Below are 115343 nucleotides of genomic sequence, written 5' to 3'. Positions count from 1 at the left end.
CCAATTTTTCACCTTTCCAGTCGGCAAGGGTCATCGTCCTTTTTTGTTGGAGGGTATCCATGATCACCGCATCATCCCATCCAAGTTTTTTTAGTTTTTTATATGATTCTGTTCTTTTGACCAGTTTCTCTATAAGTGCTTTGTTCTTTAGCCAAGGGGCGTTCTTACCATGGCTTTTTTCGAATTCATTTTGCAATGAAGACATATGGATGGCCATGGTTTCCTCGGCCAATTGTTGCATTTTGGAATCCAAGGTGGTGTAGATTTTTAAGCCAGAAGTATACAGATTGTAATTTTGGCCATTTTCATTTTCAATTTCACACCATTTACGAAGTATTTTTCGAACTTCTTCCCTAAAATAGGGTGCCATACCTTCATCATGGTCAAATTCACGATAATCCAGTTTTAATGGGAGTGCTGAGATACTGTCTTTCTCAATTTGGGACAAAAAATCGTTATTGAGCATTGCCTGTAAGACTAAATTTCTCCTATCGGTACTTTTTCCTGGGAACAATCTCGGGTTATAACTATGGGTCGCCTTGAGCATACCGACCAGCGTAGCCGATTCTTCGATATTCAATTGGTCTGTTGGCTTATTAAAAAATTTTAGTGAAGCGCTTTCAATGCCATAGGTGTTGCCTCCAAAGGAAACGGTATTGAGATAGTGCCCAAGGATCTCTTCCTTGGTAAAGAGGTTTTCCAAACGCTTGGCAATGATCATTTCCTTAACCTTATTCACGATAAGGTTGGTTTTATTGCGTTCCTTACGGGGATATAGGTTTTTGGCCAATTGCTGTGTCAGGGTACTGCCACCTCCCGATGATTGGTCTTGCATCAATATGGTCTTAAAGCCCACCCGAAGAAGACTTTGATAGTCTAAGCCAGAATGCTCATAAAATCGCTCATCCTCAATAGATACCAGGGCATTGATCAAGTGTTCTGGAAAGTTTTCATAGGGAATGGGCTGTTGGTCGTTCAAATAGTACTTTCCAATTAAGACACTATCCGCAGTATATACCTCCGAAGCCCTATAATAATGAAATGTAGCAAGCTCGTTTTTACCAGGAAGTTTACCCCATGCCCCAAATCGAACACTGAGTAAAAATAAGAATATCCCAAAAAAAATGGCCACTATGGCCATAGCGGCATATCTGACATATACGGATTTTATATTCTTTAAAACCAATTCAATTTATTTTGGGTATGCAAGATTAAACTAAAAAATTAAATAGAAACAACACTTAACATTAGATTAAAATCCTTTTTCTAATTTTGGAACAAATGGCAACCATGAAAAAAATACTACTTCTAATACTCCTAACAAGTCAGATTTCCTTAGGAAATTCTCCTTTTTGGTCGAAAACAGGGCATAGGGTAATCGGTGAAATAGCCCAGGAAGAACTTTCGGGAAAGGCTAGACGTGCAATCGATAAACTTTTGGGAGGAAAGAGCATCGCCTCGATTTCAAATTTTGCTGATGAAATAAAGGCGGATAGGCGTTTTAAAGAGTTCAGTGCTTGGCATTATGTGAATATTCCAGCAGGTAAGGTGTATAATGATATTGAGCCAAATAAGTATGGTGATTTGGTGGTAGGTATTCGTAAATGCATTGCAATGGTCGAAAATGAGAAGAATACTAAGGCAGATCGGGTCTTTTATTTAAAAATGTTGGTGCATTTGATCGGCGACCTTCACCAACCCATGCATGTAGGAAGGGTTGAGGATAAAGGGGGAAATGATATACAGGTACAGTGGTTCGGAAGAGGGAGTAACCTACATAAGGTCTGGGATTCGAATATGATCGATGACTACGGATTGAGTTTCTCTGAATTGGCGAATACCCTTCCCAAACTGGATAAAAAGGGGATAAGGAATATTCAGAAAGGAACCCTCCTTGATTGGGTAGAGGAGTCACATAAAATCGCCGATACACTATATGATTCCGTTGAAGTTGGTGAAAAGCTTGCCTATCGATACAGTTATACGTGGTGGGGCACGGTCGAGTCCCAACTTCATAAAGGGGGATTACGTTTGGCCCAAGTGTTGAATGATCTTTTCAAATAACGGTTTTCCCAAGGAACCCACGGCAATTCAATTTTGGCAGATGTATTTAATCACCTTATCCTAAAAAAGGGAATTTGGTCGAATAATAATACCTTGGCATAAGATCTGAAGTTATATTAGTGTAGTTGCGCATGAGGACATTAGTGCAGTGACCCAAACGCTAAAGGCAGTGCTAGACTTGTAAGAAGGGTATAAAAAAAACCGGTACATAATGATATTACCGGTTTTTTTTATTTCAACAATCTAAAGGTAAGGTTTATACGCTCCCCTATGCGTTTTGACGTCTTTGGCACCTGATGCTGCCAATGATGCTGTGTTTGTCCCTTCATCAGTAATAAACTCCCGTGTTCCAAAAGTATCTTATGCCTCAAAGCCTTATTCTTTTTGTGCCGTAAATGAAAGGGCCTTTCTTGCCCAAGACTTATGGAACCGATGATGGGGTTTTGTCCCAGCTCCTTTTCATCGTCCGAATGCCAACCGTTACTATCTTGTCCGTCCCTATAGAGATTTAAAAGGCAGGCATTGAATTCCACTTGGGCAATTGCCTCGATACTGTCCTTGATTTCAAGCAATTCGCCAGTGAACAAATTCGGTTGCATAATGATATTGGAATAGGAATATGTTTTTTTTCCCGTACCATACAACGCCGTTAATCTGGGTTGTGGGTGCACTTTGCCGAAAATCTTTATATCATCTTGCTGCCAAGGAATAGTGCTTCTAAAATGCTTAAAATACCCATCAGCCTTATTTAAATCGATAAAGTTCGGATAATAAGTGATATCACAATCATCCAAATTCAAAGGAATCATCCTTATGGAACTCATTGTAAAACCGTACTTAATTGACTTCTGTATGCCGATGGATTCTGGCCTGTAAAGGCCTTGAACGATTTGTTGAAATGTGAAAAATTGTTGAAACCACATTCAAAACATACCTCTGTGATACTCAAGGGTTGTTCAGCCAACAATTTGGAAGCGTGTACCAGACGATATTCATTTACAAACTGCACAAAGGTCTTATTGGTAATCTTTTTGAAGTATCTACAGAACGAAGGTATGGTCATACTCACTAGATCCGAGATTTCCTGTAGGGTTATTTCTTCCTTAAAATTATTTTTGACATGGTTGAATACGATATTGATACGATCATTGTCTTTGGTATCGGCTTCCAAGGAATAGCCATGGGCATTCAATATCCTGAATTCCTCGGTATTGGCCAATCCATGCAGAATGTCCAATATTGATAATAGGCGCTCAAAACTGGATTGGTGATCCAAAGCCTCCATCTTTGCGCCCAATCGCTGTTTTGTTTCCCCAAAGAAGACTACCCCGGCTTTCGCTACCTCAAAAATATTTTGGATTTTTCTCATTTCGGGAATATCGAAAAAATCGTTCCCTAAAAAGTCCGTCTTCATTTGAATAACCGTTTCACTTCTATTTCCTGTCAATTTATCCGTAAACCCGCAATGGGGCAGATTACTACCTATTAATATAAGCGTACCATTGGTATAATAAGACAGGTTACTTCCGATTTGGCGTTTACCGGCCCCACCATTGACATAAACCAGTTCAATTTCGGGGTGATAGTGCCATATATTATTTCTATTGTTCTTTGAAGCGTCGAACTTCTGGTACATATATGAATGCCCAAAATTGGGTTCAATGGCTTCTAAAGTAGGTTTCTGTTTTAGCATTTAATAATGTTTATATAATGCAAATTTAGTAAGGTTGTTTTTAACCCAACTTTGCAAAATTAACTCAAATCTATGCTAAATTACCCCTTAACAATTAATTAACCTACTAATCTGGTAAAATAACACATAAATTGGAAAAAACTGATGTAGTGAGAGGGATATTGCGGTCGTAAGTTTGTCCTGTAATTAATTTTATAATAATTAAAAAAAAGAATATGAACGCACCAATTAGTAAGATGCCGACAGTTGCAAGAAGGAATTCATTTTTTTCAAACTTTAAAGACAGTAAAAGAGTTGTCTGGGCAACCAAAAGAAATTACAATCGCTAATAAAAAGTAGAAAATTCAGTAATCAATAAATTATTCATCAATCAATAAATTATTCATTAATCCTTAAAATCAGAATGTTATGAAAACAATTAAGAAGTTAACACTAAGCACGGCCTTTTTATTCATTACCGCCTTTGGCATGGCCAACAAGATCGATTTAAGAATTGTCAAAGACGAAGATAGTAAAACCTTGGTCTTTAGATATGACAATCTATCCACAGATGCAACGCTGAAGTTCATTGATGAACAGGGCAATGTAATTTTCGCTGAAGCCTTGGAAGATAAAACGGAGTATTTAAAAAGATTTAATTTGAATAGTCTGGAAACAGGAACATATTTCCTTGAAGTGGAGGATGCGGTAAAAGAGACAGAATACACCATTTTGGTTGAAGATTCGGGCATTTCTATCGAAAACAAGTTAGAAAAGAACAAGCCTGTCTTCAGAAAGAAGGATGGTATGGTTTATCTTAATCTTTTGAACTTGAGCAAAAAAGAAGTTGAGATCAAAGTTATAGACAATAATGACAGGGTGGTTTATAACCAAGTATTTAAAAACGAGGGGCTTATTGAAAAGGCTTTCAATTTTAAAAACGCCTACAGCGGTCGATATAACATTATAGTTAAAAACTTTAATGACAAGTATTTCGAAGAGATGATAGTTGATTAAGTTGGTTTAATTTAGTTCGAGGGAAAAGGGGGCGTAAGCCCCCTTTTTTTTGTTCGGATCACAAATAGGAGTAGGCCCAATACATGAGCACGAATTGAAGGGGTATTCTTAAGATCAAAACCCATTTAGGCAAGCCTGCCGATGCTTTTTCACTGCTTAGCATATAAAAATGGACCAAAAGGAATATGGCCAACATTAAAATAATACCATAAATGGAATATTTCTTTGTAATGTTGAAGCACAATCCTGTACCTAAAAGAATTTCGGCCATACCACTCAACCCCACCAATAATTTAGGCTGCGGGAGATATCTGGGCATTATACGGAGATATATTTTTGGCCGTACGAAATGCATGATCCCGGCAATGATGTACAAAACAGCCATACTATAGAGATGCCATGGAAATGCCATAATTTGATTCTTTAGTTGCCTTTATCTTTAAGATACTGCTTTAAACGCTCCCTTTTATAATCGGGAAGTGCTGTATTGTCAATTGCCAGGTTTACAAGGTCAACATTTTTTTCCTTCGCGTATAGTAATTTATAAAACTGCTGTACGGTAAGCGGGTTTTTAGATTGTTCGGTCAGTTCAAGTATATCCCCTTTGTTTACATTCCCCTCTATAAGAATACGGACATAAGTGCCTGGATGGCAGTGGTCGATGTATTGTTTTATAATGTCTTGGGTGCCAAAGCGAACACCTAATTTGTAACAAGGTTCCCTAGGTTGTGAGACTTGAACCAAAGACGCACCTATTTTATAAATGTCGCCGATCCGTAACTGGGATTCATTAAGTCCCTCAATGGTCAGGTTTTCCCCGAACATGCCCCAATCCCATTCCAGATGGGGGTACTTGCTTTTCCAATATGGATACTGCGCTGATGAAAATAAATAGCATGCTTTATGTTCCCCGCCGTGATGTTTACGATCAACTACGGTATCATCTTTGACATCTGTTTTTCCTAGAAACAAGGGTTCTTGTGTTGGATATTTATAAATTCCTGTACGCTCTTCCTTACCATTCCATAAAAAAGTAGTTGGATTGCCAATATTGGTGGAAATTATTTTCATCCCCTAAAGATAGGAAACCGGATAATATTGATGGTAATATCCCGAAGACAATACTAAATTACCCAGTGGGGTACTTTGGTCAGGAATTTTTAATCGTTAGAAGACTTATTCGCTTTTAACCGTACGCCTTTTGACAAGTATTTTTTAATGGTTTGATGTTTAAACTCGGTCAGATGGAAAAAGAGAATATCGTTTCCTTTATTTTCGAGATCATATATATAAGTTTTTTCTTTACATTTCAAGAAGGCAGAGTCGCCCTTATCAATTCGCATAAGTATTATCTTTCCGTCAGCATACCTTGATATTGCCAATCCGGAAGTTAACGAAACCCAGCTATAATCCATATTTATTTTGCGAAACGGCAGTCTTTCGTTTGGCAATAATATAACTTCCCAAAGTCGAATATTTTCGTTTTCGAATATTAAGTTTTGACCAAGGTCATTGCTTATTCTTTGATCTTTTAATTCTTTTATTTTACCGGGACTCCAGCTTTCAAAATTTCCTGAAGCATTTATTTCTAAAGTATTCATTTATTATTATAAATTTAAAAGGACCGAATTATTTATTGACTTCGGGGGAACTACCAATTTTATTACTGACTTATCAATTTAAAAATCCACATCTTAGGGGAATTGGGAAATCAAAATGATCACGGTCCTTTTGTTTAAACTTTCACACACATATAAAGATTTGGTATATAAACGCTAAAATGCAACTAACGTGAAGGAGAAGGTGTCCTGATTTCCGAAATCAGGACACTTTGGAATACTAAAAAGCTTAGGAGTGAGGTATTTAGCGACTCAAACCATTCTTAACATTTGATTTTGTGAAATACTTGAATTAGTAGTAAAATTAGGATTTGAGGGTATTTAACCCTATACGGCTGTTCTTTCCTTATATGCGGTGGGTGTCATTCCTGTCATTTTTTTAAAGGCGGAATAAAAAGCACTTTTACTATTAAAGCCAACTTCTTTTCCAATTCCTTCAATACTGAAATTTTCCGCACTTTTATTTTTCAATAGCCTTTCAGCTTTTTTAATTCGATGCTGATTTATATACGTATTGAAATTTTTATTTAAAATAGTGTTGATTGCTGTAGAAATACGTTTGGGATGTTCTTTCAATTTTTCTGCCAAATCAATAATGGTAAGTTCAGCAGACATATAACTTTCGCTACTTACAACATAATCCTCAATTTGCCTCATTAGTACTTTTAAATCTTCAATGGAATAGCTTTGGTTATAGTTTTCAGCTATAGATTTAATTTCAGGGAATTTTGGAGATAGTTCAAGTGTAGAAGAAACATTACGTTGAATAACACCATTACCCGCGATCCAATATATTGCTATCAAATCAAAAATGGAAAATATCAGTTTGAAATAAAAGTTTTGGGGAGAAATAAAGTATAAAACATGAATTATTACAGAGGTACTTAAAGCATATATAAGGAAAATACGAACCCATTTAAGCTCTTTGAATTCTATTAGGGAGAATGTGTTCTTTACTTCCTTTATATGGAAATTGACAAACCTTAAATTCCAAATGCCTATCGCCCATGAATAACATATTCCTATGAACGTAAAAAAAAGTTCGTGCCAAAAACTTTGTGCAATTTCCAGTTTTGTTGAATAGGGTAGGAAATATATAACGACTTGTAATAAAAATGATAATATTCCTGGAACGATTACCCAATATTTTGTTTTTTGATTGGAAAAAATCGATACTTTTTGTGTATAAATGAAGAACAATGGAAAAAGCAACCATGAAAAATTAAATGGCAAAAGCAAAAATTCTGGATGTAGTTCATCTAGATTTAACCCTTTTGGTATAAAAACGGCTAATTTCAAAGAAAATAATAACAAGTAAAGCCCAAGAAAAAAAGTACTTCTAAAGTGCTTATGGCTTAATATTAGCAATAATAAACCTAAAGTAACCCCTTGTATTAACCCTATAATATCCATTAGGGTTTGAAAATTGAAACCAAGGTTGTTTATTTCAAACATAAAAGCGGGATAGCAATTTTTAAAGTAAGATACGATGTAATATTCTTATATGAAAGTGGGCACAAATATATTCTAAAAGGTATTCTTAATAATAATTGGGTAAAAATAAAAAACCGATACTTATAGTTCGGTTTTTTATTTTTTTAAGATGAAACTTCTTATTTCACTCCTTATCCAATTGCTTGGTAATAAAAAAACCTATTAACAGTCCCGTGCCTGCGAGTAGGAAAATGCTACCGGGCATGGCATAAAATGAATCCCCTGCCAAATTGTTTTGTAAGATGCCCCCAAGCACGATGCCGCCACCGATGCCCATTAATAATAGGGCCAAATTCAAGATAAGGATTTTCCATACCGGAGCGGCCTTTTCACTTTTTCCCTTTACGAATATACTAGCATCGGCCCCTTTTTCTATAAGGGCCAATCGTTCCTTGTTCCTTGTTGAAAAGTGAAGATACGCTATGCCGAAAATGACGATGAATAAACTGATGAAAATAAATACCGGTCCTACCATGATTTGATTGTTTTTAAATACTGAAACCAGCTCAGTACAGATTGATTAATAAACTCGTTCATAGGGTAAGACGCAGGAATTTTATGCTGGGTTACACAAACCCATGTTTTTTTTATATTTTATGTAACCGCTAGAGGATATTCAGCGTCATATGCAATAGATGAGCCTTGAACAAGACCAACCTTTGATCAATAGGACCTTAAATGGTGATATGGGCGCCTTTGCCGACTTGGTAGACCGTTATAAATATATGGTCTATACCTTGGCGATGCGAATGGTTAAAAATAAGGAAGAGGCAGAAGAAATTGCCCAAGATTCCTTTTTGAAAGCCTATCAAGGGTTAAAACGGTTTAAGGGGGATGCCAAATTTTCGACATGGTTGTATAAAATCGCATATTACCGCAGTTTGGACTATGTGCGAAAGTCGGGCCGAAAAATTGAAACAACATCGATTGATAAGGTTTACGAAAGGCATTTAGGCGAGGAAGAAAATGTGATTATGCACTTTGAACGGAGCGAACAGAACAAAACCATAAAAGATGCACTTCGGTTGTTGCCAGGTGATGATGGTATTTTAATCACCTTGTTTTATTATGAGGAACTTTCATTACAGGAGATTTCAGCGGTAATGGACCTAACCGCCAATAACGTGAAAGTTAAATTGTTTAGGGCAAGAAAACGCCTAATGAATCTATTGGCCGATACATTGGAACCAGAAATAATACGGAGTTATGCAAAGGATAGATAAAGATGATACCGATAAATTCGATATGGTAATTCGAAAAAGAATAAAGGAAGAAGGTTTGGAACAACCTTCATTGAATTTTACGAATGCCATTATCTCCAAAATCGAGGCGGAAAAACGTCCAAGACAAGTCTTGGGCTATAAACCATTGATAAACAAGAAAATATGGTGGGGGATCATAGCAATTGTATTAGGTGGTTTTGCTTTTCTTCTTTATGGGGATGCCGTTGCCAAAAACGATTGGTGGCCAGAAAAAATACTTTTGGAATTTGGTAAAATAGATGTGCTCGATCAAATGCCCGAGTTTTCAGTATCTGATATTTATGTTTATGCGTTTATTGGATTGGCGTTCTTTGTAGGCTTGCAAATTGTATTGTTAAAGAACCATTTTGACAAAAGGTATTTTTTTAAATAAAGAATGGACTTTTAAAAGGATAATTAAAAAATACCGTCCTGACCATTAGGCCAGGACGGTTTTTTAATTGTTTGGTTCGATTTACATATACCAAAGACTTATCATGATCGATTTGTCTTCTACCAACTTAAAAACCGATTTTTTAAAACTAGGTATTCCCTTGTGGTTGTTCGAATTTCCAACGCCTTCTTTGGGCATGCCGAACCAATTGGTTTTTAGTTCATTATCGTCATCTTCATCATGAAAGACCATTACGGCATATTCACCATTGGGCAAGTCCAAACGAATATCGGCCATTCCGTTTTTTATATGGACCAAACCTCTTTGAATTGCTTTACCCACATCACTGGGAAAACCGACGTTATCTGAAAATACCGTATAGAGAATTTTCCCTCTTTCAGATTTTATGCCTTCTATCTTAATGCTTAGGCTATTGTCTTGGCCACATGCGTAGCTTCCAAAAAGGAATACTATACCTAGAATTAAGTTTCTCATCTTTAGGACACCGGTTTGCCCAAATTTAGCCAAACTATTTGACCATTTCGTAACTCCGCTTAATAAAATTGGTCAACTCTTCCCCTTTTAGTAGACCTTTTGACAGTCTTGCCAGATCTAAGGACTGGTTGATCAAACGTTCGCGTTTTTTGGCCGTTTTTGTATTTAAGATCTCACCAACAAGTTCGTGGTTGGTATTTACGATAAGATTATACATCTCGGGCATATTGCCCATTCCGAACATTCCGCCACCACCGGTTTTCTGCATTTCTTTCATTCTACGCATGAATTCGGGTTCGGTGATTATAAAAGGTGATGCATTGCTGTCCATCGCCTCCATTTGAATGGTATATCCTTTATCGGTAATAACCTCTTCTAAATTAGTCTTTAGGCGTTCTTTTTCTTCATCTGAAAGTTTAGATATCTGGGTGTCCTCTTTTTTTATCAAATTATCCAAATGATCGGCATCGACCCTGGCAAAGGAAAGATTCTCTTTCGAGGTTTCCAATTTTTGCATTAAGTGGGCAATAATGGGGGAGTCCATCAATAACACCTCATATCCCTTATTTTTTGCCGCTTCTATATAACTGTGTTGCGCTTCTTTGTCAGAAGCATAGAGTACTACAAGCTTGTCATCCTTATCGGTCTGATTTGCCTTTAACGCCTCCTTCATTTCCTCAAAAGTGTAGTATTTGCCATCAACCGTTGGATATAGGGCGAATTTATCGGCTTTTTCGAAAAACTTCTCTTCGGAAAGCATACCGTATTCAATGACGATTTTAATGTCGTTCCATTTGGCCTCAAATTCTTCCCGGTTGTTTTTAAAAAGGGAATTCAATTTATCGGCAACTTTTCTGGTGATGTAAGATGCAATTTTCTTTACTGCACCATCGGCCTGTAAATAGGAACGTGACACGTTCAAAGGAATGTCAGGGGAGTCAATGACCCCTCTTAACATAGTTAGGAATTCTGGAACAATTCCCTCGACATTATCGGTAACAAAGACCTGGTTCTGATAGAGTTGTATCCTATCTTTTTGAATGTTCAGATCATTGGTTAATTTCGGAAAATATAAGATCCCTGTTAGGTTAAAAGGATAATCTACATTTAAATGGATGTGGAACAAAGGTTCCTCGAACTGCATAGGATAAAGCTCCCTGTAAAAACTCTTATAATCCTCATCCTTTAGGTCGGCAGGTTGCTTGGTCCAAGCAGGATTGGGATTGTTGACAATATTGTCAACTTCTTTTGTTGGTGCTGGATCTTCTTCTTTTGCTCCTTCCGGTTTAGGAAGGGTTTCTGTCCTTGTTCCGAATTTTATGGGAATTGGCATGAACTTGTTGTACTTGTTCAATAATTCCTTGATTCTATTTTCTTCTAAAAACTCGGTAGAATCATCGGCAATATGAAGTATGATCTCGGTACCCCTATCCTCTTTTTTGCTCTTTTTTAAAGAAAACTCCGGGGAACCATCACATGACCAATGTACCGCAGGTTCTTCCTTATAACTCTTGGTTATGATCTCGACCTTATCGGCCACCATAAAGGAGGAATAAAAACCAAGTCCGAAATGACCGATTATGCCAGCATCCTTACCCGCTTCTTTATATTTGTCCAAAAATTCCTCTGCCCCAGAAAAAGCAACTTCGTTAATATATTTCTTAACCTCTTCCTGGGTCATACCAATTCCTTGATCGATGATATGGAGCTTTTTCCCTTTTTTGTCCAATTTAATTTCGATCATCGGATTACCGTAGTCCACTTTAACCTCCCCAATGGAGGTCATGTGTTTTAATTTTAAGGTTGCATCCGTTGCGTTTGAAATCAATTCGCGAAGAAAAATCTCATGATCGCTGTAAAGGAATTTTTTGATTAAAGGAAATATATTATCTACTGATACATTGATTTTACCTGTAGCCATTTTTTTTATTTTTAAGATTAATAGAACATACCTGTCAAAAAAAATACCATTCTCGTAAAGAATGACAAACTGGCACGAAAACTTGAAAAATTGGACATCCGAAACTTTAACAAATATTTTTGTTTAATAAAAAGTAAAAAACATTAAACAATACTTATATTTGTACCTGTTGGGAATTGATTTGCTATGAAAAAGTCAAAAATACCCAATTACTACTAGATTTTAGTGGTTAGGTTGTTAGAGAGCGTGCTTTCCTCGGAAAGCACGTTTTTTCAACCAAACTTTATTAGAGCAAATAAAACACTGCAATTTTTCCAAACTATAAAAAATCATTCTATGGGTGCGAAGGTCAAAACGAAAAAGCTTACGGAAAATGATGTGATAGCCATGTATATGGACTATGTCCTGGAACATGGAATAAAACCGAAGTCGGTTTTTAAATTCTGCAAACAAAATTCGATTTCCGAATCTGATTTTTATTCATTCTTTGGTTCTTTGGAAACTATCCCTAAACGGATATGGATCAAGTTCTATGATAATACAGAGATGTTGTTGGGAAAAAATAAGGAATTCGAAGGATTTTCGAACAAGGATAAGATGCTCACTTTTTATTATTCGTTTTTTGAGTTATTGACCTTGAATCGAAGTTATGTGCTATTCTCATCACACCAAGAAAAAAACCCTTTGAAGAACTTAAAACAGCTTAAAGGGCTGCGAAAACGAATCAAGGGTTTTGCGACCGGTTTAATAGAGGAGGCCAATGATGGCAAGCCATTGAAGATAACCAAACATAACCCTGGACTATTTTCTGAAGGCGCTTGGTTTCAATTTTTGTTTCTATTGAAATTCTGGAAAGATGATGATTCCAAGGGGTTTGAGAAGACCGATATAGCCATCGAAAAATCGGTAAATACAATTTTTGATCTTTTTGACAATACTCCCTTAGAGAATATTATCGATTTTGGTAAATTTCTTTATAAGGAGACCTTTGTATAGTAGTTAACCTTAAGTCCTATAAATATTGAAAACATTAGATGCAATTCCTACAGGTAAAATCGAACGTGCGGGCAAACTCGTAAAGACGGGGGTAAAAATCGGTGGTAATTATGCCAAGTATTACGGAAAGAAGCTAGTTAACCCTGAACATACCAGGGATGAGCTTAACGAAGACAATGCCGGCGATATTTATGACGGCTTGAAAAGTTTGAAAGGTAGTGCCCTGAAGGTTGCCCAGATGTTAAGTATGGAGAAGAACCTCCTTCCAAGGGCTTATGTCGAGAAGTTTTCACTTTCACAATTTTCGGTGCCCCCACTTTCAGCTCCGTTAGTCCGTAAAACGTTTAAAAAGTACTTGGATAAATACCCAGAGGAGCTTTTTGATACTTTTGAACGTAATTCGATTAATGCGGCAAGTATAGGCCAAGTGCACAAGGCGACCAAGGGTGATAAGGAATTGGCGGTTAAAATCCAATATCCCGGTGTTGCAGAGAGCATCAGCAGTGATCTGGCATTGGTAAAGCCCATCGCAATGCGTATGTTTAATCTTCAGGGAACAGATTCTGATAAATACTTTAAGGAGGTAGAGCATAAATTGAATGAGGAAACCGATTATGTCCTCGAATTGCAACAAAGCAAGGAAATATCCAAATTTTGTGCGCATATCCCCAATTTGGAATTCCCAACTTATTATGAAGAATTGTCCAGTGATCGGATTATCACCATGGATTGGATGCATGGACTCCATTTAAGTGAATTTGCCAAGACCGATTTTAAAGCGGAATTAGGAAATAAGCTAGGGCAGACCCTATGGGATTTTTTTATGTATCAAATACATGGATTGCGAAAAGTACACGCAGATCCACATCCGGGCAATTTTCTCATTAGCGATAGGGGAACTTTGATTGCCATAGATTTCGGCTGTATCAAGGCGATTCCTGATGAGTTTTATATCCCCTATTTTGAGTTGGCCAAAAAAGAGAATATTTCAAATGACGTGGTTTTTACCCGAAAACTCTATGAATTAGAGATCCTGACCCCTGCCGATACAACGGCGGAATTCAAGTTTTTCAAGGAATTGTTCAAAGAAATGTTGACCTTGTTTACTACCCCTTTTAATGAAGAGACCTTTGATTTTGGAGCAGACGATTTTTGGGTCAAAATAGCTGATTTAAGTCAGCGATATTCAACGGATCAACAGATTCGAAAGATGAACGGAAATAGGGGTTCTAAACATTTTCTTTATATGAACCGCACCTTCTTCGGGCTTTTTAACTTACTTCATGATTTGAAGGCAACGGTAAAGGTGGATAACTACAAGAAGTACCTGGATTAGATATTATCTTTATTTTTCTTGTTACTATTTTATCTATTGATTTAAAGCGAAGCAATCACTACCTTGCAAGACGATAGATGTGCAATCTATTGAACAAACCTTAACAGACGATACGATGTATAATTCTAAAATTACTGGCCTCGGGTATTTTGTTCCAGAGAATGTCGTGACCAACGATGATTTAGCCAAGGTTATGGATACCAATGATGAATGGATTCAGGAACGAACAGGAATAAAAGAACGGCGCCATGTAATCAAGGGTGAGGATACGACTATGACCATGGGGGTCAAGGCTGCCAAAATAGCTATAAAGAGGGCAGGTATTGACAAAGACGAAATAGACTTCATTGTTTTTGCAACACTAAGTCCAGATTATTACTTTCCAGGACCAGGGGTTTTGGTTCAAAGCGAACTGGGAATAAAAACCGTTGGGGCCTTGGACGTAAGAAATCAATGTTCAGGTTTTGTATATGGTATTTCGGTCGCCGACCAGTATATTAAAACAGGTATGTACAAAAATGTACTTGTTATCGGTTCTGAAGTACACTCAACGGGTCTGGATTTTACCACAAGGGGAAGAGGGGTAACGGTTATTTTTGGGGATGGTGCAGGTGCTGCGGTCCTTTCGCGTGAAGAAGACCCTACAAAAGGAATACTTTCAACACATTTACATTCCGAAGGTCAACATGCAGAAGAACTCTCATTGATCGCTCCCGGTATGGGCAAGCGTTGGATAACGGATATAATCAAGGACAACGATCCTGACGAAACTTCTTATTATCCCTATATGAACGGGCAATTTGTTTTTAAGAATGCCGTGGTTCGTTTTAGTGAGGTTATCATGGAAGGTTTGATGGCAAATGGCCTCACCCAGAAAGATATTGATTTACTTATACCCCATCAGGCCAACTTGAGAATTTCCCAGTTTATTCAGAAAAAATTTGGATTGAAAGATGACCAAGTCTTCAATAATATTATGAGATATGGAAATACTACAGCTGCCTCTATACCCATTGCGCTGACGGAAGCTTGGGAACAAGGAAAGGTAAAAGATGGCGATTTGGTCGTGCTTGCAGCCTTTGGTAGCGGATTTACTTGGGGTAGTGTCATAATAAAATGGTAGATGTTAACCCATTTAAATAATAAAACCCTGACGAACTTCGTCAGGGTTTCTTTTTGACCAGACTTTTTTGAGACCAACCAACCATCATCCCAACAAGTCTTGGCCAATGTCATGGTATACCATAATACTACTATCCATTCATAACTATCCAAATCAGATTGTATTAGCATGGTATGGTACACTGGTGCTGTATAAAAGACGTAATTAATTCACTATTGTTACCAAAGGTGCATACTTTAACTTTCTTTTATCAGTTGAATTGACAGGGTATGGGAATTGATAATCAATGACAAACAATTGGTAAAATAAAATGTTTTAGGTGTATGGAAATTCGATGGGGTCCTTAATCATAAAACCCTGACGTTTCCGTCAGGGTTCCTTTCGCTGATAAGCTATACTAAACACTAACCATTAACTATAAACATATAACTTTATCAACGATCTTATATGTGATTCAGTAATTATTAATACCATTATCTTGTTTTTATAAAGACGTACTTTTAGCAAAAAAATTACATTTGAAAAGCAATTTTAACATATGAAAGACACACTTGTTTTTGGGGCTTCATTAAAACCAGACCGCTATAGTAATATCGCAATAAAACGTCTAGTTGACAAGGGTTATGTCACTAAGGCTTACGGATTACAAGTAGGAGTAATTCACGGGGTACAAATTATGACCAATTTAGATGATATCCAAAATATACATACGATTACTTTGTATTTAAACCCAAAAAGACAGAAAACCTATTATAATGACATCATTAACCTACAACCTGCAAGGGTAATTTTTAACCCAGGAACTGAAAACCCTGAATTTTATGAACTACTCGAGAAAAACGGTATAGAAATCGTCATAGCCTGTACTTTGGTACTCTTGGCAACCGATCAATACTGATTTTTCATTGGTTTTCATAAATTTCAATTTTAAATAACCTAAAAGAAATCCGAAAATAACGGAATGGAAGCCGTGGTAGTCCCGAAATGAAGCCTACGCAGATAAATCCTACCAATAAGTAGTTCTAATGGAATATTTTAAGACCTTGTTTTGGATTATGTCGGGTTATTCAGATTGCTTGTCTGTTTTTTCCGAATCAACAGCAACCCTAAAAAAGTTATAAATCCATTTAAAGGTAGCAGTTCATAACCAAAAACATATCCTCCTAGATTTTCAGGAGGTAATTTCCCCAAAATATAGCATATGGCAACTGATACTAAGGCGACAATCCAAACATATTTGTCCTTAATTTGATGTTTTGTGAAAATACCAAAAGCGAATAGCCCCAATAATGGACCATAGGTGTACGATGCTACTTGTAATAGCCCATCAATAACATTGGTATCGAGAATATGTTTAAAGGCGATGACCACTATAATCAATAACAGGCTCATACCTATATGGGTGGCTTTTCGAATTTTTTTACGCCTGTTCTCCGCTTTTTTTTCAATGCCTAAAAAATCTACACAAAAAGAGGTGGTCAAGGAGGTTAAGGCGCTATCAGCACTACTATAGGCCGCAGCAATGAGACCCAAAATAAAAGTAATGGCAACCGTCATGCCCAAGCCACTGTTCAACGCTATTTCCGGAAACAATAAGTCGGGTTTTGGTTTGCCGTCCATTACCGGGATTGAAATCTGGAATTTATCCGCATAAATGAACAATAGTGCCCCGAGCAGCATAAAAACAAAAGTAACAATAACCAATATTACACTAAAGCTTACCATGTTCTTCTGGGAATCTTTTAAGGTCTTACATGTCAAGTTTTTTTGCATCATATCCTGATCTAACCCGGTCATGCAAATCGTAATGAACATACCGCCCAAAAATGACTTAATGAAATGATTCTTGTCCCCAAAATCATTTAAGAACAATGTTTTGCTATATTGTTTTAGTTCATCTGAGGACAAAAAATCCATAAACCCCCAATCCAATTGTCTTAGTATAAAAAAGATGGATAACCCTACTGAAACCAACATAAATAATGTTTGTAAGGTATCTGTCCATACGATGGTCTTGATACCCCCTTTAAAAGTATAGATCCATATAAGTAAAATGGAAAGGGTAACGGTGAGTTCAAAAGGGACATTCCAGGTATCAAAGACAAATTGCTGCAATACAATGGCCACCAAGAACAATCTGAAGGAAGCTCCTAATACACGGGAAACAAAAAATGAAATGGCGCCTACCTTATAACTCACAAACCCAAAACGATCATCGAGGTATTCATAGATCGAAGTTACATTTAGCCGATAATAAATAGGAAGTAGTACATAGGCAATTACCATATAGCCCAACAAATAGCCAAAGACAACTTGCATATAGCTGAATTGGGAAGCCTCTACCCAACCTGGCACGGAGATAAAGGTTACACCCGACAAGGATGCCCCGATCATACCAAAGGCGACCAAATACCAAGGAGACTGCTTTCCAGCTTTAAAGAAATCAGCATTTGAATCATTTTTCCCAGTTAAGTAGGATATCGATAAAAGTACAATGAAATAGGCCCCGATAAGAAGCAGAATATGGGTGGCTGACATATAAATAAATTTCAGACGCAAAGTACAAAAAGAAAAAATAGTGCGTAATTTTGTCGTTATGGATTTTTCGTCAAAACTTTTGGAGAACGCCGTTCATGAAATGTCACAGCTACCAGGAATCGGAAAACGGACCGCCTTAAGGCTGGTTCTTCATCTGTTAAAGCAACCTAGTGGTCAAACAACTAGATTGTCCTCGGCATTGGAGGGCCTTCGAAATTCGGTCAAATTTTGTACCCAATGCCATAATATATCCGATGTTGAACTTTGTGAGATATGTACCAATCCGAAACGGGATGGAAGTGTGGTATGTGTGGTAGAGGATATAAGGGATGTTATGGCGATAGAAAACACGGGTCAGTTCAATGGACTTTATCATGTATTGGGCGGAAAGATTTCCCCTATGGAAGGTGTTGGACCCCAGGAATTGACCATTGCATCATTGGTGAATAAGACCAAGGAAGGAAAAATCAAAGAATTGATATTCGCCTTAAGTTCAACTATGGAAGGGGATACCACCAATTTTTATATTTACAAACAACTTGAAGGGGTAGAAATAAAGACCTCGACCATTGCCCGTGGTATCTCTATTGGCGATGAATTGGAATATGCCGACGAAGTAACCTTGGGGCGCAGTATCTTAAATAGAATTCCATTTGAAAATTCATTGAAAACAAACTAGGGATATAATAAATGAACCTTTTTGTGGTATTATTTGCTAATTTTAGCAAATAACGGATCTAAAACAGTATAGAATTTAGCAATATGTCAAAATTTGAATTGAAATTACCACGTATGGGCGAAAGCGTTGCAGAAGCAACGCTGACTTCATGGTTGAAAGAAGTTGGTGATACTATTGAAATGGATGAAGCCGTTTTTGAAATTGCCACCGACAAGGTAGATTCTGAGGTGCCTAGCGAAGTAGATGGCGTATTGGTTGAAAAATTGTTCAATGTTGATGATGTGGTCAAGGTCGGTGACACGGTTGCCATCATCGAGATTGAAAATGAAGAACATGATACCGATGAACCTGATACGGGAACGTCAGAAGTATCGGAAATTTCCAGCGAAGTTGTTGAGGAGATTTCCCAAACGGTCGAAACGGCCAAAGAAACGGCAAGTAGCTCAAAACAATACCAAGGTTCTTCGGAACGTTTTTATTCTCCCTTGGTAAGAAATATTGCGAAGCAAGAAGGGATTTCCATGGTTGAGCTTGAAGCTATAGAAGGTACGGGTCTGGAAGGCAGGGTTACTAAAACCGATATTTTGGCATTTGTTGCGGCAAGAAAACCTTCCAAAATACCTACTGGGCCGACCCAGGCAGAAAAAACAAAATCCGAGCCAATACCTACCCCTACCCAAAGCGTGGTTGAAAAGCAGCAAACACCACGGGTTGTATCTTCCGATGGCCATGAGGTGATTGAGATGACCCGTATGGGAAAACTCATTGCCAAGCATATGGTCGATAGTGTTTCCACATCCGCCCACGTTCAGAGTTTCATCGAGGTCGACGTTACCAATATCGTAAATTGGAGGGATAAGGTCAAAGACGCCTTTTATAAGGCTGAAGGTGAGAAATTAACGTATACCCCCATTTTTATGGAGGCTGTTGCCAAAGCCTTAAAGAAATATCCAATGATGAATATTTCTGTCAATGGTGACACCGTAATAAAGAAAAAGAACATTAATATTGGTATGGCGGCGGCTTTACCAGATGGCAATTTGATCGTGCCAGTGATTAAAAATGCCGATCAATTGAATTTGGTAGGTATGACCAAAGTGGTAAATGATCTTGCGGAACGATCAAGGAACAATCAATTGAAACCAGATGAGGTACAAGATGGCACATATACCGTCACCAATGTGGGTACTTTTGGCAGTGTCTTTGGTACTCCGATCATAAATCAACCCCAGGTGGGTATATTAGCTCTCGGTGCGATACGAAAAATACCTGCGGTTATTGAGACCAGCGAAGGTGATTTTATCGGCATCCGCAGTAAAATGTACTTGTCCCATAGTTATGACCATAGGGTGGTAAATGGTGCTCTAGGAAGTATGTTCGCCAAAGCTGTAGCCGATTATTTAGAGGCCTGGGATGTACATCAGGAAATTTAACCCTGGTTTTATTATAGGCTTAGCAAATTTTTACAGTGCATAAAAATTTAGTACAATGCATTCGATTCCCTTGTTTTTATCACATACCTTAGTGGCTTTTAAATTTATTATTAGCCTGATCAAGAATGAGATTTCATTTACTTATTTCAAGGAATGTTCTTTATATCCTTTTACTTTTTTCAAGTTCCTTGTTGTTTTCCCAGGATAAAGATCCTATAAATCTTTTTATCGATTGCAATTGCGAAAAGAGTTACTTAAGGCAAGAAATAAATTATGTAAACCATGTACGTGATCAACAATTGGCCAATGTTGTCCTTATGATCTATGATATTGCCAATGGCAGTGGAGGCCGTACCTATAAACTGGATTACAAGGGAACAGGTGCTTATGATAAGATTGGTCTTGAACGCTCCTTCGATTCCAATATGAACATGACCTCCGACGACATTCGTAAAGGACTTTTGGAAACCGTGAAAAATGGTCTTCTTCGGTATCTGATCGAATCTGATGTCTCGGATAAAATATCCTATAAGATTACTGATGAAGGTTTGGCAAAAAGACAGGATATTGATTTTGATGATCCATGGAACAATTGGATTTTTGAGGTCTATGGCGAGGCCCAACTCGATAAGGAATCAAGTAGAAAGGAGTTTGAATATGAGATTGGCTTTGAAAGTGACCGGGTAACCGAAAAATGGCGTATTCGAACCGATCTTCAAATGAACCTGTCCAATAGCAAATACGTTCAGGATGATGAGGAATTTTTAAGCAAGACCGAAAGATATTTCGGTTATGGGAGCATTGTGCGAAGTCTATCCGATCATTGGTCGGCAGGTATTTTCGGTGGGGCGAAATATGATACATATACCAACATAGATCTCTCCATGAGTCTTACCCCAGCTATTGAATATAATATTTTTCCCTATCGTGAGGTCCTTAGAAGGGAAATCGTATTTGCCTACAAAATCGGATACATTTATAATAATTACATCGATACGACAATATTCGGCCAGGACAAAGAATCTTTGTTCAACCATTCCCTCGATGTACAAGTGAGGTACAGGCAACCCTGGGGCAATATCTATTCAAGGTTCAGGGTCATGAGTTTTTTAAATGATTTTTCTAAAAACCGGGTCGAACTATACAGTAATATTTCGGTACGGGTGTTTAAAGGACTGGCTGTTCGGTTTTCAGGGAACCTGGACATAATTCGAGATCAAATAAATTTGCCATCCGGCAGTGCATCCTTAGAGGATGTTCTATTACAGCAAAAACAAATTGCTACAGATTTTGAAGTGGGCTTTAGGGTTGGGCTAAGTTATACCTTTGGATCTGCCTTCAACAATATCATCAATACGCGATTATAGTACTGTTTCCTATGTTTTAGTCCAATGGCTTCAAATACTTGTAGTAGGAACAGGGAACTCAATTAATGGAATTATTCATTTCGTTAATGTTTTCTAAGACTTATCTTTGTCCAAAGATTAGGAGAAATGGAGTTAAAGCTGACAAGACCGATTTGTTTTTTTGATTTGGAGACCACGGGAACCAATGTTGCACATGATAGGATTGTAGAGATATCCATTTTAAAAATATTCCCCAACGGAAATAAGGAAAGTAAGACCTGGCTGGTAAATCCTGAAATCGAAATCCCTGCAGAAGTTGTCGAAATCCACGGAATTTCAAATGAGAAAGTGGCCAATGAACCGACTTTCAAAGAGTTATCGAAAGATATTTACAATATGATCAAGGATAGCGATTTGGCGGGATTTAACTCCGATCGCTTCGATATCCCATTATTGGCAGAGGAAATGTTGAGGGCCGAAGTTGATTTTGATATGAAAAACATGGTATCGGTAGATGTTCAGACCATCTTTCATAAAATGGAAAAAAGAACCCTGGAAGCCGCTTATAAATTCTATTGTGATAAAGACCTGGCTAATGCGCATAGTGCCAAAGCGGACACCTTGGCCACCTATGAGGTTTTATTATCCCAATTGGATCGTTATCCAGAATTGGAGAACAATATCAAGAAATTGGCTGAATTTTCGACCCATAAAAGAACCGTTGATCTTGCGGGGTTTATCGCCTTGGATGATGACGATGAGGAAGTGTTCGCATTCGGCAAACATAAAGGGAGAAAAGTCTTGGAAGTGCTCGATAAAGAGCCTGGCTATTTCGGATGGATCCTAAATGCCGATTTTCCATTGTATACCAAAAAGGTCTTGACGCAGATCAAGCTAAGTAGATTGAACAACAAGTTAAATTGAATGCGGTTCTTAGTACTTTTTTTAGTCCTTCTTTTAGGCTTAAGTTCAACTGCCCAGGAAATTCTTTTCGAAGGATATGTGCTTGATCATAAGACCAAAAAACCCATTCCTTATGTTAATCTTAGTTTTCTCAACACATTAAAAGGAACATCCACGGACGAAAAAGGGCATTTTTTTATCGACCTTCCTACAAACTTTTTAGAGAAACAAGTTCATATTTCTTCATTAGGTTATAAAGATACGATTGTAATCGCCAAGGATATTTTCAATAAAAAGAGATTTGGAATGGTAGAGGAATCCTATGAATTGGATGAGGTGGTCGTATCTGAATCTTTTGGGAATTCCGATGTCCTGAACCCGATAAGCAGTTACAGCCTTACCAGTGGGTTTTCATCCTCATCAACCCCTTGGGTATTGGCCCTTTACTTCCCTAATATCGGGGCGCAGAAAAAATATTTGGATAAGGTAACCATGTTCTTTCAAAAGAATAAATTGTTCAAGGGACCTAGTGCCAAGTTCCGTTTACGAATCTTTGATGTTGAACCAAAGACCAAAATGCCAAGAACTGATATTTTGCGGAAAAGCATAATATTGGAATCAAACCTCGAGGAAGATTTTGTATCCATTGACCTAGGGGCCTTCAACTTAAAAATGCCGGAAACCGGGGTTTATGTGGGGGTGGAATGGTTGTTCGTGCCCTTCAATTGGTATCGTTATTCCTATAAGCATCCCATTACAAAAAAGAAAATGGTAGAAGACAGATTTGCACCAACATTCGGAGCCGTTTACAACAAAAACCAAAATTATAAGGCCATGGTCTATGGTATGGGGCAATGGACCGATTTTAAAGTGAGGTCCAAGGATGATACTGGGAATTTGATTCCTGCTATAAGTCTGAAACTATTGAAAGAGTAAGTTCATTATGAAAATAATCTGTATTGGTAGAAATTACGCCGCCCATATTGAGGAATTGGCGAATGAGCGTCCCAAAGACCCCGTTGTATTTATTAAACCAGATTCCGCTGTTTTGCCCAAAGACCAGGATTTTTATATTCCCGAATTTACCAAAGAGGTGCATTATGAGGTTGAGGTATTGATAAGGATCAATAAGGTAGGCAAGCATATCGATAGGCGTTTTGCGCACAAGTACTATAATGAGGTTGGTTTAGGTGTTGATTTTACGGCGAGGGACCTTCAATCAGCATTGAAACAAAAAGGATTGCCTTGGGAAAAAGCAAAAGGTTTTGATGGTTCGGCAGTGATAGGTAGATGGCTGCCGAAATCCGATTTTAAAGATTTGAACAATTTAAATTTCACACTCTATAAGAATGAAGAACTAGTCCAGAAAGGTAACACAGGCTTGATGCTCTGGAATATAGATGAACTTGTGGCTTATGTCTCTACTTTTTTCACATTAAAAAAAGGCGATATTTTGTTTACAGGAACACCTGCGGGTGTTGGTCAGATAACAACAAATGATTATCTTTCGGGAAAGTTGGAAGGACAAGAACTTTTTTCGTTAAAAATTAAATAATGATATACAATCTTGATAAAATAAATGAGATGGCCGATGGTGACGAGGATTTCATCAATTCTGTTATATCTGTCTTCTTGGAAGAAGTACCCCAAGATCTTGAGGGACTCGAAAAGGCGCTCGAACAGCAAGACCATGAACAGGTATATCAACTTGCCCATAAAATTAAGCCCAACGTTGACCTCTTGGGTATGGAACAAACCCGGGCCGTGGCACTTCAGCTCGAAACTTTGGGAAAAAACTCGGCCAATATGAGTGAAATCCGAGAGGTGTTTCCCCTATTGAAAAAAGACATTCATCAAGTAGTAGCAGAGCTTAAAAATGATTTTAGTCTATAATGTTTGCTGAAATCATTACTATTGGCGATGAGATTCTCATAGGTCAAATCGTGGATACTAACTCGGCTTTTATCGCTAAAGAGCTCAATAAAATCGGAATATCGGTTTATCAAATTACTTCGGTTCAAGATGAACGTCAGCATATTCTTAACGCCTTGGCTGAAGCGAAGTCAAGAGCCCAAATTGTGATTGTCACCGGGGGATTAGGCCCTACCAAGGACGATATTACCAAACATACATTTTGCGAGTTTTTCAATGACAAATTGGTTCAAAACGATGAGGTCCTAAAGCATGTTGAGAACTTATTCTCAAGTATTCTCTCTATTCCTATATCTGAAGTAAATAGACAACAGGCCAGGGTGCCTTCGAAGGCGACGGTATTGCACAATGCCAATGGTACGGCACCTGGAATGTGGATGCAATCCGACGGTGTTGCTTTTGTATCACTTCCTGGTGTACCGTTTGAAATGAAAGCCTTAATGGTCAATTCGGTTATTCCGAAAATTATAGAAGAATATAAAAGACCCTATATCGTTCATAGAACCTTGGTCACCTATGGCCTTGGGGAAAGTGCCCTAGCGGAAAAAATCGAAAACTGGGAAGAACACCTACCGCCATTTATTAAATTGGCCTATTTACCGAATTTGGGTAAAGTTAGGTTACGGTTAAGTGCCAAAGGGGAAAATAGACAAATCTTGATCGATGCCATTGAGGACCAAATTAATAAATTGCAACCCCTGATCGGTGATCTGATATATGGCACGGAAGATGAGGAAACCCTTGAAGAATTGGTGGCGAAATTGTTTACTGCGAAAAATATGACCTTGGCAACGGCCGAAAGTTGTACGGGAGGCAAAATTGCAGAAAAAATTACCACAATGTCCGGTGCATCGGCATATTTTAAAGGTAGCGTTGTAAGTTATGCCACTGAGAGCAAGATAAAGGTACTTCATGTGCCAAAATCTATGATTAATGAACATTCAGTGGTCAGTGCTGAGGTAGCGAAAACCATGGCAATCAATGTAAAATCGTTGTTGAATACTGATTTTTCCGTGGCTACAACGGGTAATGCGGGACCAACAAAGGGAGATTCCGATGCTGAGATCGGAACGGTGTTTATAGCCATAGCCACCCCAAAAGAGGTGTACGTTCATAAATTCATGTTCGGGAAACAGCGGACAAGAATAATTCAAAAGGCTGTAAATAAGGCATTTGAGTTGCTTCAAAAAGAAATAATAAAAATCTGAAGTAGAATTTTGTCCATGACGCAAAAATGATATAAATTTGCAGCCTGTTTAAAATGAAAAATTAGGCGCGATGTCAAAAGTTTGTGAAATTACGGGAAAAAGAGCGATGTTTGGAAACAACGTATCGTTTTCTATCAATAAAACAAGGAGAAGATTTAACGTAAATCTTTCTAAAAAGCGCTTTTATCTTCCCGAGGAAGATCGTTGGATAACGCTTAAAGTTTCAGCCAAGGCGTTGAAGAGCATAAACAAGAAAGGCATTTCTGCTGTTTTAAAAGAGGCTAAAGCACAGGGATTGGTAAAATAATCCTAAAAAGATAGATTACAATGGCAAAAAAAGGCAACAGGGTACAAGTTATATTGGAATGTACGGAGCATAAAGAGTCCGGACAACCAGGAACTTCCAGGTATATAACTACAAAAAATAAAAAGAACACTCCCGAAAGGATGGAAATAAAGAAATTCAATCCTATCCTTAAGAGAATGACTGTTCACAAAGAAATTAAGTAATTAAGACGGTATCACTAAGGTGAAAATGTCAAATAACGCATAAGGTAATGGCAAAGAAGACGGTAGCAAGTTTACAAACAAGTTCAAAAAGATTGACCAAAGCTATAAAAATGGTCAGATCTCCGAAGAGCGGGGCTTATATATTTCAAGAATCTGTTATGGCTCCAGAAGCGGTCAACCAATGGTTCGCAAATAAAAATTAATTGATTCTTTCAATTTTTAAAAGCTCCTTTTGAAAGAAAGGAGCTTTTTTATTTTCATATCTTTGGCGAAAATTGTTCAGGTATTATGAGTTTATTCAAAAAGATATTTTCCTCACAAAAGAAAGAGACCTTGGATAAAGGGTTGGAAAAGACCAAAACCACCTTTTTTTCAAAATTAAGTAAAGCCGTAGCTGGTAAATCCAAGGTAGATGATGATGTCTTGGATAATCTAGAGGAGGTCTTGGTTTCTTCCGATGTGGGTGTCAACACCACATTAAAGATCATAGATCGTATAGAAGCCCGAGTAGCCAAGGATAAGTATATGGGCACGGACGAACTGAATTCCATTTTGCGCGAAGAAATCGCAGCTTTGTTGTCAGAGACGCATTTAGGGGAAGAAAGGGAGTTTGGTATTCCAATCGATAAAAAACCCTACGTGATCATGGTGGTCGGTGTCAACGGGGTGGGTAAAACGACTACTATCGGAAAGTTGGCCTATCAATTCAAAAAACAAGGACTTAAAGTGGTTTTAGGCGCGGCAGATACGTTTCGGGCCGCGGCTATCGATCAATTACAGGTTTGGGCCGATAGGGTGGATGTTCCTATTGTAAAACAAAAAATGGGTAGTGATCCGGCATCGGTTGCTTTCGATACCTTGAGTTCTGCAGTTACCCAGGATGCGGATGTAGTGATTATAGATACTGCTGGGCGATTGCACAACAAGGTGAATTTAATGAATGAGCTTACCAAGGTGAAACGGGTCATGCAGAAGGTGGTCGATGATACTCCACATGAAGTATTATTGGTGTTGGATGGGTCCACTGGGCAAAATGCATTTGAACAGGCTAAACAGTTTACCAAGGCTACCGAAGTAACTGCTTTAGCAGTAACAAAATTGGATGGCACTGCTAAGGGGGGCGTGGTCATTGGGATATCGGACCAATTTCAGATTCCGGTAAAATATATCGGTGTTGGCGAGGGCATTGAGGATCTACAGGTCTTTAACAAGTATGAGTTCGTAGATTCATTCTTCAATATAGAAAATTGATAAAGACCCTACGTATTCACAATTGCACCTATCTAATCGATTAGCTCCTTGATCTTACCCCAAAGTTCGTTGTCAAATGAGGTTGGTCCAAATTCCTCTGAATTGGCAGCATCACCCATGCGAACAATGACCAAGCCTTGACTAGGCACAACGTAAAGCTTTTGGTCAAAGGCACCAAGTCCGGCATAAAGATCGTCAGGTGCTGAGGGAATTAATTTACCTGAATATAATTCTTCTGATTCTGGTAGTCTAAAACCATTTTTACCGTTCAGCCAATAGAGGTAACCGTATGATGGGTTTAAAACCTGGGAGGAATTGATCGCGCTTGTAAAATAGTCTTGGTCTTCCAGTATCGCTGTGGTTTCCCAATATCCTTCGTTTAGGTTTAAAAGCCCAAAACGGGCCATACTTCTAGCCGTACTGAAGTACAGATTAAGATACCCCGTTTTGATCCAAGTACCTTGCATTCCTATTCTATCACGGACCTTGCTATTGAAATACGTTTTAAAATCTTGGTTTGTAGCTGCTGCCACAATATCATCCAATAAGGAATATGTTGCATTATGGTAGTACCAAAACGTGTTGGGATCCCCTTTATAAACTAAACATTCCTTATCGGTACAAAAGTTGTTTTCCACGGTATAATCCAGTCCTGTGGTCATGGTTAAATGATGTTTTACGGTGATATTTTGCTCTTGTTGGGGTGTGAGTAACGACCATCCCACGCCCATATAATCGGATGAAGGATCATCAATTGATAAAAATCCTTCTTGTTGGGCGATTCCGACGGTCATGCTCGTCAATGTCTTGGCGGCAGAGTTCCAAGAATGATTTTGTGTTGCATCAAAATCACCAAAATATTTTTCGACCACCATTCTTCCATCTTTCAGAATTATAAATGCATCCGTGTTATTTTCTTCTAAAAAATCGTAGAGCGATTGTTCCACAGCTTCATTCCAGTCTAATTCGGACATGGAAATGGATTCCCATTCATTGCCATTCAAAGGAGGGAAATACATGCCCAATGGTTCTGGCCATTCATTTTCTGGGGTATCATTGTTGTTACTGCAACCTATGATCAGAAATAAAGACATAAAAATAAAAGGAAGTGAAATTGGTTTCATCTGTCGATTATTTGGGTTTTGATTTTTAAATCCTTAAAAGGTTTAACGTAAAATTGGAAGAAATCGTCTTAATTCGTAATAATTACTGCCTCAAGTTGTATTTTTGCAGCCCATTAAAAGCTATGCGTACAAAATCACTTAAGAAAAACAGAATCAATGTAGTAACCCTAGGCTGTTCTAAGAACGTCTATGATTCAGAAGTGCTTATGGGGCAATTGCGCGCTAATGACAAAGAGGTGGTGCATGAAGAGGAAGGCAATGTTGTGGTTATCAATACCTGTGGGTTTATCGCTAATGCCAAGGAAGAAAGTATAAATACCATTTTGGAATATGTAGGTAAAAAAGAGGCTGGGACTGTTGACAAGGTTTTTGTAACGGGATGTTTAAGCGAGCGTTATAAGCCAGATCTGCAAAAAGAGATCCCTAATGTAGATGCGTATTTTGGCACTAGTGAACTACCGAATTTGTTAAAGGCATTGGGAGCAGATTATAGGCACGAGTTGATTGGTGAACGCTTGACTACCACCCCAAAAAATTACGCCTACCTTAAAATTGCCGAAGGATGTGATCGACCTTGCTCCTTTTGTGCCATCCCCTTGATGCGCGGAAAGCATAAAAGTAAGCCTATTGAAGACTTGGTCACGGAATCAGAAAAATTGGCCGCTAAAGGAGTAAAAGAATTGATTTTGATCGCCCAGGACCTTACCTATTATGGACTTGATTTATATAAAAAGCGAAATCTTGCCGAATTACTGCAAGAATTGGTCAAGGTGGAAGGTATTGAATGGATTCGGTTGCATTACGCATTTCCAACTGGTTTTCCGATGGATGTGTTGGATGTTATGAAGCAGGAGCCCAAGATCTGTAACTACCTCGATATCCCATTGCAGCATATCTCCGATGCTATTCTTAAGAGTATGCGCCGAGGTACTACTCAGGAAAAAACCACTAAGCTTCTCCAGGATTTTAGGAACTATGTTCCAAATATGACGATTAGAACCACTTTGATCGTGGGTTATCCCGGGGAAACCGAGGAAGACTTCCAAACGCTAAAAGATTGGGTAACGGCCATGCGTTTTGAACGCTTGGGCTGTTTTACATATAGCCATGAGGAAAACACCCATGCTTATCATTTGATCGATGATGTTCCTGAGGAAGTAAAACAAGAACGTGCCAATGAAATCATGGAAATTCAATCCCAGATTTCGTGGGAGTTGAACCAGCAAAAAATAGGAAAAACGTTCCAATGTATCATCGACCGTAAAGAAGGTAACTATTTTGTGGGCAGAACAGAGTTCGATTCTCCCGATGTGGATAACGAAGTATTGATAGATGCTTCCAAATTCTATGTTAAACAGGGTGAATTTGCCATGATAAAAATCATCGAAGCTGCCGATTTCGACCTTTATGGAGAACCTGTATATCCAGGTATAATTCCATCAGAAGTATAAGAAGCTTCAATTTTCATGCGATTGCCAGATAGGGTAGCATAAAAATAATTTCTATTTTTAGGAAACCTTATAACCATTACCAGACCCATCATTATGTTATATATCCTCGCTTTAGTCCTTTCCTTGGCATTTATCATATTGGGAATAGTAAAATGGAAAATCCATCCTTTTTTTGTGCTGCTCATCGCCGCTATTGGCTATGGGTTTATAACTGGAATGGAAATCCCCAACATTTTAGCGGCTATTAATGAAGGTTTTGGCGGACTTATGGGCAGCATAGGCCTTATCATTTTTTTTGGGGTGGTTATTGGTACGGTTTTGGAAAAATCAGGAGGTGCTATGGTAATCGCAGTGAGGATGATCGATATTATCGGTGAAAAATCAATTCATTTAGCCATGTTGCTGACCGGGTATATCATGTCGATACCCGTTTTTGCCGATAGTGCCTTTATCATGATGAATTCTTTGAACAAGGCATTGTCACATAGGGCAAAAAAGTCGTATGCAGGAACTTCGGTTGCTTTGGGATTGGGGCTTTTTGCTACCCATGTCATGGTACCGCCGACCCCAGGGCCTATTGCGGCGGCAGGTATATTGAATGCTGATTTAGGGAATGTCATTTTTTGGGGCATTATAGTGAGTTCAATCGCTTTGGTCCCGAGCTATTTTTTTGCGGTAAAGTTCGCCTCGAGGACAAAGATTCCTATTATTTTGGAAGAGGTAAAAGTAAAAGGGTATCAACCTAAACTGTTTACGTCATTGTTGTCAATCTTTGTGCCCATACTCCTTATCGTAGTGAAATCAATTTTTGACTATCCCGATGCCAATTTAAAGTCGAACCAACTTTATCCGATGATTTCATTTTTAGGGACACCGGTTATCGCCTTGTTGATAGGGGTGGCACTCTCCCTGATGCTACCTAAGAAGTTGGATGATAAAGTATATTCGGCTACAGGATGGTTCGGAGACGCTTTAAAATCGGCGGCCCCTATAATCTTGATAACAGGGGCTGGAGGGATTTTTGGTAAGATGTTGCAGAACTCCGGTATCGCCGAATTGATAACGGAAAACTTCTCGGATTTGAGTATCGGTCTGTTTTTGCCTTTTTTACTGGCGGCATGTTTAAAAACCACACAGGGTTCATCTACGGTGGCCTTGATTACCACCGCTTCGATCATTGCCCCCATGATGCCGGCCTTGGGCTTGGAAAGCTCCATGATGACCACAATGACCGTTTTGGCCATAGGTGCGGGATCTTTGGTGGTTTCCCATGCCAATGATAGTTTTTTCTGGGTGTTTACCCAATTGACCGGTATGGATGTAAAACAAGGAAATAAAACCTTGACCCTAGGAACCTTGATTCTTGGGGTATCGGCAATCTGTGTAATTTATGGAATCACATTTTTTGTAAATTAAATCAATCGACCATAAAAAGGGCATTTGCAAAGAAGAGTTTTCCATTTTCCCAAAAACCTCTGAACAACGGATTATCCACCATATATATCACATGGCCAGAGCCATGGGATTCTACCCCGAACACCAAGGTGTTTGCAATTTTCTGTTGTGCTTCACTTCCTGCAAAGCCTGCTACGGGGATATTTTGATTTCCTTCTAGGTAAACAACAGATCCATTAATTAAATAATTATAGGCATCAGATCCCAATTTTAAAGTGAAGTAGGTATCTTGATACCCATAGGCCAAAGGATGGGTGTTGTCTACTTTTGCTTTGAAAATGGCCCCGGTTATGGCTTTTTTCATGGATTCCCTCTGGGATTCGTCAAATACCTGCAAGTGCTCAGTGGAGTCTTTTTCGACTTCCTTGGTCTTGATTTCAAAGCCATCTTCCCCTGTGAGCCCCTTTATGGCCCCACCCATGGCAATAAGTTTGCCTCCATCCGATACCCATTGCTTTAATCCCTCCACTTTTTTCCCATCCAAGAATTTTTTGTAACCATATCCATTGGGTAAAATAAGGATATCGTATTCCGAAAAATCCACACGTCCCATATAATCCGAATCGATTACCGTTATAGGATAGTTGAGTTGTTGTTCAAAAAAATGCCAAACTTCACCAAATTGAAGTGTTGAAGTGGGTTCTCCAGATAGCAAGGCAATTTTTGGTTCCTTGATCATTTGTACATATTGGGATCCAAAATCTTTCCCCGAATCAACCAAACCTGTTGGAGTAGCGGTTAATGATATGTTATACTTATCGGCGATTTCACCAAGGGATATTAGAAATTTAGGGTTGTTCTTATTGTCTCCTTTGGTGATGATCAGGCTCCCTCTTTCGAATGATTTGCCATCAAGTTCGAAGGGCTTGAAAGAACGACGGACTTTTATTTTATTTTTTAGCATATCCGCTAGGAACTCTGCATCTTTAAAACTATTCCATTCTGATATATAGGCGTAGGCCATCTCGTTCAATACTTGTTTTCCGCTCTTTTTCCCAACATAGGGTTCGCTAGGTATTATTCCTGGTGATGCCAACGCCTCCAGACCATAGGCATATGGCAGAGACCACGCTGTGATATCATAGGTGACCGAATCACTCAACTTAGCATTTGGCTCTAACAATACCTTTACCAGTGTACTCTTCGGTTGGTCCATGGATACCACCAAACTATTGCTTGTTGTTTTCATACTACCCATTTTACCGGTATCATATTTAAGACCCTTAATAGTGCTGGCTTTAGCCTGTCCGTACTTAATTTCATGTTTATCCAATAATTGGGTCAATATCTCAATATTATCGGGATTACCATTCAATATGTAGCTTTTGTGCCTGTAATTCTTGTTTTTATAAAACTTTCTGAATTCCTCGTTCAATGTTTGTGCATTTTTGGCGGCCACTTCCACTGTGGACAATCCTGTGGTTCTATGATGGGCGATTCTATCATTCAGGGTTAGTGTATCCCCATTACCAGTCACAATCCCCAATCCGGCCCTACCACTTCCTCCTTGTTCATACGTCATGCCAATGCCACCATTATAGATGGGATATGTATCCCCATAACTGGGATAGAGTAAATCAAAAACCTCTTTTGTAAAGTATAACCAACCATTGGCATCGAAATATTTTGCATGGTTTTTAGCAATGGTTGTCTGAAATTCCCTTTGAAATGGGGTGATGACCTCGTGATAAGGTTCGGCAGCCGGAGCAAAATAATAAGGACTATCGACGCTTTGTTCATGAAAGTCCACATGAACATGGGGCAACCATTGATTATAGACTTTCAGTCTACTTTGGCTCTCGATTTGGGTAAGCCAGGCCCAATCCCTATTTAGATCGAACATATAATGATTACTACGTCCATTCCACCAGCCCTCATGGTGTTCCTTGCTATTGGGATCAATATTGTTCGGGGTATTCTTATGTTGGTTGTACCAATTCACATAACGATCCCGGCCATCGGGATTAATACATGGGTCTATGATCACTATGGTATTCTCCAAATAGGCCTTTTTATCGGTAAGTAGATCATATATGGTTTGCATTGAAGCCTCTGTACTTACACTTTCATTTCCATGAACGTTATAACTTAGCCAGACAATGGCCTTGGATGCATTGCTTTCACCCTCGGTACTTCTCAAGTGTTCAGTGCGTATATTTTCAAGATCCTTGATGTTCGGAGCAGTGGATACAATGGCCAGAAGCAAAGGTCTGCGTTCATTTGTTATCCCATATTCTTGCAACAATACCTGTTCCGGGGCATTTTTGGCCAGATACTTAAAATAATCCACGACCTCATGGTGTCTTGTGAATGTGGTACCCAGTTCATAGCCTAGGAATTCTGAAGGCGATTTTAGGCTTTGTGCAACTGTGGAAAAGGCTATAATTAAACTGGTGAAGAGTAAAAATCGCTTCATTTTTGGTATTTAGGTTTATTGCGGTCTAATTTAAGGATTATAGGAATAGATAACCCCAACTTTCTTCAAGTTGCCACCTTTTGCGGATTAAGGGTTAAAGTAATTAACGTATTTTTAGGAACAACAAAATCCAAGAGTTTTATATTTACCTGGATATTTTAGATTTATATGGATATTGACTGTTTACCCTTTAAGCAAACCGGATATTTTTCCGATCTATTTTGTGATTATATTGATGATAAGGAAGAGTTAAGGCCTTTTTACAATCGCTTTCCAAGTATTGAAGGCTTTAAGGAACAGATAGAAGAAAAGTTGGCCAATTATCCAGAAGCTAATCGTTCGATATTATATGATGCACTTCAGGAACAATATAAAGGAGTCCCAATTTCCAAAAGCACCAGGGAGCATCTTATACAACTTAAAGAGCCCATCACATTTACGGTCGTTACAGGACATCAACTTAATCTATTCACGGGACCTTTATATTTTCTCTACAAGATAATATCTACCATTAATCTGACTATTGCCCTTAAGAAAGCGTATCCCAGGTTCAACTTCGTGCCTATTTATTGGATGGCCACAGAAGATCATGATTTTGAAGAAATCAACTTCTTCAATTTCAAGAATAAAAAAATTCAGTGGAATAAGGAAGCAACTGGAGCCGTTGGACGATTGGGCACCAAGGACCTTAAGGGTATTTATGGGACATTCGCCAAGGAATTGGGAGGGGGCACCAATGCTGACGCGTTAAAGGATCTATTTAGAAAGGCTTATTTGGAGCATTCCACCTTGGCCGAAGCAACCCGATATCTTGCCAATGAGCTCTTTGGTCCGTACGGTCTTGTCATTGTCGATGGTGATAATGAGCGTTTAAAAAGGTTATTGGCACCTTATGTCAAAAGGGATATTCTTGACAAGGTTACATTCAAAAACGTTTCTGAAACCATATCCAAATTAAAACAGCTTCCCGAATCCTATGGTATTCAGGTAAATCCACGGGAGATCAACTACTTTTATATAAAGGGACCCCTTAGGGAACGCATCGTTCAGACGAAGGATAAATTCCAGGTTTTTAATACCGATATTCAATTCAACCGGGAAGAGTTATCAAAAGAACTTGAGAATCACCCTGAACGATTTTCCCCCAATGTTATTACCCGCCCTTTGTATCAAGAAATCATCCTTCCCAACTTGTGCTATATAGGGGGTGGTGGGGAATTGGCCTATTGGCTGGAGTTAAGGTCGGCATTTGAAGCCATGGACGTTACTTTTCCTATTTTATTACCCCGGAATTCAGCGCTCGTACTGACTGTTAAACAACAAAAGAAATTAGATAAAATGGACATATCGGTGGCCGATCTTTTTTTGAGTAGAAATCATTTTATCAATAAAAAAATCAGGGAAATTTCCAATATTAATATCGATTTTTCGCCACAGAAAGATACATTGAAAGAGCAGTTTAAGGGGATGTATGAGATTGCCTCCCAAACCGATGCCTCTTTTCTGGGTGCTGTAAAGGCGCAGGAAGTAAAGCAATTAAAAGGTCTGGATGCCTTGGAAAATCGGTTGCTTAAAGCGCAAAAGCGCAAGTTGAAGGACCATGTAGAACGAATGACCTCATTGCAGAATGAATTATTTCCGGGGCAATCGCTACAGGAAAGACATCTCAATTTTTCAGAATTGTATTTGGAGTATGGCGAGGGGTTGATCCCTATACTTATGAAGGATCTTGATCCCCTGAAAATTGATTTTGCCATTCTGCGCCATTAGGGGAAATTTTAGGGGTTCTTCCACCACATTCCCGTATTTTTGTACAAACTTTATTTGATGCACAATATTGATATTGAGTTGGTAGAAATGACCTTGGACGTCATGAAATATGCGATCAATCGAATTACGAATTCAACACCCGAACTGGGGAAACCAAAAAAGGAGGAAGAACTTCGTCAATTGGTCGGAGAGACAATAACGGCTAAAGGTATTGGGGGTGAAAACGCATTTCGTCTTTTTAGGGATGTATTGGTCAAGGCCACGGTACCTATAGATCATCCCCGACATCTTGCATTTGTTCCAGCATCGCCTACGCGAGCGGCCATTATGTTCGATTTGGTTACTTCGGCCTCTAGTATTCATGGCGCATATTGGATGGAAGGGGCAGGTGGTATCTTCTGCGAGAATGAGGCCATGAAGTGGTTGGTCTCCCTAACTGGATTGCCCAATGGGGCATTTGGGGTATTTACAAGTGGTGGTACTGCGGCAAATCTTTCGGCCATGGTGACTGCACGGGAAAATTGGCGAAAAAATCCTGAAAACATCAATGTAAAGGCCCTGATAATTACATCTGAGGGAGCCCATTCTTCAATTAAAGCCATGGCAAAGGTCATAGATGCCGATGTGCTGTTGGTTGAGACTGAGGATTTGATGACTGCAGAAGCGCTCAAGGAGAAAATCCTAGGATTGGATGCCAACCAACGTAAACGATTATTTGCCGTAGTGGCAACAGGTGGTACAACCAATGCCGGCATCATTGATGATCTGGATGGCATCGCCGATGTATGTGTCGAGGAAAATCTTTGGTTTCATGTAGATGCCGCCTATGGTGGTGGTGCCTTGGCCGTAGATAATGTAAGGCATTTGTTCCATGGAATCGAAAAAGCGGATAGTATCACCATCGACCCTCATAAATGGCTTTTTTCCCCATATGATTGTGGGGCGGTTATTTATAAAAACCCAGAATTGGCCAAAGAGGCCCATTCCCAAGAAGGTTCTTATCTGGAGATTTTCAAGGATGAAGGAGCAGATGGTTTTAACCCATCAGATTATCAAATACAGTTGACGCGTAGGTTAAGAGGGCTTCCGTTGTGGTTTTCTTTGGCCATGCACGGTACTGATAAATATAAATGGGCCGTGGAGGAGGGTATAAAATTGGCGAATTTGGCTGGGGAACTTATCGAAGATCATAATGACCTTGAATTGATTCGGGAACCAAGCTTGTCCTGCGTGCTTTTTCGGCGTAAAGGATGGGCCCCTGAAGATTATAAGAAATGGTCGTACAAGAACCATGATGAAGGTTTTGCCCTAGTAACACCCACTAAATGGAAATCAAAAGGAATATCGGAAACGGTTGCCCGGTTTTGTTTTATCAACCCGGATACGACTATCGAGGATATTGTTGCAATCTTGGCATCGATGGAGTGAAAATGATTTTAAGGAACCAGGAACTCTTTTGACCAATCCTGATTTTTCTTATAAAATTTGATTTTGATATGACCCTTCCTATTTAGTTTTAAGTATTCTATTCGAAAAGGTTCAATGTCCACAATAGAAAAGAAGTCGCCTTCTTTTAAGTATTCCAATGAATCTGGGCTGGTAATGGTTGTACCGGGAGCTTCCTTGGTCAGATAGTCTTTTTTCTCTTCGGCCCCTATCCCTTCCCAAGTTTTTTGAATTTGGAATTGGTCAGAATTAATACGTGCCATGGCCTCTATACGCAATTGCAGAAGTTTGGTCGGATGGTAGAATAAGAGAGTCACTCGAGGATTCTCTTTAATGTGAAGTACTTTTTTTGAACGCTTGTCCGTAAAAAAGGTCAATTTTAAATCTTCAGAAACATTTCTCAGGGCAACAAGTCTTAATCTGGCAAATTTATCAACACCTAAAGTGGCGATGGTAAAATAATGGAAGGGATGCCTTTTTTCCAAGGCACCATTTTGTAATTCCAATTTTATTTCATCAAAAAAACTCTCCATTTAGTTTCAATTGTAATGTGCCAGATAAAGATAATAAAAATGAACATGCAAAGGGGTTAATCGATATAGAATACACAAACCAAAGGGGATGTTTGCCAAGGAATTGTGGTTCACTGTTTAAAAAAAAGAATTAATTAAAAAAAAGGTAGGGTATTTTAATAGTTGGTTGTTATATATACAAATTGCTATGAATTGGAAAATTTAGTTTAATAATCAATTCGTTCATGTGTTAGGTTGGTTTTTTGATTTTGATTTAAAAAGCCTCGATGTAGGGTCGAGGCTTTTTTATTTTTATTAAGGTCGTTTAAAGTGGGACTATTTTACAACCACTTCAGAAAGAAATCCATGATATTTTCCTTAAACTCGTAATGCAATTTTATATAGTGCCTCAAATCTTCATATAACGAGCGTTTTTCATATTGTAGCTGACCATCTATATTTTTGTAATGATCGGCACTGTGAAGATTACCTAATTTGGCACGGCAACGATGTAATAATTTCGTAATCGCATCACGCTCGATCATTATTCTATTCTGAAAGCTCTCCAGTTCGTACGACGACTTTTCAATATCTTCCCTTCCGGCAATTTCCTCCAGTTTCTTTTGAAACAAAACCAATTCTGACTTATGGAACTTCAACTCCCTTTTCCAAATTTCCAAATTAAAGGTAAGATCACTTGAATATACTGCTTCTGTCTGCATATTATGTGGTTTTATGTTTAAAATTAATAGCGATTAGTTCGTTTTATAAAAATAGCGATTTTCTCTGAAAACCCCTCTAAAAAAGAAAAGAAATAGGAGGGGTATATAAGGCAAAACCTAACTTTTTACATTTTAATTCCTAGCCAGCTTTAAAATTGGAATTACCCACTATGGGCGATATGCCTTATTCTTGTTTATAAGTTTTTGTTTTGTTGGATAAATATCCTCTTAAGAAGCTTTCTTGGTTTTTGCATTTTACTATTTTTGCCCATGCAAAACAACGTCCTAATACTAGATTTTGGTTCCCAGTATACGCAACTCATCGCTAGGAGGGTGCGGGAACTGAATATTTTCTGTGAAATTAAGCCCTATAACAAAGTACCTCAGGATATGTCGGTCTATAAGGCCGTAATTCTTTCTGGGTCACCATTTTCTGTCCGATCTGAGGATGCACCGCATCCCGACCTTTCCCAGATAAAAGGGAAGATACCACTTTTGGGTGTTTGTTATGGGGCCCAATATTTGGCCCATTTCCATGGAGGTCTGGTAGCACCATCGAATACAAGGGAGTATGGCCGTGCCCGGTTGACAAATATAAAGAACGATGAACGTTTCTTTTACGAAATCACGGATGGTACACAGGTTTGGATGAGCCATAGTGACACTATACAAAAATTGCCGGAAGGGGCCGTGATTATGGCGAGTACGGGTGATGTTGAAAATGCGGCTTATAGAATAGAGGGTGAGGATACCTATGCTATCCAATTCCATCCTGAGGTATATCATACTACCCAAGGAAAATTAATATTGGAAAATTTCCTGGTCCATATTGCCGGATTAAAACAATCCTGGACCCCTGATGCTTTCGTGGAAACTACTGTGGCGGCGCTAAAGGAAAAAATCGGTGATGATAAAGTGATTCTAGGATTGTCGGGTGGCGTAGATTCCACCGTTGCTGCCGTTCTATTGCACAAGGCCATCGGTAAGCATTTGCATTGTATTTTCGTGAACAATGGCCTGCTTCGTAAAAATGAGTTCCAGGATGTGTTGGACCAATACCAACATATGGGGCTGAATGTGAAAGGGGTCGACGCTTCGGCACGCTTTTTGGATGCATTGGCTGGAGTTAGCGATCCTGAAAAAAAACGTAAGATCATTGGCAAGGTCTTTATCGACGTTTTTGATGATGAGTCACATTTGGTCGAGGATGCAAAATGGTTGGCGCAAGGCACCATATATCCTGATGTCATTGAATCCGTTTCGGTTACAGGAGGGCCATCAGCCACCATAAAGAGCCATCATAATGTTGGGGGATTACCTGATTTTATGAAATTGAATGTAGTGGAACCGCTTAAAATGTTGTTTAAGGATGAGGTACGAAGAGTCGGGGCAAGTTTGCATATCGATGATGAACGACTGGGTCGGCATCCATTTCCTGGACCTGGATTGGCCATTCGTATTCTTGGGGATATAACCCGTGAAAAGGTAGCTATTTTGCAAGAAGTAGATGCTATTTTCATCAATGGATTAAGGGAATGGGGCCTTTATGATAAAGTTTGGCAGGCCGGAGCCATGCTTTTACCCGTAAATAGTGTAGGGGTAATGGGTGATGAAAGAACATATGAAAAATGTGTAGTTTTACGTGCGGTAGAAAGTACCGACGGTATGACCGCTGATTGGGTAGATTTGCCCTACGCGTTTTTACAAAAAACGTCCAACAGTATAATAAACAAGGTGCCGGGCGTAAACAGAGTGGTTTATGATATTAGTTCTAAACCCCCGGCTACCATAGAATGGGAATAGATATGGATCAATTTTTCAAGAATAGTTTAGTGTTGCTGCTTTTTGTTATGTTAAGCAGCACGGTAATGGCGCAAAAATTCACTACCCATGCGGTAAAGGAAGGGGAAACTTTGGAAAGTATTTCCAAACAGTATAAGGTTACGCCTTATTCGATCCTATCCTACAACAAGGAAATCAAGCAAGGTGAAGCCATTCGACCCAATACTGTTTTGGTGATTCCTTTGGGAGCAAAGGTTTCTGTGATCAGCGTTGATCCCAAAGTGGAAAATAACCAAACCCTTTTCGAAAAGAAGGAACCCGTGCAGGAAGAGCCTATAGGTTTTACCAACCATAAAGTTCGAAAACGGGAAACGCTTTATGGTATATCACAACGGTATCATATCAGTGAGGATGAGATAAAAAAGTACAATTCTGAATTATACTCGTCCCAGCTTAAAAAGGGTATGAAACTTAGAATCCCCAAATTCAGAAGGGTAAAGCCCGAGGAGAACCCCATCAATGAAGACGACTATGAAATTTATACGGTGGCACCTAAAGAGACACGATGGAGTATCGCCCATAAATATGGGATTACCATCGATAGTATGTTGGTATTGAACCCGGGGCTTTCGAAAGTAACCAATTATTTGGCCCAAGGCCAGGAACTCAGAATGCCAAAACCTCCGGGCAGTACGCTTAAGGGACAGGAAACCCAGTTGTACCAGTCTTATACGGTGCCGGCCAAAATGAATTTCTACCGTTTAGAAAAACAGTTCAATGTTAAATCAGATGAAATCGTAAGGTTGAATCCGGAGATCGCGGAACGCGGTGGATTGAAAGAAGGGATGGTCATTCGAATTCCAGTTATAAGGGTAGATCCTGGTGAGGTAAATACCGACAATTTTATTTTTTATGAGGTAAAACCCAAACAGACCGAATTTTCATTGACTCGAAAATTGGGGATTACGTATAAAGAATTATTGGACTTGAATCCAGATTTAAGGGAAGGCTTGAAAGCCGGGATGGTTTTAAAGCTGCCCAAAAACCAAACGGGTAATTTTGAGGTACGGAATTCTTTGGTTCTTGATAAGATAAATCTTTTGGATAGTATCAATCCGATCAACCGCCCAAAACTAGTGTTCCTATTTCCATTTCGATTGGATCGTTTAGACCTTAAGAATAAGGAATCCGTAATGGAGAACATCGAGGACAGAAATAGTTTGAAGTATAGTTTAGGGCTTTATTCAGGGGCCTTGATAGCTATAGATTCCATTGCAAAATTGGGTATTTCGGTTGATGTTAAGACTTATGACAATCAATTGGATCTTTCAAGGACGAAGAAAATACTATCGGATGAGAATTTGGCTAATGTAAGTGCCATTGTTGGTCCATTGGATCTCCCCTCACTAAAGGAAGTGGCCGTACGTGCCGCCCAATACGAGGTGCCTGTGATAGCCCCTATACCTGCCAAAAGTGATTTAAGCCTTGGCAATGTATTTTTTTCCTATACGTCTGAAGACGTGTTGCGTGACAGAATGCTTTCTTATGTCGAAGAAAAATTGACCGATGAGAATATAATAATCATCGCCGATGAAAAAAGTCAAGCTACCAAGGCCTTGATTTTGGAAAAATTTCCAAAGGCCAAGATTCTTGAGGTCAAAGAGGAAGAAAAGAATATCGGGATCAATAGGGATAAATTGGCCACATTATTATCCGAGGATGTGGAAAATTGGGTATTTGTGGAAACCGGGAATTTTAAGCTGATAGCGAGCATAGTTTCCATTTTAAACGCTTTTAAGGCTTCGCTATTGAATCCAGAGACCAGTACACAAAAAATTGACGTACGTATGTTCACCACGAATAAAAATAGTGCCTTCGATAATGATATCATATCTAGTACCCATTTATCCAATCTTCATTTTACATATCCATCCGTCTACCGAGAAGCGGAAAATAGTGGGTTTATTAAAGCATATAGTAAACGCTTTGGGGATGAGCCCGATCGTTATGCGGTCCGTGGTTTTGATTTAACCTATGATCTGCTTTTAAAATTGGCGTATAAGAATAATTTGATGGATGTGTCAAAAATTATTGGGGAAACCGAGTACGCTGGGAATAAATTCTCATATGAAAAGGATATGAGCTCCGGTTATTTTAACCAGGCTTCCTATATTATGACGATCGATAGTCTAAGGGTCGTTCAAGCACTTAAATAATGGGTATGACCTCAAGAGTTACATATACTGGAAATTTACGGACTACCTGTGAGCATTTACGTTCCGGAGATTCTTTTATTACCGATGCCCCTGTTGATAATAATGGATTAGGACAGGCATTTTCCCCTACCGATACTGTAGCCACGGGACTAGCCAGTTGTATGATTACCATGATGGGAATAAAGGCTAGGGATATGGATATCGATTTGATCGATACAACAGCGGAGGTCACTAAACATATGGCGGCTGATCCAAGAAGAATTTGCAAAATAGAGGTGAAACTTAGTTTGCCAAGCAACATATCAAGTAAGCATCGTAAAATTTTAGAGCATACGGCAAAAACCTGTCCAGTTCTTTATAGTTTGCATCCCGATATAGAAAAAGTCATCTCATTCCATTGGATTCAATAAAGTATTTACTGTTTTTTTTGGTGGGCATGGGCGCTTTAAACGCCCAGGAGGAGTATGAAACCATTGCATGGAGTGAAGATCGCAAACTGACTTGGGAAGATTTTAAAGACAAAGCCCCCAAAAATGCAAGAGCTGCTGCGACTACGGCCAGTGGTATTACGTATCAATTCTCAACCAGTGGAACGAGGGATAAGATGGTAATCGATTATGAGGTAAGTACCTTTTTCTATCCCAATAAATCTTGGTATCAACCCCAACTATGCGATTCCTTGATCTTAAGCCATGAGCAATTGCATTTTGATATCTCAGAGCTTTTTGCCCGTAGGATGCGGGAGCGATTGGGGACGGGTACATTTACCCAAAATGTCAAGGCCGAGGTAAAGTCTATATATCGTGAAATACTTGAGGAATTGGAAGCATTTCAAGACCTTTATGACAACCAGACCAATTTTTCCAGGGATATGGAGCAACAATTGCTTTGGAATGCTAAAATCGAGACGGCATTAAAAAAATGATTGTATTTGGCCTAGTTACCTTTACGCTTTCAATTCGTAACCATGGGTAATTACTAGTGATCTTGTTGAAATTGAAATACTTTAAAAATATAATGGAGATCAAACCTGATTATAAAAAACTTATTGAGCTTGCCCATTATAAAATGCCTATAGGGAAGTTTAAAAACCGTTATTTAGTAGACCTTCCTGAGCCTTATTTGGTATGGTTTCGCCAAAAAGGATTTCCCGATGGAAAGCTAGGTGATTTGCTGAGGTCTATGTTAGAGATTAAAATCAATGGTTTGGAACCCCTTGTTCGTAAAATTCAGAAAGAATTTCCTAGGTAATCCCTACGATTTCTTAATGCAATTTGTATTTTTGCTTGCGTTACGAACTCAATCGAACGCTTCATGTCACAAACCAAATATATTTTTGTAACCGGTGGGGTTACCTCTTCCCTTGGAAAAGGGATTATTGCCGCATCCCTAGCTAAATTACTGCAAGCTAGAGGTTACAAAACAACCATTCAAAAATTGGATCCCTACATCAATGTCGATCCTGGAACATTAAACCCTTATGAGCATGGGGAATGTTATGTGACCGATGATGGGGCAGAGACCGATTTGGATCTAGGACATTATGAGCGTTTTTTGAATGTTAAGACCTCCCAAGCCAATAACGTAACCACGGGAAGAATTTATCAGAGTGTCATAGAGAAAGAACGTCGTGGGGAGTTTTTAGGAAAAACGGTTCAGGTGGTACCCCATATCACCAATGAAATTAAAGAACGCGTACAGATTCTTGGGAATAGCGGTGAATATGATATCGTAATTACCGAAATCGGTGGAACCGTAGGGGATATTGAATCCCTACCCTATATAGAAGCTGTACGGCAATTGTTATGGGAGTTGGGTGACAATAACGCTATTGTGGTGCACTTAACGTTGGTGCCTTATCTGTCGGCTGCAGGGGAACTTAAAACAAAACCCACACAGCATTCGGTAAAAACCTTGATGGAGAGCGGGATCAAAGCGGATATCTTGGTTTGTAGAACAGAACATGAACTTTCGGACGAAATAAAAAACAAACTAGCCCTTTTCTGCAATGTGCGGCGTGAAGCGGTAATCCAATCCATTGACGCCTCAACCATTTATGATGTGCCAATTCTTATGCAAGAGGAAGGTCTGGATACTGTGGCCTTAAAAAAATTGGCATTGCCCGATACTACGGCCCCGGATTTAATACAGTGGGATGAGTTTCTGTACCGTCATAAGAACCCCAAACACGAGGTGACCATCGGTTTGGTTGGTAAATATGTAGAGTTGCAGGATTCTTATAAATCCATATTGGAGTCCTTTATTCATGCAGGGGCAAGTAATGAGGTCCGTGTGAACGTGCGATTTATCCATTCAGAACATATCACCAAGAAAAATATAGAGAAAAAATTACATGGACTCGACGGAATTTTGGTTGCACCAGGATTTGGGGAACGGGGTATCGAAGGTAAAATCGAAGCGGTACGATATGCGCGAGAAAACAACATTCCGTTTTTAGGGATCTGTTTAGGAATGCAAATGGCGGTTATTGAATATGCCCGCAATGTGCTGGGACTTACCAAAGCCAATTCCACGGAAATGGATGGTAGCACGCCAGATCCTGTGATCAGTTTAATGGAAGAACAAAAGACCATAACCAATAAAGGGGGTACCATGCGTTTAGGCGCGTGGGATTGTCATTTAAAGAAAGGGTCCTTGGTACATCAAATTTATAACGGAACCGATGATATTTCCGAACGCCACCGTCATCGCTATGAATTCAACAATGAGTACAAGGAACAATTTGAAAATGCTGGGTTATTGACTTCAGGAGTCAATAAGGAAACAGGTTTGGTCGAGATTGTTGAGTTGCCCGACCATCCGTGGTTTATTGGCGTACAGTATCATCCTGAATATAAAAGTACCGTAGCAAATCCACATCCGTTATTCGTAGGGTTGGTTAAAGCGGCATTAAACCACAAAAAAGAACAAACTAATGCCACTATGGCATAAACTGCACATTTGGGCATATATTTGCTGACAGTTTAAGACCTTCACGATTTACGGGCGGGTCTAAATTCAATTTTAAATGGAAGAAAAGAAAATAGACATTAATTCTATCATTGGCTTCGTGCTGATTTTTGGGATACTCATATTCATGTTTTACCAAAACAGACCTACGCCAGAAGAACTGGAAGCCCAAAAAGCCAAACAGGAACAGGTTGAGGAAGCGTCGAAAAAGGATGAAACACCCAAAATAACAGAAGAAGCACCCGCAGCCATAGACCTCCAGGATTCTACTTTAGTCGCCAATTATAAAAATACCATAGGAGCATTTGGTTATACCGCACCTTCCGATGGGGTCACTACTCTCGAAAATGAATTGGTCACTTTGAAAATAAGTAACAAAGGTGGACAAATCGTTGAGGCTAAAATGCGGGATTTCGTGACCTATGATTCAATTCCAGTGTATTTGGTAAAGGATGGGAATGCTTCTTTTGGGCTGAATTTTTCTACTTCGGATAATAGGGTGCTGAATACCAAAGATCTTTTCTTTGAGCCTTCTATGGAAAATAATGGCAACAACCAAGTCCTTTCAATGAAGGCGAAGGTAGCGCCGGATAAATATTTGGAATATCGGTACGAAATGAAACCGAATGATTATTTGGTTGATTTCACCATACGGTCCCAAGGGCTGAATGGGATAATAAATAGTAGTCCTATACAATTGGAGTGGGGATTAAAAGGAATCCGTCATTCCAAAAGTATCCAATATGAAAATAGATATACACGGTTAACGTATAACCATGAAGACGATAAAATAAGTAAACTCTCTGAAGGTAGTGATGATGAGGAAATCGAAACTGATGTAAAATGGTTATCGTATCGACAACACTTTTTTAGCTCGATCTTGGCCACTAAAGAGACCTTTAAAAAGGCTGAATTGTCTTCTATTAATTTAGTGGAAGAGGAAAGTAGAACATTTGGGTTTACCAAGGAATACAATTCAAAAGTGGAATTGGAGATGAATGGAGGGGAACTTTCCCAGAATCTGTTTTGGTACTACGGTCCCACGGATGTTGATGTATTGGATGAGTATAAAGAATTGGGACTTGCAGATTCGATTCCTTTTGGATGGGGTATTTTCGGTTGGATCAACCGTTATATGTTTACCCCGTTTTATTCTTGGCTGAGTTCACTTTTGCCAGCAGGTATCGCCATTGTGATCATGACTATTTTGGTGCGCCTGGCTATGTCGCCGGTTACGTATAAGTCATACCTGTCCCAAGCGAAAATGAAGGTCTTAAAACCTGAGATTACCGAGTTGGGTGAAAAGTACAAGGATAATGCCATGAAAAAGCAGCAAGAGACCATGAAGCTCTACAATAAGGCTGGGGTTAGTCCTATGAGTGGTTGTATCCCCGCATTTTTGCAAATGCCGATATTCTATGCCCTGTTCATGTTTTTCCCAACCTCTTTTGCATTACGTCAAAAGTCGTTCCTGTGGGCAGATGATCTATCTTCCTTCGATACTATCTATCAATTTCCTGAAGGATTTTCAATTCCTTTCTATGGAGATCATATTAGTTTATTCCCCATATTGGCATCGGTAGCTATTTTCTTCTATATGATGATGACCACAGGACAGAATATGCCGCAGCAACCGGGTATGCCCAATATGAAGTTCATCATGTACTTAATGCCATTTATGATGTTGTTCTTCTTTAACAACTATGCCAGTGGCTTGAGTTTGTACTATTTTGTATCAAACTTGATTACCATATTCATAATGTTGGCCATTAAGAAGTTCATCTTGGACGATGAAAAGATACACGCACAGATACAGGTGAATAAACAGAAACCCAAGAAGGAGAATAAATTCCAGCGAAAGATGCGCGAAATGATGGAGCAGGCAGAAGAACAGAAAAAAACGGGAAAAAGATAGGCACAGAGCTTAGAATAATACCATTTTTATCCAATTCCACTGAGCTTAGTCAAAGCAGAATATAAACCAAAAAGCCCTGACGAAAACGTCGGGGCTTTTAGCATTAAATAGATTTAGTTTGGTAAGATTTGGGACTTCAAAGATGTGATTAAATAGTTCGTTTACGAATTAAAAGTTGTAAAGCGTCCGATTTTGTATGCTAAAAGTATCGGTGATGATGTTTGTGGATTTCGAAGGTGATACAATAAGAGGTTATATACCAAAAAAAACTTCCAAGCTCAAACCCGAATGATTTTCGAATTTAAACAAGGAAGTTCATAAACAACCAATAAATCACAAACTAAACTATACCTGACTTAATGACCTAGAAGTGTTAAAACTTCTTGGGATAATAATACTTTATCAATAACATGTACAATGCCATTGCTGGTTACGACATCGGCGCCAACTACATTGGCATCAGTATGTGTTTTGTCCCTAATTGCCACACCGTGATCAATAATTGCAAATACTGATTCTCCTTGTAATGTTACAATTTCTTGATGGTCACTAAGGTCTCCGGAAGCTACCGCTGCTCCTGCCACAACATGATAGGTCAAGATCTTCGCCAATAGCGCCTTTTCTTCCTCAGTATCAAAATCAGCAATAGATCCGCAATTGGGTATGAGGGCCAATAAATCTTCAAAAGCGGCATTCGTTGGGGCAAAAACAGTAAACGGACCCTCACCACTTAGGGCTTCGACCAATCCGGCATCTGCTTGGATCAAGGCGTCAACCAATAGACTTAAATCATCTACACTCTGTGCCGTTTCCACGATGTTGGGTACTGGTGGATTCAATATATCCAATACTTCTTGGGGCAACAAGACCTTGTTGATCACATGAACCACCCCATTACTCGCTTCTACATCGGCTAATACCACTTTTGCATTGTGAGCTGTAGCATCGTCTATATAGACCATACCTCCCATAATACTGATTCCGACTTTTTCACCTTGAAAAGTTTCAATCATCTGGCCATCACTCAAATCGGTTGAGAAAGCGGCAGCACCAGCAACTACATGGTAGGTCAATACCTTGACCAAAAGGTCTTTTTCCTCTTGGGTGTCAAAATCGGCCAAACTATGGTAGTCATCCCCTAGGGCATCCAATAAAGCTACGAAAGCCTCGTTGGTCGGCGCAAAAACCGTAAATGGTCCATCGCCGCTTAACGTTTCTACCAAACCGGCGTTCGCTTGTTGTAAAGCGCCCACTAAAAGGCTTAAATCATCGGTCTCGACTGCAATTTCTACAATGGTCTTTAAGCTGGAAGCCGTTAGCATATCCAATACCTCTTGGGGTACTAAGACTTTATTGATTACGTGCACCACGCCGTTACTCGCTTCGACATCCGCTAGGACAACCGTTGCATTCGAGTCGGTCGCATCTACAATATGAACCATTCCGTCTTTGATATTTACACCAACACTTTCCCCTTGTACAGTTTCAATCATCTGGCCATCGCTAAGGTCTGTTGAGAAGGCAGCAGCACCGGCAACAACGTGATACGTCAATACCTTCACCAAAAGATCTTTCTCATCTTGGGTGTCAAAATCGGCCAAGCTATGGTAGTCATCCCCAAGGGCATCCAATAAGGCAACAAAAGCGGCATTGGTAGGAGCGAATACAGTAAACGGACCTTCACCATTTAAGGTTTCGACCAAACCGGCGTTCGCTTGTTGTAAAGCGCCTACTAAAAGGCTCAAATCATCGGTCTCAACTGCAATTTCAACAATGGTCTTTAAACTCATCGCTGTTACAAAGTCTATGGCCGCTTGAGGTAATAAAACCTTATCTATCGTATGGGCTACCCCGTTGGAAGCCATAATGTCCGTACCGGTTATATTGGCATCTACATCAGATGCATCCCCTATGACGAAAGTTTCCCCGGAGGCTATAACATGGATGGAATTTTCGCTAAATGCGGTTGCGACTGATCCCTCCGCAAGGTCGGCAGCTTTCACTTCCGCTGGAATCACGTGATAAAGAAGTATATCTTTCAACAACATCATTTCTTCCTCGGTATCAAAATCATCCAAACCGTTGTAATCATCGCCCAAAATATCCAATAGGGCAATGAAGGCATCGTCACTTGGGGCAAATACTGTAAATGGACCTTCGCTACTTAACGTTCCTGCCAAATCCGCTTTAAGTACGGCAGCTTCCAAAATTGAAAGGCTTTCAGCTTCAACAACGATATCCACAAGGGTCCCTAGTTCCTCTTCCTCTTCTTCCTCCCCATTTAATGCATCTATAATTGCTTGAGGTAGAAGTACTTTATTTATGACATGCACTACACCATTACTTGCCATTACATCGGCCATGACAACAGTGGCATCGGTTTCCGTAGCATCTTGAATAAAAACACCACCTTCTAAATTAATGGAAACATCTTCCCCTTGCACGGTAGCTATACTTTGCCCATTGCTTAAGTCAGTGGATTTAGCGGCCACCCCTGCAACAACATGATAGGTAAGAATAGTTGCTAAAAGGTCTTTTTCCTCATCGGTATCAAAATCCTCAAGGGAATCAAAACCGTCCAAAGCACCTAAGAGCGCTGTAAAGGCTTCGTTGGTTGGGGCAAAAACCGTAAATGGACCATCACCACTTAGGGTTTGTACTAAATCGGTTCCATCCTTTTCGTCTGCTTTGGTTAAAGCAGCCACCAAAGAGCTTAAGGCGTCTTGACCTACCGCTGTTTGTACGATGTTCATTTCTTCGTTTTCCTTGGCTGGTCCATCATTCTCATCCTTGTCACAGGATAGCACGAACAATGATAGTAACGCCAAGAAAAAAAATCTTCGGAGTTGTAATACATTTTTCATAGTGGGTGTTTTTAGTAATTAAATTGTTTAACTTATTCTATAAATAGATAAACAATAATACAAAAAGTTGCGTCTTGTTTAGCGTTAATTATAAAAAGTTTAACAAAATAATTGGATATCAAAGCTTTACGTTAAAGATGAAAACAAAAAAAAGCCGCATTAAGCGGCTTTTTATATCATCATTATATTCAATCGATTAATTCGTTGTGTCTGGAATCATCACCTGATTCAATACATGGATTACCCCGTTGTTGGCTTGTACATCCACTGCAATTATTCCAATTCCGGAATTGCCAGCACCATCGGTAACATCTGCAATATTATCTCCCGTACCAGGTAGGGTTATCGTCATACTATCACCTTCCAACGTTGTGGCTGTAGTGTCTCCATCTGGAGTTAAATCAGTAGAACGAACATTGGCACCTCCTACTACATGATGCAGTAATACTTGGGTCAATACATCTTCTTCAGGAATAGCGGCCAACGCAGCAAAAGCCTCATTCGTTGGTGCGAATACAGTAAACGGCGCTGGGTCGGTACCATTTGGCGTACTCAATACCGAAACAAAGTCAGTCGCTGGCGTCAATTCAGTCAAAGCTGTAACCAAGGTTGAGAAGTTCGGGTCTGCAACTGCAAACGTCACTACACTTGGCAAATCAATTACTGCATCGACGGCATGGATAACCCCATTTGTCGCCACAATATCGGCAGCCGCAACATTACTTGTGCCATTAATGGTAACTCCATCATCTGTATTGATATACATGCTAAGATTGTCCCCATCGGCATTCGCAGCTGCTGTGGTAACATATGAATTGGATAAACCACTAGAAAAAGCGGCTGCACCAACTATAACATGATTAGACAGAATAGCATTCAAATCATTAGCATTTGGATTCGTAAATGCTGAAAAGCCAGCGTTCACAGGAGCAAATACCGTAAAATCAGTTTCCGAATCGGAAAGCAAAGTGGTGAAGGTGGTATTGCCTCCGGATGTCAAAGCACCAACTAATTCTGATAAATCTCCATTGGCAACAGCATGGTCCACAATATTGGGCAACCCTATAACCGCATCAACAATATGTACCACCCCGTTGATCGCTTTATTATCGGCTACCGTAACATTGGAAACACCATTTAATGTAACGCCAGTTGATAGATCTACAAGCATACTTAAGTTATTGCCACCGGCACCTGCGGTTGAAAGTGTAGACACGTAGCCAGCGGTTAGGTCTGTAGATAGATTGGTTCCGCTTACCACATGGTTCAATAAAACTTGAGTTAGTACATCAACAGGAACCTCACTCAAATCCGCAAATCCGTTATCAGCCAAGAAAGTTTCGAATGCATCGTTAGTAGGTGCGAAAACTGTGAAAGGACCTTCACCAGCCAAAACGGTTGGTAAATCACCATCTGCGGCCAATAAAGCCGCTACCAAATTACTTAGGGTTGGGGTGGCAATCGCCAAATCGGTTATGGAAACCAAAAGCACATCACTTAAAGCATCCAAAGCAGCTTGAGGTAAAAGCACCTTGTCTATTAAATGTATAACCCCATTATTTGTTTCTACATCGGCCAAGGTCACTTGTGCAGATTCACCTGCGGCATCCGTAAAGAATACGCCACCGCTTAAACTCACGGTTAGGTCTTCACCTTGAACTGTTGATACAACCTGTCCTTCTGAAAGGTCCCCTGAAACTACGGAAGCACCGCCTACGACATGATAGGTCAATATGGTAGCCAATAGATTCTGTAATTGTTCGTTATTAAAATCGTCCAAGGAATCAAATCCATCCAATCGGGCCAACAAGTCTTCAAAAGCATCATTCGTTGGAGCCAAGACGGTAAAACTGGTGTTTTCATCACTTAACGTGGTAATAAGGTCGTTTGCAGCGCTTTCATCAGCCTTTGACAAGGCCGCTACCAAACTACTAACACTTTCTGTGGCCAGGGCCGTTTCAACGATATTCAGGTCATCAACCATTCCAGGATCTGCCTCCCTCTGGTCAGGACCGTTATCATCATCATTGGAACAGGACAATACAAATGTCGCCAGCAGCAACAAAATAAATCGATTTAAAATTTTAGTTTTTGATTTCATTGTTAGAGATATTAAAGGTTAATAAAATAAATTTGTTTAACATATTCGATTAAAAGATAAACAATATTACAAAAGATTACGTTTTGTTTAGCATTAATTGTAAAAAGTTTAACAAAATAAATTTCCACGCAGGAATGCGTTCTTGCATTTTTTAGGGTCGCACTACCTTATTTTGTATTTTTGTGCACTTTTAAGAAAGAATGAAAAAAGTAGTTATAGGACTCTCGGGAGGCGTGGATTCTAGTGTGGCAGCATACCTGTTGAAAGAACAGGGGTATGATGTTATTGGCCTATTTATGAAGAATTGGCATGACGATTCCGTTACAATTTCTGAAGAGTGTCCGTGGTTGGAAGATAGTAATGATGCCTTGATCGTAGCTGAAAAATTAGGGATCCCATTCCAAACGGTTGATTTAAGTGTGGAATATAAGGAGCGTATCGTGGACTATATGTTCAACGAATATGAGAAGGGGAGGACCCCTAATCCGGATGTGTTATGCAATCGCGAGATCAAATTCGATGTTTTTCTAAAAATCGCTTTACAATTAGGGGCCGATTATGTGGCAACAGGACATTATTGTAGAAAAGGTTCCTTTACCAGCGCCGATGGCAAGGAAACCTTTCAACTGCTTTCGGGTATTGATAGGAATAAGGACCAATCCTATTTTTTATGCCAGCTTAACCAGGAGCAATTATCCAAAACACTTTTTCCTATCGGGGAACTGACCAAACCGGAAGTGCGGCGGATCGCTGCAGATAATGAATTGATCACCGCTGATAAAAAAGATTCCCAGGGACTTTGTTTTATAGGGAAGGTTCGATTACCGGAATTTCTCCAACAGAAATTAAAACCAAAAAAGGGAGTTATTGTAGAGGTGGAAGCCACGTTGGACCAGTATCGCGAACAGTTACCCGATTTTAGGAACAAGGAAGATGAATTGGCCTTTTTTTCGAAAAAACCAAACTATACTATCAAGGACGGAAAAGTTGTGGGGGAACATCAGGGTGCCCATTATTTTACCAAGGGTCAGCGTAAAGGGTTGGATGTCGGGGGCACTAAAGATCCTTTGTATGTCATTGACACTGATATAGAAGAAAATGTAATATATACGGGTCAAGGTAAAGGGCATCCAGGATTATATCGCAGAACCTTGTTTGTGACCAATGCCGAAATCCATTGGGTACGGCCAGACATGGCCTTGAACGTGGATGAAAATATGGAGGTTATGGCAAGAATCCGCTATCGTCAACCTTTGCAAAAGGCGACACTATATAGGATAGATAGTGGACTCTATGTGGATTTTAAAGAGAAACAATCGGCCATTACCGAAGGTCAATTTGTGGCTTGGTATATCGGAGATGAACTTATTGGGTCGGGAGTGATTTCATAATATAGTATTCTCCCATCGAGGGTCCAACTGCCTCGGGTACAGCAGTCGAGAGGATAATACGTATTTTTCACTAGTTCCCAACGGATGTAGAACAGACAAATTTTCATGCAAAACAGAATCACACAGCTTTTCGGAATAAAATACCCCATAATCCAAGCAGGAATGGTATGGGCCAGTGGTTGGCGCTTGGCTTCAGCCGTTTCCAATGCTGGCGGATTGGGACTTATCGGTGCGGGAAGTATGTATCCTGAAGTCTTACGGGAGCATATCCAAAAATGTCAAAAGGCAACAGATCAACCTTTTGGGGTCAACGTACCCATGTTATATCCCGATATCGACAAGATCATGGCCCTTATTATAGAAATGGGCGTAAAAATCGTTTTTACATCCGCAGGAAATCCAAAGACATGGACATCGCATCTAAAGGAACACGGGATAACGGTCGTACATGTGGTCAGTAGTGTCAAATTTGCTCTAAAGGCGCAAGAGGCTGGGGTAGATGCTGTCGTGGCAGAGGGTTTTGAGGCAGGTGGTCACAATGGGCGCGATGAAACTACCACGTTGGTATTGATTCCCGCCGTGAAGGAAAAAATAGAAATCCCTTTGATTGCGGCAGGTGGCATAGCAACGGGTAGGGCCATGTTGGCGGTAATGGTGTTAGGTGCCGATGGGGTGCAAATAGGAAGTCGCTTTGTAGCCAGTGACGAGGCCTCATCCCATGAGCTTTTCAAGCAACGGGTGGTCGAAGCTGGGGAAGGGGATACCCAATTAACGCTAAAGGAATTAGCCCCAGTACGATTGATCAAGAACAAATTCTATCAAGATGTACAACGGGCCTATGAAAAAGGGGCGACCAAAGAAGAATTGAAAGCACTCTTGGGAAGGGCCCGGGCGAAAAGAGGTATGTTCGAGGGCGATATGGTCGAAGGTGAATTGGAAATAGGGCAAGTCTCAGCACTGATCCATGATATAAAACCTGCAGAACAGATAGTCACCGAAATTGTACAGGAATTCGAAGAAGCCAAATATAACATCTCCTCACGCTAATTTTCTTTGATGTGTTAGGTTATAACTAGCGGAATTAATCCTTTTCAAGTAGAAGCAGGTTAATATCCTGTGTGATACGTTCAATTTCCTTATCGTTGGTACCATTATATACTCCCGAATTCGTTTTTTCGTATCGACCAGAATAAAATTCGGGGTATGAATGAAATCCTGAACCCCGCCATCCCCTTGTTCAACTGCGGCAAAATAGCTTTTACGGGCCAAATTGTATATGTGTTTTTTGTCACCGGAAGTGATATTCCATTCATCATGACCAGCCCCCTAAGAGGATCAATCGATTTTACTCTTTCTTTGGTCTTGTTGGTCATAATTGATTGGTATGTAGTTTTTTGTGCATGATACGACCCTCACGAACCACGATTTCTATAATCTCCTCAATATCCTTTTTTGAGGTTCTAAAATTCACAATGCAACTTCTGAGACAATAACTATCTTTTACAATAGCATTGGAAAAGAAAACCTCGCCACCTAATTCCAAAGCCTGCAGCAATGCTTCATTCAATGTATTTAGGTAGGTCATGCTGTTTTTATCATCGTGGGGAACATCCGTAGGGACATATCTAAAAGTAGTAATGCTTAAATTTTGGGATACCGCTTCCAATTCATTATGCTTGTTGGCCAGTTTAAACAACAATTCGGATAATTCAATATCTTCACGAATCATTTTCGCATATCCTTTTCTTCCTACTTGCTGAAAAGCCATCCAAACTTTCAATGCCCTGAAACCACGGGAATTTTGAAGGCCGTATTCATAATAATTTTGTGCTTTTAAATCTTCTGTTTTATTGAAATGATAATATTCGGGATGCGAACTGTAGGCATCTAAAAGATGTTGTGGTTTTTTCACCAGCGTACAGCCCGCTTCAAGAGGGGCGTACAACCATTTATGTGGGTCAAGTGCAATGGAATCGGCATCCTTAAGTCCTTCAAATGTAGCTTTCAATTCAGGGATTATCGCTGCTGGAACCCCATAGGCCCCATCGATATGAAACCAAAGGTCATAGGTTTTGCAGATTGCAGCGATTTCTTTTAGATTATCTACCACACCAGTACTAACATCGCCAGCCGTACCAACGACCATAAAGGGTTGGTGTCCATTTTTTAAATCTTCTTTTATGGTTTTTTCTAAAATAACGGTATCTATTTTATTGAACGCATCGGTAGGTATCCAACGGGTTTGTTTGGAGCCATGTCCGCAGAGAATTGCCGCTTTTTCTACCCATGTATGGGTAGTTTTAGAACAATAGGCAATCAGTTTGGACTGATTTGCTGCAAGCCCTTCTTCTTTGATATTCATTGGTGCTTTGGCCGTTCTTGCGGCCAGAAATGCGGTAAAATTGGCCATATTGCCGCCACTCACCAATATTCCCCCGTAATTGGGGGAAACCCCGATGAATTCTGCCAACCATTTTACGGTCTGTTTTTCAATTTCGGTAGCCATGGGACTTAATACTTGCGCGCCAACATTCTGGTTTATGGCTGCAGCCATTAAATCTGCCAAAACACCAATTGGGGCAGGAGAGGAGGTAATATACCCCATGAATCTGGGGTGACCATTGAACAAGGAATGATTCAACAATAGATCGGAAGCTCTTATAATGATTTCCTCGGCAGGGGTAGCTTGCTCTGGAAAGGATGAAGTGCCTAAAATCTTTTGTAATTGTATAGGAGATTCCCCTTTTGTTACTGGATAATCGTCAATGGTGTCAAAGAAATCAGCTATCGTATCGATCAATTGATAACCGATTTTTTTAAAATCCTCTTTTTGAATTTCAATGGGTGTATCCCTGTGGTTTGTCATTTAGTCTATTCTTTCATTTTTTTATATCAAAGGGCTAATTAAAGACAATGGCCTATAAGTTACATCTAATTGGAATAAAAAAATCGGCTATAGTATCAATTGGTTTATAACCGATTATTTTGAAAATACCCTTTCTTGTTTTATCCCGGTGTTATTCCCTTTTCCCGCATAAAACGAACATCAATGGTTTACTTCCAGTCTTTAACCTGCTAATTCGGCCATTCTTTTACCCACATGGGTAAGTACTTCGTTCAACTCCTTTGTTGGACTGAATTCTAGAAGTTTCAAATCTTCTTTGACAATGCCCGTATGGCCTGCGGGCCAATAGTAGACATCACCTTTAGTGACCAATTCTTCTTTTCCGTCATCGTAAATGATCAACATTTTACCATCTATAACGTAGCCCCAATGCGGGCAATGGCAACTGTCGTGATTCAATCCCTTTAACAAAGGGGTAAAATCGGTGCCTGCTGGTAGTTCATTGTACCCTAGGGTTATGCCACCACAATCTGCTTGTGCTCGCATGATCATATTTCCTGCCTGCATTGTGATTGGAAGATCTTCTTTTTTGATTTTCATGATTTTATTTTTTTAAGTTAAACAATTAATTACAGTGGTAGGTATACCACCAAACCTAAATTTTGGTTACAGCTTATTCAGCCGTTGAAGGGTCAATAATAGTAGCCACTTGGCTTACGGAATTTGCTGGAAATCCCCCTTGTTTTGCGTGTTCACGTACCATTTCTTCATTTGGGGCATGATATACACAATAAATCTTATCACTTGTGACATAGCTATGTATCCACTGAATCTCAGGACCCATTTCATTTAATACCCCACATGAGGTTTGTGAAATACCTTTTAACTGTTCCTGGGACAGTTCACCAGCCCCCGGAATAGCTCTTTCAATTACATACATATTTTGTTCTTCGGTTAAATCTTCTGGTCGAATCATTTTTTTATTCTTATTTGTTATTCGTATAAAAATTCAATTATTGTTCAAGTTGTATTTTAAAAGTGTTTTTTTCGATATCTTTTATTTAGGTAAAAACTTCCTTGTAAATAATACCGACGGAGAGGACCAATAACAACCACCCAAAATAAGTTTTAAGCTTTTCCCCCTTAATAAAGGAAGAAAGATAGATGCCCAAGAAAATGCCTAAGGTGGAGACTACCGTAAACCCTATTAAAAAGTCCCAGTTTATCTCCAAATTCCCTACATCGCCCATAAATCCGATCAAAGATTTTAGTGCGATAATAAACAATGAAGTTGCTACTGCTTTCTTCATGGGTAGTTTTACCAATAAAACCAAGGTGGGAATGATCAAGAAACCTCCACCGATCCCAACAACACCGGTAAATAAACCGATTAGAATGCCCTGCAATAGTATCAAAGGATAATTGTACCGATTAATTTGGCTATGATCACTTAACGCTTTCCTTTTCCGTAGCATTGAAAGAGAACACAATAGCATGGTAAGGGCTAAAAACACCATAATCGCCATATCCTTGGTAACCATAAAATCCTCTATTGTGATTATCTCGATTGGAATTATGGGAAGTATATATTTCCGCACTACATATACGGCAATAAAAGCTGGGATGGCAAATACAATGGCAATCCTAAAATCAACCAATCCCTTTTCCCAGTTTCTAAAGGCCCCAATTGTAGAGGAAGTACCCACGACGAAAAGCGAATACGCCGTTGTGGTAATAGGACTGATATGGAATAAGTAGGTAAAAATGGGGATTGCGATCAATGAACCCCCACTACCCATTAGACCCAATACAAGGCCGACCATTAAGGCCCCTAAATAACCAAAAATCTCTATGGTTTCCATTTTAGTATTTAAAATTGAATGTGCCCTTGGTTTGATCCTTCGCGTATTTGCGAAGGGACACTATACTTCCAAGAATATGGTCTATTATTGTCCTTCCTTAATGTAGCCCCAGCCTTCGCCCTGTTTTTGAATGATTTCCAGAATACCGTCTGGTACGGCCCTAACTCCGGCAACCAACTGGGAAACATCGATTTCATGCCTATTCAACGATGCCTGGCAAACCACAAAATCTACGTTGTTGTTCTTGGCCAGGGCTTCCATTTCATCCGATACAGCGGACTTGTCCTTCACTACCATTTCATAGGCTCCGCTATACATGACCACCTCGAACATTGAATCGGGGTAGGCATTCGACATCATTTTTACATGGCGCATGGTGGATTCGTGAACCCCCGTATTGCTACTTGTGACATCGAATACGATTTTTACCGGATTTTCTTGGGCAGATGCCAGTGTGGTAAAGAGGCATGCCAATACTATATTCAAAACTTTTCTCATAATGTGTTTATTTAAAGATTACTGCGAACTAATTACGTATTTCCGAGTACTTCTTCCCCAGAAACTTCGGGGCTGCTTACTCTCCCGCAAAGATGTAACCGCAACCATTTTCCTGGGCTCTACCCAGTGCCCAAACCCCTGAGGGTACCACTTGAATTCCCGGCATCACGGCTGCTATCCATTCTTCATAGGTTTCCTTTGGGTCTAATCCCATTTGCTGGGCCACGGCACCACTGTATACCGAAATGGCCAAATTGCAGACACAGAACATGGCGCCTCGAGCTTGCATATCCTTTATGCCTTGGATCACAGGAAGTGGAAAATCACCTTCTTGGGGTTCGTAATACGGATTACGGTCATAGGTGGTCCCGTCTGCCTTTTTTACATGGAAAACCTCTCCCAAGGGATATTTTTTCCAAAGGGAAGAATTAAAAGCAAATGGAATTCCATCATGACGTAAAACGGTCATGGCCGTAATATCATCGTCTGGGGATCCAGTTTCATTGTTTGATAAATAGAACGCCCAGTTCCAAATTATTGGAAACCCCTTGTGCGGATAGGATCCATCATAAACGATACGGTGTTTTCCTTTTATCTGCTTAAACCAATCATCGGCTTCGTTCATTTGCGTTTCACTGAAATCGGTCATACCGGCAAAGGCCGGATTGCCAAGTACTGAAAGGGTACTTGCCGTGGCACCAAGCATCATGGCACCCATAAAGCTTCTTCTTGAATTTGTCTTTGTTTTCATCCGTATATATTTATTTGATTAATATTCTGCAAGAAGTAATTATTCACATCCTACATGATTGTTTTAAAAGGCATTTATATCTTCGATTTCTCCATTAAACATTCTTGTTTATAAGGCCAACGCCCCGGCTGTCTCCTTTGCTAAAAATGTCCACCCGACATTTTCTTAACGCTTGGCCCTACTTAGACTTAACAATATTGTACTCGCTTTTATAAAAATCCATAATAGGTTGAAAAGGACCAATACGGTGTTGCTCAATAGGGAAGGTATCGGCATAGGGCCCATAAGGGGTGGATACTGGTTTTTTGGTCAGATCCGGAAAATCCGCTTCCCGGTTCGGTTTCTCCGGTCGTTGTTGCTGGTTGATATAGCCGGCCACATCATATGCTTCTTCATCTGAAAGTACGGGGGCATCATAAGTGGTTCCAAAAGGCATATTGGCCTTAATGAACTGGGCCGCTGTGATTACACGGGTCATTCCTGCCCCATTATTATAGGAATCGGTACCCCAAAGGGGTGGGTATTGATAGGTGAAACTATCCGATGTTTTAACCCCTTGCCCATTTTTGCCGTGACATACGATGCAGTTCTTTTCAAAAACCTGTTGCCCATGAATAAGATCAACTTTTCTGTTCGGAATTTCAACTTTAACGAACCCTTGTCCAGCTACCTTTCCGCCTTCTGGCGCAAACCGACTTAGCCAGTTCAGGTAGGTGATAAAGGCTTGCATTTCTTTTCCATCGGGTGGCAACACCCTACCGTTCATACTGCGTTCCATACAGCCATTGATCCGTTCCTCGATGGTCCCTATTTTGTTTTCCCTCCCCCTGAACTGGGGAAATCTTTTTATGATCCCAATGAGGGGAGCCGAAAAGGGCTTGGTACCCGACTTTAAATGGCAATTGTTACATGCCAATCTATTGCCGGCATAGACCATGTCTGGGTTGCCATTGTCCGGACCAAGGTATTTGGGTGTATTTATAAAAAGTTCATGTCCAAATTTCAATGCTGCATTTTCAGCGGAATCGTCCAATAATGAAACATCGTATTTCGATTCTACCGGGCCCAGTGAAATTTCCACTAAGGGTATTGGATCTTTGGCAAACACATCAAAATAAAACAGTAGGGTAGTTATACCGACCAACACTATCAAGCTACAACATACTGTGACTTGAAGTCTTAATTTTTTGATAAGATAAATGGTATCATCTTTCATGACCGATCGTACTAGTTGTTTTTGAAATATTGTTAAGGGGGAGTACTACAAGTTTAGCTATACTATCCTAGAATGGTTTTCACTATTTATGCAATCTCTAGGAGTATTTGTGAAAGAGCTCGAATAACCTATTGTCATTATTGCAAAACCATGCAATGAAAAATTGTAAAATATATAAAATCAGTTATTTATGTCTATCACTGGGAGGGTGGCCATATTCTTCCTTAAAAGCCCTGCTAAACCAGGATGGATCGTTAAACCCTACTGCATAGGCTATTTCAGAAACGGTTTTATCGGTGGTCTGTAATTGCTCTTTCGCATCTTCCAAACGGATAGTTCTTATAAAAACGGCAGTGGATTTTCCGGTGATTGCTTTTAGTTTTCGATAGACCTGTGATTCACTTAGCCCAAGTTTAGCGCTTAGTTCAGAACTGCCAAAACTCGAATCATCCAAATCTTCATGTATAAGATCAATGACTTTGGTGATAAATTTTGTTTCCGCATTTATGGGTTGCTTTGCAATTACTTTAGAGACTTGACCTTGTTGGAATTTAGTAATCAATTTTTTCCTCAAGAATAGCAATTGTTCCAATCGTGTGAATAATTCCTCTTTTTGGAATGGTTTTGCCAAATAAGCATCCGCACCTTTTGTAAGGCCAAAGACACGATCCTTGGAAGTTGCCTTGGCGGTTAAGAGTACTATGGGAATATGGTCGGTACGTTCATCCTTTTTCAGCATGCTACAAACCTCATAACCATCTTTACCAGGCATCATGACATCAGAAATAATAATATCCGGAATGTGTTCGAATGCCATTTCGAGACCTAAAATGCCATTTATGGCATGTATTGTATTATAGGTGCCCATTAAACATTGATTTAGATAATAGGCGACATCCTTATTATCTTCAATTATGAGTACCAATGGTAATTCAGGCTTATCGAAAGGAACTACATTTTCCCGTTTTTGGACATCTAGGAACTCTAAATTCGGCGCGTTTTCTGGATTTGGATTCGTTGATTCCAAATTTGTGTATGGTGCATTATGGGTAATGGGTAGCGTTACCTTGAATACACTACCCTCGTTAGGTGTACTGGTCACTGAAATTTGGCCCCCGAGCACGTTTACCAATTCTTTGGTTAAGGCTAGTCCTATACCCGTACCCTCGCCTCTTCTGGTTATTGTAGCATCGGCTTGATAAAAACGATTGAATATATATGGTAATTCTTCTTCGGAAATTCCCACTCCAGTATCGCTGACCTTGATAATCAAATTTGTATTATTCTCATTATGGATATGAAGCACGATTTTTCCAAGCGGGGGCGTAAATTTTATGGCATTAGAGAGTAAGTTTGATATGATAGTTGATAATTTCTGCGAATCCACATCCATCATTAATTCATCAATTTCAGAATACACTGTGAAATGTATGTCATCTTCCTGGGCAAATGAATGAAAACTTTCCCCTAAATATTTAATAAAGGGCACTACGTTGATTTGTATGAGATTCGTTTCCATATGACCACTTTCAAGTTTGGAAAGATCCAGCATCTCATTCACTAAGGATAACAGTTTTCTGCCATTTCTACGAATCATTTCAACCGAATTTTTTATGGGTGGATTTGTTTTGGTCCGTAATTCACTTTCCAGTGAATCTGTCATCCCAAGTATAACAGTAAGTGGAGTTCTAAATTCATGCGTAATATTATCATATAAACTATTTTTTAGTTCATTTACCTCTTTTAGGCGAAGGCTTTCAGCTATGGCCAATCGTTTTGAGAGCTGAAAGCGGTAGAATCTGTCTGCAAAAGCGATCGTAATACCGGCGTAAAGAAGATAGGCCCACCAAGTTGCCCACCAAGGGGGTAGAATCTCAAGATCCATTTGTAAGGGTGTTTGTTCCCATTCCTCTCCTCTCGAGAAACCGTTGACCTGCAAGGTGTAACTGCCAGAAGGAAGGTTTAAAAATTGGATTTCCGGTTCTTTTAAAAAGTTCCAGTCGGCATCGATTGGTAAAAGCTTATAGGCATAGGAAACATCCTTGTTCAGCCGATAATCTATACTGGAAAAGTCAAGATAAAAAGGGAATTCATCATGCCTAAACTGTAAGTTCCCTGTATTGATTATTGAGTTTGTAAGCCAAGGTTTTGTCGCATTGTTGGTCTTTACAATTTCATCTCTCACCCGTAATTGTGAAAAATACAGCGATTCCGGGCGGTCAATTTTTTCTAAATATTTTGGTTGAAAATAGGTTACCCCGGCTATACCCCCTAAATAAACTGTACCTACGTCGTCCAAATACTTAGCATGTATATCAAATTCCTTACTTTGAATACCATCATTTACACCATAATATCTAAAGTCGTCCAAAACTGGATCGAATTTTACTATGCCCTCTGTGGTTCCCAACCACAGCTTATCAGAATCATCATGTTGAATACAATATATAATTCCATTCATTTTCTGTTCTGGATTTACCCATGATTGGAATTTGTTATCACCTAAATATAAATTCAATCCATAGTGAGTTGCTAACCACATTTTTTCATTGGAATCAATGGTGATATCGTACACTGAATTGGCCGAAATTGAGGTGTCATCATTTACATCCTCCACATAATTGGTAAAAACAGGCTGATCCAGATTAATTGCGATATTGCTAAGTCGGGTCAATCCCCCTTGAGATCCTATCCAAATGTTGTCATCGGCATCGGCGAGAATACATTGGGTAAAATCATTGATCAATGAATTAGGATTATATCTTTCATTTTTAAATCTTTTTACTTTAACATCATTACTACCGCTCAGGGTTAGTCTAAAAATACCATGCCCAAAAGTTGCCCCCCAAACATTTCCTCCGTTATCCAAGGTAATACCTTTGATAAAATCGTTATTAATGGTTTCCGGATTATTTGGGTCATGTTTAAACACCTTGAATTTTGGATTTTCAGGGTCAAATGACTTTAAATCCAACATACTTAAACCGCGTGTTGTTGCTAACCACAATCTTTGGTTTTTATGGTCTTTTACAATTTCGCGAACCACATTTCCTGAAATACTCAAAGCATTGTTTTGATCTTCCTTGAAATAGTAGTTTTTTCCTTCTTGTATCAAATTCAGCCCACCATCCGAAGTTCCAATCCATAATTGGTTTTCATCTTTCAGGATCGAGAAAACGACATTGTCATTCAATAAATGATCCCCTCGTTTGTTTTTGGAAATATTCTTAAAATAAGGTTCTTTGAAATCTAGAAGATTTAAATTATTGGCGGTCCCTACAAAAATTTGATTGGCTTCAATTCGTAAAAGGGATTGTACGGTATTGTTACTGAGACCAAGGGTATTATCCTCATTGTATGCGATTTTTTTCAATACTTTTTTAGAGCGCCAATCAAAGAGGTAGAGACCAGAACCGGTTCCTATCCAAACCTTTGAACCATCATCATCCAAAAATTCTGTGATATGCCTTGTTTGGCTTACACCATTTTCGTTAAGGTTAAAGGGCATAATTGACTTACGGTTCAAATCATAGATATAAAGTCCGATATCAGTACCTATGAGAAGTCCATTTGTGGTTTTATAAAAAGCCAGAATATTTCCTTGAATCCGAACCTCAGGTGTTTTTGGAGGGGTTTTGGAGATTTGCAAGTTCCATTTGTATACCGCTCCTTGCAAACTTCCAATCCATAAATTTTGTTGTGAATCTAAGGTCAAGGCGCTTAAGGCTTTATCATTTAGAAAATTTTCCTGATAAAAGGACCCGGTCTTAGTTGGCTGTAAGCTGTACAGTCCCGAATTTCTTGTGGTTACCCAGAGAATCCCATTTTCTTCAATCGTCAAACCAGTAATACTTTCATTTTTTTTGGCCCTCAACTTTATTCTATGGAATATATCGAGATTGGCATCATAATAATTAAGTCCGTCATCCAAGGTACCAACCCAGACGTTTCCATTGGGATCGGCCAACAATTTGGTAATTGAATTACAAGATATTGATGTGGAATCTAATTCACTGTACTTGAAATGTCTGAATTTTTGCCCATCGAACCTATTAAGGCCATCTTGTGTGCCAAGCCATATAAATCCTGATTTATCTTGGATAAGGTCATTTATTGTTACCTGTGAAAGTCCGTGCTCCAAAGAATAGTATCTGATTCTTGGGTCAATTTCTTGAGAAAAAATACTGCCATAGCAAATTAGTAGCAATAAAAAATTGCAGATAGGAACTCTAAGATGGCTTACTGTTCTCATCGTTAATTCTTAGTTGACAATATGCGTTGTATCTATGTAAAAGGGGGGGACTTTTAAGCGCTCTTAAAAATGATATAAAACTAAGATAAGAAATCTGCATTAAAAGGGTGTCAAATCTGTATATCAGGACCAATAACCACCATCATCAATTAGGAATGATGTGTGCATGGTAAGATTATAGGAAGAGGTATGGAATTATGCCCTTAACAGCTTATTTTTAGTATATTACCGTCAGTGCCTTTTCTTCCTCATCCTTATGTACATACACATCGACCTGCCCTAACATCGAGGAGGCAAAACCTGCCAATCGCGCCGATTCGGCCTCGTCTTTAACAACAGCTTCAATGCCTATTTCATGAAGCCTGGCAACCAATAGTTTTGCCTTTAAGGAATCTCCGGTGAATATCTTTTTATAGTTGGACGTCATATGTTCTTTTTAAGAATTCGTTTCTTTCCGATACAATAATAACAAAGGCCTAAAGTGGATCATCAGGTTCAACGTATATCGCTTGGACCATACTCCTATAGGTCGCTTATGAAAGTTACCGCTTTTTTTTATCTATCCACCATGTTTTTGTATTAAAAATATATTTCAGGCGGGATGCTTCCAAAGTCGCAAATCTGGGGTATAAAAAAATCCATAGCCAAAGGTTATGGATTATATATATGTAGGTCTTATTGGTCTATTTTGCCATTTGTAATTCTTCGGTTGGGTGACCTGTCTTTTTTAGGTTGAATATAAATTTACAACCCTGACCTTTTTCGGATTCAATGCTAATGGTACCGCCCATTTTCTCCGTTATTCTTTTTACAGTGGCCAACCCTATGCCATTTCCCGATTCCCCAAATCTATCCTTTGGGGCCAATACTTTAAAGATTTGGAAAATCTTATGTTGTTCCCCGTCAGGAATACCTGGGCCATTATCAACTACCGTAAAGGTATAGTCCTCATCGTGCCCAACGACTTCAATTGTAACCTCTGTATTCTCTTTATCGTTGTATTTGATGGCATTGCCGACAAGATTGATCAATATTTGGTCAATAGCGGTTCTGTTTGTTGTTATATATTCCAATTCTGAAATGATATCAATAGAGACCGAATTGTCGTAAGCGAACAAACCAAGAATGTCTTTCTGAAGTGATTTAATATCGATTTTAGTCCCTTTTTCTTTTAAGATGGAATCACTTTTACTATAAGCCAAAAGTCCGTCGACAAGCCCCTTGAGTTGACTGGCCGCTTTACTTATAAAGCCAATCAACATTCTTCCATCCTCATCCAAAATCGATGCATAGCCTTCAGAAAACACCTCAGTAGTTGTTGAAATATTGTTCAAAGGGGATTTAAGATCATGTGCAGCTATATAAGCGAAACGCTCCAATTCATCATTCTTTTCCTCTAGGTCTTGTAATGTCAACTTCAGTTGCCTATTGGTCTTTCGCAATTGTAAAAGATTCATGACTTGATGCGATAGGGCCTTTAAAGATTTAATTTGACCTTGGCTTAAAAGTCGTGGCTTGTGATCAATTACACAAAGCGTTCCTAAAGGGAGTCCTTCTGGTGTACATAGTGGGACTCCTGCGTAAAAAATCACCTTTGGTTCATCAATCACTAGGGGATTATCATGAAATCGTTCATCCGTTCTAGAATCCTGGATAATAAAAATATCCTCTTCCTCATTTATGGCATGGGCACAAAAGGCATATTCCTTGGGGGTCTCGGAGACATCAAGTCCGAAACTGGATTTAAACCATTGCCTTTCATGATCCAATAAGCTTACAAGTGAAATAGGGGTGCCACAAATTTCGGCCGCAATGGCGGTCAAGGAATTATAATCCTCTTCTGGCAGTGAATCCAAAATGGAATAGGATTCCAAAGCTTCCAAACGTTCTTTTTCGTAAATATGGTCTTGAGGTGCTATCATTAAGTTGAAGTTTTTTTAAATTATAGTATAGATTATTAATACTATAAAAATCGTAAGATTTGGATTACTTCGTACTAGAACGTCCTTTTCGTGCCAATAGTATGCCATTACCTATAAAATAAGGCAGTCAATACTTAATAGAAAGCAAGAATTAGAGGATTTATAGTGGAATTTTGCTTTGGATAAGGTTCGAGTGGCCTTTGGCGATCAATCGGGTTTTGTCTTCATTCCAGACCTCACATTCGGCATTGATGATCTGTTTGCCTTTTTTAATGATTTTGGTCTGGGCAATAATGGTTTCCCCTACTTGGGCACGGCTAAAATAGTCTACCGAAAGGCTCACTGTGGTGTAGACATGAGGTAGTCCCAAAGAAAAAACAGCGGCCCCCATGGCATCGTCGATGATCGCCGCGGTTGTGCCCCCATGAATGATTCCCAAAGGATTGGTCATTTCGTTTCGCACTACATAGGAAAACTCCAGTTCACCGGCTTCCGCACGGATCAAGATAGGGTTCAACCATTGCATCAGGGGGGAAGGGGATTGGGAGGCATCTTTGCCTATGTGTTCCTTGAAATATGCCAGGGGTTTGTTCATTGTAATATTTTACCCCAAAGATACAATGCATGTAGTAAACAAGAAACATCTTAAACAATAACTATCGATTCCCAGCCTATTTTAAGTTCGTAACGGATTCAATGCCCGGCCGAGACCTTATTTTGATCCAGGCTATCTTTTTTTATGTAATATCTCGCCACTTGTCGGATAAAGTGTCTTAATCCTTCCAATTCCTGATCCGTAATATCAGGGTGAGCGGGCATGCCCATAGCAACCTTTGAACCAGCCCTCAATACCGATTCGAAGGATGCTTTGTCCAAAGGAATAGGCGAGGCCCTAAGATCCGGTGCCATACCACCGCTTATGTATCCATGACAGGCCGTACATTCCCCATATTTTGATGCTCCGATATTCGCTAAGGTCTCGTCGATAATAAAATCGGGATCATCAATGGGTACCGGGATGACAGGGGGTTGTAATTTTGGCATGTCGGCAGTGCCTTCCAAGGAAAAACTGATCAACCTTCTGGTTTGGGCGCGGTAGGCCCAACCTAAATCAGCTGCTTTGTCGCCACCAAGACCGGCATATCCGCCGCCCCATCCGACCAATAATGCAATGTATTGTTTTCCGTTCAAAGTATAGGTAATCGGTGGGGCCGCTATTCCCAATCCCACATCAAAGGTCCAAAGGGTTTTACCGGTTTCGGCATTATAGGCCAAAAATTTACCATCTGGTCTCCCTTGAAACACAAGATTGCCCGCGGTAGTCAAGGTACCGGCATTATGCAAATGTTCTTGGCGTATTTTCCAAACTTCCTTTTGCTTTACGGGATCCCAGGCAATCAGTGATGCTGGGTATTCCCGTGGTCTATCATCGCCAGTGGTATTAACACCCATACCCCCTTTAAATTCTTCAGCTTGCCAAGTCTCTAAATCTATACCTTCATCGGAATAGTTCGCCCCTTGGTGCAGGGCCGGAATGTATACAAGACCCGTATTCAGATTGTAAGACATGGCATGCCAACTATGGGCACCCCAGGCGTTTGGTGCAATATAAGCGGGCTCGGTCTCATACCTTGCCCCTTCAATTTCAACAGGTCTACCCGTTTTCATGTCGATATGGGAAGCCCACGTGGTTTCTACGAAGGGTTCGGCGGATATCAACTTTCCCGTCTCACGGTCTATCACATAAAAGAATCCGTTCTTTGGGGCATGCATCAATGCTTTTACCTCTTTACCGTCGATATTCAAATCGGCAAGGACAATGTCCATATTGCTGTTGTAGTCCCAACTTTCCCCAGGGGTGGTCTGGTAATGCCAAAGGTATTCGCCCGTATCGGGTTTCAGTGCTACAATAGAACATAGAAACAGATTATCGCCCCCGTCCGGACTTCTTATTTTTCGGTTCCAAGGGGACCCATTTCCAGTGCCTATATACAGCACATCCAAATCGGCATCATAGGTAAACCCATGCCAGGCATTGCCACCGCCACCGTGTTTCCACCATTCACCTGTCCATGTTTCGGCGGCCATTTCCATAGCCTCATTTTCAAAACCATCCGCTGGGTTTCCCGGGACGATATAAAACTTCCAAGCTTCCTTACCAGTATCGGCATCATAGGCGGTTACCCAACCTCTTGTAGGGCCATTTTCCGTACCCCCGTTGCCGATCAATACCTTGCCTTTGAAGGCTTTTGGAGCCCCTGTGATGTAGAGAGATCTTTCCATATCAAAAGTACGTACCTTCCATATTTCTTCCCCTGTTTTGGCATTCAAGGCCACCAACCGACCATCCCACGTAGCGGCAAAGATCTTGCCTTCGTAAAAAGACAATCCCCGATTGTGTTTCCATCCTATTTTCTTTTTCCCTTCAACCGCTTTGCCCACTTCGGGATCATATTCCCATAGCAATTCCCCGGTCTCGGCATTTACGGCCCTTACCACATTCATGGTGCCGGTAAAAAATAGTACCCCTTCTACCACAAGTGGCGTGCTAACCAGGCCCACGTCATTAGGGAGGTCCATAAACCAATCCACTTTTAAATTGGATACGTTTTCGGTATTGATCTGTATAGCCGGACTAAATCGTCTTTCGTTATGGGTTCGACCGTATGCCAACCAGTTGGCGGTTTGCTCTTCATCTGCGATGGCCTTGTCGTTATAGCTATCGCATGAGGTCATTAAAAATAAACCCAGTAGCGCATTGAGGATGATTTTGAGGTGAATCGATTTCATAGAAAGTTGGTTTTGTTGGATGAACTTGAATTGCCTATGAAATATATATTTTATTCCTCTTAGGAAGGAAGTACAGATGATGAACACCTCTTTTTTTTGTCCGAAAGGTGTGTTCTATTTAGCGGGATGGGGATTCTGGAATTTAAAACGGACAGGAATTGAAATATTCCTGGATATTGAATTTACGGTCCTCGAATTGCTCCTGTAGTATCTTAAAATGTTGGATGCGATCGATGCGAAATGCCCGATAGTCTTTCCGTAAATGGCACCAAGCTATCAAGATCCACTTTTCATAGGTAGCGAATAGGGCACAAGGTTCGATCTTTCGAAAAGAGATATTGGGATCATCGGCCTTACGGTAGTTGATTTCCATAAAATTAAAGTGGGTAATGGCCAGTTGGATCTCTGAGAGGGCATTGCTCGATATGTTTTCGAAGCTATGGTCAAAGACATGTATTTTTTTGTTCAGGAGCTCACTTTTCTCCAATACCGAGGATCGGAACACCGATTTTATTTTGGTAAGGGCATCCTCAAAATCGGCAACAAAAGAGGAATCCTTGCTTTTTTTCACAACATGCTCCGCGGTGATCAGGGCATTGGCCTCTTTCTCGGTAAACTGTACCGGTGCCACCGTATACCCATCCATCAGGGTGTAACCACGACCTTCGATGGTAATCACGGGAACCCCACCCTCGATCAGTTTTTGAATGTCACGATAAACCGTACGTACACTTACACCAAACTTATCGGACAGTTCGGGAGCAGTTAAAACCCGACGGGATTTTAAAAGTGTCAATATGCTTATAAGTCTTGGTAGTTGTGACATTAGTTAATAACAGATTCCCCATAAAAGTAAGTTTTTATGGGGAATCAAATAACCTTGTTAATTATCTTTCGGAGGCTTTCGACCTAGCTTGTCTTGTGCGAACTCGAAGAACCCCTAATGAGGATAGAAATTTTTAATTCCAAGAATGCAAGGCCACCCTATTGCCTTCGGTATCCAGTAATTGGGCCATAAACCCGTTTTCACCAATATCGGTCTTGGGCATTAATATCTTACCACCGGCGGATTCGACACGGGAAAGGGGTCCGCTTAGGTCATCCCCTCCGTTCAGGTAAATGGTCACCCCATCGGCGGAAGGCTTGGCACCCTTCATTTCAACAAGTCCGCCACCGACACCATTATTGTCATTATCATAAGGGAACATCCCATATTTACCTTCTGGCATATGCATATCGGCGATTTTAATGCCCAACATGGTGTTGTAAAATTTTTTGGCCCTTTCGTAATTTGTTGCTGGTATTTCAAACCAGCTGATCGCATTTTTCATGGTTGTATGTGATTTTAGTTGTTAAACAATACTACAAAATTAAAAGACGGAGTGACAGATGATGTCAGGGGTTATTTTTTGTACACATATTATTTTTGTTCCCAAAACGATTTCCCATAATGTTCATTCACTTTCCACCGCTTTTTCCTTAACGATCGAGTTAAACCGTTCACTTTCTTCCATCAAGGGGCTATGGGCTGAATTTTCGAATGTATAAAAGGCCTTTTGTGGCGCTTTTAATTGATCATAAAAATCCTTGGCCAACGCATAGGGGGTTTGATAATCATGTATGCCTTGGAAGATATACACGGGCACCTGCATGCTATCGATTTCACGGAATAGATTTGTATTGATTACCTCGGGCCAGAGATGCTTTGTCGAGAACATGGATGCCTTCAAATAATTCATTTTGTCCCCAAAAGTGTACTCTTTTGCCTCAAGGAGCATCATGACCAATGGCCACATCCCCTTCATTTCGCGGGTTACCCCACCTCCGAATTGCATTACATATTTACGTTCTATAGGTAAATAATCCATCCATGCCTCGCTACCGGCTAGGGAATCGGGAAAACGCAATGCGCCAAGTGCTTCGATGGCATCTTTGTCCTTATGTTTAACGGCCTGTTCCTTGGCCCATTCCGTGGAAATTCGTTCCCCTTTATATTGATGACATACCTGTCCGATCCCAAAGTAGGTATAAAATAGCTCAGGGTATTGGTGAGCGGTTAAAATCCCAAGTAGAGACCCCCAGGAATGCCCCATGATATGGATTTTATCTTTTCCAAACCGTTTGGCAAGCAGTTCACTAAGTTCTTTGGTATCCGATATGAATTGATTAAGATTCATGCTTTCCACCGGGATCTCTGCTGAATAGGATTTGCCAGCGCCACGTTGTTCCCAATATACCATCACAAAATCATTCTCTATGGCACTATTCGTATTTCTCAGGAATATAAATTCCGGACTTCCGGGACCGCCATGTAGAAAAAGCATGACGGGTTTGGTACGATCGGCCCCTCGAATTATAAGGGTCTGTTCCAAATCACCAAGGGTTACCTTTTCTATTGAGGCGATACTATTGGGCATATCCTTGCCATTGGCGTCAACGATCGGGTCGGTAGTCCCCGGACTTTTTAACCATAGTACGATCACCAGACCGAAGAGCATAATAAAGAGACCGCTAAGGAGGTACGCGAATATTTTCAGGGCCTTTTTAAATCGTTTCATTTTGTACATGTGCTAAACAAATCATCAATGTGATCGATCGTTCAATTCCCAATTGATCGAAGGGAATGATTAAAAATTCGCATCAACCATGTATCACTGGAATGCCTTGGATTTTGATTGAAATTTTATAAAAAAACCCCTTGTCTAATAACGATGATCGTAATGACAAGGGGCTTTTAAGTTTATTGGTTTACGCAATCTATAGCTGCGCGAATACTTTTTCAAGCAGGGCCTTGGTCGCTTTTATACCTTCGTCCTCCGAAAGTTGCGTGCCTTCGTATTCGATGCCTACATGACCTTTAAATCCGCTATCCTTTACGATTTGCATGATTCGCAAATAATCGGAATGTACCTCATTGCCATTTTCATCAAATTCATGGCTTTTGGCACTCACCCCTTTGGCATATGGCATGAGTTCCTTAATGCCTACATACTTATCGTATTCCGAAACACAACCATCAGGGCCACGTTCGATACAGAAATTTCCGAAATCGGGAAGCGTACCCACGTTCTCCATATTGATCTGTCCCATAAGGCCACTTAGCCATGCCCCGTTAGAGGAATGTCCCCCGTGGTTTTCAACAATAACGTTGATGCCTTTGGTTGCGGCATATTTTCCTAAGCTGGCAAGTCCAACTTTGGCATTTTTGGCCAATTCCTCTGGTGTACCAGGACCAGCGGCATTCACACGAATGGAATGTGCGCCCAAGAATTGGGCAATATCGACCCATGGATAATGTTTTTCAACGGCCTCTAACTGTTTTTTGGGATCATCATCACCCAAATTTCCCAACGCATCGCACATGATCAGACCGACCGTTACCCCGGCCTCTTCACATTTCTGTTTAAACTTGGCCCAATATTCCATATCATTCGCTTTACTGAAGTAAAACGTATTGACCAATTCTATGGAGTTTATTCCGTAATCCGCTGCCATTTTAGGAAATTCCATTGGGTCAGGGCCCTTTAATAAGTCATCAGGGGATTCCTGCAATGTTTTACCAAATTCTTCCCAGTTCATGGTTTCAACCCCAAAAAAGGTTTTGTGTAATGACCACTGGGCCAAGGAAATTTGAAAATCGGGACCGGCTTCCGCTTCTACTTCGGTGGCTTCCGCTTCAGCAGGTTTTTCCGCTTTGTCCTTACATCCTATCGTGCTGGAAAATAGAAAGATCGCACTACAGGCGATGGCCAAGGTTTTTGTTTTGTTTTTCATGGTATTCTAAGTATTTATTTTGATTTTTCAGTGTAAAAAAATATAGGGAGTAAGTTACGAAATTAGCTCGCATTAGACAATGCCAAGATGTGCTTATTTAAGTGATTTTTCTGTTCTGGAAATTAAACAAGCGGTTTGGTGGCCGCCGAAGTTTTGGAGGTTGGTTCGGTGGGTTGTGTCGGTTGCTCTATGTTCTGTTTTTCTAGCGTCTTGACTTTTTGCCGTTCTAAAAATTTAATATGATAAAAGACGTAAAATACCACTATACCCACTGTCAATATAATGTTGAGCCAGAATATGGTTTTTCGGTTTGTTTTATACGCTACGAAAAGTGCAATGACCAAACCGATAACAGCGGCCATAATACCATAGCCAAAGACAATGGCACCCCCTGCCAGGCCTTGATTTTTACCTGCTTCCACTAGGCCGGCATACGATATACCCACAAAGAAGAATGCAATAAGCGTAAGGGGATATAGCAAAAGACTATACAATTTCAACATCCGATGTGCCATCCTTAAAACGTGATTGTTTTTTCAACGGTTTCGCCTTGTTTTACGGTGATGGTAAAAGTGCTTTTTTGTCCTTTATGGGCACCTAGTGTGATGACCCTTACCTCATACGTTCCCGGATTTAATAGGAATTCTTTGGGGTTGCTACTTTTGGAAGTATATGTTCGGTTACCGGCTACATTCTTACCCGAAGTTTTGTCATGTACATTGACCGTGGCATCAATCAATTCACCACTTTTGGTTGTAACGCCGATCAGGGCAACGCCACTTTTAAAGTCATGAAATATAGCTTTAGTAGCATTGGCCTTTACTTCAACATCCCCCACTTCTTTATTGATGTCCAAGCCTTTTAAATTCAATGCGGAATAGGTGATCCGGTAATGCCCGGCAGGCACTTCCATTTTTTTTGATTTACCATAGGTTCGGGTCGAAGCGACCACCTTATTGGTAGTATCGTACATTTTCACAAGGGCATCCCATGGCTTCCCGTTATTGGTGGTAGCAACTTCAAGAATGCCACCATCAAAACTTACATCCTGGTGTTTTACATCCCCTTTCTTCATTTCAACAGTGATGGTAGTTCCGGGGATATCCGAATTTTCCAAAGGTTTAACTTCAATATCGTATGTTCCGGGGGGCAAATACACCCAGGCGGTATCCCTGTATGTTCGTGCCCCTCTCAAGTCCTTTTTGGAAACCGAATGTTTTGGTTTTACCCAAGCATCCACAGGTTTTCCATTTTTAAGGGCATAGATCGAAAAATTTCCATTAGGTTTATCCACGGTTTCTGTTGTGGCCGCGGTTAGCACTTCACCCAAACCTCCTGCATTATTCGCATCATAATAGGTGCCATCGCCCGCCTTTGTGGCACATTTTAATTGCCCTTTTTCACCCTCCTTTAAACCGAAGCCTACAATATGTAATTTAAAATCAATACCATTGGCCTTGGCATCGGTTATTACTTTACAAAGGTCCCCATCACATGATTCAATGCCGTCGGTAATCAGAATTATGGTCGCTTTGGTGTTGCTTTCCTTGAGTGACTCTATGGCCATGGTCGCACTACGTGCCAAAGGGGTACGACCTACAGGATTGATGGCCTTGACCGCGCTAGTTACCTTGGTTTTTGATTTGTTGGCCAGGGCTACCAAATATTCAATATCGTTACAATCACTTTTATTACGGTGTCCATAGGCTATTAAACCTACATTTTGGTCCTCTGGTAAATTGCCAACGGTTGTGGCCAGGACTTCCGAAGCGATTTCTTTTTTGGTTTTTCCATCCAATTGACCCCACATAGACCCACTGGCATCGTAAATAAAAAGGATCGGGGATGGTTGTTCCTCTTGTGCTTTTACATTGTATACCAAGCACACTAAAATTAGTAATGGGAGTAATTTTTTCATTTTTAAGGTATTATAAAAGACGCTATGATCGATCAAACAGATGGCGAACGGCCGGATAACAACAAGAGCGCGCACAATCTGTGAAGCAGTAGGCAACTTGGGGCGCTGGTAAGCAGGATGTATCCTCTTGTACTAAGATAAGGAATAAGTTTTGATTTTGCTTCGCCTGTCTTGGGCAGAGCTTCCCAGAGGTTTTTTAGAGCGATAGCCCGACTGAATTACATGTCCCATCAATCCCTTCAACTTTCCTGCTCAAGGCAGGCAGGGACTCAGGACAGGCTAAGTCGAGGGGTAGTATTAAAATGTAAGTCCTAGTCCACCAAAATTTGATAGATTCCCGTGCTTGGATCTCGTTGAAATTCGGCGTTATCGATACGTATTTCGTTGTATTCCGTATAGCTGCAACAATCCGCATTTAATCTTTCTGCATCTACGAAGAGCTCAAAAAGGGGTTCGGAACCAATTTCGAAGGCGTATTGAACCGTCTCCGTTTGCCAGCCAATGGTGTAAACCCTGATCATATTGTAATTGTTCTCCGAAATAAAGTCAAATTCCACTACACGATCATCGGCACGATCGATGACCTTGAGGTCGGTGGGATCATAGGTGTTGTTGGTGAACAGATTTTCACCAGTGGTCTTATCGATCAGTTCAAAGTCAAAGGGTTCGGGTGGGGTATTGCATAAAACACCCCCGCAATCATCATCTTTACATGATTGGGAAAAGAGGACTAGGACAAGAAGAAATGCAATAGGAGACTTTTTCATGTCGTATTTTCATTTATAATTTTGCTGATTCCCTTAATCAGTCCTTGAGTAACATGCATACCTTATATCTGAGTGTAAAACCTTTAAGTGGTTTTTGCATATCTGGCGCATCCCTACCTATGGGTTACCCTAACTAAAATACACTAATTACAATTTGTGTTATATTGGGTTGCTTCATCTTTTCCCCAATCTATAGGAACATTATCCAGTTGGGCTTCGCTTACCTGAATGCAGTTTAAATTGCTGTTGTCGTAACAATATAAAAAGTTCAGCGATGCAATGTTGCTTACATTTAAACTGCTAATAGCTGTAGTTTCACAATATAATAATTGTAAGGCAGTATTGTTATTGACATCTAAATCTAAAATAGGGTTATGGCCACAAATCAAATATTCCAATAAAACATTCTTACTTACATCCAGATTTTCAATATTATTTGATGGGAGATATAAATTCTTTAAATTGATATTATGGGTGACATCCAAAGCGTTTAACGAATTGAAATTAAGATCTAATACTTCCAACGCTACATTATCACTCAAATCCAAATCCGTAATCCTGTTACCATATGCCAATACTATTTTTAAAGCAACACAGCCGTCTAAATTCAAGCTTGTAATTTCATTCTGATCCAGAAACAACTCCTTTAAAACTGCCTTGTTGGCTAAATCCATACTTTCAATATTGTTGTTTCTACATTCCAATATTTCGATGGCATTACTGTTATCAACATTTAAACTGGATATTTGGTTAAAGCTACAATCCATTGTTTTTAGGGACGGATTATTGCTGATATCCAATGCTGTATAGTTATTTGCCCCACAAATAAGGGTTTCTAAATAGGGTTTATTATTCACATTTAAACTCGTCATACCATTATAACCACAATCCAAATACTTGATATTGGCGGTGTTGCTTAGATCCAACGCATCAATACCATTGCCAGAACAGTCTACAAATTCTAAATCGGTATTATCCTTTAACAGTAAACTTTCAACAACGCCCCACGAACAATCCAATGTCTTTAAAGCACTATTATTGGTTAGATCTATGTTTTTTATACCTGAACGGGCACAATTGAATGTCACTAAATTTATGTTCTTGCTTATATCCAAATTTTCAAGTGCAATATTTTGTGTACAATCCAATGATTCCAATGCCACATTATTGGTCACATCCAGTTTATTCAATTCCGCATTAAAACGACAATCCAAACTTTTTAAGGCCACATTATTGCTAAGATCAAAGTCTGTAATGCGATTACCGCTACATTTTAAAATCTCCAGATTCACATTTTCAGTTGTATTTAAACGTTGAAGATCGGTTACTGAACAATCCAATGATACCAGCGCTTTATTATGGGTTAAATCTAAAGTTTTTAAGCGCGTACCGCTACAGTTTAAGGAAGTCAATCCTGTAAACCATTCAATCCCTTGTAAATCCATAATATCGGTGTCACTTACATCCAATTCTTTTATATCCTTTAATTTATGGATCAAGATTCGTCCATCAAAAACGTCGTCATAACCTAGATCGATCAAGGCCAATTCAAAATCTGGGTCGAGTATATTTTCTGATCTATGAATATCATCTTCTTCATCTTTATCATCTTTACTGCAATTTGTCATTGCAAGAGATAAGAGCAAGACCCCTAGGATTAAAATGTGGTTTGGTGCTTTCGTAATTTTCATCAAATGGCCAATGGTATTTTAATGCTTAAAAACAATTGTAAACGTATCGCTTTTTAGCGATTTAATAGGTTCTTTTTTATCTAAGATACTTTCTAAAGAATAGAATGGCACATAAAGCGATAGGCAATCTCTAGGCAGTGGGGCTTAGTACTTATTCTGTTTTCTTTGTTTTTTTACGTTTTTGATCATTTTCCCAAAATTTTTGTCCTTCTTTCTTTTTTCCTCAATACTCGATTCGAAAAAGGCCCTTTCTTTTTCCATTTTTTGGAAATTCGCATAGGAATCCGAATCTAGTTCCCCTTTTTCAATAGCATTTCGTATAGCGCAATCTTCTTCGCTGGTATGTTTACAGTTGTTGAATTTGCAATTCTGGGACAATTCGACGATCTCATCAAAGGTGATTTCAAGTCCGACCGACGTATCGGTTACACCTATTTCCCGCATTCCAGGATTGTCGATAAAAATTCCGCCATTCGGCAAAACAACCAATTCCCGGTGTGTAGTAACGTGTTTTCCCCTATCGATACCCGCACTGATTTCAGCAGTCGTCATCAATTCCTTTCCTGATAACTTGTTCAAAAGGGTCGATTTGCCAACCCCAGAAGAACCCAATAAACAATAGGTTTTTCCTTTTTCCACAAGGTTTGCCATATCGTGCAACCCCTGGTGTGATACATTGCTTATCGTTCGTATGGCAATACCTTTGATCCGTTCTTTTATTTTAGCGAGAAGCGCCCTCAGTTTTTCTTCTTCCAATAGATCGATCTTACTCAAAATAATGATGGGCGTTACATGTGAGGTATTGCAAATGGTCAAATACCGTTCGAGACGATTGATGTTGAAATCCCTATTCACCGATTGTACAATCAACCCATAGTCGATATTTGTGGCGATTATTTGGGGTTGTACCGATTTTCCGGCAGCTTGTCGTTCAAGCATGGAATGTCTTGGATAAACCGCATGTATCAAGGCTCTGTTTTCGTCATATTCAGAAAAGGCAACCCAATCACCAACAGCAGGTAAATCATATCTGCTTTCAGCAGTAAATCTTAGATTACCGATAAGTTCCGCATTATATTCGGCCGTGTTCGATTTTATGACATATTTGTCTTTATGTTCCAAGATAACGCGACCAACATCGAAGACCTCCAGATGTCGTTCTTTTCTGTACCCTTCCAATTCTTCAGTATACCCTAAATCTTCAAGTTTCATCGGAGTAGCATCTGCATTAAACATAAGAGTAAATTGAATCATGCGCTTTAGCGCTTTCCTCTGGACTAAGATACTATATCCAAACGTATAAGTACATTAATTCTAAAAATAGGATGGCCACATGGGACAGCGAAGTGCCACAAATGTTTCAGGCGTTGTGGCAAGGGAGCGTACCCAGGAAAAGGGTGTTTACGTAAAAAACCATGCCCAAAAGGGTGGCAGGGAAGCTATTGATTAACTTTAAAAAAACTTGATCAATACTTTTCCTATGCCACTAGTTTTTGATTTCAAGTTGGGATTTCAGTACATTGCGTTAACGCGCCCAACGATACTTATAACCATGTCATACGATGTACTAAAACAAAACATAAAGAAGAATTTAAACCTTTCTACTGAAGAACTGGAAGGAATTTGCAAGTACTATAAACCCTTCGATGTTAAAAAAAAGGAATTTTTATTAACCCAGGGGAGTATTTGTAAATTCGAAGGCTTTGTCTTGGAAGGTTGTTTTCGGATTTTCACGCTAGATAAAAAGGGAAACGAAAACACCTTATATTTTGCAGCCAAGGATTGGTGGCTCATGGATATCGATAGTTTTATGAATCAAACCCCTTCCAACTTAAACATACAAGCGTTGGAAGACAGTAAAGTGCTTTTAATTAACAGACGGGATAAAAATGCGCTATATGATTCGCTTCCCGTTGTAGAGAAACTTTTTCGTATTATGTCGCAAAAAGCCTTGGTTTCATGGCAAAGGCGGTTAATACGTAATCATTGTTTTACAGCAAAGGAACGCTATTTCCATTTTTTGGAAACCTATCCGGACATCTCATCAAAGCTTACCGATAAACAAATCGCGGGTTACCTAGGTATTAGCCACGAGTTTTTAAGTAAAATTAAAAAAAGCGAAAAATAATTTTCCCGAGTTGAACAAGTTCAACTTTTTTTTCAATTTCATTCCAGTTATTTGCATACAACCAAATGAAACAAGTAATGAAGAAAACAGGAGCTGGGTCATCCATTCAAGGAAGATCATCAAATCGATTTACCAAGGCTAAGATAAAAAACAAGATTGCATTCTTATGGGTATGTCTACTGTTGAATACCGCTGCAGTATGTGCGCAAACAACAACCGACATTTCACATGAAGATGCCTTAAAAGCCGTGTTGGCCGCTAAAGAAAAAGCCGAAGATTCAAAGGTCTTGGTAAATATAGCCGTCGTTGATGCCGGTGCAAATTTAAAGGCGTTTATCCGTATGGACGATTCTTATTTAGGAAGTATAGATGTAGCTATAAAAAAAGCAAAGACATCGCGTTATTTCGACATAAATACGGGCGATCTTGGTAAGCTGACCCAACCCGGGGGCATTATTTATAATATTGAACTTACCAATGACGGACTCGTTACCTTTCCTGGCGGTGTTCCCATTAAAAATAAAGAAGGAAAAATCATAGGTGCCATAGGCGTTAGCGGTGGAACTATTGAGCAAGATCATGACATCGCAACTGTAGGTGCAAATGCGATCTTGGAATAATCCTTACAATTCAAAAAATGTTTAAAATTATGAGTAGCTTAAAATTTTTCATTCTTTTTATCATATCGCTTTTATCCCAAATTTGTTTACCACAAGCTACGGATGGGCTCATGCCCTATATGCAGGATTTTAAGAGCATATCTGCCAATAATACGGTAACGGTTACGAGTTACGAAAAAGGGGGGGCACATTACGTATATGCAGGAGGTTTTGGAGGTATTGATATCTTCAGCTTGAACAAAGAAGGAAAGTTAACTCCAATAGGTTCCCAAGCGCTTTATAAGGAAGACGGACCCGCAAGAGGAATGGTGGTTGATCGTATTAAGGGTACAGACTTTCTATTTGTAGCGAATAAGCACGGTAACGCCATTGAAACTTTTAAGATTTTAGACAATGGAACTCTAGATCGCGTTTCCTTGACCATGGATACCGATGAAACCCATCTTGGTATTGCCATTACCCTTCAGGTTGTTCATATGAAGCAAGGATCTTATCTCTTTATCGGTGGCTTGGAAGAAACACCGGGCTTAAGTAGTTTTAAAATTCAGGATGATGGAAAACTCGCGCATGTTCAATCCATGAAAGATGATGAAAAAATTTATACGGATGGTATCATTGGCATGTTTACGCATAAAATCAAAGGAAAAACATATTTATACACGGGAGGGTTTCAAGACAATGGTGTGAGTAGTTTTAGGGTGTATGAAAACGGTTCGTTTAAAAACATAAATAATATTGGTGATACTACCACAGATCGCTATTTAACCGGGGCATACCCGGTGACCGGAGTGAAATTAGGGGACCATTACTATGTCATTGTTGGTCATAGACATCATAAATATTACGAGAAAAATGGGTTTATTAAAAATCCAGATTTTGTGTATCATGGTGATGCTGTAAGTGTCTTTAAAGTAAACAGAAAAGGAGCCTTGGTGCCACATTCCATTTTAAAAGATGATGAAAACACCAAGTTACAGGGGCAGACAAGAATTGAAATAGTCTCGGTAAAAAGCAACGAAGCCATATTGGCTGTTGGTACAAGGGATGACGCTAGCATCCAACTTTGTAAATTGGATGTAAACGGAACGCTGACCCCTATAAATTATTTAGAAACCGGCTATTCAATTTATTATGGGTTGAGGTCCCATAAAATAGATGATGATAATTTCCTGATCGCAGGGTCGAATAGGTTCGATTTAAAAAAGGTAGTATCCTACAAGGTTTCCCCTAAAATCAACAGGGGTAAAAAAGTATTAAGGCATATCGTAAACCTAAAGTATAAGGAAGAGGCCACCGAAGCACAGATTGACGAAGCTGTTAAGGCTTTTGAAAATATTAAAAACGAAATTCCCGAAATTGAGCATTTGGAATGGGGAGTCAACGATAGCAAGGAAGGAGTTAGCAAAGGTTTAACCCATACGTTTACCCTAACCTTCAAGGATGACCACGCTAGGGAAATTTATTTATTTCACGAAGCACATATCAACTTGGTAACTAAAATAGGCCCTATAATAGACGATGTTTTGGTGATGGATTACTGGACAGAACAATAAAGTTTTTTACGCATTAAAAAGTAGACCATGAACAAAACAGCATACATTACTGGAGGATCAAAAGGTATCGGATTAGGCATAGCGGAAGCCTTAGTAAAACAGGGTATTCATGTGGCCATTACAGCAAGAACACAAAGTGATTTGAAGATCGCCGAAAAACACTTAAAAGCCATAGGAAAGGGAGACGTTTTGACCATTGAATCAGATGTGAGGAAATTGGGGGATGAAGAAAGAGCCGTGCAACAAGTATTGGATACCTGGGGCCGGTTAGATTATTGTATCGCCAATGCAGGTATAGGGAAATTCAGCCCTATTGATGAAATGAGTGCCGAAGTATGGAATTCGGTAATCGATATCAATTTGACGGGCGTATTCCATACCGTTAAAGCGGCTATTCCGGCACTCAAAAAATCCAAAGGTTACATTATTACCATGGCGAGCTTGGCAGGTACCAATTTTTTCGAAGAAGGAGCGGCCTATAATGCCAGTAAATTCGGGGTAGTCGGTTTTTCCCAGGCAATTATGCTCGATCTAAGACCTTACGAAATTAAGGTAACGACGATTATGCCAGGTTCGGTAGCCACTTTTATTGACGGACAAACGCCTACCGAGAAGGATGCTTGGAAAATCCAACCCCAAGATATCGGGCAAATGGTAGCTGATTTACTAGGTATGAATCCTAGAACATTGCCTAGCAAGGTAGAAGTCAGACCCGCTGTACCACCTTCTGCAAGGAAATAAACAAATGGGAAAGCAGGCCAATGTATTTTCACAAAGATAAATTCGTATTCCTAAGGTCATACAAAGTATAGCTAAGGATTGGATATAGTCATTATCGGCACTATGTATTGTACATAGACCATAACACTATCTCTAATGGCTTAATTACGGTATATGATCATTTGGTCTAGTGTCTTTATTCAAAAGACGGAGTGTTCTTGTATCTTTGACCCGTAACCAATGCCATGCAACCCCTTATATGTCAAATTCTGCAATTAAAGTAGGCCTGGTTTCCTTTGGGATGAGCGGTCGCATTTTTCATGCCCCCTTTATTGAAAAGAATCCCGATTTTGAATTGAAATTGATTCTGGAACGCACAAAATCAATTTCAAAAGCGATCTATCCCCATGCTACGATTGTTCGGAGTTTTGAAGATCTGATTAATAGTAAAGAAGTAGATTTAATCGTTGTAAACGGACCCACCTATCTGCATTTTGAAATGGCAAAGGCGGCCCTGGAGGCTGGGAAACATGTGGTTTTGGAAAAGCCCATGACAGCTACTACAAAGGAAGGGGAAGCCCTTTTGGCCTTGGCCAAGAAAAAAGGGTTACACCTCGCGGTATACCACAATAAACGCTTTGAAGGCGGTTTTAAGACCGTACAAAAGCTACTGGCCACCAAGCGATTGGGAAAGGTAAAGGAATGTCACTTAGCCGTACATCGGTTTCGACCCGATATAGGCCCCAAGGCTTGGAAAGAAGATCCCTATCCCGGGGCGGGAATTTTGTACGATATCGGTTCCCATTTGATCGATCAGGTGTTGGTGTTGTTCGGTTGGCCGTTGGATATTAAAGCCGATCTGCAAATACAACGTGCCCACGGACAGGTGGTCGATTATTTTAAGATCACTTTTCTATATGCCGATTTTAAGGCGACCATCCTTTCAGATATGTTGACCCAAGAACGAAAGCCTACCTTTTCACTGGTGGGAACCAAGACCCATTTTGTGAAATTTGGGCATGATCCCCAAGAAAGTAGATTGGCCCAGCACCCTATTTCATGGGAAGGGATCGGCGAAGATCTGGAAGAGAACTATGGCATATTGACCCATCATGACACGAATACCAAAGAAAAAATCACCACCGAAAACGGCGACTATGGTCAGTTCTATGCAAATCTATATGACGTTTTAAAGGGCAATAAAACATTGATCATTCCCCCGGAACAAGCCCTTGATGTGATCAAAGTCATCGAATGGGCTATGGAAGCTGGCATTACGAGACCCTGAAAATTAGGGTCGGTCTTTTGAAGCTTAATTTTTGACGTGTTACATTCATTTTTACTCCTCGTAGGTAAAAACGTAGTCATGAGAACTAGCGTTCGCGTTCATCGTACCTTTTTCTACAAAGCCGTTGGTCGTAACGTCAAAGGCTATGGTTCGGTATGTACTTTTTTGAGGATCGGTACCGGTTCTCCGGTACGATAGGGTTGGGTTTTCCGTCGAGATTTTTAAATTCAACACCGTGATCAGATTCATATCCAACACGTCGAAAATGGGGTTGTACACAGGATTGAGATTCACGTTCGGTTTGAAATCGGAAAACGTATGCTGCCAAACAAAAATCGTTGAACCCGATGGGTTGGTGTCATACACAGACACACTTTCAATCGCATTGTTCGACGTTCGAGTAAATGTTTCCTCGGTAAAATATTCATCATTTTCGCCATAAAATACTACAAAACAATCAATAAACCCATCGGTCGTTCTAATGATGACCTTATTGCCATTGGCAGTGGTTGGCGTTAACGTGATTTCATTCGCGTCATAAGCGATACGATACACAATGGTTTGATCCGTATACGAAGGCTGGTAGTAGTCGATAGTCAATTGTAAACCGGTAGCTATCCCATTTTCATAGGTCAACTCATACTTATTTTCAGCAGCGGTAATAGTATTTACGGTCAATTTTTGCACTTGCGCCGCTTGTAGGTACTCTAGTTGGGTGGTCTGCCATTTCGTATCCCTCGAATATCTTTCTATCTGAATCAATTCGCCATACTCTTTCCCAGGTTCGGCATCGTCATCGGAACAGGCACACATCAAGGCGACTGCAACAAAAAACAAGAGGGTCTTATTCATTATAGTTGGATATTAAAATCGAAGTACTAATGTAGTACAAATTCCGACGCTCCAAATTTCATTTTTCCATTATAATGAAGATGACCACATGATCCAAGGGGTTGCAAGAAGGAAGATCAGCGTATTCAAAACCGTGATGATCGCCCCTTGCCTATAGATATCTTCGGAGGGCAAAAAGCCGCTTCCGGCAAACAGAACATTTGAACTGGAAGCTTGGGGGGTCATGACCGCAAAATAATTGGTGGCAAAAGAGAGCATAAACGCCATTAATGCAGCGGGTACCCCAGCATTTACGGCCACCTGTAAAAAAACAGCATATAAGGCCAACAAGTGGGCCGTTTGACTCACAAAAAGATAGTGGATCGCCACATACAATAAAGTCAAGAGGACATATACCGTAACCCAGTTAAAATCACTGATCTGGGTCGCTATTTGGGCACCTAGGGTTTTCATAAAACCCAGGTCGTTCAATGCTGTGCTCATCATATATAAAATAGCAAACCATACATAGGTTTCCAGTGCATCTCCGGCGCCCGCCCGAATATCCTCAAGGGTGTACACTTTAGCCAATATCAGTATCGATAGGCCAAGAAAGGCGACAATAGCCAGGTTTATATTCAAAACCGGGGACAGCGCCCAAAGGAGGATCATGCCAAAGAACGTAATGCCCATGATCCATTCTTGTTTGCCCATGGCACCCATTTCATCAAGCGCCTTTCTCGCCATTTCGGGAGCTTCGGGCGTATATTTTATTTCCGGTGGAAAGAGTTTATACAATATGTAAGGTATTAAGACCAGGGCTATGATACAGGGCACCGAAGCTACCAAGACCCAATTCCCAAAATTCATGTTCACTCCAAATTGAGCGGCAATTCCGGCGCCTACCGGGTTAGCGGCCATGCCGGTAAACCAAAGTGCCGAACTTATGGTGTGCCCTGAGATGGCGGTCATCATAAGATAACTTCCGGTTTTCTTTCTACTTTCTGGCGTAGGCAAAGACCCCGTGTCCAAGGCCAATGCGTGGGCAATCGGATACAGAATTCCGGATCGTGCCGTATTACTGGGGATGGCCGGCCCCAGAAGTGTATCTGTAGCAACAATACAATAGCCTAAATTCAAGGTGGATTTCCCAAACCGGCGAATCAGTAAAAAGGCGATCCGTCTTCCCAAGCCTGACTTAATGACCCCTTTTGCGACTAAAAAAGCGGCTAGAATAAGCAGAATAAAGCTCTCTGAGAATCCTGAAAATGCTTCTTCAGGCGTAAGAACCCTCAACATGACCACGGCTACCAAGGCGAGAATTGATGCGGTGAAAATAGACAGGGCTTCGATTAAAACACCTAGGATGGCGGTAATAAAAATGGCGAATAAATGCCAAGCATCCGGGGATAGGTCCCAAGGAATGGGGAGATGCCAGATCAGTATACCGAATACCAGGGTTATCACCCGTTTTACCCAGCGTAGTTTCTGATTTTCAAATGGTTCTTCCACTTTGATTGCCCTTTTTTGGTTCTAAATTCCCTTATTTTGGTAGTGCCCTATGGGTTTACCGATATTACAATTTTACCATGGTGCAGTCCGTCCCCAAAGCGTTGAACCGCCCAAGGTATTTTGTCAAACGAATACGGACCATCGATAACACACTGTATCTTCTTGTCCTCATAGAGCTCATTGATGTACTCCAAGTCCTGATTCGCTTTTAGCATGACCATGTGCAACCGTTTCTTGCTAAATAGCTTTAGTAACGGACCCATATAAAGCATTTGCAACAGTTTGCCGGACTTGCCACCTATGGTAACATATTTCCCTTCCGGGGTAAGCACCCTTAAAAATTTCCAGAGCGATTTATTGGTCTTGCAATCGAGGATCAGGTCATATTGCTGATCACCTTTGGTAAAGTCCTCTTTTTTATAGTCGATGACGTGATCGAACCCTTGGGTTTTCATCGCATTTAGTTTTTCACCCGTATCGACCCCTGTAACCTCTGCGTTGTACAATTTTGCGATTTGAACGCCAAATGCACCAACGCCACCGCCACCGCCGTTGATCAAGATCTTTTGGCCTTCTTTAAGTTGTCCCGCATCGCGCAGCCCTTGTAGGGCAAGCATGGCTGCATGTGGAATACTGGAGGCCTCTTCAAAACCCATGTTGGCTGGTTTTAGGGTAAGGGCTTTTTCATCGATACAAAGAAACTCGGCAAAACTGCCGAAACCGAAGTTTGAGATGTCCCCGTAAACGGCATCACCCACCTTGAATTTTGTGGCCTTATTTCCGACCTGCTCCACAATGCCTGCGACCTCCATGCCTGGTTTCCTTAATTTTTTCTTGGGTTTGAATAGCCCAAAAATCAGCCGATAGGCAAAAGGCTTTCCGGTGGCAAGGCACCAATCGTAATCATTGATGGTAGTGGCACAAACTTTTACCAGCACCTCGGTGGTTGCAGGTTGGGGTTGTTCGACTTCCGAAAGCTTTAGCACTTTGTCAGGCGCTCCGTAGTTTTTGATCGTATATGCTTTCATAGGTACTTATGGGCCAAAACGGTTAGACTATGATTTCGTACCAATAAATCCATAAGGATTTTTCGGTCTAGAAATCCAGCCATATAAAAGTAAGAATTCTCAGGTTAGATGAAGGGTAGTTTTGAATTATAGGTAATTATGGGCAACATATTTATTCAGGACTTGGTCTACCAGCATAGATATACATAATGTTGTCCGAATTCGGGTCAAGAAACCTGAAAATTTTCAACTTTATCAGCGGTAGTTCAAAATCCTTCTCGTCATATACTTGTAAAATAACATTTGCAAGAGTAGAACGATTCAAATCTTCCTTTTTTGCGATAAGTTCGGACATTTTTTGATTAAAGAGAAAACTTTTGGAATCAGTGTAATTAAAGTACTTGTTTCCAATTATAGAACTTTTGACAGAAAGCCCATCGTTATTTAAGTGCTGTATTAGCCCCTCTAGTGCATCGCTAAGATTATATGTTATGTCAAACTCTTTTTTGTCGTCCATGCGGATTTGCTCCAAAAGTCCAATGTAGCTTTCATAATCATTATTTTTAATAATTCCACTAGAAATAAGGTGTTCTTGAAACTCCCATAGAATTGTTTTAAGTCCAGTGTAATATTCAGGATTCTCCTTTGCGATTCCTTTTTCCTCTTCCACTTCGTATTTATTTGATGTCACCTGAGAAAATAATTTAGAAGTACGTATGAAACAGCATATTCCCAAAATAATGATTAAGTCTCTCATATATTGCCTAACGGTCTTTATAAAATGGGTTTTAATTTGTTTTATCTTTTGTTATAAACTTTTCTTTCTAATTTATACCAAATTGCCTCTTGTATCATTTCATCATAAGGAGCTTGCTTATCATATATCATACCTACCTTTTCCATTACCCTGATTGAAGCCTTGTTTTCAGGCAATGCTATCGCTATTATTAAATCAAGATCAAGCACGTTAAAGCCGTAATCAATAATGGCTTCAGAGGCCTCCGTTGCAATGCCCATGCCCCAGTATTTCTCTTTGAGTCTGTACCCAAGATCCACTTTATCAAATTCCGGTAAATATGCTAGGCCCGCCCAACCCAAGAATTCATTTGTTTCCTTTAGGATTACGGCTAATCTCCCAAATCCATACTTCCTAAAGTCTTTAAGTCTTATCCTTATGGCCTGTTCCATCTCCTTCAATGATTCAACAACAGGCTCCCCTGTCCATTTTTGTACTTTTGGATCAGCGTGCAATTGAAACAATTCCTCCTTATCTTCTAAAGTAATTTCTCTCAATACCAGCCTTTCGGTTTCAATCAAGGTTTTCATTTTATGCTTTATAACAAAGGGATATGGCTATTGATGCTATTTTTTTCTATAGCCTAAGATACTATATCTAACAGTAAATGAACAGTTCGATTTAAAAAAGACCACTACGGTAGGTGATAGCATAAAGGTTTTGGAGCGTAATGTCGTTTTTTAGGAAGGTAGGATATGGGGAATTTAAGATACCCACGTTTCGACAATTTTATCAATAACCCACTTTCCTTTATCAGTTTTTCTTATAAATATTCTAATACCTCCGCCATTCAATCGCCCCTTGACATATCCAGCCTCTAGCACACCATAATTTTTAGTTTGGTCAAAAATTATTCCCGAAAAATCAAGGCTTGCTATAATATTGGATTCTTTTCTTCGGGGCCAATATTCTTTTCCTTTTGGAAATTCGGAGCCATATTTGAATTTTACTTTACTATGTTTTGTTATTAATTTAGATATGTTGATTTTAAATCCAAGATTTAAATCAATGGAGTCTGAACTAATATCCTTAGCTGTGAAATGATCGACTAACTCCTTTTTAAGGCTGTTTTTTGGACTGTAAGCAGAATCTTGAACTATGAAATACATTGAAGTTGTATCATTTTTGATTGAATCCGCTATACGTTTTCTTTCCTCTAAAATTTCCTGATATTCAGCTGATTTTTTCCAATCTTCATATGCTTGAGTATAGTCGCTTTTAGCATCATAGCCTCCTTTTATCAAATATTCTGGCGATGGCGGTGGCGGGTCGGGAATAAGCCGTAAATCAAAATGGAGCGCATCAAATAATTCAGGAAACAGTTCATAAAACACACTTTGCTCAAAATCAACTTCAAACAGCACTTTTTTCTCCCTACAATTCAGAAAAAATGTAGTCGACATCAACAGGGTAATAGTTATTACAAATCTTTTTTTCATAAGTATGGCAACCCTTGAATATAACTTTTGAGTATGTATTATATAGCCTAATATAAGATAACCAAAAGTAAAAGGAAAGTGGCTTTAATAAAAAGACCGCCACAGGCACGATCTCCAATGTTTTGGTAGAGTATGCCGCTTCTTGTATAAATGGTGCGTGGGTGCAAATTCATTTAGCCGGTGCGTACGCCCGCTTTTAGGAACGAACAAAGATGAAATGAACCGAGCAGGCTTCCATATCCCCGTCATTGTCAAAGTCGTATTCCCCGGTATCGGCGCCCCCATTAAGGGTTAGGGTTGTCCCATCAAAGGTTTCTCCATAGGTATCCCAATCATCGGGGTAATCATCCCAGGTAATGGCAAAATAGAAGGTGTTCTGCCACTCTTCCCAGAACATTTCCCCACTAACGGTATATGCAGCTCTATTTACGGGATCCAGGGTCATGGTAAAGCGGCCGTTGGATTGTACGGACATGCTGGCTGTACCCCCGTCCTCGACCACGTCTACAGAGACGGTGTTTACACTGAATTGGGCTTTGGTGGCCTCCCAGGTGCCGGCGAGTTCGCTGATCGGGAACCGACCGTCTTTGGTCAGTACGTCTTCGGGATCATCATCCTTATTACAGGAGAACGTTAGGGAAATCAGCGCGGTCAAAAAGATATAGGTGAACGTTTTCATAGCGATACATTTTGGAAGAAGGGCTTATAACCCCTTCTGATTACACCCATAAATGTATTGCGTTCTTCTACTGATGGCAATGACACGGATCAGTAGGGTGGGATGAGTACACCTGAATGTCGCGAAAAACGGTAGGCACTTCGTCGTTTCCTTTAGGACCAAAATGTAAGAACCAATGAGCCACAGGTTGAAGTTCCCACTGACTTAAATATTATTCGTATCTTAAGGGTATGGATTTACCCATTGAAGTCATCTATATCATGATCCCAGTTATTGTACTTGCTGCAGCGCTGGGTTTATTAGGTTATTTAACCAAAAGCAGTAGGAATTTTAGAAGCAGTAGAAATAGAAGGGCGAGGAAGCAGTTCTAAGCTGCTATAGGCTACTTTTGGGTTTATGGAAGATTGTAGCACGTTACTTTCTGTTTTTATAGAGTTCTATGGCCTTAAGGTATTTTAGGCCACCAGCCTCGGTTTGGTCGTATATAAACCCATTTAGTTCGGGGTGATGTTCGTCAATAAAGCTTAAAAGTCCATTTTTGTTCCTTTCCCATGTCGCAGTATTAAAATTCAGGTAGTCTATGGTTATACTGTTGATTTTATCTTTTTGAAATCGGATAACCTGATGGGTGATCATGGGTTCTTCATGAAGAAAAAGGATTCTTTTGTCCATTTTTGAAATCTTTGCTTTGACAAGTCCGTCTTGTTGCTCAATTTCAAGTATTTCATAGCTAGGGTCAAAAACCGCATCCCATTTTAAAAACGCCAAGTACCCGCTTTGGGTATATGTCTGTTCATATTCGCCTTCTTTTGTCGTGAGGGTATCGGGGCACCAAGCTGATATTCCTGAATAATCGGAAGTGTCAAGAACATTGAAGTATTGTTTTGCGATTTCAATTTTATCGATACCTTTTTCGGGATTTTTACAGGAACCAAATACAATGGTTATGCACAATGAAAGCATCAAAATTTTATTCATTTATTTTTTGGGTAATGTGTTATTACGGTTGGGTTAAGGTTCGTTGCTGTGATTCGTCCGAAGAACAATCCAGTCGAACACAAAGTTAGCTTTTTGCGCGTGATTTGAGGCCTGTCACGCCAAAGGCGTGATTAGGAAATCCCGCCGCAATGAATTATAGTCATCCTAAGTTTGTCTTTGATTAATTTAATTCAATCCATAGCATAATCGAAAATCCGATTGCTATTAATATTCCAATTCCGTTTAATAATCTTTTATTTTTGAATAGTAGAGTTAGAATGAAGTCAGCTAATAAACCAACTAATCCAATTGAAATTAGCCCAATCATATAGACAACTCCCCAACCTTCTTCAAATGATAAAACTTTCCATTTAGCTATTGTGTAAATTATGCAAAAGGCTAAATAGATAAGAAAATAAATTCTTAAGATTGTCCACTTTTTCACTTGGTTATTTCTCAATAAATCGGTGCATCAAATTTTACTATTGTCGTGTCATTTTCTATGATGAAGTCAACCCAATGGTCAAGTGAGCCACCATTCGTATAATATCCGCCGCCACTGATTTCGTTTTTTCCACTCGCACGAGTAAAAGTCAGAGAGTAAGCTCCATCAGATTTATTTTTACGCATCGATAAAAATTCCGTCGCACTTTCATTCGGTTCAATTCGTTCAATTTTTATCACATCCAGTTTTTCCGTCGTTGTAAATTCCACATTGGTTATCGGTTCGCTTGAGTCATTTTTAATTTTCATCTCAATTCCGTCCTTTTTGTAAAAAAAACAAGAGTTTAAAGTTAGAATTAGTATTATTCCAAGTAGTTTTTTCATATTGTGGGCAACAAAGGAATATAGTCAGTAGCTATATCCCAGGTATAAGAACGAATATACTATATCCTAATGACACCCAAAGAGTATTCGATCCCAAAAGTCATTTTGCACGGCCTATTTTAAAGATCATAGGAGACACAATCACCAAGGTGTTGGGGGTTGGGGCAGGCATTAGCACGAGTGGGACACTCGCGCCAGCGGGGGATTTTCGTTTAGGCAATCCCCCCAAATGCCATTTGCCAAAATGGCCCGTGGCATAGCCTTGTTCGCCAAGAATTTCTGGAAGTATCAGTTCTTGGGGCAACATATGACCGCTATTGGCATCCGGGATATGCATACGCAAGGGATTCCTCCCCGTGATCACACTGGCCCTTGTTGGGGAACATACGGCCGATGCCGAATAAAACCGATGGAAAATAATACCATCTGCCGCCAATTTATCCAGGTTTGGAGTCTTAATTTGGGTATTGCCGTTAAAGCCAACATCGTACCAGCCTTGGTCATCGGTCATGATCAAAATGATATTGGGCCTTTGGGGTTGTTCCTTACAGGAAACCAAAGTGGTCAAGGTAACGAACACGAGTATGATCCGATATTTCATGTAGTGAAAATACTAATTAAGGGTATATGGGCATAATTGAAAACTCTTAACTGAGGGAATACATCAAAAGAAACCCCCTCCAACAACAAAAATTGAATTGTAGGAGGGGAAAACTGTTGTGGTTTATGAAACCTTTAGATTAAATCATAGCTTGAAATAGTTCCCAACAACAGTTTGTAATGCTACCAGCCCAACTATTTTTTTCAATGGCCTTTTAAATCGTGCATAGGAAGGCGCATCAAATCTGGACTGTCAACAATGGTTTTACCTAATGCAACACCGCGAGTATTATTTTTACAACCGGTGATTCTATTATTTTCGCCTTCATCCCATACCGATTCGCCCAAATTGCCACCTACAATGGTCCAGTTACGTGTATTGACTCCAAAATGTACGGTAGCGACAGAATATATAGCGTTAGAGAAATTATTCCCAAGTATCAATCCGTTTTCATTATATACATCTCCTTCTCCTAATAATAATAAACCTTTTGCAGCATTACCTGTAAACTTATTATTTCGGATTATGGTGCGGTCTACATTGAGGCCTATCAAAGCCATCGTGTTCCCATCCGTATGAATTCTGTTGCTTTTTAGCTGAACCCGCATAGGTTCATCTTCGGGATATTCAAACCTTCTATTATCGTTGATAATAATAGCACTGACAAAATTAGAAACATCGAAAGTATTGTGTTCTATCGTAGCCACCGATGCAAAATTTTGTGCTGCAGCTTGATGATGGGCAAGATATGGAGCGCTGAACAGATCCAAACCGCCATTGCGCCCTCCCTGGCCCTGAAAATGATTACCTACAACCGAAATTTTCGTGTTCACGAAGTGCCAGAAGCCAAGGTTGCCGTAGGACCACCCGTCAGGACTTACAAATGTATTGCCGTCATTTTTTTTGGTACCTACTACAACATTTCCTTTTTTGATCATCATAATAACTGCCCCATACCAGGCACAATTGGCAAAATAACTGTTAGTCACTGAAATATCAATATTAGCAAACGGAACACCTTCAGGCAACCCCCGGGAATCGGAGCCGGTCATTAAACCGTAGCCTACATTAAAGGGTTGTCCTATTATTTCAATATTATCAACTATTGCATTGATATAGCTGTTTTCGGGTTCATATACCTGTGACCAGCCAAAGAAACCGATTAAACCTTCCAGCCAATCAGGGTTTTCGGCATCTGATCTCAACGAAAGGTCTTTCAGGTAAACGTCCCCACCTACAAACTTTAATAGGGCGGGAAACAGGTTTTGACCATTCACTTCATCAAGACTGAGGCCGTCAATAGTTGTAATGACCGTATTACCTTTTCCGGCACCTTTGAGTGTACCATGGAAATCGCGAATTTCAATAAGATCGATATAAAATGTTCCGGCCGCAAGCTCAACTACAGAACAGGCCCCGGCATTAATAGCATCGGTAAAGGCATCGTTAAGGTTTTGCGTATCATCGACCCCATTGGGTTCAACTGTAAATACAGCAGGCCTTGTTCCTTTCATTTTGCTTTTTCCTTTAAGTAAGGTCATTTCTGCCTGGTCTTCAACCAGGACATCATCCTTGCTGCAGCTCAGTAGTAAGCCAAAGCAAGTTAAGATCAGAAAAATACTTTTTAGTGTTTTCATAGTCTTGAATTTTATAGTTTGTATAATAATTTTGGAAATGATTTAATCCAACAACAATTTCAGGAATTAGTATATGCAAGACATAGCAAAGAGGTTGCGAATACTTGCAATTTTGAGGAATAAAATAGCAGTTGGGTTGCACGAGGTATTGGAGAAGACTTATGATGCATTTTCGGTAGGACAAAGCAGGGCCCCGCTATTCTTATTTTATCAATGTAAGGGTAGGTGGGAAGTGCCTGTAAAGTATGCCCAGTAATGGCACCTAATAGGACCACGGAAAATGGAATAGGATTCCTATTTCAGTTTTTTATTATGCACAACAAAGGAATAATCAGTAGCTATATCTTAGGTATAAGAACGAATATACTAGTTCTTCACGACACCCAAAGGGAATTTGATTTTAAAAGTCATTTTGCAGGCCCTATTTTAAAGATCATAGGAGACACAATCACCAAGGTGTCGGGGGTTGGGGCGGGCATTAGCACGAGTGGGACACTCGCGCCAGCGAGGGGGACACAATCACTAAAATAGAATATGGGTTTTATGGGGTGCCAGTTCTTTTAGCGTTGATCCTAGCCGCTACCTTTTTTGCTTGCTGAAGATCTGCATCGACCAGCCAAATTTTTACGATGCCATCATCCGTTGTCAAGGTTAGGTGCGCTTTATTCTTATACTTACCCCATAGGGCACCACCCACAAATAGGGTTACGACATAACTCAAGATAGAAACGAACCAGTCGGTGTCTTCGGCATTCACTTTTGCATTTTTGATGTCGTTAAAGGGATAGGTGCCACTGTTGTTGGGGTCGGAACGGTCCACAATTTCAAGATGGTTCGTATGCAGCATTAGTTGTAATGCGGGTTTATCGCGTAGGATGATCGTTTCTGTCATTGTAAGGGCTAGTTGCTATTTTGTTCTTGCTGTGCGTATTTTTTAAGATCGTAGCGTATCGAGGCTCCCATCGCTAGTCCAAAAAAGAAAAAGCCAAATAGAAACTTCCATAATTTAAAATCATGACCGTCTATATAATCAAATACAGCTGTTAGTCCGGCAAAACCAAGGCCAGAAAATAGCCCGTATTTTAATATTTTTTTAGTTTGGACTTTCATACATAGTCTTTTGAATGTAATGCTTTACTCCTTTAAATAATTATCCCTATCCGTAATCAATTGTGCTAAATTAGGGTATTTATCTTCCCTTCGTGTATTGACTTCCTTCAAAATTCGTTCTCTAAAATCCGTAGTATTTAGTTTTTCGAGCAAGGCTGTATTATTCTGATATTCCAACTGTATTTTGAACCGTCTAAAAAATTCTTCTTCCATTTCTTTTGGTATCAGTCCATCAAAGTAAGAGACGAGTTGATAGGCTTCGATAGGTTTATAAAAGACAAACCCATCAAAAGTTTCTTCATACGTATGCGTTGCATCCACATTCCAGATGTCCAAATTGTCCTTACCAAAAGCAGTACCGCCCAAATCAAAGCCAACATCATCGATATTCAGATACTTAAATGAAGCATCCCATTTGCCATTTTGAATAAGGGTATATTCAAATTCATTATCCTTTTCCGAGAAATTGGCCTGACTGATCATAATATTCGTAGCACGGTCACCAAAATAATCGAACAAATATTTTGTCGTGTTTTTCATCAAACCACCCGCACCGAGCGTATGTATTTTAAAGGCATGTCGGTAATTTAAAATAATCAGTGCCTTCGTGTTGCTTTCAGATGTGAACTTTTCATATTGTCTTATGATATTATAGGCCATTAGACTATCCCTAGGCTCAGTCTCGGTTTCCATTTCCCTTCTGTAGTCATCGCTATTGAGTACTTGGGACCAATCGAATTCAACGTCTGAGGGGTAATAGTTGATTTGATCTGCTGACGGGTTGTTTATGTCATATATGGTTCTTAAGAGATACTGATAGTTGTATTTTTCCCATAGCGACCAAAAACTTGAATTAAACTGGAATTCCGCTAATTTGTGTTCAACATAAAGACTGTCCAACCCCTTTGTTTTTAAAAAGGCAGTGATTTCTGGTTGCAGATTTATAACCCCAATTTCTGTAAAAAGGTTCTTTACATTTTTTTTAAAATAAGCATCCGATAACACATCCTTGATCAGTTCATATTGCGATAAATCTCGATGGTCCCGTTCACATAGAATGACGATATCGTGATTTTCAAATTTTTGCAGGATGTAATCTTTGGCCGACTTCTTTTCTACTTTTTTTAAATGATCTACGTAGGGTTTAATGTCAGGATGTTGGGAAAAAGTGAAACAAGTAAAGAGTAAAAAGGAAAGAATGGCTATTTTTTTCATTTCAAGGGTTAATTTTCCGAAGTAGTAAGAATAGGCAATTAATTTAATACGATGTTATGTACTGGCTTGCATTCCTATTAGTGGCGTTTATCATGACAAGCTTTACAAATTGAAACTAGCCATTTTATGGGTTCCTTACCGATATTTCTTTTCGCGTATCTCTTGTGGTGAACTTGAGTTGCACGCTTGCCACAATAAACACATTTCCAATTGTCCCGTTTCAGCACAACATAACGCTTACGCTTCCAAGCATCAGATTTGAGGTATACATTCCGATAATAGTTCCGGCGACGTCTGCTCTTCCAATTAAATATCGAACGTTCAATAAACCACCCCACTATTCCAACAATTAATATGAGAATTATTTTATAATCCATATTATGGTCTATTTGGTAGTTCTATTTTTTAAGAACTAGTTTAGACTTTCAATATTGTCTTGATATCATAACGGTATTTTCAGATGTAGGCGAGAACCTGTCTGCCGACAGGTAGGCAAGCAATTAGGTATAGCCATTGTTGTTTAGCGTTTATTTCTTTTTAATTACTTCAGTAAGTTTATCAATACTTTTTACTAAATCATGCGTTGTCTTAGTTATAATGTCATTTTCATTCTCTAAATGGTCTAAATCAATATCAATTAACTCTCTAAATACCTTATTTGAAGCGACGTCTTCGTAATAAATCTTGATTTGATAAATTCTATTTTCTTTATTCTTGAAAAATTCATTTCTAGAATTAATTGCAGTTTCAACTTTTTTCCCTGGAGGAAAAAATTGGATTGGCTTTTCGAAAAGAGTTTGATTTAATGATTTATTGTCAAAAGTAATAACGTCTGGTTGTAATTCAACTTTGACGTTTTTTGCAGGTGTTTTTCCAATATTCTTAATGTAAATTTTTAAAACTTGTCTTTCTTTATGAAAATCTGCAATTATATATGGTCTTTTTTCTAAGTAATTTTGTGTTTCTATTCTTTGTAACATTTCCCAAGTAAAGATTACATAGAAATATGTCAGAAACATCATTCCAAAACTTAGGTAATCTGTTGCTTTCCAATTCACTTTATCAACAATATGTAGAACTGCAAATACTGTAATTAAGATTATTGGAATTATTATTCTAAAAAATTTCTTCATAAATGTTCGTTAAGGCACATTGTTATATGCAGTTTAATGTTAATATACTATCTACGTAAGACTGACTTTTTATCAAAGCTTCTTCTAAGATTGATTTATAATAATTATTACCAAACACCGCTTTATCTTCATGAATTTTGGTTAAGACAAGTTGTTTGATTTGATTTTCATCAAGAAGATGACTACTTGCAGAGATTAAGTTAGTCAATTCAGATATGACTTTATGACTCTCTTTTTTAAATCTTTGAGGTAAATGTAAACGTGAATAGTGATTCTCTAATAATTCAAAAAAATCAGGATTTATATTATTAACGTTCCTTAATTCAAAAGTTGGTTGTATGTTATTCGCAGTAATAACCAAATCCACAAATAAATACTGGTCACTTGGTAAAATGTTCGTATAAAGATTTAGGAAAATAGTTTTGTTGTTCTCTTTCCAATTTTCATTTTTATGGCTATTACAAGTTGTACACGCAGGTAATAAATTCTTTGGGTTAACTGAAAATTCAGGAAACTCATCTTTAGGAACAATATGGTCTAAGGAACCAACTGGCGTAATAGTGCAATATTGACAAGTGTTCATAGCTCTGTTATCTAAAACAGTCGTAACGCTATTTTTTAATTTTACTAAACGTGAATTGCCTGAAGAATATAGTTTTAATAAATCCGTTTTTTCCTGATTTACATACCCATTTGAAATTAAACTAACGTGATTATTTGCATTATGAGCCATATCATAATTACCATAAAGTACTTTAATATTGGGAGAAAGTAGATTTATTCTTTGTTTATAATCAGGGTCTTTTGGAGAATTTCTTTTTGAAGCTATTACCTCATCTAAGAAATCCGATGTGCTGCCATTGAATACATTAAGGTTTCTCATCAATTATACTTTTTAAATAGATTCTCGTATTAAGGCTCAATGGGATATTTTCAGATGAGATTAGAGATATTATTTCATCATACGATTTACCTGATTCAACTAGTCGACTTAATATCATTTTGTATTGATTAGGAATACTAGTGTTGCCAAAAATATCTTCGGTAATTACTGTCAAGTTTTCACCAAATGTTTCTGAAATCGGTTTTCTAACACTTAAAATGGACTCTTCTCTTTCCATTACATAAACATTGCTTGAAAGAAGTTCCCTAACAATAAGAGGAGAGTGTGTTGCTAAGATGCAATAAGATTGAAATTCATTAGTTAGGTTATATATCGCATTTATTAATTGAGATATAGCATTTGGATGCAAATGTGTCTCTGGCTCATCATAAATAACTAATGAAGCATAACGAATATTTGCTACAATCTCTGTTATTATATACAAGAGAATACTTTGACCAGAACTTAGCTTTTTACTAACGCTATTAAAGCCTTTTATATCAACTATGTACTCCCTAGAGCCTTCTGTTTCAACTATAAATTCATTAATAAGTTCTTGGTCTAAAAAGAAAGGAAGAAGATTAAGCCACTTGTCAAATCTTTTATTAGCAGCTATTTTTTTCCAAGAACTATGAAATCTTAATTTTAGTCCTTTTTCACTATAAAGTTCACCTTTGGAATCCTTTAGACCACAGTAAACATAATTAAAATCCGCAGTTTTTTTAGGAACATCAAATGAGTCAAATGCGTTATAAGAAACCGCTATTACCTTGCTAAACAATGGCGTTTTTGGAGTAAAAACATTATCATTCTTCTTCGAAATATCAATTGGCAACGAGGTAATTAATTGAGTTTTTCCTGTTCCATTTTTACCAATTAATGCGAAAATTCTACTTGGAACAGCCCTATTTGCATCAAAATCAAAATGAACATCTATTGGTTCATTGGCAAATTTAGGTTTGAACGAATATTGGAAACTATAGAGGTTTTTAAGGTTGTAATCATAAAGACGGTACTTTACTTCACGTAATAACTGCTCTTGCTCATCGTACCTTATTAAAGAATTTCTAAAATAATTGTGATTTTCAAATTCCTCTAAAATGTCCGGAAATATTGCAGCATCTTTTAATGCCCAAAAAATACTGTCGTAAGTCCTATCAAATATTGATTTTAAATTATCATAGTAGCTATACTCCTGACCTAGAGAACAAAAATTTTCATTTAAAACAGTAAAGCTCTCATTTATAATATCAGGAGTATTATCTGCTTCTTTATGAATAATTTTTACAGAGCCTATTTTTAGGCATTCATCCCTGTCTGGATAAAAATACAAATAGTAAGTTGACCTATTCCTAAAATCATTCCAACCACTATTATTAGCCAAAACAAAACAAGGATATAAACTTGGAGTCTTGTGAGAACTTTTATAATCATAAAATCCATCAGGCTTATTATCTACAAAAAATGGAATTTTATTTTCAATTATTGTAGAGGGCACTACATTTTTAACGTCTACTTTCTTAACAATATAAACTGATAATCCCTCTTCAGTATATGATTCAAGTGAATAGCTTAAATTCTCCTTTTCTAAATATGGGTTAATTAATAAATAGTACCTTGTAATATCGTCCTCATTATCTCTAATGTCTGGATGAATAATTTTATTTAAAAAGGAAAGAAAAACATCAAGGTCATCAACAATATTGAATCTCTCTGTAAGTACATATTCGTACCCCCAATCGTAGTTATTAACTAAATGTTGAAAGGCGTCATCATAAGCATTATTATACCTACTATCTTCAGATGGAAGAGATTTTAAATCAAACATCTCATCCAAAAAATTAATAATATTTATATCATCTTGTGGTGTTCCAAATAAATCATTCTCAGATAAAAGTGTTCTGAGTATGTCTAATCTTATTTTTTTTGTCAGTTTCACTTATAGATGTAATGTCTTTAAATTGCATACAACGTTCCAGTTAAGCGTAGTGCGGTGGTACGCCGTCTGCGGCGGCAGCGGGCGAGCCGATGTAATGGCGACGCTAACTTTTCGGATTAACACAAGCCGAATTTTTAAATTTTATTATTTTTTTAATTTTAAAAGCCAAATCCAAAAGATTTGGCGGACTTAGTTAGTAAACGCAAATCATTAAATTTAGCATTTTACGCCCTATTTGCTATAGGTATTGTTAGCCACAGTTTTTATATTATTACAATTTTAAACCTCTTTGAGTAACGCGTAGGGTATTTTTGATGTAATTCGTCCATTAGGTAAAATCCAACGGAAAGTTCATATTCATCTCTCCCAAAGTCAGAAGAAAATCTTATGGTGTTGTTTAAATCGGTTATATTAAATTGTTCTTCCCAAATTTGAGTTATAGATTTTTCACTATTTGTTTTCACTACCCCAATAAATAATGGACTTATTTTCTTTAAGGTTTCTTCATCAAATATTTTTAATTCTAGTTCAATCATTTCACCTTTAGAGTAAGTTAACCTTGGAATTACAACTGAGGCAAAAGTATTTAAAGGCTTTTGAATGTAGCCTTCAACCATATTTGGGAGTCTAATTTTAGGTCGTGCAATAGAAGCTGTATTTCTGATTGATTTATCTGAAGAGGATTTTACGGATAGCTGAGGGTTGAAATTTTTAATAGCATTTATTGTCGCAGAATCTCCTTCAAACTTTATGATAGTTATAGTTGTATCTTTTCTGCTTATATTTTCATCCTTTTCAACAATCACTCTCTCAGGTCCTGTGAAACTTTGCCATACTAGACCTCCAATAAAGGCAAAAAGAGCAATTATTAATGCCCAAATTGCATTGTGAATATTCTCTTTTTTAAAAAAATCTTTATTCATTCTTTAAATTGTTGGTAACAAAAGAATATAGATACAAGTATCTATATTTCTTTTATATACCAAAGGCATGTAGGCAAGGCGTGAAGAAAAGAGGTACTGCAATATATTGTTAAAATTTGTAAGAATAGCTGACAAAAGTCATGAATTTTCTAATGAAAAAGTAAAAGAGTTAAGAAGTTAAAAAGTTAAAGGGTAAGTCGAAAGTCAAAAGGCGAATGTTGGTTAATGGTTTCTAGTTTTAGGTTCCTGGTTGGTTTGAGTCGAAAGTCAGGCGGTTGTGTTGCTGGTTGTAGATGTTGCACTTCACCTAATTGAACGTTTCGTTGCAACAATCAGGTAATTACATCGTATGAAGCAAATACCTGGATAATGATCATTAAATCGGCCCCTGCGTGGATTAGCATGGGAGCAATTATACTTCGCGTGTAGTACATGGCAAAACCGCAAATTAACCCAAGCACAAATACGATCCCGGCAAAAACCAGGACATCCGGATCATAATTAACCGTAAGATGGGGCACTGCAAAACATATGGATGTCAATACAATGGCCCAAACGGGTTTCATATACCGGTATAACTTTTTCAAAAAAATACCCCTAAAAACCAATTCTTCCATAAACCCATTTGCAAATACGAAGATCAGTATCCATACATAATGCTTTCTTAAAAAATCCGGTTCGATCCTATGCTCTGGATTGTTCAGTGCGAGATAGCCAAATAGGATAAAAAGAAGGATTCCGATGATTAAACCGGGAAGTAAACGTCCTTTGGTCAAAAAGATGTTCTTTAACCTATACCCTCCGATTACAAAAGCGAGGATCAAGACTACACTTATGATAACTGCATCGCTGAGTTTCATGAGCGCAAAACCTTGTGAGGTCTCCTCGTTTAGATTCCAGAATGTTGGGGTAAAAAAGGATACAACTAGAAATGCAATATTCAAAGCCATAAATGCGAAAGCAAGGTCTTTGGCGTTGGTATAATCAGACTTTTGAAATAGTCTCCATGAAATGAAAAAGGCACCGATAAATACTATTCTTATAATGAGCTTTACCTCCGCAGCCATCGGCAAAAATAAAGTCATGGTTACTGACAACATAACGATCAGTAATGCAAAAAATGCAAATGGTTTTGAGGTAATTATTTTATCCATGTCAATTCTACAGTAGTCTTTCGGTTACTGGCAATCACTTTTTCATGCCTTATTGATTTAGCATGTCATTGTTTTTCTTGCTTGTGCACATTTTGTTTAGTTACACGCACATATACTCATTGTTAATGGTTAAGAATCTCAATATTCAGGTACCTCAAGATATTCCTAAAATGTATGGAATGCACTGATACAGGTCATTTTTGGTCGGTGTGGGTCGAAAGTTTAAAGTCGAATGTCGAAAGTTGGAAAGTCGAAAGTTGACGGAGGTCAGATGTCAGTGGGCAGATGTCAGAAGGGAGTTGATAGTAGATGGGAGAGGGGGGACGGTTGTTGGTTTCTAGTTTCTGGTTCCTGGTTTCAGGTTTCTGGTTGATGTGGGTCGAAAGTCGAAAGTCGAAAGTTGGAAAGTCGAAAGTTGGAAAGTCGAAAGTTGGAAAGTCGAAAGTTGGTTGATGGGTGAGGGGCGACGGGGCGACGGGGAGCGGTTGTTGGTTTGAGGTTTCTGGTTTCTGGTTTCAGGTTGGTTTGAGTCGAAAGTCGAAAGTTGGAAAGTCGAAGGTTGAAGGAGGTCAGATGTCAGTGGTCAGATGTCAGAAGGGAGTTGATAGTTGATGGTTGAAAGGTGATGGGCGACGGGGAATAGTTAAGAGTTGGAAGTTAATAAGTTAAAGAGTTAAGAAGTTAAAAAGTAAAAATGGGAAAGGGGACGGATGGCAGTTGGTAGTATATACCTTTCAAAGGGTCAGTTCGAGTGATTTTCAAGGAAAATCGTATCGAGAACCGGAAGGCAGTAGGCAGTAGCAGTGAACAGTGAACAATGAACAATAAACATTGAACAATAAACAGTGGTCAGAAGTTGATTGTTCGTTGAGGGTGAGTATTGGGAGGTTGGCTATTGGCTTATGGCTGTTAGCGCTAAGCGCATTGCGTACTGCGAATAGCGAATGGCGATTAGCGTACAGCGGGAGGCATTAGAAAGCGGATCGCTTTGGGTACTATGCTTATCGTCGCTGGGAGCAGGCCCACATACTCCCCATCGGCCTCAATACCACAAGGGTCGTTGCTTGTAAGCTCTACTTCTTTGGCGGTATGGTAGCTCACCTGTGGCAGGTTGATCTTTACGCCTTTTTTTAACTTGCCCAAATTTTTTAGATAGTCCCACAGGCTCAAATCCCCAAAAATAGCTATCTGAAACCGGCCGTCGGTAAGCTGGGCATCGGGGGCGATGCAGATGGCATTGCCAAAATAACGTCCGTTGGCCACGGCCATAACCAGTAACTTGCCCTGCCACTCCCAGGTGTCGCTGGTACAACGCACCTCTTTTTTCGTATAACGGAGAAACCCTTTTAAAATGTGCTTATAGTAATTGAAGCTAGGGCCCAACACACTTGAGGATCCTTCCAGCTGTTGGGCCACCTTAGCACCGAGTCCAACCCCTGCAATATTGCTGAAATAGCGGGTTTCCTGGGGCTGTTGTAGCACTATTTTCCCAAGGTCTACCTTTTGGGTGGTATTCGATCTCATCAGGGCAAACAAGTCTTCAATGGAATTGGAGATGCCCGCCGTTCTGGCGAAATCATTGGCCGAACCATAGGGGAGGAGTCCTACTGCCGGGTATTCACTCGCAGGGATGTTAGATTGCAACACCCCATTGATCACCTCATGTAAGGTGCCATCGCCCCCAACGGCCACCAGATACTCACAGCCGTCTTCTGCGGCCTGTTTGGCCAATTCGATAGCGTGCTTTCTGCGTAGGGTGGACATAAACTGCACCCTGCCCAACTTCGCTTGTTGACAATAATGCTCAAGCCTTGGGAGCATTTTGGCCAGGCGGTTGTTTTTGTTGTTGACGATAAACACGATGTTCATTGGGTCAAGGTAATATTTTTATTTAGTAAAAAGTAAAGAGGGAAAGAGGGAAAGAGTTAAAGAGTTAAAAAGATAAAGAGTAAAGGGTAAGTCCAAAGTTGGAAAGTCGAAAGTTTGTTGTTGGTTGAGGGTTGAGGGTTGACGGTTGATAGGTGAGGGGAGACGGGGGACGGGTGTTGGTTTCTAGTTTCTGGTTTCTGGTTGATGTGGGTCGAAAGTCGAAAGTTGTAATGTCGAAGGATGGTTGTTGGTTGAAGGGAGACGCGAGAATGAAGACGGGTGAAAGTTCAGAGTTAAAACCTACGAGTAAATGAGTTAAAGAGGGAAAGAGTAAAAAGTAAAGTGCGGTATATACAACGCTTGGGTAGTTTATACCAAAAAACAGGTAAAGTATACACTTCTTCATAAGCGGGTAATCGTTTTAAGTAACTTTAGATAAACACACTAAGGCCCATGCATGGGGCATATAGCTAAGTTTTGTAATTCATGGGGCAATGAAAAAAGCTATAGGTATTAAAATCTCTAGAATCGTTCTGATTGTTGGTGCTTTTGTCTTTGGGTTTTGTGTTATTACCTGCTCAAAGGAGGATGCCATACGTACACCGCCACCCGAGAATAGTGTACCAACCCCTTCGGAGGATACCACAACAGTTGAACCACCAGAGGTTATATTGCAGGCCCCACATGCCATCGAAACAAAAATGATCGATGGTGCCGCAAAGTTCTGGAACAAGGATAAAAACGAGGAATTTGTAATGCGCGGGGTAAACTACACTTGGATAGTGGCCCATAACGGTATTTTTCAAGATCGCTTTTTTGCCCCTGGGAATTTTGACCGCACTCGGGTAAGGGCAGATTTTGAATTGCTGGTTGCCAAAGGCTACAATACCATTCGTATTTTTATGGACACTTGTAATGATGGGCCTGATTGTATTGGCAATGCATCGGCTCCGGGGCTAAATTCGGCCTACATCGCGAATATGGCAGAGACCCTCCAAATTGCGCAAGATGAGGGTATATTTCTAATATTGACTTCCAATGATCTGCCCGATACCGGCAACTATTGGGATATTTCGAATGCCGGGGCCAATGATCAGTTTGAGGGCTACCGAAACGCGCACTATTTAACCCCCAAGGGTATAGAGTCCGCACAGAAATATTGGGGTGATCTGCTTAAAGCCTTATATGATAGGGGCGCCCCATTTGAAAACGTATTGGCATGGTCTATTCTTAACGAACAATGGTATTTTAGGGATAAACCCCCTTTCAGTCTTACCTCACAGATCGTGACTACCGCCAATGGCAAAAACTATGACATGGCCAGTGCTGGGGATAAAAAGTTGATGGCCGTAGAAGGTATAGTCCATTACATCGACAAAGTAAGGGAAATCATTAATATCTATGATTCCAACGCTTTGGTAACCATGGGCTTTTTTAATCCAGACTATCCGAATCCCATAGGTCTTGGCAATTTTAGGTACGTAGAAACAGCAGACTTGTTATACCAGGCCCAATTGGATTTTTTTGACTTTCATGCCTATCCAGGGGATGACCCGCTTTACCCCTTGGTCGAAAATTATGGGATGGTCGGTTATGTATTAAAACCGATTATTTTAGGGGAGTACGGTGCGTTTCTTGATAGGTATCCGAATTTGGACGATGCCGTTAAGACCATGCAATCCTATCAGGCAGAAGCTTGTGCCTATGGGTTCAACGGATGGTTATATTGGGGTATGTACAGAGGCGAAGGGAATGCCAATGATACCAGTTGGGGTTTTATGGATGAAAATCAGGAAATGTTGGATGCCATGGCCCCTGTGAATTATCCGGATCCCTGTGATGAAAATTTTCTTTTACCTGCGAATGTAGCTTTGAACAAACCGGTTACAGCTTCCGCAAACCTACCCGATGAGACGCCTATAATGGCCGTTGATGGTGACATAGTCTCCCAATGGGGGTCTGGTCTAAATGCGACCCAATGGATCGCATTGGATCTAGAGACGGACTATGATATTTATAAAATTACCATGCGGGTAGCCCAATATCCTTCGGGCAGTACCACCCATATCCTAGAGGCAAGTACCGATGGCAGTACATGGGATACGTTGCAGACCTTTACAGGGGAAACCGAAGAGGCCGATGTGCTGGTTTATGAGCCTGCCACGCCCGTACAATACCGATATGTACGCATCACCACCACGGTTAGCCCTTCTTGGGTATCCTGGAAGGAAATCGAGGTGTGGGGAAAATAAACCCATACCTATTCGATACCCAAATCAATAAAAGTCTTACTACGACTAAAATGGCTAGAAAAGCCTGATGAATGTTCGTTGAGCGTTAAGAGTTGCTATTTCAGTAGTCCAATGAAAATGGAAACATAATATAATCCTGTAATAATAAAAACGACCCCGGCCATCATACGCATCACATTTTCGATTTTTGTGATTCTAGTGTAGAACAGACCTATTTTACCTGCTGTAAAGGCCAATAAATAGGTAAAAAGAATGACTGGCAACCCTGTTCCAAAAGCAAATACGAGAGGTAGATAAAGTCCGTCTGCCGAGGCTATGGTCATTGGGATCAACATCCCAAAAAACAAGGCCCCACTATACGGACAAAACGCCAAAGCGAATACAATACCAATCAAAAATGAGCCTAAAAGTCCTTTGTCTTTGAATTTTTCAGATAATTTTTCTTGAAAATCGGATTTGCCTAAAAAATCAAGTTTGATGATATTCAGCATGATCAATCCGATCACTATCAATAATGGTCCTAAAAACTTCTCCCCGTTTTGATTAAAAAAGCGGGCCATATGAAATTTGCTCGCCCCAAAATATAATATAAAGCCAATGGCGGTATAGCTAAACCCCCTTCCCAAAGCGTATAATAACCCACTTAAAAAAACCTTTCGTCTGCTCGAAATATTCTTGGAAATAAAGGCAGTAGCGGTGATATTGGTCGCCAAAGGACAAGGACTTATGGCTGTCATCAGTCCGAGTATGAATGCCGAACTTATCGGGAAATTATAATGCTCTAAAAGCGATTTTAAAAAATCCATTAAAGCGTTTTGAACTCCTTATCAATTTTAGTTTTCAGTTCTTGGCTAAAGGCTTCCCTATCATTGCCGTTCATAAAGGCAAAATCGGTTAAATTGATTTGGGTTTCCTCCCCGTTTTTTATAACATTCAAGAATAGGGAAGTCCCTGCTGCCTCGAATTTTTCAGCAATTTTTTCATTCTCTTTTTCATCTACATTAATCACTTGAAATGTAATTTTATTCTCCTTCAACTCCTTCGCGAAATAGGTTTCCAAGGTGTATTTCGTATTGGCTTCAATGGCATTACATGTCATGCATCTGTGGGTGGAGTGAAAATCCAAGACCTCGATTTTTGAAACGGATCGGTCTAACGAACTGGGATTGTTTTTGTCTTGACCGTAACAGGAGGTGAGCATAAAACTGATTGCGAGTACTGCGAAAAAATTAATTGTTTTCATTTTTTATCGATTTATAATTTATAATATAAGGTTGAATAAATAGCCTGAAAAGATGATACAAAGTGTTACGACACTAAAAAAGATGGCAATAAGCTTAAAGGTCATTACTTTTTTCAAGAGCATAGCTTCTGGTAACGATAGACCTACTACGCCCATCATAAAGGCGATCGCAGTACCTAAGGGAATCCCTTTAGCCACCAATACTTGGGCCACCGGAAGAATGCCTGAGGCGTTGGAATACATGGGTACGGCCAAAATCGTGGCAATAGGCACCGCGAATAAATTATCTTTAGCCATATATTTTTCAAAAAACCCTTCCGGAATATAACCGTGCATGAGTCCGCCTATAGCGATCCCGACCAAAACATAAGGCACCACACCTTTGAGAATTTTTAGTACTTCGTCCCAAATAATGGGTAATCTCTGGCTTAAGGTTTGTTTTTCGGCAATAAAAGCATCTTGTTCCTTTTGTGCGGTCGCCAAAACTTCTTTCACCCATGGTGTTAAATACGTGTCCAACTTTAGCTTTTGAAGGATTACCCCTGAAATAGTGCCTAATAAAACACCACTGATCACATAGATAACAGTGGTTTTAATGCCGAACAGGCCGATAAAGAGACCTACAGCAACCTCATTGACCAAAGGTGAGGTAATCAAAAATGCAAAGGTTACGCCTAACGGTATGCCTCCTCTTACAAATCCGATGAACAGCGGAACTGACGAACAGGAACAAAAGGGCGTTACCACACCAAAAAGGCTTGCCATCAGATATTCCAACCCGTATAATTTATTTCTTGAAAGATAATTTTTAACCTTGTCTATAGGAAAATAGCTATTGACGATTCCCATAAAAAAGATAACCACAAAAAGTAAAATTAAAATTTTGGTGGTGTCATATATAAAGAAGTTCAGGGCTTCTGCCAAATGCTGTCCTTTATTGAAATTCAAGACATCATAGACCAACCAATCGGCAATATGTTGTACCCAATCAAACATTTTTTATGGCTATGATACGATCAACATTTAGATTTGATTGCTTTATAAGGGAAACTACCTCCCGATTTGGGAAGGAGGATCCTTTTATACGATATGTCATTCAATACAATGCTTTTAGTTCAAAAGAGCCAATACTTCATCTTTTGAGGGGATTCTACCTTTTATGGTAATAACATCATCTATCACCAAGGCTGGTGTTGTCATGACGTTGTATTTCATAATTTCCATGATATCCTCAACTTTTTCGATTGTTGCCTCAATGTTGTTTTCTGAAACCACATCTTTAACAACCCCGGTCATCGATTGACATTTTGGACATCCTGTCCCTAATATTTTAATTACTTTAGACATACTACTATTATTTGTTTATCGCCAATAGACGATTAGTTTATTAAAAAAATATCAATCAAAAAATTGCTGGAATAATGCCTTTGCTATCTTCCAGTTATCTTGATTGATACAGTACTTTATTTTTGGGGGTTTTAGTTCTCCTTGAATAAGGCCCGCGTTTTTCAATTCTTTCAAATGTTGGGAAATGGTAGATTGTGCCAAAGGAAAAACTTCAACCAAATCCCCAGTAAAACAGCAAGATTGATTATCAAGGTGTTTTAAAATAGCGATACGGGTAGGGTGTCCTAAGGCTTTTGCGAATCTTGCCAAAGCTTCGGTATTCTCTTTGTATTCTATTTGCTCCAAACTTCTTTTCATCTGCTTTTGACTACTGTTTCCATAGGTCGGATGGTATTCGCTATCGTTTATTTTAGTTGACATCAACGAACTACTAACAGCTCCGTTCATATTGCTTATCGCAAATCTACGATGGGTATTTAGAATAAAATGTGATTTTTATCATAGTTGCTTTTTTTTTATTGTTGAGGGATTTGAGTCGCAAGTCGAAGGTCGAAAGTTGGAAAGTCGAAGGTTGGTTGTTGGTTGAGGGTTGAGGGTTGATGGTTGATGGTTGAGGGTTGATGGTTGAGGGTTGATGGTTGATGGGTGAGGGGAGACGGGGGACGGTAGTTGGTTTCTGGTTTCTGGTTTCAGGTTAGTTTGAGTCGAAAGTCGAAAGGCGAAAGTTGGTTGTTGGTTGTTGGTTGAGGGTTGATGGTTGGTTGTTGGTTGTTGGTTGTTGGTTGTTGGTTGAGGGTTGATGGTTGATAGGTGAGGGGAGACGCGAGAATGAAGACGGGTGATAGTTCAGAGTTAAAAGTTGGGAGTTAAATAGGGAATGAGTTAAAAAGGTAAAAAGTAAATCGTATGTCAAAAGTTGGTAAGTTGACGGAAGACGGATGATTTTATCCAATTCCCAAAGGGTCAGTTCGAGTGATTTTCAAGGAAAATCGTATCGAGAACCGGAAGATAGTGGGCAGTGATCGGTGGTCAGAAGGCAGTTGGCGGATGTGGGTAGAAAATCGTAAATCGTAAATTGTAAGTCGAAAGTCGAAAGTCGAAAGTTGACGGAAGACAGGCGACGGATGGTCAGTAATTTGTTACGTGTCGATTTGTTATTCGGTTATTCTTTTTTTTAAATCCATTCTCTCGTGTAAAAATCTAGTGATTTCAACATAGTTTTCATCTAAAGTTCGATAGAAAATGATGTGTCGATTCATTTTCATTCCGAAAAGACCGGGAGTAATTCCGTCATAGTTTTTACCTAAAAGTGGATTGTCAGCAATTTCTTGACAGCTTGAAATCAGCATCTCATAGTATTTGTCGGCTTGATTTTCAGACCAAACCTCGAAAGTATAATCCCAAATTTTCGATAAATCCTCAACAGCTTTATTCGTCAATCTAAATTCAGCCATTTGGGCGTTTTTTAGCTTTTAGGGATTCAAGATGTTTTTTAGGGTCAAAATCTTGCGCAATTCCGCTATCAATTCCGTCCTGAATTGCGTTTTTTAATGCAGTTACTTTGCTTTCCTCTTCTTCTAAAAGCCTTAATCCTGCGCGTATAACTTCACTAACATTTTTAAATCGACCTTCTTTTATTCTACTTTGAACAAATTGGTCAAAATAATTTCCTAATGATATTGAGGTGTTTTTGTTCATTTTGATGCTATTTGACTCAAATATACCAAAAATTGGTATAATTTCAAAACGCTTAAAGCGTCACATCTAGTTACCCTCTTATTCCTTGGGATATTGTTCCAGGAGTTCAATAAACAGGCCTAGGTCGTTTTGGGTATCCATATAACTATATTCGCCCCCGTCCCAGCCTCCTTTCTGGGCTTCTTCGTATCCTTTTTCCTTAAAAAGGTCTACATAGGTTTCCCCCAATCCCTGTACATGAAAGGCGGCATGGTGTACCACTGGCCCGTTTTTCGCGAGTATTTCCTTCCAATGGCTAAGGGCATCGCCATAGGGTTCTATAAGTTCCACCTGTATATTTTCCAAGGTGATAAACGCCAATTTGGCCTTGGCATCGGAAAGTTCGCCCCTAAAATGGGTGGGATTGTCCGCATGGCCCACAGCATCGCTGATTTTAGGCCTGTTTTCGAGTCCGAGTACGTTGATCCATGCATCCAAGGCATGTTCAATATCGGGCACTACGATGCCAATATGTGCCATTTTGGTATTCGGTAAAATATCCGGAGTAGGGGTGGTTGCCTTGTCCGCGATAAAGGCCATAAGCCCCAAACTGGCTAAAACCAGGAGTATGTTCGTTTTCTTCATTTGTTTTTTCTTATTGGGACGTTAGGTCCAATTCGGTCAATAATTATTTTCAATAGGGTTACCAATGTGTATTGGCTAAATTCGGTACGATATGCTTCTCATAGATTCGTTTGATCTTCTCCATGATCTCCGGTGCAAATTCAGGCACATCGGAGCCATGTATATTCGCCAACATCTGATCGGGTCGGGAGGCCCCGGGTATGACACAACTCACTTGGGGGAACATTAAAATCCATTTCAAGGCCAAGGTAGAGAGGTTCGCCTGTACATGAAAAAGCGATTTCAATTCTTCAACGGCCTCCAAACCTATCCGATAATCTATTCCTCCGAAGGCTTCGTTATTGCTAAATGCCTTATTTTCCTTAATGGGCGCACGGTGGTCGTCCTTACCAAAGGCGGTCGCTGCCGTGAACTTGCCTGTGAGGAGTCCACTTGCCAAGGGCACCCGTGCCAAAATGCCGACATTCTTTTTTTGGGCTTCCCCAAAAAAACGTTCCGAGGGCAACTGTCGTAGCATATTGAATATGATTTGTACTGTTGTCACATTATCGTATTCCATCGCCCGCAAGGCCTGGTCCACGGTTTTGACGCTTACCCCAAGGTTCAAGATCTTGCCTTCTTTCTTCAGATCATCAAAGAGGCCAAAGATCTCTGGGCGTTCATAGGTTTCGGTAGGTGGGCAATGCAATTGGATGAGGTCCAGGGTCTCCAAGCCCATATTCTTTAGGCTGTCCTCCACAAACTTTCGTAATACCTTGGGGGTATAGCCTTTGTCGGTATGGGGGGAAATACGTCGGCCGCATTTTGTGGCCACATAAATACGTTCGCTACGGGACCGTACGAAGCGCCCCACGGCTTTTTCACTTTCCCCATCGCTATACACATCGGCCGTATCGATAAAATTCACCCCATGATCCACGGCCGTATTCAAAATGGCATCGGCATTGGCATGACTGAATGGACTGCCCCATTTACCGCCTACTTGCCATGTTCCTGCGCCGATTTCGGCAATCTTAAATCCGGTTTTTCCGAGGGTGCGTTTTTTCATTTTACAAGGGGTTTAAATTCATGAATAAAGTAAATTGTATACGGCAAAAGCATGCCTTTTTTTCTATACGAACCAGCAAGGTAAAAGTAAAAATAGTGATATCAACTGATGATTGTCATAGAATGGTTTTAGTTGAAAGTCGAAAGTCGAAAGTCGAAAGTTGGAAAGTCGAAGGTTGGTTATTGGTTGAGGGTTTATGGTTGATAGTTGAAGGTTTGGTTTGAGGTTTCAAGTTTCAGGTTTCAAGTTGGTTTGGGTCGAAAGTAAAAAGTTGGAAAGTTGGAAGGTGGGAAATTGATGCTTGGCAGTATCCACATTCCAAAGGGTCAGTTCGAGTGATTTTCAAGGAAAATCGTATCGAGAACCAGAAGTTAGTGATCAGAGGTCAGTAGTCAGTAGTGAGAATTGAGATGATAGTATAAAATCAAAAATCAAAAATCAAAAATCAAAAATCTACAATCTAAAATCGTAAGTTGGTTGTTGGTTTGAGGTTTCAAGTTTCAGGTTTCAGGTTGGTATGGGTCGAAAGTCAAAAGTTGGAAAATCGAAGTTTAGTAGTATCCACATTTAAAAAGGTCAGTTCGAGTGATTTTCAAGGAAAATCGTATCGAGAACTGGAAGTAGTGGTCAGAGGTCAGTAGTCAGTAGTGGGAATTGAGATGATAGTATAAAATCAAAAATCAAAAATCAAAAATCTACAATCTAAAATCGTAAGTTGGTTGTTGGTTGTTGGTTTGAGGTTTCAAGTTTCAGGTTTCAGGTTGGTTTGGGTCGAAAGTCAAAAGTTGGAAAGTGGGAAATTGAAGCTTGGCAGTATCCACATTCCAAAGGGTCAGTTCGAGTGATTTTCATGGAAAATCGTATCGAGAACCGGAAGATAGTGGGCAGTGATCGGTGGTCAGTAGTGAGAATTGAGATGTAAGGTGAAAATTCTAAAATCGATTGTAGAAAGCCAGCAGAATATGACCAATGTCATTTGTGCTAATTAAAATCAACCTTACTTTTAACGTTGGATGTTATACCAGTTAATTTAAAAGGGATCGATTATGAAAGGTGCAATTTTTTTCTCATCCAAGTATGGCAGTACGGCCCAATATGCCGACTGGATCGCTGAAGCGACCGGATTGCCCGTATATGATATAAAAAAGGGTAATGCCGATCCAACGAAATACGATTTTTTGATCTTAGGTAGCCCAATAATCTATTATAAGCTTACAATCCATAAGTGGGTGAAAAAGAATTTGAATAAGCTTGGGAATAAACCGATCATCTTTTATTCGGTTTCCGGTGCCCCGGCCGGGGAGAAACTTAACGGGTGGATTGCCGACAGCCTCCCTAAAGAATTCATTTCAAGAATGTATCACGTGGTGCTGCGTGGAAGGCAGATTCCGGCTGAACTTAGCTGGTATGACCGCATATTGTTGAAAATAGGTGCCATGGCAAACAAGGATCCCCAGGCTAGAAAAGAGGAACTTGAAGGATTTGACTATATGGACAGATCTGGTATTGAACCTATCGTAGAATTGGTATGGAAATTCCAATTAAGTGAGGTGCTCACTTAGGGGATATTTGTGGGTCGAAAGACGAAAGTCTAAAGTCTAAAGTTGGAAAGTCTAAAGTCGAACCTAACCAAATCCTACCCGAATTAAGACAATCAGGACACCGATGAGATAAATCGATGTGAATATTAATTTGTTATGCCGGGCCAGCCAATTCGGTAAAAAAATATCAAAATTGTCCTTTTTGGAGTTGGAGTATCTTCTGGCTACGATGGTCAAAGGGCAGAACATATTACAAAGCAACAAGACGATTCCTTCTACAATTACCAAACCTATCGCAATCCATGTTAACGTAGATACGCGGTCTGTAATTCCTGAATATAGGATGTAAAAGATGATACTTACGAAGAACAACCAAATCAACGTATGAACCAGTTTTATGGCAAACAACTTTTCCGAATTATCCATTTCTATCTTTTAAAATCGAGGTTCATTACCTACACAACTCCTTTGGTTCGATTCAGGGGTCATAGCACGGATCAATTTACCGAGGTATTTTTCCCCTGTCGTTTTATATATTTTAGTAGCGCGATGACTGAGACCAAGACCCAAACCCCTTCCAACAGCACAAAAGGCATATAATCCATTAATACGGATGCATAACACGCTAAACCAGCTCCGATTAAATTGAACAGAATAAAGCGCAGATCGTTCCTTTCCAGTTTTCCAAAAATATTGAGGATATAGGCTAATAAAATTAAAAAAACTCCGATAAAACCTATCCAATCTACCCTGTTCATTTTTTATTATTTAACGGATTCCAAAATTGGAAACAAATATGCTTTGAATACGATATTCGCCCAAAAAGGGTGGAATAAAGATACTTGTATTTTGCGCAATCAACGAAAGAAAAGGGTATTGTATCATATACAGTAGCTAAGATATTTAACCGGAAAAACCAGCAACTCCGTAGACATGATTCAAAGCTTAAACTACCTTATGTTTTATCCCTTACTTATGGTATATCGTTCTGCCATTTATAGGTTGTTCATTGCGATAATTGTTCAACGGCATATTCTTTCGTAGGGCGAGCACTTCATCCAAAGAGATAACAATAGGGTCTTTAAATACAATCCAATTTACATTTTCGGTACAGGGCGGGGTGGTCAAGGAACCGGAATAGAAATAATACCCCC

General features: G+C 39.6%; 112 protein-coding genes (2 of these 112 running past the window's edge). 41 read left to right on the top strand and 71 right to left on the bottom strand.

The genetic code is table 11. The annotated features are described in order from the left end of the window. On the bottom strand, window positions 1-1186 hold the 5' portion of the coding sequence (locus HPE63_RS15865) for a transglycosylase domain-containing protein (protein WP_317172921.1). It extends 1070 nt beyond the left edge of the window; 1186 of the gene's 2256 nt are visible here — the first part of the coding sequence; the start codon lies at window positions 1184-1186; the stop codon falls past the left edge of the window. Between the two features lie 104 nt (window positions 1187-1290). Between HPE63_RS15865 and HPE63_RS15860 the strand changes: the two genes are divergently transcribed. Further along, window positions 1291-2064, top strand: coding sequence for a S1/P1 nuclease (locus HPE63_RS15860; RefSeq protein ID WP_188315262.1), 774 nt, complete (start codon window positions 1291-1293; stop codon window positions 2062-2064). Between the two features lie 230 nt (window positions 2065-2294). Here HPE63_RS15860 and HPE63_RS15855 read toward each other — a convergent pair whose 3' ends face one another. Both HPE63_RS15855 and HPE63_RS15850 read right to left on the bottom strand, forming a co-directional pair. Then, window positions 2295-2888 carry an alpha-ketoglutarate-dependent dioxygenase AlkB family protein gene (locus HPE63_RS15855; protein ID WP_188315261.1) on the bottom strand — a complete coding sequence of 198 codons (594 nt, stop codon included), beginning with the start codon at window positions 2886-2888 and terminating at the stop codon, window positions 2295-2297. Continuing rightward, window positions 2885-3757: an AraC family transcriptional regulator gene (locus HPE63_RS15850; protein ID WP_188315260.1), complete on the bottom strand. Its 873-nt coding sequence runs from the start codon at window positions 3755-3757 to the stop codon at window positions 2885-2887. The genes HPE63_RS15855 and HPE63_RS15850 overlap by 4 nt, the downstream gene beginning before the upstream one ends. Before the next feature lie 408 nt (window positions 3758-4165). Between HPE63_RS15850 and HPE63_RS15845 the strand changes: the two genes are divergently transcribed. Beyond that, on the top strand, window positions 4166-4753 hold the full coding sequence (locus HPE63_RS15845; RefSeq protein ID WP_188315259.1) for a hypothetical protein: 588 nt from the start codon (window positions 4166-4168) through the stop codon (window positions 4751-4753). Window positions 4754-4811: 58 nt separating this feature from the next. Here the strand turns inward: HPE63_RS15845 and HPE63_RS15840 are convergent, their stop codons facing one another. From HPE63_RS15840 to HPE63_RS15820, 5 genes are all read right to left on the bottom strand, one after another. Beyond that, window positions 4812-5165, bottom strand: coding sequence for a DoxX family protein (locus HPE63_RS15840; protein WP_188315258.1), 354 nt, complete (start codon window positions 5163-5165; stop codon window positions 4812-4814). A gap of 11 nt (window positions 5166-5176) precedes the next feature. Continuing rightward, window positions 5177-5824, bottom strand: coding sequence for an MOSC domain-containing protein (locus tag HPE63_RS15835; RefSeq protein WP_188315257.1), 648 nt, complete (start codon window positions 5822-5824; stop codon window positions 5177-5179). 89 nt (window positions 5825-5913) lie between these two features. Then, on the bottom strand, window positions 5914-6354 hold the full coding sequence (locus HPE63_RS15830) for a hypothetical protein (RefSeq protein WP_188315256.1): 441 nt from the start codon (window positions 6352-6354) through the stop codon (window positions 5914-5916). A gap of 345 nt (window positions 6355-6699) precedes the next feature. Further along, window positions 6700-7785, bottom strand: coding sequence for a helix-turn-helix domain-containing protein (locus tag HPE63_RS15825; RefSeq protein ID WP_188315255.1), 1086 nt, complete (start codon window positions 7783-7785; stop codon window positions 6700-6702). 205 nt (window positions 7786-7990) lie between these two features. Then, entirely contained in the window at window positions 7991-8341 is a 351-nt protein-coding gene (locus HPE63_RS15820; protein WP_188315254.1) for a DUF6249 domain-containing protein, read from the bottom strand. A gap of 160 nt (window positions 8342-8501) precedes the next feature. Here HPE63_RS15820 and HPE63_RS15815 point away from each other — a divergent pair, with 160 nt between their 5' ends. Both HPE63_RS15815 and HPE63_RS15810 read left to right on the top strand, forming a co-directional pair. Next, entirely contained in the window at window positions 8502-9089 is a 588-nt protein-coding gene (locus HPE63_RS15815; protein WP_188315253.1) for an RNA polymerase sigma factor, read from the top strand. Then, the gene (locus HPE63_RS15810; RefSeq protein ID WP_188315252.1) at window positions 9073-9501 is read left to right on the top strand and encodes a hypothetical protein; all 429 of its coding nucleotides are present in this window, start codon (window positions 9073-9075) and stop codon (window positions 9499-9501) included. The genes HPE63_RS15815 and HPE63_RS15810 overlap by 17 nt, the downstream gene beginning before the upstream one ends. 81 nt (window positions 9502-9582) lie before the next feature. Here the strand turns inward: HPE63_RS15810 and HPE63_RS15805 are convergent, their stop codons facing one another. Together HPE63_RS15805 and htpG are read right to left on the bottom strand one after the other, a co-directional pair. After that, window positions 9583-9996, bottom strand: a complete 414-nt coding sequence (locus tag HPE63_RS15805) for a DUF2141 domain-containing protein (protein ID WP_188315251.1) — start codon at window positions 9994-9996, stop codon at window positions 9583-9585. A gap of 34 nt (window positions 9997-10030) precedes the next feature. Then, window positions 10031-11917 (bottom strand): molecular chaperone HtpG, encoded by a 1887-nt coding sequence (gene htpG, locus HPE63_RS15800; RefSeq protein ID WP_188315250.1) that lies wholly within the window; start codon window positions 11915-11917, stop codon window positions 10031-10033. Between the two features lie 336 nt (window positions 11918-12253). Between htpG and HPE63_RS15795 the strand changes: the two genes are divergently transcribed. From HPE63_RS15795 to HPE63_RS15780, 4 genes are all read left to right on the top strand, one after another. Continuing rightward, entirely contained in the window at window positions 12254-12913 is a 660-nt protein-coding gene (locus HPE63_RS15795; protein ID WP_188315249.1) for a TetR family transcriptional regulator C-terminal domain-containing protein, read from the top strand. A 25-nt stretch (window positions 12914-12938) separates the two neighbouring features. After that, entirely contained in the window at window positions 12939-14249 is a 1311-nt protein-coding gene (locus HPE63_RS15790) for an ABC1 kinase family protein (protein WP_188315248.1), read from the top strand. A gap of 115 nt (window positions 14250-14364) precedes the next feature. Continuing rightward, the gene (locus HPE63_RS15785; RefSeq protein ID WP_188315247.1) at window positions 14365-15372 is read left to right on the top strand and encodes a 3-oxoacyl-ACP synthase III family protein; all 1008 of its coding nucleotides are present in this window, start codon (window positions 14365-14367) and stop codon (window positions 15370-15372) included. A gap of 538 nt (window positions 15373-15910) precedes the next feature. After that, window positions 15911-16270: a CoA-binding protein gene (locus HPE63_RS15780; protein WP_188315246.1), complete on the top strand. Its 360-nt coding sequence runs from the start codon at window positions 15911-15913 to the stop codon at window positions 16268-16270. Between the two features lie 155 nt (window positions 16271-16425). On the opposite strand, the gene HPE63_RS15775 is transcribed toward HPE63_RS15780, so the two are convergent. Continuing rightward, a complete protein-coding gene (locus HPE63_RS15775) occupies window positions 16426-17910 on the bottom strand; it encodes a sodium:solute symporter (protein ID WP_188315245.1) in 1485 nt (494 codons plus the stop codon). Window positions 17911-17968: 58 nt separating this feature from the next. Between HPE63_RS15775 and recR the strand changes: the two genes are divergently transcribed. The 12 genes from recR to ftsY all read left to right on the top strand — a co-directional run bounded on the left by recR (window position 17969) and on the right by ftsY (window position 27172). Then, the gene (recR, locus tag HPE63_RS15770; protein WP_188315244.1) at window positions 17969-18589 is read left to right on the top strand and encodes a recombination mediator RecR; all 621 of its coding nucleotides are present in this window, start codon (window positions 17969-17971) and stop codon (window positions 18587-18589) included. 83 nt (window positions 18590-18672) lie between these two features. Next, on the top strand, window positions 18673-20022 hold the full coding sequence (locus tag HPE63_RS15765) for a dihydrolipoamide acetyltransferase family protein (RefSeq protein WP_188315243.1): 1350 nt from the start codon (window positions 18673-18675) through the stop codon (window positions 20020-20022). Window positions 20023-20147: 125 nt separating this feature from the next. Continuing rightward, window positions 20148-21389 (top strand): DUF481 domain-containing protein, encoded by a 1242-nt coding sequence (locus tag HPE63_RS15760; RefSeq protein ID WP_188315242.1) that lies wholly within the window; start codon window positions 20148-20150, stop codon window positions 21387-21389. Between the two features lie 126 nt (window positions 21390-21515). Further along, window positions 21516-22292, top strand: coding sequence for a 3'-5' exonuclease (locus HPE63_RS15755; RefSeq protein ID WP_188315241.1), 777 nt, complete (start codon window positions 21516-21518; stop codon window positions 22290-22292). Next, entirely contained in the window at window positions 22293-23207 is a 915-nt protein-coding gene (locus HPE63_RS15750) for a carboxypeptidase-like regulatory domain-containing protein (RefSeq protein ID WP_188315240.1), read from the top strand. A 7-nt stretch (window positions 23208-23214) separates the two neighbouring features. Continuing rightward, the gene (locus HPE63_RS15745; protein WP_188315239.1) at window positions 23215-23826 is read left to right on the top strand and encodes a fumarylacetoacetate hydrolase family protein; all 612 of its coding nucleotides are present in this window, start codon (window positions 23215-23217) and stop codon (window positions 23824-23826) included. Further along, a complete protein-coding gene (locus HPE63_RS15740) occupies window positions 23826-24164 on the top strand; it encodes an Hpt domain-containing protein (protein ID WP_188315238.1) in 339 nt (112 codons plus the stop codon). The genes HPE63_RS15745 and HPE63_RS15740 overlap by 1 nt, the downstream gene beginning before the upstream one ends. Then, a complete protein-coding gene (locus HPE63_RS15735; protein ID WP_188315237.1) occupies window positions 24164-25411 on the top strand; it encodes a competence/damage-inducible protein A in 1248 nt (415 codons plus the stop codon). The genes HPE63_RS15740 and HPE63_RS15735 overlap by 1 nt, the downstream gene beginning before the upstream one ends. A 70-nt stretch (window positions 25412-25481) precedes the next feature. After that, window positions 25482-25718: a 50S ribosomal protein L28 gene (rpmB, locus tag HPE63_RS15730; protein ID WP_188315236.1), complete on the top strand. Its 237-nt coding sequence runs from the start codon at window positions 25482-25484 to the stop codon at window positions 25716-25718. 20 nt (window positions 25719-25738) lie between these two features. Continuing rightward, window positions 25739-25921, top strand: coding sequence for a 50S ribosomal protein L33 (rpmG, locus tag HPE63_RS15725; RefSeq protein ID WP_154368514.1), 183 nt, complete (start codon window positions 25739-25741; stop codon window positions 25919-25921). A gap of 47 nt (window positions 25922-25968) precedes the next feature. Then, a complete protein-coding gene (locus HPE63_RS15720) occupies window positions 25969-26124 on the top strand; it encodes a DUF4295 domain-containing protein (RefSeq protein ID WP_188315235.1) in 156 nt (51 codons plus the stop codon). 85 nt (window positions 26125-26209) lie between these two features. Then, window positions 26210-27172, top strand: coding sequence for a signal recognition particle-docking protein FtsY (ftsY, locus tag HPE63_RS15715; RefSeq protein ID WP_188315234.1), 963 nt, complete (start codon window positions 26210-26212; stop codon window positions 27170-27172). A 32-nt stretch (window positions 27173-27204) separates the two neighbouring features. On the opposite strand, the gene HPE63_RS15710 is transcribed toward ftsY, so the two are convergent. Beyond that, window positions 27205-28296: a serine hydrolase domain-containing protein gene (locus HPE63_RS15710; protein WP_188315233.1), complete on the bottom strand. Its 1092-nt coding sequence runs from the start codon at window positions 28294-28296 to the stop codon at window positions 27205-27207. 122 nt (window positions 28297-28418) lie between these two features. On the opposite strand from HPE63_RS15710, the gene rimO reads away from it, so the two are divergent. Both rimO and HPE63_RS15700 read left to right on the top strand, forming a co-directional pair. Continuing rightward, window positions 28419-29747, top strand: a complete 1329-nt coding sequence (gene rimO, locus HPE63_RS15705; RefSeq protein WP_188315232.1) for a 30S ribosomal protein S12 methylthiotransferase RimO — start codon at window positions 28419-28421, stop codon at window positions 29745-29747. Between the two features lie 93 nt (window positions 29748-29840). Next, a complete protein-coding gene (locus tag HPE63_RS15700) occupies window positions 29841-31163 on the top strand; it encodes a GntP family permease (protein ID WP_188315231.1) in 1323 nt (440 codons plus the stop codon). Between the two features lies 1 nt (window position 31164). Here HPE63_RS15700 and HPE63_RS15695 read toward each other — a convergent pair whose 3' ends face one another. After that, complete coding sequence (locus HPE63_RS15695; RefSeq protein ID WP_188315230.1) at window positions 31165-33618, bottom strand: M14 family metallopeptidase; 2454 nt, start codon at window positions 33616-33618, stop codon at window positions 31165-31167. A 168-nt stretch (window positions 33619-33786) separates the two neighbouring features. Between HPE63_RS15695 and bshC the strand changes: the two genes are divergently transcribed. Continuing rightward, window positions 33787-35388: a bacillithiol biosynthesis cysteine-adding enzyme BshC gene (gene bshC, locus HPE63_RS15690; protein ID WP_188315229.1), complete on the top strand. Its 1602-nt coding sequence runs from the start codon at window positions 33787-33789 to the stop codon at window positions 35386-35388. A 57-nt stretch (window positions 35389-35445) separates the two neighbouring features. Continuing rightward, a complete protein-coding gene (locus HPE63_RS15685; RefSeq protein ID WP_188315228.1) occupies window positions 35446-36816 on the top strand; it encodes a pyridoxal phosphate-dependent decarboxylase family protein in 1371 nt (456 codons plus the stop codon). An 8-nt stretch (window positions 36817-36824) separates the two neighbouring features. Here the strand turns inward: HPE63_RS15685 and HPE63_RS15680 are convergent, their stop codons facing one another. Both HPE63_RS15680 and HPE63_RS15675 read right to left on the bottom strand, forming a co-directional pair. Continuing rightward, window positions 36825-37367, bottom strand: a complete 543-nt coding sequence (locus HPE63_RS15680; protein ID WP_188315227.1) for a pyridoxamine 5'-phosphate oxidase family protein — start codon at window positions 37365-37367, stop codon at window positions 36825-36827. Window positions 37368-37687: 320 nt separating this feature from the next. Further along, window positions 37688-38068, bottom strand: a complete 381-nt coding sequence (locus HPE63_RS15675; RefSeq protein ID WP_188315226.1) for a hypothetical protein — start codon at window positions 38066-38068, stop codon at window positions 37688-37690. Window positions 38069-38338: 270 nt separating this feature from the next. Here HPE63_RS15675 and guaA point away from each other — a divergent pair, with 270 nt between their 5' ends. From guaA to yidC, 7 genes are all read left to right on the top strand, one after another. Continuing rightward, entirely contained in the window at window positions 38339-39871 is a 1533-nt protein-coding gene (gene guaA, locus HPE63_RS15670) for a glutamine-hydrolyzing GMP synthase (RefSeq protein ID WP_188315225.1), read from the top strand. A 2-nt stretch (window positions 39872-39873) separates the two neighbouring features. After that, entirely contained in the window at window positions 39874-42066 is a 2193-nt protein-coding gene (locus tag HPE63_RS15665; RefSeq protein WP_223198190.1) for a LysM peptidoglycan-binding domain-containing protein, read from the top strand. A gap of 5 nt (window positions 42067-42071) precedes the next feature. Next, window positions 42072-42476, top strand: a complete 405-nt coding sequence (locus tag HPE63_RS15660) for an OsmC family protein (protein ID WP_188315223.1) — start codon at window positions 42072-42074, stop codon at window positions 42474-42476. After that, window positions 42464-42991, top strand: coding sequence for a DUF922 domain-containing protein (locus HPE63_RS15655; protein WP_223198189.1), 528 nt, complete (start codon window positions 42464-42466; stop codon window positions 42989-42991). The genes HPE63_RS15660 and HPE63_RS15655 overlap by 13 nt, the downstream gene beginning before the upstream one ends. Before the next feature lie 92 nt (window positions 42992-43083). Further along, window positions 43084-43317: a DUF3820 family protein gene (locus HPE63_RS15650; RefSeq protein ID WP_188315222.1), complete on the top strand. Its 234-nt coding sequence runs from the start codon at window positions 43084-43086 to the stop codon at window positions 43315-43317. Between the two features lie 63 nt (window positions 43318-43380). Beyond that, window positions 43381-45018 carry a CTP synthase gene (locus tag HPE63_RS15645; RefSeq protein WP_188315221.1) on the top strand — a complete coding sequence of 546 codons (1638 nt, stop codon included), beginning with the start codon at window positions 43381-43383 and terminating at the stop codon, window positions 45016-45018. A 76-nt stretch (window positions 45019-45094) separates the two neighbouring features. After that, window positions 45095-46951: a membrane protein insertase YidC gene (yidC, locus tag HPE63_RS15640; RefSeq protein WP_188315220.1), complete on the top strand. Its 1857-nt coding sequence runs from the start codon at window positions 45095-45097 to the stop codon at window positions 46949-46951. A gap of 356 nt (window positions 46952-47307) precedes the next feature. Here yidC and HPE63_RS15635 read toward each other — a convergent pair whose 3' ends face one another. Beyond that, complete coding sequence (locus HPE63_RS15635; protein WP_223198188.1) at window positions 47308-49815, bottom strand: fasciclin domain-containing protein; 2508 nt, start codon at window positions 49813-49815, stop codon at window positions 47308-47310. Between the two features lie 196 nt (window positions 49816-50011). Then, window positions 50012-51916, bottom strand: coding sequence for a fasciclin domain-containing protein (locus HPE63_RS15630; protein WP_188315219.1), 1905 nt, complete (start codon window positions 51914-51916; stop codon window positions 50012-50014). A gap of 200 nt (window positions 51917-52116) precedes the next feature. Here HPE63_RS15630 and mnmA point away from each other — a divergent pair, with 200 nt between their 5' ends. Continuing rightward, window positions 52117-53307 carry a tRNA 2-thiouridine(34) synthase MnmA gene (mnmA, locus tag HPE63_RS15625; RefSeq protein ID WP_188315218.1) on the top strand — a complete coding sequence of 397 codons (1191 nt, stop codon included), beginning with the start codon at window positions 52117-52119 and terminating at the stop codon, window positions 53305-53307. 105 nt (window positions 53308-53412) lie between these two features. Beyond that, entirely contained in the window at window positions 53413-54354 is a 942-nt protein-coding gene (locus tag HPE63_RS15620; RefSeq protein ID WP_188315217.1) for an NAD(P)H-dependent flavin oxidoreductase, read from the top strand. 322 nt (window positions 54355-54676) lie between these two features. Here the strand turns inward: HPE63_RS15620 and HPE63_RS15615 are convergent, their stop codons facing one another. The 21 genes from HPE63_RS15615 to rsgA all read right to left on the bottom strand — a co-directional run bounded on the left by HPE63_RS15615 (window position 54677) and on the right by rsgA (window position 78829). Further along, entirely contained in the window at window positions 54677-56173 is a 1497-nt protein-coding gene (locus HPE63_RS15615) for a pyridoxal phosphate-dependent decarboxylase family protein (protein WP_188315216.1), read from the bottom strand. A 201-nt stretch (window positions 56174-56374) separates the two neighbouring features. Further along, the gene (locus tag HPE63_RS15610) at window positions 56375-56752 is read right to left on the bottom strand and encodes a cupin domain-containing protein (protein WP_188315215.1); all 378 of its coding nucleotides are present in this window, start codon (window positions 56750-56752) and stop codon (window positions 56375-56377) included. Between the two features lie 73 nt (window positions 56753-56825). Next, a complete protein-coding gene (locus HPE63_RS15605) occupies window positions 56826-57128 on the bottom strand; it encodes a DUF4242 domain-containing protein (RefSeq protein WP_223198187.1) in 303 nt (100 codons plus the stop codon). A gap of 85 nt (window positions 57129-57213) precedes the next feature. Beyond that, on the bottom strand, window positions 57214-58014 hold the full coding sequence (locus HPE63_RS15600) for a sulfite exporter TauE/SafE family protein (RefSeq protein ID WP_188315214.1): 801 nt from the start codon (window positions 58012-58014) through the stop codon (window positions 57214-57216). A gap of 84 nt (window positions 58015-58098) precedes the next feature. Then, window positions 58099-58512 carry a DsrE family protein gene (locus tag HPE63_RS15595; RefSeq protein ID WP_188315213.1) on the bottom strand — a complete coding sequence of 138 codons (414 nt, stop codon included), beginning with the start codon at window positions 58510-58512 and terminating at the stop codon, window positions 58099-58101. A gap of 76 nt (window positions 58513-58588) precedes the next feature. Then, window positions 58589-59263: a Tat (twin-arginine translocation) pathway signal sequence containing protein gene (locus HPE63_RS15590; protein WP_188315212.1), complete on the bottom strand. Its 675-nt coding sequence runs from the start codon at window positions 59261-59263 to the stop codon at window positions 58589-58591. 178 nt (window positions 59264-59441) lie between these two features. Further along, a complete protein-coding gene (locus HPE63_RS15585; RefSeq protein WP_188315211.1) occupies window positions 59442-60479 on the bottom strand; it encodes a c-type cytochrome in 1038 nt (345 codons plus the stop codon). A gap of 184 nt (window positions 60480-60663) precedes the next feature. Next, window positions 60664-64731, bottom strand: coding sequence for a hybrid sensor histidine kinase/response regulator transcription factor (locus HPE63_RS15580; protein ID WP_188315210.1), 4068 nt, complete (start codon window positions 64729-64731; stop codon window positions 60664-60666). A 217-nt stretch (window positions 64732-64948) separates the two neighbouring features. Beyond that, the gene (locus HPE63_RS15575) at window positions 64949-65158 is read right to left on the bottom strand and encodes a putative signal transducing protein (RefSeq protein ID WP_188315209.1); all 210 of its coding nucleotides are present in this window, start codon (window positions 65156-65158) and stop codon (window positions 64949-64951) included. 256 nt (window positions 65159-65414) lie between these two features. After that, window positions 65415-66653 carry a sensor histidine kinase gene (locus HPE63_RS15570; RefSeq protein WP_188315208.1) on the bottom strand — a complete coding sequence of 413 codons (1239 nt, stop codon included), beginning with the start codon at window positions 66651-66653 and terminating at the stop codon, window positions 65415-65417. Between the two features lie 160 nt (window positions 66654-66813). Continuing rightward, a complete protein-coding gene (locus HPE63_RS15565; protein ID WP_188315207.1) occupies window positions 66814-67248 on the bottom strand; it encodes a PaaI family thioesterase in 435 nt (144 codons plus the stop codon). A gap of 98 nt (window positions 67249-67346) precedes the next feature. Next, complete coding sequence (locus HPE63_RS15560; RefSeq protein ID WP_223198186.1) at window positions 67347-69443, bottom strand: PQQ-dependent dehydrogenase, methanol/ethanol family; 2097 nt, start codon at window positions 69441-69443, stop codon at window positions 67347-67349. Window positions 69444-69585: 142 nt separating this feature from the next. Beyond that, a complete protein-coding gene (locus HPE63_RS15555) occupies window positions 69586-70269 on the bottom strand; it encodes a helix-turn-helix transcriptional regulator (protein ID WP_188315206.1) in 684 nt (227 codons plus the stop codon). Window positions 70270-70402: 133 nt separating this feature from the next. Further along, window positions 70403-70774, bottom strand: coding sequence for a VOC family protein (locus tag HPE63_RS15550; protein ID WP_188315205.1), 372 nt, complete (start codon window positions 70772-70774; stop codon window positions 70403-70405). A 123-nt stretch (window positions 70775-70897) separates the two neighbouring features. Further along, window positions 70898-72001, bottom strand: a complete 1104-nt coding sequence (locus HPE63_RS15545; RefSeq protein ID WP_188315204.1) for an alpha/beta fold hydrolase — start codon at window positions 71999-72001, stop codon at window positions 70898-70900. Window positions 72002-72200: 199 nt separating this feature from the next. Further along, window positions 72201-73217: a sugar phosphate isomerase/epimerase family protein gene (locus HPE63_RS15540; protein ID WP_188315203.1), complete on the bottom strand. Its 1017-nt coding sequence runs from the start codon at window positions 73215-73217 to the stop codon at window positions 72201-72203. A gap of 122 nt (window positions 73218-73339) precedes the next feature. Further along, window positions 73340-73732 carry a hypothetical protein gene (locus HPE63_RS15535; protein ID WP_188315202.1) on the bottom strand — a complete coding sequence of 131 codons (393 nt, stop codon included), beginning with the start codon at window positions 73730-73732 and terminating at the stop codon, window positions 73340-73342. Between the two features lie 2 nt (window positions 73733-73734). Beyond that, window positions 73735-75135, bottom strand: coding sequence for a vWA domain-containing protein (locus tag HPE63_RS15530; RefSeq protein WP_188315201.1), 1401 nt, complete (start codon window positions 75133-75135; stop codon window positions 73735-73737). Between the two features lie 311 nt (window positions 75136-75446). Continuing rightward, a complete protein-coding gene (locus tag HPE63_RS15525; protein ID WP_188315200.1) occupies window positions 75447-75902 on the bottom strand; it encodes a hypothetical protein in 456 nt (151 codons plus the stop codon). Window positions 75903-76045: 143 nt separating this feature from the next. Further along, the gene (locus HPE63_RS15520; protein ID WP_188315199.1) at window positions 76046-77530 is read right to left on the bottom strand and encodes a leucine-rich repeat domain-containing protein; all 1485 of its coding nucleotides are present in this window, start codon (window positions 77528-77530) and stop codon (window positions 76046-76048) included. 207 nt (window positions 77531-77737) lie between these two features. Continuing rightward, a complete protein-coding gene (gene rsgA / locus HPE63_RS15515; protein ID WP_223198185.1) occupies window positions 77738-78829 on the bottom strand; it encodes a ribosome small subunit-dependent GTPase A in 1092 nt (363 codons plus the stop codon). A gap of 316 nt (window positions 78830-79145) precedes the next feature. Between rsgA and HPE63_RS15510 the strand changes: the two genes are divergently transcribed. The 5 genes from HPE63_RS15510 to HPE63_RS15490 all read left to right on the top strand — a co-directional run bounded on the left by HPE63_RS15510 (window position 79146) and on the right by HPE63_RS15490 (window position 83902). Next, window positions 79146-79721, top strand: a complete 576-nt coding sequence (locus tag HPE63_RS15510) for a Crp/Fnr family transcriptional regulator (RefSeq protein ID WP_188315292.1) — start codon at window positions 79146-79148, stop codon at window positions 79719-79721. Between the two features lie 77 nt (window positions 79722-79798). Then, window positions 79799-80341, top strand: coding sequence for a GlcG/HbpS family heme-binding protein (locus HPE63_RS15505; protein ID WP_188315198.1), 543 nt, complete (start codon window positions 79799-79801; stop codon window positions 80339-80341). A gap of 29 nt (window positions 80342-80370) precedes the next feature. Beyond that, window positions 80371-81894: a Dabb family protein gene (locus HPE63_RS15500; protein WP_223198184.1), complete on the top strand. Its 1524-nt coding sequence runs from the start codon at window positions 80371-80373 to the stop codon at window positions 81892-81894. 27 nt (window positions 81895-81921) lie between these two features. Continuing rightward, a complete protein-coding gene (locus tag HPE63_RS15495; RefSeq protein ID WP_188315197.1) occupies window positions 81922-82635 on the top strand; it encodes an SDR family oxidoreductase in 714 nt (237 codons plus the stop codon). A 238-nt stretch (window positions 82636-82873) separates the two neighbouring features. Beyond that, the gene (locus tag HPE63_RS15490) at window positions 82874-83902 is read left to right on the top strand and encodes a Gfo/Idh/MocA family oxidoreductase (protein ID WP_188315196.1); all 1029 of its coding nucleotides are present in this window, start codon (window positions 82874-82876) and stop codon (window positions 83900-83902) included. Between the two features lie 51 nt (window positions 83903-83953). On the opposite strand, the gene HPE63_RS15485 is transcribed toward HPE63_RS15490, so the two are convergent. From HPE63_RS15485 to HPE63_RS15435, 11 genes are all read right to left on the bottom strand, one after another. Continuing rightward, a complete protein-coding gene (locus HPE63_RS15485; protein ID WP_188315195.1) occupies window positions 83954-84754 on the bottom strand; it encodes a hypothetical protein in 801 nt (266 codons plus the stop codon). Window positions 84755-84823: 69 nt separating this feature from the next. Next, window positions 84824-86245 (bottom strand): DASS family sodium-coupled anion symporter, encoded by a 1422-nt coding sequence (locus HPE63_RS15480; protein ID WP_188315194.1) that lies wholly within the window; start codon window positions 86243-86245, stop codon window positions 84824-84826. 47 nt (window positions 86246-86292) lie between these two features. Then, a complete protein-coding gene (locus HPE63_RS15475) occupies window positions 86293-87273 on the bottom strand; it encodes an NAD(P)-dependent alcohol dehydrogenase (RefSeq protein ID WP_188315193.1) in 981 nt (326 codons plus the stop codon). 151 nt (window positions 87274-87424) lie between these two features. Continuing rightward, window positions 87425-87922 (bottom strand): hypothetical protein, encoded by a 498-nt coding sequence (locus HPE63_RS15470; protein WP_188315192.1) that lies wholly within the window; start codon window positions 87920-87922, stop codon window positions 87425-87427. A gap of 128 nt (window positions 87923-88050) precedes the next feature. Further along, complete coding sequence (locus HPE63_RS15465; RefSeq protein WP_188315191.1) at window positions 88051-88578, bottom strand: GNAT family N-acetyltransferase; 528 nt, start codon at window positions 88576-88578, stop codon at window positions 88051-88053. A 174-nt stretch (window positions 88579-88752) separates the two neighbouring features. Continuing rightward, a complete protein-coding gene (locus HPE63_RS15460) occupies window positions 88753-89487 on the bottom strand; it encodes a hypothetical protein (protein WP_188315190.1) in 735 nt (244 codons plus the stop codon). 196 nt (window positions 89488-89683) lie between these two features. After that, window positions 89684-90166 (bottom strand): hypothetical protein, encoded by a 483-nt coding sequence (locus HPE63_RS15455; RefSeq protein ID WP_188315189.1) that lies wholly within the window; start codon window positions 90164-90166, stop codon window positions 89684-89686. 414 nt (window positions 90167-90580) lie between these two features. Beyond that, a complete protein-coding gene (locus HPE63_RS15450) occupies window positions 90581-91144 on the bottom strand; it encodes a hypothetical protein (RefSeq protein ID WP_188315188.1) in 564 nt (187 codons plus the stop codon). Window positions 91145-91600: 456 nt separating this feature from the next. Next, a complete protein-coding gene (locus HPE63_RS15445; protein WP_188315187.1) occupies window positions 91601-91972 on the bottom strand; it encodes a hypothetical protein in 372 nt (123 codons plus the stop codon). Between the two features lie 100 nt (window positions 91973-92072). After that, entirely contained in the window at window positions 92073-92573 is a 501-nt protein-coding gene (locus tag HPE63_RS15440) for a sulfatase family protein (RefSeq protein WP_188315186.1), read from the bottom strand. Between the two features lie 203 nt (window positions 92574-92776). Next, window positions 92777-94210, bottom strand: coding sequence for a hypothetical protein (locus HPE63_RS15435; protein WP_188315185.1), 1434 nt, complete (start codon window positions 94208-94210; stop codon window positions 92777-92779). A 255-nt stretch (window positions 94211-94465) separates the two neighbouring features. On the opposite strand from HPE63_RS15435, the gene HPE63_RS15430 reads away from it, so the two are divergent. Further along, window positions 94466-94741 (top strand): hypothetical protein, encoded by a 276-nt coding sequence (locus HPE63_RS15430; protein ID WP_188315184.1) that lies wholly within the window; start codon window positions 94466-94468, stop codon window positions 94739-94741. 10 nt (window positions 94742-94751) lie between these two features. On the opposite strand, the gene HPE63_RS15425 is transcribed toward HPE63_RS15430, so the two are convergent. The 10 genes from HPE63_RS15425 to HPE63_RS15380 form a co-directional block, all read right to left on the bottom strand. Then, the gene (locus HPE63_RS15425) at window positions 94752-95102 is read right to left on the bottom strand and encodes a hypothetical protein (protein WP_188315183.1); all 351 of its coding nucleotides are present in this window, start codon (window positions 95100-95102) and stop codon (window positions 94752-94754) included. 8 nt (window positions 95103-95110) lie between these two features. Further along, window positions 95111-95320, bottom strand: coding sequence for a hypothetical protein (locus HPE63_RS15420; protein WP_188315182.1), 210 nt, complete (start codon window positions 95318-95320; stop codon window positions 95111-95113). A 24-nt stretch (window positions 95321-95344) separates the two neighbouring features. Beyond that, window positions 95345-96535, bottom strand: a complete 1191-nt coding sequence (locus HPE63_RS15415) for a hypothetical protein (protein WP_188315181.1) — start codon at window positions 96533-96535, stop codon at window positions 95345-95347. 77 nt (window positions 96536-96612) lie between these two features. Then, window positions 96613-96912, bottom strand: a complete 300-nt coding sequence (locus HPE63_RS18650) for an HNH endonuclease (RefSeq protein WP_188315180.1) — start codon at window positions 96910-96912, stop codon at window positions 96613-96615. Window positions 96913-97062: 150 nt separating this feature from the next. Continuing rightward, the gene (locus HPE63_RS15405) at window positions 97063-97668 is read right to left on the bottom strand and encodes a hypothetical protein (RefSeq protein WP_188315179.1); all 606 of its coding nucleotides are present in this window, start codon (window positions 97666-97668) and stop codon (window positions 97063-97065) included. 22 nt (window positions 97669-97690) lie between these two features. Further along, window positions 97691-98551 carry an HNH endonuclease gene (locus tag HPE63_RS15400; RefSeq protein ID WP_188315178.1) on the bottom strand — a complete coding sequence of 287 codons (861 nt, stop codon included), beginning with the start codon at window positions 98549-98551 and terminating at the stop codon, window positions 97691-97693. Beyond that, window positions 98538-100490: an AbiJ-related protein gene (locus HPE63_RS15395; protein ID WP_188315177.1), complete on the bottom strand. Its 1953-nt coding sequence runs from the start codon at window positions 100488-100490 to the stop codon at window positions 98538-98540. The genes HPE63_RS15400 and HPE63_RS15395 overlap by 14 nt, the downstream gene beginning before the upstream one ends. A gap of 263 nt (window positions 100491-100753) precedes the next feature. Beyond that, a complete protein-coding gene (locus HPE63_RS15390) occupies window positions 100754-101413 on the bottom strand; it encodes a hypothetical protein (protein ID WP_188315176.1) in 660 nt (219 codons plus the stop codon). 332 nt (window positions 101414-101745) lie between these two features. Beyond that, window positions 101746-102567, bottom strand: coding sequence for a CPBP family intramembrane glutamic endopeptidase (locus tag HPE63_RS15385; protein WP_188315175.1), 822 nt, complete (start codon window positions 102565-102567; stop codon window positions 101746-101748). Window positions 102568-103518: 951 nt separating this feature from the next. Next, complete coding sequence (locus HPE63_RS15380) at window positions 103519-104436, bottom strand: diacylglycerol/lipid kinase family protein (protein WP_188315174.1); 918 nt, start codon at window positions 104434-104436, stop codon at window positions 103519-103521. 494 nt (window positions 104437-104930) lie between these two features. Between HPE63_RS15380 and HPE63_RS15375 the strand changes: the two genes are divergently transcribed. Then, the gene (locus HPE63_RS15375; protein ID WP_188315173.1) at window positions 104931-106688 is read left to right on the top strand and encodes a discoidin domain-containing protein; all 1758 of its coding nucleotides are present in this window, start codon (window positions 104931-104933) and stop codon (window positions 106686-106688) included. Between the two features lie 95 nt (window positions 106689-106783). Here HPE63_RS15375 and HPE63_RS15370 read toward each other — a convergent pair whose 3' ends face one another. From HPE63_RS15370 to HPE63_RS15330, 9 genes are all read right to left on the bottom strand, one after another. Further along, window positions 106784-107494: an aromatic aminobenezylarsenical efflux permease ArsG family transporter gene (locus HPE63_RS15370; RefSeq protein ID WP_188315172.1), complete on the bottom strand. Its 711-nt coding sequence runs from the start codon at window positions 107492-107494 to the stop codon at window positions 106784-106786. Then, window positions 107494-107931 (bottom strand): nitrophenyl compound nitroreductase subunit ArsF family protein, encoded by a 438-nt coding sequence (locus HPE63_RS15365; RefSeq protein WP_188315171.1) that lies wholly within the window; start codon window positions 107929-107931, stop codon window positions 107494-107496. Before HPE63_RS15365 ends, HPE63_RS15370 begins: the two co-directional genes overlap by 1 nt. 18 nt (window positions 107932-107949) lie before the next feature. Beyond that, on the bottom strand, window positions 107950-108927 hold the full coding sequence (locus tag HPE63_RS15360; RefSeq protein ID WP_188315170.1) for a permease: 978 nt from the start codon (window positions 108925-108927) through the stop codon (window positions 107950-107952). Window positions 108928-109041: 114 nt separating this feature from the next. After that, complete coding sequence (locus tag HPE63_RS15355) at window positions 109042-109278, bottom strand: thioredoxin family protein (protein ID WP_188315169.1); 237 nt, start codon at window positions 109276-109278, stop codon at window positions 109042-109044. A gap of 51 nt (window positions 109279-109329) precedes the next feature. Beyond that, on the bottom strand, window positions 109330-109635 hold the full coding sequence (locus HPE63_RS15350; protein WP_188315290.1) for an ArsR/SmtB family transcription factor: 306 nt from the start codon (window positions 109633-109635) through the stop codon (window positions 109330-109332). A 797-nt stretch (window positions 109636-110432) separates the two neighbouring features. Then, window positions 110433-110732, bottom strand: coding sequence for a type II toxin-antitoxin system RelE/ParE family toxin (locus tag HPE63_RS15345; protein ID WP_188315168.1), 300 nt, complete (start codon window positions 110730-110732; stop codon window positions 110433-110435). Beyond that, window positions 110725-110976, bottom strand: a complete 252-nt coding sequence (locus HPE63_RS15340) for a type II toxin-antitoxin system ParD family antitoxin (protein ID WP_188315167.1) — start codon at window positions 110974-110976, stop codon at window positions 110725-110727. Before HPE63_RS15340 ends, HPE63_RS15345 begins: the two co-directional genes overlap by 8 nt. 78 nt (window positions 110977-111054) lie before the next feature. Beyond that, complete coding sequence (locus tag HPE63_RS15335; protein ID WP_188315166.1) at window positions 111055-111600, bottom strand: VOC family protein; 546 nt, start codon at window positions 111598-111600, stop codon at window positions 111055-111057. A gap of 58 nt (window positions 111601-111658) precedes the next feature. Continuing rightward, a complete protein-coding gene (locus tag HPE63_RS15330) occupies window positions 111659-112648 on the bottom strand; it encodes an aldo/keto reductase (RefSeq protein WP_188315165.1) in 990 nt (329 codons plus the stop codon). Between the two features lie 1046 nt (window positions 112649-113694). Between HPE63_RS15330 and HPE63_RS15325 the strand changes: the two genes are divergently transcribed. Beyond that, on the top strand, window positions 113695-114210 hold the full coding sequence (locus HPE63_RS15325) for a flavodoxin domain-containing protein (RefSeq protein ID WP_188315164.1): 516 nt from the start codon (window positions 113695-113697) through the stop codon (window positions 114208-114210). A gap of 63 nt (window positions 114211-114273) precedes the next feature. Here the strand turns inward: HPE63_RS15325 and HPE63_RS15320 are convergent, their stop codons facing one another. The 3 genes from HPE63_RS15320 to HPE63_RS15310 all read right to left on the bottom strand — a co-directional run. Further along, a complete protein-coding gene (locus HPE63_RS15320) occupies window positions 114274-114615 on the bottom strand; it encodes a hypothetical protein (RefSeq protein ID WP_188315163.1) in 342 nt (113 codons plus the stop codon). 71 nt (window positions 114616-114686) lie between these two features. Further along, entirely contained in the window at window positions 114687-114947 is a 261-nt protein-coding gene (locus HPE63_RS15315) for a CBU_0592 family membrane protein (protein ID WP_188315162.1), read from the bottom strand. A gap of 211 nt (window positions 114948-115158) precedes the next feature. Then, a protein-coding gene (locus tag HPE63_RS15310) for a carbonic anhydrase (RefSeq protein ID WP_188315161.1) crosses the window boundary here: on the bottom strand, window positions 115159-115343 show its 3' portion. 598 nt of this gene lie beyond the right edge of the window; 185 of the gene's 783 nt are visible here — the last part of the coding sequence; its start codon lies beyond the right edge, outside the window; it ends in the stop codon at window positions 115159-115161.

Source organism: Maribacter arenosus, assembly GCF_014610845.1.
Lineage (GTDB): Bacteria > Bacteroidota > Bacteroidia > Flavobacteriales > Flavobacteriaceae > Maribacter_A > Maribacter_A arenosus.
The sequence above is the reverse complement of the archived record's forward strand: the minus strand, read 5'-3'. Positions and strand labels throughout refer to the sequence as shown.

Excerpts from the sequence above, each read along its gene's own strand:
- HPE63_RS15860 (WP_188315262.1), top strand. The coding sequence starts at position 1,291 with ATGAAAAAAATACTACTTCTAATACTCCTAACAAGTCAGATTTCCTTA.
- HPE63_RS15855 (WP_188315261.1), bottom strand. The coding sequence starts at position 2,888 with ATGAGTTCCATAAGGATGATTCCTTTGAATTTGGATGATTGTGATATC.
- HPE63_RS15850 (WP_188315260.1), bottom strand. The coding sequence starts at position 3,757 with ATGCTAAAACAGAAACCTACTTTAGAAGCCATTGAACCCAATTTTGGG.
- HPE63_RS15845 (WP_188315259.1), top strand. The coding sequence starts at position 4,166 with ATGAAAACAATTAAGAAGTTAACACTAAGCACGGCCTTTTTATTCATT.
- HPE63_RS15840 (WP_188315258.1), bottom strand. The coding sequence starts at position 5,165 with ATGGCATTTCCATGGCATCTCTATAGTATGGCTGTTTTGTACATCATT.
- HPE63_RS15835 (WP_188315257.1), bottom strand. The coding sequence starts at position 5,824 with ATGAAAATAATTTCCACCAATATTGGCAATCCAACTACTTTTTTATGG.
- HPE63_RS15830 (WP_188315256.1), bottom strand. The coding sequence starts at position 6,354 with ATGAATACTTTAGAAATAAATGCTTCAGGAAATTTTGAAAGCTGGAGT.
- HPE63_RS15825 (WP_188315255.1), bottom strand. The coding sequence starts at position 7,785 with ATGGATATTATAGGGTTAATACAAGGGGTTACTTTAGGTTTATTATTG.
- HPE63_RS15820 (WP_188315254.1), bottom strand. The coding sequence starts at position 8,341 with ATGGTAGGACCGGTATTTATTTTCATCAGTTTATTCATCGTCATTTTC.
- HPE63_RS15815 (WP_188315253.1), top strand. The coding sequence starts at position 8,502 with ATGAGCCTTGAACAAGACCAACCTTTGATCAATAGGACCTTAAATGGT.
- HPE63_RS15810 (WP_188315252.1), top strand. The coding sequence starts at position 9,073 with ATGCAAAGGATAGATAAAGATGATACCGATAAATTCGATATGGTAATT.
- HPE63_RS15805 (WP_188315251.1), bottom strand. The coding sequence starts at position 9,996 with ATGAGAAACTTAATTCTAGGTATAGTATTCCTTTTTGGAAGCTACGCA.
- htpG (WP_188315250.1), bottom strand. The coding sequence starts at position 11,917 with ATGGCTACAGGTAAAATCAATGTATCAGTAGATAATATATTTCCTTTA.
- HPE63_RS15795 (WP_188315249.1), top strand. The coding sequence starts at position 12,254 with ATGGGTGCGAAGGTCAAAACGAAAAAGCTTACGGAAAATGATGTGATA.
- HPE63_RS15785 (WP_188315247.1), top strand. The coding sequence starts at position 14,365 with ATGTATAATTCTAAAATTACTGGCCTCGGGTATTTTGTTCCAGAGAAT.
- HPE63_RS15780 (WP_188315246.1), top strand. The coding sequence starts at position 15,911 with ATGAAAGACACACTTGTTTTTGGGGCTTCATTAAAACCAGACCGCTAT.
- HPE63_RS15775 (WP_188315245.1), bottom strand. The coding sequence starts at position 17,910 with ATGTCAGCCACCCATATTCTGCTTCTTATCGGGGCCTATTTCATTGTA.
- recR (WP_188315244.1), top strand. The coding sequence starts at position 17,969 with ATGGATTTTTCGTCAAAACTTTTGGAGAACGCCGTTCATGAAATGTCA.
- HPE63_RS15765 (WP_188315243.1), top strand. The coding sequence starts at position 18,673 with ATGTCAAAATTTGAATTGAAATTACCACGTATGGGCGAAAGCGTTGCA.
- HPE63_RS15760 (WP_188315242.1), top strand. The coding sequence starts at position 20,148 with ATGAGATTTCATTTACTTATTTCAAGGAATGTTCTTTATATCCTTTTA.
- HPE63_RS15755 (WP_188315241.1), top strand. The coding sequence starts at position 21,516 with ATGGAGTTAAAGCTGACAAGACCGATTTGTTTTTTTGATTTGGAGACC.
- HPE63_RS15750 (WP_188315240.1), top strand. The coding sequence starts at position 22,293 with ATGCGGTTCTTAGTACTTTTTTTAGTCCTTCTTTTAGGCTTAAGTTCA.
- HPE63_RS15745 (WP_188315239.1), top strand. The coding sequence starts at position 23,215 with ATGAAAATAATCTGTATTGGTAGAAATTACGCCGCCCATATTGAGGAA.
- HPE63_RS15740 (WP_188315238.1), top strand. The coding sequence starts at position 23,826 with ATGATATACAATCTTGATAAAATAAATGAGATGGCCGATGGTGACGAG.
- HPE63_RS15735 (WP_188315237.1), top strand. The coding sequence starts at position 24,164 with ATGTTTGCTGAAATCATTACTATTGGCGATGAGATTCTCATAGGTCAA.
- rpmB (WP_188315236.1), top strand. The coding sequence starts at position 25,482 with ATGTCAAAAGTTTGTGAAATTACGGGAAAAAGAGCGATGTTTGGAAAC.
- rpmG (WP_154368514.1), top strand. The coding sequence starts at position 25,739 with ATGGCAAAAAAAGGCAACAGGGTACAAGTTATATTGGAATGTACGGAG.
- HPE63_RS15720 (WP_188315235.1), top strand. The coding sequence starts at position 25,969 with ATGGCAAAGAAGACGGTAGCAAGTTTACAAACAAGTTCAAAAAGATTG.
- ftsY (WP_188315234.1), top strand. The coding sequence starts at position 26,210 with ATGAGTTTATTCAAAAAGATATTTTCCTCACAAAAGAAAGAGACCTTG.
- HPE63_RS15710 (WP_188315233.1), bottom strand. The coding sequence starts at position 28,296 with ATGAAACCAATTTCACTTCCTTTTATTTTTATGTCTTTATTTCTGATC.
- rimO (WP_188315232.1), top strand. The coding sequence starts at position 28,419 with ATGCGTACAAAATCACTTAAGAAAAACAGAATCAATGTAGTAACCCTA.
- HPE63_RS15700 (WP_188315231.1), top strand. The coding sequence starts at position 29,841 with ATGTTATATATCCTCGCTTTAGTCCTTTCCTTGGCATTTATCATATTG.
- HPE63_RS15695 (WP_188315230.1), bottom strand. The coding sequence starts at position 33,618 with ATGAAGCGATTTTTACTCTTCACCAGTTTAATTATAGCCTTTTCCACA.
- bshC (WP_188315229.1), top strand. The coding sequence starts at position 33,787 with ATGGATATTGACTGTTTACCCTTTAAGCAAACCGGATATTTTTCCGAT.
- HPE63_RS15685 (WP_188315228.1), top strand. The coding sequence starts at position 35,446 with ATGCACAATATTGATATTGAGTTGGTAGAAATGACCTTGGACGTCATG.
- HPE63_RS15680 (WP_188315227.1), bottom strand. The coding sequence starts at position 37,367 with ATGGAGAGTTTTTTTGATGAAATAAAATTGGAATTACAAAATGGTGCC.
- HPE63_RS15675 (WP_188315226.1), bottom strand. The coding sequence starts at position 38,068 with ATGCAGACAGAAGCAGTATATTCAAGTGATCTTACCTTTAATTTGGAA.
- guaA (WP_188315225.1), top strand. The coding sequence starts at position 38,339 with ATGCAAAACAACGTCCTAATACTAGATTTTGGTTCCCAGTATACGCAA.
- HPE63_RS15665 (WP_223198190.1), top strand. The coding sequence starts at position 39,874 with ATGGATCAATTTTTCAAGAATAGTTTAGTGTTGCTGCTTTTTGTTATG.
- HPE63_RS15660 (WP_188315223.1), top strand. The coding sequence starts at position 42,072 with ATGACCTCAAGAGTTACATATACTGGAAATTTACGGACTACCTGTGAG.
- HPE63_RS15650 (WP_188315222.1), top strand. The coding sequence starts at position 43,084 with ATGGAGATCAAACCTGATTATAAAAAACTTATTGAGCTTGCCCATTAT.
- HPE63_RS15645 (WP_188315221.1), top strand. The coding sequence starts at position 43,381 with ATGTCACAAACCAAATATATTTTTGTAACCGGTGGGGTTACCTCTTCC.
- yidC (WP_188315220.1), top strand. The coding sequence starts at position 45,095 with ATGGAAGAAAAGAAAATAGACATTAATTCTATCATTGGCTTCGTGCTG.
- HPE63_RS15635 (WP_223198188.1), bottom strand. The coding sequence starts at position 49,815 with ATGAAAAATGTATTACAACTCCGAAGATTTTTTTTCTTGGCGTTACTA.
- HPE63_RS15630 (WP_188315219.1), bottom strand. The coding sequence starts at position 51,916 with ATGAAATCAAAAACTAAAATTTTAAATCGATTTATTTTGTTGCTGCTG.
- mnmA (WP_188315218.1), top strand. The coding sequence starts at position 52,117 with ATGAAAAAAGTAGTTATAGGACTCTCGGGAGGCGTGGATTCTAGTGTG.
- HPE63_RS15620 (WP_188315217.1), top strand. The coding sequence starts at position 53,413 with ATGCAAAACAGAATCACACAGCTTTTCGGAATAAAATACCCCATAATC.
- HPE63_RS15615 (WP_188315216.1), bottom strand. The coding sequence starts at position 56,173 with ATGACAAACCACAGGGATACACCCATTGAAATTCAAAAAGAGGATTTT.
- HPE63_RS15610 (WP_188315215.1), bottom strand. The coding sequence starts at position 56,752 with ATGAAAATCAAAAAAGAAGATCTTCCAATCACAATGCAGGCAGGAAAT.
- HPE63_RS15605 (WP_223198187.1), bottom strand. The coding sequence starts at position 57,128 with ATGATTCGACCAGAAGATTTAACCGAAGAACAAAATATGTATGTAATT.
- HPE63_RS15600 (WP_188315214.1), bottom strand. The coding sequence starts at position 58,014 with ATGGAAACCATAGAGATTTTTGGTTATTTAGGGGCCTTAATGGTCGGC.
- HPE63_RS15595 (WP_188315213.1), bottom strand. The coding sequence starts at position 58,512 with ATGAGAAAAGTTTTGAATATAGTATTGGCATGCCTCTTTACCACACTG.
- HPE63_RS15590 (WP_188315212.1), bottom strand. The coding sequence starts at position 59,263 with ATGAAAACAAAGACAAATTCAAGAAGAAGCTTTATGGGTGCCATGATG.
- HPE63_RS15585 (WP_188315211.1), bottom strand. The coding sequence starts at position 60,479 with ATGAAAGATGATACCATTTATCTTATCAAAAAATTAAGACTTCAAGTC.
- HPE63_RS15580 (WP_188315210.1), bottom strand. The coding sequence starts at position 64,731 with ATGAGAACAGTAAGCCATCTTAGAGTTCCTATCTGCAATTTTTTATTG.
- HPE63_RS15575 (WP_188315209.1), bottom strand. The coding sequence starts at position 65,158 with ATGACGTCCAACTATAAAAAGATATTCACCGGAGATTCCTTAAAGGCA.
- HPE63_RS15570 (WP_188315208.1), bottom strand. The coding sequence starts at position 66,653 with ATGATAGCACCTCAAGACCATATTTACGAAAAAGAACGTTTGGAAGCT.
- HPE63_RS15565 (WP_188315207.1), bottom strand. The coding sequence starts at position 67,248 with ATGAACAAACCCCTGGCATATTTCAAGGAACACATAGGCAAAGATGCC.
- HPE63_RS15560 (WP_223198186.1), bottom strand. The coding sequence starts at position 69,443 with ATGAAATCGATTCACCTCAAAATCATCCTCAATGCGCTACTGGGTTTA.
- HPE63_RS15555 (WP_188315206.1), bottom strand. The coding sequence starts at position 70,269 with ATGTCACAACTACCAAGACTTATAAGCATATTGACACTTTTAAAATCC.
- HPE63_RS15550 (WP_188315205.1), bottom strand. The coding sequence starts at position 70,774 with ATGAAAAATGCGATCAGCTGGTTTGAAATACCAGCAACAAATTACGAA.
- HPE63_RS15545 (WP_188315204.1), bottom strand. The coding sequence starts at position 72,001 with ATGAAACGATTTAAAAAGGCCCTGAAAATATTCGCGTACCTCCTTAGC.
- HPE63_RS15540 (WP_188315203.1), bottom strand. The coding sequence starts at position 73,217 with ATGAAAAACAAAACAAAAACCTTGGCCATCGCCTGTAGTGCGATCTTT.
- HPE63_RS15535 (WP_188315202.1), bottom strand. The coding sequence starts at position 73,732 with ATGGCACATCGGATGTTGAAATTGTATAGTCTTTTGCTATATCCCCTT.
- HPE63_RS15530 (WP_188315201.1), bottom strand. The coding sequence starts at position 75,135 with ATGAAAAAATTACTCCCATTACTAATTTTAGTGTGCTTGGTATACAAT.
- HPE63_RS15525 (WP_188315200.1), bottom strand. The coding sequence starts at position 75,902 with ATGAAAAAGTCTCCTATTGCATTTCTTCTTGTCCTAGTCCTCTTTTCC.
- HPE63_RS15520 (WP_188315199.1), bottom strand. The coding sequence starts at position 77,530 with ATGACAAATTGCAGTAAAGATGATAAAGATGAAGAAGATGATATTCAT.
- rsgA (WP_223198185.1), bottom strand. The coding sequence starts at position 78,829 with ATGTTTAATGCAGATGCTACTCCGATGAAACTTGAAGATTTAGGGTAT.
- HPE63_RS15510 (WP_188315292.1), top strand. The coding sequence starts at position 79,146 with ATGTCATACGATGTACTAAAACAAAACATAAAGAAGAATTTAAACCTT.
- HPE63_RS15505 (WP_188315198.1), top strand. The coding sequence starts at position 79,799 with ATGAAGAAAACAGGAGCTGGGTCATCCATTCAAGGAAGATCATCAAAT.
- HPE63_RS15500 (WP_223198184.1), top strand. The coding sequence starts at position 80,371 with ATGAGTAGCTTAAAATTTTTCATTCTTTTTATCATATCGCTTTTATCC.
- HPE63_RS15495 (WP_188315197.1), top strand. The coding sequence starts at position 81,922 with ATGAACAAAACAGCATACATTACTGGAGGATCAAAAGGTATCGGATTA.
- HPE63_RS15490 (WP_188315196.1), top strand. The coding sequence starts at position 82,874 with ATGTCAAATTCTGCAATTAAAGTAGGCCTGGTTTCCTTTGGGATGAGC.
- HPE63_RS15485 (WP_188315195.1), bottom strand. The coding sequence starts at position 84,754 with ATGAATAAGACCCTCTTGTTTTTTGTTGCAGTCGCCTTGATGTGTGCC.
- HPE63_RS15475 (WP_188315193.1), bottom strand. The coding sequence starts at position 87,273 with ATGAAAGCATATACGATCAAAAACTACGGAGCGCCTGACAAAGTGCTA.
- HPE63_RS15465 (WP_188315191.1), bottom strand. The coding sequence starts at position 88,578 with ATGAAAACCTTGATTGAAACCGAAAGGCTGGTATTGAGAGAAATTACT.
- HPE63_RS15460 (WP_188315190.1), bottom strand. The coding sequence starts at position 89,487 with ATGAAAAAAAGATTTGTAATAACTATTACCCTGTTGATGTCGACTACA.
- HPE63_RS15455 (WP_188315189.1), bottom strand. The coding sequence starts at position 90,166 with ATGAAAACGTTCACCTATATCTTTTTGACCGCGCTGATTTCCCTAACG.
- HPE63_RS15450 (WP_188315188.1), bottom strand. The coding sequence starts at position 91,144 with ATGAATAAAATTTTGATGCTTTCATTGTGCATAACCATTGTATTTGGT.
- HPE63_RS15445 (WP_188315187.1), bottom strand. The coding sequence starts at position 91,972 with ATGAAAAAACTACTTGGAATAATACTAATTCTAACTTTAAACTCTTGT.
- HPE63_RS15440 (WP_188315186.1), bottom strand. The coding sequence starts at position 92,573 with ATGAAATATCGGATCATACTCGTGTTCGTTACCTTGACCACTTTGGTT.
- HPE63_RS15435 (WP_188315185.1), bottom strand. The coding sequence starts at position 94,210 with ATGAAAACACTAAAAAGTATTTTTCTGATCTTAACTTGCTTTGGCTTA.
- HPE63_RS15430 (WP_188315184.1), top strand. The coding sequence starts at position 94,466 with ATGGCACCTAATAGGACCACGGAAAATGGAATAGGATTCCTATTTCAG.
- HPE63_RS15425 (WP_188315183.1), bottom strand. The coding sequence starts at position 95,102 with ATGACAGAAACGATCATCCTACGCGATAAACCCGCATTACAACTAATG.
- HPE63_RS15420 (WP_188315182.1), bottom strand. The coding sequence starts at position 95,320 with ATGAAAGTCCAAACTAAAAAAATATTAAAATACGGGCTATTTTCTGGC.
- HPE63_RS15415 (WP_188315181.1), bottom strand. The coding sequence starts at position 96,535 with ATGAAAAAAATAGCCATTCTTTCCTTTTTACTCTTTACTTGTTTCACT.
- HPE63_RS18650 (WP_188315180.1), bottom strand. The coding sequence starts at position 96,912 with ATGGATTATAAAATAATTCTCATATTAATTGTTGGAATAGTGGGGTGG.
- HPE63_RS15405 (WP_188315179.1), bottom strand. The coding sequence starts at position 97,668 with ATGAAGAAATTTTTTAGAATAATAATTCCAATAATCTTAATTACAGTA.
- HPE63_RS15400 (WP_188315178.1), bottom strand. The coding sequence starts at position 98,551 with ATGAGAAACCTTAATGTATTCAATGGCAGCACATCGGATTTCTTAGAT.
- HPE63_RS15390 (WP_188315176.1), bottom strand. The coding sequence starts at position 101,413 with ATGAATAAAGATTTTTTTAAAAAAGAGAATATTCACAATGCAATTTGG.
- HPE63_RS15385 (WP_188315175.1), bottom strand. The coding sequence starts at position 102,567 with ATGGATAAAATAATTACCTCAAAACCATTTGCATTTTTTGCATTACTG.
- HPE63_RS15380 (WP_188315174.1), bottom strand. The coding sequence starts at position 104,436 with ATGAACATCGTGTTTATCGTCAACAACAAAAACAACCGCCTGGCCAAA.
- HPE63_RS15375 (WP_188315173.1), top strand. The coding sequence starts at position 104,931 with ATGAAAAAAGCTATAGGTATTAAAATCTCTAGAATCGTTCTGATTGTT.
- HPE63_RS15370 (WP_188315172.1), bottom strand. The coding sequence starts at position 107,494 with ATGGATTTTTTAAAATCGCTTTTAGAGCATTATAATTTCCCGATAAGT.
- HPE63_RS15365 (WP_188315171.1), bottom strand. The coding sequence starts at position 107,931 with ATGAAAACAATTAATTTTTTCGCAGTACTCGCAATCAGTTTTATGCTC.
- HPE63_RS15360 (WP_188315170.1), bottom strand. The coding sequence starts at position 108,927 with ATGTTTGATTGGGTACAACATATTGCCGATTGGTTGGTCTATGATGTC.
- HPE63_RS15355 (WP_188315169.1), bottom strand. The coding sequence starts at position 109,278 with ATGTCTAAAGTAATTAAAATATTAGGGACAGGATGTCCAAAATGTCAA.
- HPE63_RS15350 (WP_188315290.1), bottom strand. The coding sequence starts at position 109,635 with ATGAAAAGAAGTTTGGAGCAAATAGAATACAAAGAGAATACCGAAGCT.
- HPE63_RS15345 (WP_188315168.1), bottom strand. The coding sequence starts at position 110,732 with ATGGCTGAATTTAGATTGACGAATAAAGCTGTTGAGGATTTATCGAAA.
- HPE63_RS15340 (WP_188315167.1), bottom strand. The coding sequence starts at position 110,976 with ATGAACAAAAACACCTCAATATCATTAGGAAATTATTTTGACCAATTT.
- HPE63_RS15335 (WP_188315166.1), bottom strand. The coding sequence starts at position 111,600 with ATGAAGAAAACGAACATACTCCTGGTTTTAGCCAGTTTGGGGCTTATG.
- HPE63_RS15330 (WP_188315165.1), bottom strand. The coding sequence starts at position 112,648 with ATGAAAAAACGCACCCTCGGAAAAACCGGATTTAAGATTGCCGAAATC.
- HPE63_RS15325 (WP_188315164.1), top strand. The coding sequence starts at position 113,695 with ATGAAAGGTGCAATTTTTTTCTCATCCAAGTATGGCAGTACGGCCCAA.
- HPE63_RS15320 (WP_188315163.1), bottom strand. The coding sequence starts at position 114,615 with ATGGATAATTCGGAAAAGTTGTTTGCCATAAAACTGGTTCATACGTTG.
- HPE63_RS15315 (WP_188315162.1), bottom strand. The coding sequence starts at position 114,947 with ATGAACAGGGTAGATTGGATAGGTTTTATCGGAGTTTTTTTAATTTTA.